General features: G+C 63.3%; 105 protein-coding genes, 2 tRNA genes and 1 pseudogene (2 of these 108 only partly in view). 52 read left to right on the top strand and 56 right to left on the bottom strand.

From position 1 onward, the window contains the following. From SADO_RS15455 to SADO_RS15440, 4 genes are all read right to left on the bottom strand, one after another. Positions 1-260, bottom strand: partial view of an ExbD/TolR family protein gene (locus tag SADO_RS15455; RefSeq protein WP_353113003.1) — the 5' portion only. Its footprint begins 148 nt before the window's first position; the window shows 260 of its 408 coding nt (coding positions 1-260); it begins with the start codon at positions 258-260; the stop codon falls past the left edge of the window. An 11-nt stretch (positions 261-271) separates the two neighbouring features. Then, a complete protein-coding gene (locus tag SADO_RS15450; RefSeq protein ID WP_353113001.1) occupies positions 272-718 on the bottom strand; it encodes an ExbD/TolR family protein in 447 nt (148 codons plus the stop codon). Next, the gene (locus tag SADO_RS15445; RefSeq protein ID WP_353112999.1) at positions 681-1,385 is read right to left on the bottom strand and encodes a MotA/TolQ/ExbB proton channel family protein; all 705 of its coding nucleotides are present in this window, start codon (positions 1,383-1,385) and stop codon (positions 681-683) included. The genes SADO_RS15450 and SADO_RS15445 overlap by 38 nt, the downstream gene beginning before the upstream one ends. Positions 1,386-1,451: 66 nt before the next feature. After that, the gene (locus SADO_RS15440) at positions 1,452-1,865 is read right to left on the bottom strand and encodes a Tat pathway signal sequence domain protein (protein ID WP_353112997.1); all 414 of its coding nucleotides are present in this window, start codon (positions 1,863-1,865) and stop codon (positions 1,452-1,454) included. A gap of 244 nt (positions 1,866-2,109) precedes the next feature. Here SADO_RS15440 and SADO_RS15435 point away from each other — a divergent pair, with 244 nt between their 5' ends. Next, entirely contained in the window at positions 2,110-3,156 is a 1,047-nt protein-coding gene (locus tag SADO_RS15435; RefSeq protein WP_353112995.1) for a Glu/Leu/Phe/Val dehydrogenase family protein, read from the top strand. Between the two features lie 73 nt (positions 3,157-3,229). On the opposite strand, the gene SADO_RS15430 is transcribed toward SADO_RS15435, so the two are convergent. Then, complete coding sequence (locus SADO_RS15430) at positions 3,230-4,060, bottom strand: aldo/keto reductase (protein ID WP_353112993.1); 831 nt, start codon at positions 4,058-4,060, stop codon at positions 3,230-3,232. 103 nt (positions 4,061-4,163) lie between these two features. Here SADO_RS15430 and SADO_RS15425 point away from each other — a divergent pair, with 103 nt between their 5' ends. Continuing rightward, complete coding sequence (locus SADO_RS15425) at positions 4,164-5,465, top strand: NTP/NDP exchange transporter (protein WP_353112991.1); 1,302 nt, start codon at positions 4,164-4,166, stop codon at positions 5,463-5,465. After that, on the top strand, positions 5,462-6,424 hold the full coding sequence (locus tag SADO_RS15420) for an aldo/keto reductase (protein ID WP_353112989.1): 963 nt from the start codon (positions 5,462-5,464) through the stop codon (positions 6,422-6,424). The genes SADO_RS15425 and SADO_RS15420 overlap by 4 nt, the downstream gene beginning before the upstream one ends. Before the next feature lie 71 nt (positions 6,425-6,495). On the opposite strand, the gene clpB is transcribed toward SADO_RS15420, so the two are convergent. Beyond that, positions 6,496-9,078: an ATP-dependent chaperone ClpB gene (gene clpB, locus SADO_RS15415; RefSeq protein WP_353112987.1), complete on the bottom strand. Its 2,583-nt coding sequence runs from the start codon at positions 9,076-9,078 to the stop codon at positions 6,496-6,498. 223 nt (positions 9,079-9,301) lie between these two features. Between clpB and SADO_RS15410 the strand changes: the two genes are divergently transcribed. Then, on the top strand, positions 9,302-10,042 hold the full coding sequence (locus SADO_RS15410; RefSeq protein ID WP_353112985.1) for an LOG family protein: 741 nt from the start codon (positions 9,302-9,304) through the stop codon (positions 10,040-10,042). A gap of 5 nt (positions 10,043-10,047) precedes the next feature. Then, on the top strand, positions 10,048-11,229 hold the full coding sequence (locus tag SADO_RS15405; protein WP_353112983.1) for a M14 family zinc carboxypeptidase: 1,182 nt from the start codon (positions 10,048-10,050) through the stop codon (positions 11,227-11,229). A gap of 39 nt (positions 11,230-11,268) precedes the next feature. On the opposite strand, the gene SADO_RS15400 is transcribed toward SADO_RS15405, so the two are convergent. Continuing rightward, entirely contained in the window at positions 11,269-11,985 is a 717-nt protein-coding gene (locus tag SADO_RS15400; RefSeq protein ID WP_353112981.1) for a TIGR04282 family arsenosugar biosynthesis glycosyltransferase, read from the bottom strand. 49 nt (positions 11,986-12,034) lie between these two features. Between SADO_RS15400 and SADO_RS15395 the strand changes: the two genes are divergently transcribed. From SADO_RS15395 to madM, 3 genes are all read left to right on the top strand, one after another. Then, a tRNA-Ala gene (locus tag SADO_RS15395) sits at positions 12,035-12,110 on the top strand. 287 nt (positions 12,111-12,397) lie between these two features. After that, a complete protein-coding gene (madL, locus tag SADO_RS15390) occupies positions 12,398-12,808 on the top strand; it encodes a malonate transporter subunit MadL (protein WP_353112979.1) in 411 nt (136 codons plus the stop codon). Next, positions 12,801-13,568, top strand: a complete 768-nt coding sequence (madM, locus tag SADO_RS15385; protein ID WP_353112977.1) for a malonate transporter subunit MadM — start codon at positions 12,801-12,803, stop codon at positions 13,566-13,568. Before madL ends, madM begins: the two co-directional genes overlap by 8 nt. A 31-nt stretch (positions 13,569-13,599) precedes the next feature. Here the strand turns inward: madM and SADO_RS15380 are convergent, their stop codons facing one another. After that, complete coding sequence (locus SADO_RS15380; RefSeq protein ID WP_353112975.1) at positions 13,600-14,505, bottom strand: LysR family transcriptional regulator; 906 nt, start codon at positions 14,503-14,505, stop codon at positions 13,600-13,602. A 125-nt stretch (positions 14,506-14,630) separates the two neighbouring features. On the opposite strand from SADO_RS15380, the gene mdcA reads away from it, so the two are divergent. The 8 genes from mdcA (at position 14,631) to SADO_RS15340 (ending at position 22,119) form a co-directional block, all read left to right on the top strand. Further along, positions 14,631-16,277, top strand: coding sequence for a malonate decarboxylase subunit alpha (gene mdcA / locus SADO_RS15375; protein ID WP_353112973.1), 1,647 nt, complete (start codon positions 14,631-14,633; stop codon positions 16,275-16,277). After that, positions 16,277-17,221, top strand: coding sequence for a triphosphoribosyl-dephospho-CoA synthase (locus tag SADO_RS15370; RefSeq protein ID WP_353112971.1), 945 nt, complete (start codon positions 16,277-16,279; stop codon positions 17,219-17,221). Before mdcA ends, SADO_RS15370 begins: the two co-directional genes overlap by 1 nt. Beyond that, on the top strand, positions 17,202-17,510 hold the full coding sequence (locus SADO_RS15365; protein ID WP_353112969.1) for a malonate decarboxylase subunit delta: 309 nt from the start codon (positions 17,202-17,204) through the stop codon (positions 17,508-17,510). The genes SADO_RS15370 and SADO_RS15365 overlap by 20 nt, the downstream gene beginning before the upstream one ends. After that, complete coding sequence (locus tag SADO_RS15360; protein ID WP_353112967.1) at positions 17,510-18,379, top strand: biotin-independent malonate decarboxylase subunit beta; 870 nt, start codon at positions 17,510-17,512, stop codon at positions 18,377-18,379. The genes SADO_RS15365 and SADO_RS15360 overlap by 1 nt, the downstream gene beginning before the upstream one ends. Further along, positions 18,376-19,176, top strand: coding sequence for a biotin-independent malonate decarboxylase subunit gamma (gene mdcE / locus SADO_RS15355; protein WP_353112965.1), 801 nt, complete (start codon positions 18,376-18,378; stop codon positions 19,174-19,176). The genes SADO_RS15360 and mdcE overlap by 4 nt, the downstream gene beginning before the upstream one ends. Positions 19,177-19,194: 18 nt before the next feature. Next, on the top strand, positions 19,195-19,887 hold the full coding sequence (locus SADO_RS15350) for a malonate decarboxylase holo-ACP synthase (protein WP_353112963.1): 693 nt from the start codon (positions 19,195-19,197) through the stop codon (positions 19,885-19,887). 6 nt (positions 19,888-19,893) lie between these two features. Next, a complete protein-coding gene (locus SADO_RS15345; RefSeq protein WP_353112961.1) occupies positions 19,894-20,829 on the top strand; it encodes an ACP S-malonyltransferase in 936 nt (311 codons plus the stop codon). Positions 20,830-20,892: 63 nt separating this feature from the next. Further along, positions 20,893-22,119 carry a Bcr/CflA family multidrug efflux MFS transporter gene (locus tag SADO_RS15340; protein WP_353112959.1) on the top strand — a complete coding sequence of 409 codons (1,227 nt, stop codon included), beginning with the start codon at positions 20,893-20,895 and terminating at the stop codon, positions 22,117-22,119. Between the two features lie 121 nt (positions 22,120-22,240). Here the strand turns inward: SADO_RS15340 and SADO_RS15335 are convergent, their stop codons facing one another. Both SADO_RS15335 and SADO_RS15330 read right to left on the bottom strand, forming a co-directional pair. Further along, positions 22,241-22,939, bottom strand: coding sequence for a hypothetical protein (locus SADO_RS15335; RefSeq protein ID WP_353112957.1), 699 nt, complete (start codon positions 22,937-22,939; stop codon positions 22,241-22,243). Between the two features lie 214 nt (positions 22,940-23,153). After that, positions 23,154-24,596: an alanine/glycine:cation symporter family protein gene (locus SADO_RS15330; RefSeq protein WP_353112955.1), complete on the bottom strand. Its 1,443-nt coding sequence runs from the start codon at positions 24,594-24,596 to the stop codon at positions 23,154-23,156. Here SADO_RS15330 and SADO_RS15325 point away from each other — a divergent pair. The 3 genes and pseudogenes from SADO_RS15325 to SADO_RS15315 all read left to right on the top strand — a co-directional run bounded on the left by SADO_RS15325 (position 24,583) and on the right by SADO_RS15315 (position 27,310). Next, positions 24,583-24,909 carry a hypothetical protein gene (locus SADO_RS15325; protein ID WP_353112953.1) on the top strand — a complete coding sequence of 109 codons (327 nt, stop codon included), beginning with the start codon at positions 24,583-24,585 and terminating at the stop codon, positions 24,907-24,909. The genes SADO_RS15330 and SADO_RS15325 overlap by 14 nt on opposite strands. A 298-nt stretch (positions 24,910-25,207) precedes the next feature. Continuing rightward, a pseudogene (locus SADO_RS15320) lies at positions 25,208-25,522 on the top strand (PAS domain-containing protein); the annotation flags it as partial. Positions 25,523-25,588: 66 nt separating this feature from the next. Beyond that, a complete protein-coding gene (locus tag SADO_RS15315; RefSeq protein WP_353113265.1) occupies positions 25,589-27,310 on the top strand; it encodes a putative bifunctional diguanylate cyclase/phosphodiesterase in 1,722 nt (573 codons plus the stop codon). Positions 27,311-27,466: 156 nt separating this feature from the next. Here the strand turns inward: SADO_RS15315 and SADO_RS15310 are convergent, their stop codons facing one another. The 3 genes from SADO_RS15310 to SADO_RS15300 form a co-directional block, all read right to left on the bottom strand. Continuing rightward, a complete protein-coding gene (locus tag SADO_RS15310) occupies positions 27,467-27,802 on the bottom strand; it encodes an SLC13 family permease (protein ID WP_353112951.1) in 336 nt (111 codons plus the stop codon). A gap of 158 nt (positions 27,803-27,960) precedes the next feature. Next, positions 27,961-28,578 carry a hypothetical protein gene (locus SADO_RS15305; protein WP_353112949.1) on the bottom strand — a complete coding sequence of 206 codons (618 nt, stop codon included), beginning with the start codon at positions 28,576-28,578 and terminating at the stop codon, positions 27,961-27,963. Positions 28,579-28,581: 3 nt separating this feature from the next. Next, positions 28,582-29,325, bottom strand: coding sequence for an MBL fold metallo-hydrolase (locus SADO_RS15300; RefSeq protein WP_353112947.1), 744 nt, complete (start codon positions 29,323-29,325; stop codon positions 28,582-28,584). A 472-nt stretch (positions 29,326-29,797) separates the two neighbouring features. Here SADO_RS15300 and SADO_RS15295 point away from each other — a divergent pair, with 472 nt between their 5' ends. Next, positions 29,798-30,886 carry a DUF2855 family protein gene (locus SADO_RS15295; RefSeq protein ID WP_353112945.1) on the top strand — a complete coding sequence of 363 codons (1,089 nt, stop codon included), beginning with the start codon at positions 29,798-29,800 and terminating at the stop codon, positions 30,884-30,886. An 81-nt stretch (positions 30,887-30,967) separates the two neighbouring features. On the opposite strand, the gene SADO_RS15290 is transcribed toward SADO_RS15295, so the two are convergent. The 3 genes from SADO_RS15290 to SADO_RS15280 form a co-directional block, all read right to left on the bottom strand. Next, positions 30,968-32,125 (bottom strand): GGDEF domain-containing protein, encoded by a 1,158-nt coding sequence (locus SADO_RS15290; RefSeq protein WP_353112943.1) that lies wholly within the window; start codon positions 32,123-32,125, stop codon positions 30,968-30,970. A gap of 334 nt (positions 32,126-32,459) precedes the next feature. Then, positions 32,460-33,731 carry an O-acetylhomoserine aminocarboxypropyltransferase/cysteine synthase family protein gene (locus SADO_RS15285; RefSeq protein WP_353112941.1) on the bottom strand — a complete coding sequence of 424 codons (1,272 nt, stop codon included), beginning with the start codon at positions 33,729-33,731 and terminating at the stop codon, positions 32,460-32,462. 243 nt (positions 33,732-33,974) lie between these two features. Next, positions 33,975-35,585 carry a BCCT family transporter gene (locus SADO_RS15280; RefSeq protein ID WP_353112939.1) on the bottom strand — a complete coding sequence of 537 codons (1,611 nt, stop codon included), beginning with the start codon at positions 35,583-35,585 and terminating at the stop codon, positions 33,975-33,977. A 641-nt stretch (positions 35,586-36,226) separates the two neighbouring features. On the opposite strand from SADO_RS15280, the gene SADO_RS15275 reads away from it, so the two are divergent. Beyond that, complete coding sequence (locus SADO_RS15275) at positions 36,227-36,616, top strand: group I truncated hemoglobin (RefSeq protein WP_353112937.1); 390 nt, start codon at positions 36,227-36,229, stop codon at positions 36,614-36,616. Between the two features lie 96 nt (positions 36,617-36,712). Here the strand turns inward: SADO_RS15275 and SADO_RS15270 are convergent, their stop codons facing one another. Beyond that, positions 36,713-37,330, bottom strand: coding sequence for a trimeric intracellular cation channel family protein (locus tag SADO_RS15270; protein ID WP_353112935.1), 618 nt, complete (start codon positions 37,328-37,330; stop codon positions 36,713-36,715). A gap of 149 nt (positions 37,331-37,479) precedes the next feature. Here SADO_RS15270 and SADO_RS15265 point away from each other — a divergent pair, with 149 nt between their 5' ends. The 3 genes from SADO_RS15265 to SADO_RS15255 all read left to right on the top strand — a co-directional run bounded on the left by SADO_RS15265 (position 37,480) and on the right by SADO_RS15255 (position 40,141). Beyond that, positions 37,480-38,514, top strand: a complete 1,035-nt coding sequence (locus SADO_RS15265) for a hypothetical protein (protein WP_353112933.1) — start codon at positions 37,480-37,482, stop codon at positions 38,512-38,514. Between the two features lie 463 nt (positions 38,515-38,977). Continuing rightward, on the top strand, positions 38,978-39,382 hold the full coding sequence (locus SADO_RS15260) for a DUF4332 domain-containing protein (RefSeq protein WP_353113263.1): 405 nt from the start codon (positions 38,978-38,980) through the stop codon (positions 39,380-39,382). Between the two features lie 417 nt (positions 39,383-39,799). Next, entirely contained in the window at positions 39,800-40,141 is a 342-nt protein-coding gene (locus tag SADO_RS15255; RefSeq protein WP_353112931.1) for a hypothetical protein, read from the top strand. A 128-nt stretch (positions 40,142-40,269) separates the two neighbouring features. On the opposite strand, the gene SADO_RS15250 is transcribed toward SADO_RS15255, so the two are convergent. Further along, positions 40,270-40,500 carry a hypothetical protein gene (locus SADO_RS15250; protein WP_353112929.1) on the bottom strand — a complete coding sequence of 77 codons (231 nt, stop codon included), beginning with the start codon at positions 40,498-40,500 and terminating at the stop codon, positions 40,270-40,272. Positions 40,501-40,868: 368 nt separating this feature from the next. Between SADO_RS15250 and SADO_RS15245 the strand changes: the two genes are divergently transcribed. Beyond that, positions 40,869-41,309 (top strand): hypothetical protein, encoded by a 441-nt coding sequence (locus SADO_RS15245; RefSeq protein ID WP_353112927.1) that lies wholly within the window; start codon positions 40,869-40,871, stop codon positions 41,307-41,309. An 89-nt stretch (positions 41,310-41,398) separates the two neighbouring features. On the opposite strand, the gene SADO_RS15240 is transcribed toward SADO_RS15245, so the two are convergent. Continuing rightward, the gene (locus SADO_RS15240; protein ID WP_353112925.1) at positions 41,399-41,845 is read right to left on the bottom strand and encodes a YchJ family protein; all 447 of its coding nucleotides are present in this window, start codon (positions 41,843-41,845) and stop codon (positions 41,399-41,401) included. Between the two features lie 182 nt (positions 41,846-42,027). Here SADO_RS15240 and SADO_RS15235 point away from each other — a divergent pair, with 182 nt between their 5' ends. Further along, a complete protein-coding gene (locus tag SADO_RS15235; protein WP_353112923.1) occupies positions 42,028-43,029 on the top strand; it encodes an NAD-dependent epimerase/dehydratase family protein in 1,002 nt (333 codons plus the stop codon). Positions 43,030-43,106: 77 nt separating this feature from the next. Here the strand turns inward: SADO_RS15235 and SADO_RS15230 are convergent, their stop codons facing one another. Further along, on the bottom strand, positions 43,107-44,024 hold the full coding sequence (locus SADO_RS15230) for a hypothetical protein (protein WP_353112921.1): 918 nt from the start codon (positions 44,022-44,024) through the stop codon (positions 43,107-43,109). Positions 44,025-44,170: 146 nt separating this feature from the next. On the opposite strand from SADO_RS15230, the gene SADO_RS15225 reads away from it, so the two are divergent. The 8 genes from SADO_RS15225 to SADO_RS15190 all read left to right on the top strand — a co-directional run bounded on the left by SADO_RS15225 (position 44,171) and on the right by SADO_RS15190 (position 52,440). Beyond that, positions 44,171-44,566, top strand: coding sequence for a hypothetical protein (locus SADO_RS15225; RefSeq protein WP_353112919.1), 396 nt, complete (start codon positions 44,171-44,173; stop codon positions 44,564-44,566). A gap of 374 nt (positions 44,567-44,940) precedes the next feature. Further along, positions 44,941-47,163, top strand: a complete 2,223-nt coding sequence (locus SADO_RS15220; RefSeq protein WP_353112917.1) for a hypothetical protein — start codon at positions 44,941-44,943, stop codon at positions 47,161-47,163. A 435-nt stretch (positions 47,164-47,598) separates the two neighbouring features. Continuing rightward, entirely contained in the window at positions 47,599-48,579 is a 981-nt protein-coding gene (locus SADO_RS15215) for a serine hydrolase domain-containing protein (protein WP_353112915.1), read from the top strand. Positions 48,580-49,031: 452 nt separating this feature from the next. Beyond that, entirely contained in the window at positions 49,032-49,490 is a 459-nt protein-coding gene (locus SADO_RS15210) for a histidine phosphatase family protein (protein ID WP_353112913.1), read from the top strand. A gap of 251 nt (positions 49,491-49,741) precedes the next feature. After that, the gene (locus SADO_RS15205) at positions 49,742-49,945 is read left to right on the top strand and encodes a DUF2795 domain-containing protein (RefSeq protein ID WP_353112911.1); all 204 of its coding nucleotides are present in this window, start codon (positions 49,742-49,744) and stop codon (positions 49,943-49,945) included. A 287-nt stretch (positions 49,946-50,232) separates the two neighbouring features. Next, positions 50,233-51,156: a glutathione S-transferase family protein gene (locus SADO_RS15200; RefSeq protein WP_353112909.1), complete on the top strand. Its 924-nt coding sequence runs from the start codon at positions 50,233-50,235 to the stop codon at positions 51,154-51,156. 124 nt (positions 51,157-51,280) lie between these two features. Further along, positions 51,281-51,613 (top strand): hypothetical protein, encoded by a 333-nt coding sequence (locus SADO_RS15195; protein ID WP_353112907.1) that lies wholly within the window; start codon positions 51,281-51,283, stop codon positions 51,611-51,613. A 338-nt stretch (positions 51,614-51,951) separates the two neighbouring features. Next, on the top strand, positions 51,952-52,440 hold the full coding sequence (locus tag SADO_RS15190; protein ID WP_353112905.1) for a pyridoxamine 5'-phosphate oxidase family protein: 489 nt from the start codon (positions 51,952-51,954) through the stop codon (positions 52,438-52,440). A gap of 391 nt (positions 52,441-52,831) precedes the next feature. Here the strand turns inward: SADO_RS15190 and SADO_RS15185 are convergent, their stop codons facing one another. The 4 genes from SADO_RS15185 to recC all read right to left on the bottom strand — a co-directional run bounded on the left by SADO_RS15185 (position 52,832) and on the right by recC (position 63,981). Next, on the bottom strand, positions 52,832-54,835 hold the full coding sequence (locus SADO_RS15185) for an ATP-binding protein (RefSeq protein ID WP_353112903.1): 2,004 nt from the start codon (positions 54,833-54,835) through the stop codon (positions 52,832-52,834). 94 nt (positions 54,836-54,929) lie between these two features. Further along, positions 54,930-56,885 (bottom strand): exodeoxyribonuclease V subunit alpha, encoded by a 1,956-nt coding sequence (gene recD / locus SADO_RS15180; RefSeq protein ID WP_353112901.1) that lies wholly within the window; start codon positions 56,883-56,885, stop codon positions 54,930-54,932. Further along, positions 56,882-60,571, bottom strand: a complete 3,690-nt coding sequence (recB, locus tag SADO_RS15175; RefSeq protein WP_353112899.1) for an exodeoxyribonuclease V subunit beta — start codon at positions 60,569-60,571, stop codon at positions 56,882-56,884. The genes recD and recB overlap by 4 nt, the downstream gene beginning before the upstream one ends. Next, a complete protein-coding gene (recC, locus tag SADO_RS15170; protein WP_353112897.1) occupies positions 60,568-63,981 on the bottom strand; it encodes an exodeoxyribonuclease V subunit gamma in 3,414 nt (1,137 codons plus the stop codon). The genes recB and recC overlap by 4 nt, the downstream gene beginning before the upstream one ends. Before the next feature lie 333 nt (positions 63,982-64,314). Between recC and SADO_RS15165 the strand changes: the two genes are divergently transcribed. From SADO_RS15165 to SADO_RS15145, 5 genes are all read left to right on the top strand, one after another. Then, on the top strand, positions 64,315-65,505 hold the full coding sequence (locus SADO_RS15165) for a substrate-binding domain-containing protein (RefSeq protein ID WP_353112895.1): 1,191 nt from the start codon (positions 64,315-64,317) through the stop codon (positions 65,503-65,505). 81 nt (positions 65,506-65,586) lie between these two features. After that, positions 65,587-66,396 carry an ABC transporter ATP-binding protein gene (locus tag SADO_RS15160; RefSeq protein ID WP_353112893.1) on the top strand — a complete coding sequence of 270 codons (810 nt, stop codon included), beginning with the start codon at positions 65,587-65,589 and terminating at the stop codon, positions 66,394-66,396. Continuing rightward, positions 66,393-67,118 (top strand): ABC transporter ATP-binding protein, encoded by a 726-nt coding sequence (locus tag SADO_RS15155; protein WP_353112891.1) that lies wholly within the window; start codon positions 66,393-66,395, stop codon positions 67,116-67,118. The genes SADO_RS15160 and SADO_RS15155 overlap by 4 nt, the downstream gene beginning before the upstream one ends. 13 nt (positions 67,119-67,131) lie before the next feature. Further along, positions 67,132-68,154: a branched-chain amino acid ABC transporter permease gene (locus SADO_RS15150; protein ID WP_353112889.1), complete on the top strand. Its 1,023-nt coding sequence runs from the start codon at positions 67,132-67,134 to the stop codon at positions 68,152-68,154. Next, complete coding sequence (locus SADO_RS15145; protein WP_353112887.1) at positions 68,154-69,335, top strand: branched-chain amino acid ABC transporter permease; 1,182 nt, start codon at positions 68,154-68,156, stop codon at positions 69,333-69,335. Before SADO_RS15150 ends, SADO_RS15145 begins: the two co-directional genes overlap by 1 nt. On the opposite strand, the gene SADO_RS15140 is transcribed toward SADO_RS15145, so the two are convergent. Beyond that, on the bottom strand, positions 69,292-70,185 hold the full coding sequence (locus SADO_RS15140) for an alpha/beta fold hydrolase (protein ID WP_353112885.1): 894 nt from the start codon (positions 70,183-70,185) through the stop codon (positions 69,292-69,294). The genes SADO_RS15145 and SADO_RS15140 overlap by 44 nt on opposite strands. A gap of 374 nt (positions 70,186-70,559) precedes the next feature. Between SADO_RS15140 and SADO_RS15135 the strand changes: the two genes are divergently transcribed. Then, positions 70,560-72,026 (top strand): hypothetical protein, encoded by a 1,467-nt coding sequence (locus SADO_RS15135; protein WP_353112883.1) that lies wholly within the window; start codon positions 70,560-70,562, stop codon positions 72,024-72,026. A gap of 61 nt (positions 72,027-72,087) precedes the next feature. Further along, on the top strand, positions 72,088-73,089 hold the full coding sequence (locus SADO_RS15130) for a protein-L-isoaspartate O-methyltransferase family protein (RefSeq protein WP_353112881.1): 1,002 nt from the start codon (positions 72,088-72,090) through the stop codon (positions 73,087-73,089). Positions 73,090-73,381: 292 nt separating this feature from the next. On the opposite strand, the gene SADO_RS15125 is transcribed toward SADO_RS15130, so the two are convergent. The 5 genes from SADO_RS15125 to SADO_RS15105 all read right to left on the bottom strand — a co-directional run bounded on the left by SADO_RS15125 (position 73,382) and on the right by SADO_RS15105 (position 78,175). Next, positions 73,382-73,831 carry a hypothetical protein gene (locus SADO_RS15125; RefSeq protein WP_353112879.1) on the bottom strand — a complete coding sequence of 150 codons (450 nt, stop codon included), beginning with the start codon at positions 73,829-73,831 and terminating at the stop codon, positions 73,382-73,384. 205 nt (positions 73,832-74,036) lie between these two features. Beyond that, on the bottom strand, positions 74,037-74,492 hold the full coding sequence (locus SADO_RS15120) for a hypothetical protein (RefSeq protein ID WP_353112877.1): 456 nt from the start codon (positions 74,490-74,492) through the stop codon (positions 74,037-74,039). Positions 74,493-74,962: 470 nt separating this feature from the next. Further along, positions 74,963-76,477, bottom strand: coding sequence for an AMP-binding protein (locus SADO_RS15115; RefSeq protein WP_353112875.1), 1,515 nt, complete (start codon positions 76,475-76,477; stop codon positions 74,963-74,965). 70 nt (positions 76,478-76,547) lie between these two features. Further along, positions 76,548-77,558, bottom strand: coding sequence for a 3-oxoacyl-ACP synthase (locus SADO_RS15110; RefSeq protein ID WP_353112873.1), 1,011 nt, complete (start codon positions 77,556-77,558; stop codon positions 76,548-76,550). After that, complete coding sequence (locus SADO_RS15105; RefSeq protein ID WP_353112871.1) at positions 77,558-78,175, bottom strand: TetR/AcrR family transcriptional regulator; 618 nt, start codon at positions 78,173-78,175, stop codon at positions 77,558-77,560. The genes SADO_RS15110 and SADO_RS15105 overlap by 1 nt, the downstream gene beginning before the upstream one ends. 464 nt (positions 78,176-78,639) lie before the next feature. On the opposite strand from SADO_RS15105, the gene SADO_RS15100 reads away from it, so the two are divergent. Continuing rightward, a tRNA-Arg gene (locus SADO_RS15100) sits at positions 78,640-78,716 on the top strand. A gap of 362 nt (positions 78,717-79,078) precedes the next feature. Here the strand turns inward: SADO_RS15100 and SADO_RS15095 are convergent. The 4 genes from SADO_RS15095 to SADO_RS15080 form a co-directional block, all read right to left on the bottom strand. After that, positions 79,079-80,401 (bottom strand): acetamidase/formamidase family protein, encoded by a 1,323-nt coding sequence (locus tag SADO_RS15095; RefSeq protein ID WP_353112869.1) that lies wholly within the window; start codon positions 80,399-80,401, stop codon positions 79,079-79,081. Between the two features lie 159 nt (positions 80,402-80,560). Then, positions 80,561-81,106 carry a DUF924 family protein gene (locus SADO_RS15090; RefSeq protein ID WP_353113261.1) on the bottom strand — a complete coding sequence of 182 codons (546 nt, stop codon included), beginning with the start codon at positions 81,104-81,106 and terminating at the stop codon, positions 80,561-80,563. A 40-nt stretch (positions 81,107-81,146) separates the two neighbouring features. After that, entirely contained in the window at positions 81,147-81,797 is a 651-nt protein-coding gene (locus SADO_RS15085; RefSeq protein ID WP_353112867.1) for a cation efflux transmembrane domain-containing protein, read from the bottom strand. Between the two features lie 77 nt (positions 81,798-81,874). Further along, complete coding sequence (locus tag SADO_RS15080) at positions 81,875-84,211, bottom strand: bifunctional acetate--CoA ligase family protein/GNAT family N-acetyltransferase (RefSeq protein ID WP_353112865.1); 2,337 nt, start codon at positions 84,209-84,211, stop codon at positions 81,875-81,877. A 131-nt stretch (positions 84,212-84,342) separates the two neighbouring features. On the opposite strand from SADO_RS15080, the gene SADO_RS15075 reads away from it, so the two are divergent. Further along, on the top strand, positions 84,343-84,864 hold the full coding sequence (locus SADO_RS15075; RefSeq protein WP_353112863.1) for an MOSC domain-containing protein: 522 nt from the start codon (positions 84,343-84,345) through the stop codon (positions 84,862-84,864). 206 nt (positions 84,865-85,070) lie between these two features. Further along, entirely contained in the window at positions 85,071-85,850 is a 780-nt protein-coding gene (locus tag SADO_RS15070; protein WP_353112861.1) for an EAL domain-containing protein, read from the top strand. Between the two features lie 81 nt (positions 85,851-85,931). Here SADO_RS15070 and SADO_RS15065 read toward each other — a convergent pair whose 3' ends face one another. From SADO_RS15065 to SADO_RS15050, 4 genes are read right to left on the bottom strand one after another with little or no spacing between them, the layout of a single operon-like run. Continuing rightward, the gene (locus SADO_RS15065) at positions 85,932-86,237 is read right to left on the bottom strand and encodes a hypothetical protein (protein ID WP_353112859.1); all 306 of its coding nucleotides are present in this window, start codon (positions 86,235-86,237) and stop codon (positions 85,932-85,934) included. Positions 86,238-86,256: 19 nt separating this feature from the next. Beyond that, positions 86,257-86,991, bottom strand: coding sequence for an ABC transporter ATP-binding protein (locus SADO_RS15060; RefSeq protein WP_353112857.1), 735 nt, complete (start codon positions 86,989-86,991; stop codon positions 86,257-86,259). Continuing rightward, on the bottom strand, positions 86,988-87,755 hold the full coding sequence (locus SADO_RS15055; protein WP_434547920.1) for an ABC transporter permease: 768 nt from the start codon (positions 87,753-87,755) through the stop codon (positions 86,988-86,990). Before SADO_RS15055 ends, SADO_RS15060 begins: the two co-directional genes overlap by 4 nt. 48 nt (positions 87,756-87,803) lie before the next feature. Beyond that, positions 87,804-88,898 carry an ABC transporter substrate-binding protein gene (locus SADO_RS15050; RefSeq protein ID WP_353112855.1) on the bottom strand — a complete coding sequence of 365 codons (1,095 nt, stop codon included), beginning with the start codon at positions 88,896-88,898 and terminating at the stop codon, positions 87,804-87,806. A gap of 307 nt (positions 88,899-89,205) precedes the next feature. Here SADO_RS15050 and SADO_RS15045 point away from each other — a divergent pair, with 307 nt between their 5' ends. Next, the gene (locus SADO_RS15045; RefSeq protein WP_353112853.1) at positions 89,206-90,144 is read left to right on the top strand and encodes a recombination-associated protein RdgC; all 939 of its coding nucleotides are present in this window, start codon (positions 89,206-89,208) and stop codon (positions 90,142-90,144) included. A 19-nt stretch (positions 90,145-90,163) separates the two neighbouring features. Continuing rightward, entirely contained in the window at positions 90,164-90,733 is a 570-nt protein-coding gene (locus SADO_RS15040) for a gamma-glutamylcyclotransferase (RefSeq protein ID WP_353112851.1), read from the top strand. A 9-nt stretch (positions 90,734-90,742) separates the two neighbouring features. Here the strand turns inward: SADO_RS15040 and lon are convergent, their stop codons facing one another. The 7 genes from lon to SADO_RS15005 all read right to left on the bottom strand — a co-directional run bounded on the left by lon (position 90,743) and on the right by SADO_RS15005 (position 96,888). Next, entirely contained in the window at positions 90,743-93,175 is a 2,433-nt protein-coding gene (gene lon / locus SADO_RS15035) for an endopeptidase La (RefSeq protein ID WP_353112849.1), read from the bottom strand. A gap of 73 nt (positions 93,176-93,248) precedes the next feature. Continuing rightward, positions 93,249-93,554, bottom strand: a complete 306-nt coding sequence (locus SADO_RS15030; protein WP_353112847.1) for an NIPSNAP family protein — start codon at positions 93,552-93,554, stop codon at positions 93,249-93,251. A gap of 10 nt (positions 93,555-93,564) precedes the next feature. Further along, positions 93,565-93,969 carry an Hsp20/alpha crystallin family protein gene (locus tag SADO_RS15025; protein WP_353112845.1) on the bottom strand — a complete coding sequence of 135 codons (405 nt, stop codon included), beginning with the start codon at positions 93,967-93,969 and terminating at the stop codon, positions 93,565-93,567. Positions 93,970-94,047: 78 nt separating this feature from the next. Next, positions 94,048-94,767, bottom strand: a complete 720-nt coding sequence (locus SADO_RS15020) for an LrgB family protein (protein ID WP_353112843.1) — start codon at positions 94,765-94,767, stop codon at positions 94,048-94,050. A 1-nt stretch (position 94,768) separates the two neighbouring features. Beyond that, a complete protein-coding gene (locus SADO_RS15015; RefSeq protein WP_353112841.1) occupies positions 94,769-95,113 on the bottom strand; it encodes a CidA/LrgA family protein in 345 nt (114 codons plus the stop codon). A 120-nt stretch (positions 95,114-95,233) separates the two neighbouring features. Continuing rightward, positions 95,234-96,325: a M42 family metallopeptidase gene (locus tag SADO_RS15010; protein ID WP_353112839.1), complete on the bottom strand. Its 1,092-nt coding sequence runs from the start codon at positions 96,323-96,325 to the stop codon at positions 95,234-95,236. A 173-nt stretch (positions 96,326-96,498) separates the two neighbouring features. Further along, entirely contained in the window at positions 96,499-96,888 is a 390-nt protein-coding gene (locus SADO_RS15005; RefSeq protein ID WP_353112837.1) for an MliC family protein, read from the bottom strand. A gap of 130 nt (positions 96,889-97,018) precedes the next feature. Between SADO_RS15005 and SADO_RS15000 the strand changes: the two genes are divergently transcribed. Continuing rightward, positions 97,019-99,091 carry an AsmA family protein gene (locus SADO_RS15000; RefSeq protein WP_353112835.1) on the top strand — a complete coding sequence of 691 codons (2,073 nt, stop codon included), beginning with the start codon at positions 97,019-97,021 and terminating at the stop codon, positions 99,089-99,091. On the opposite strand, the gene SADO_RS14995 is transcribed toward SADO_RS15000, so the two are convergent. Continuing rightward, positions 99,088-99,708, bottom strand: coding sequence for a flavin reductase family protein (locus SADO_RS14995; RefSeq protein WP_353112833.1), 621 nt, complete (start codon positions 99,706-99,708; stop codon positions 99,088-99,090). The genes SADO_RS15000 and SADO_RS14995 overlap by 4 nt on opposite strands. Positions 99,709-99,785: 77 nt before the next feature. After that, positions 99,786-100,976, bottom strand: coding sequence for an L-2-hydroxyglutarate oxidase (gene lhgO / locus SADO_RS14990; RefSeq protein ID WP_353112831.1), 1,191 nt, complete (start codon positions 100,974-100,976; stop codon positions 99,786-99,788). 159 nt (positions 100,977-101,135) lie between these two features. Between lhgO and SADO_RS14985 the strand changes: the two genes are divergently transcribed. From SADO_RS14985 to SADO_RS14975, 3 genes are read left to right on the top strand one after another with little or no spacing between them, the layout of a single operon-like run. Continuing rightward, positions 101,136-101,729 carry a DUF2946 family protein gene (locus tag SADO_RS14985; RefSeq protein WP_353112829.1) on the top strand — a complete coding sequence of 198 codons (594 nt, stop codon included), beginning with the start codon at positions 101,136-101,138 and terminating at the stop codon, positions 101,727-101,729. Between the two features lie 53 nt (positions 101,730-101,782). Next, a complete protein-coding gene (locus SADO_RS14980) occupies positions 101,783-102,373 on the top strand; it encodes a peroxidase-related enzyme (RefSeq protein ID WP_353112827.1) in 591 nt (196 codons plus the stop codon). Beyond that, complete coding sequence (locus SADO_RS14975; RefSeq protein WP_353112825.1) at positions 102,373-103,170, top strand: creatininase family protein; 798 nt, start codon at positions 102,373-102,375, stop codon at positions 103,168-103,170. The genes SADO_RS14980 and SADO_RS14975 overlap by 1 nt, the downstream gene beginning before the upstream one ends. Before the next feature lie 24 nt (positions 103,171-103,194). On the opposite strand, the gene ribA is transcribed toward SADO_RS14975, so the two are convergent. Continuing rightward, positions 103,195-104,316 carry a GTP cyclohydrolase II RibA gene (gene ribA, locus SADO_RS14970; protein ID WP_353112823.1) on the bottom strand — a complete coding sequence of 374 codons (1,122 nt, stop codon included), beginning with the start codon at positions 104,314-104,316 and terminating at the stop codon, positions 103,195-103,197. A 154-nt stretch (positions 104,317-104,470) separates the two neighbouring features. Here ribA and SADO_RS14965 point away from each other — a divergent pair, with 154 nt between their 5' ends. Next, positions 104,471-105,310, top strand: coding sequence for a RibD family protein (locus SADO_RS14965; RefSeq protein ID WP_434547916.1), 840 nt, complete (start codon positions 104,471-104,473; stop codon positions 105,308-105,310). A gap of 16 nt (positions 105,311-105,326) precedes the next feature. Here the strand turns inward: SADO_RS14965 and SADO_RS14960 are convergent, their stop codons facing one another. The 5 genes from SADO_RS14960 to SADO_RS14940 form a co-directional block, all read right to left on the bottom strand. Further along, positions 105,327-106,175 carry a class I SAM-dependent methyltransferase gene (locus SADO_RS14960; RefSeq protein WP_353112821.1) on the bottom strand — a complete coding sequence of 283 codons (849 nt, stop codon included), beginning with the start codon at positions 106,173-106,175 and terminating at the stop codon, positions 105,327-105,329. Further along, complete coding sequence (locus SADO_RS14955; protein WP_353112819.1) at positions 106,172-107,269, bottom strand: glycosyltransferase family 4 protein; 1,098 nt, start codon at positions 107,267-107,269, stop codon at positions 106,172-106,174. Before SADO_RS14955 ends, SADO_RS14960 begins: the two co-directional genes overlap by 4 nt. Further along, the gene (locus SADO_RS14950) at positions 107,266-107,664 is read right to left on the bottom strand and encodes a 6-pyruvoyl trahydropterin synthase family protein (RefSeq protein ID WP_353112817.1); all 399 of its coding nucleotides are present in this window, start codon (positions 107,662-107,664) and stop codon (positions 107,266-107,268) included. The genes SADO_RS14955 and SADO_RS14950 overlap by 4 nt, the downstream gene beginning before the upstream one ends. A gap of 37 nt (positions 107,665-107,701) precedes the next feature. Beyond that, on the bottom strand, positions 107,702-108,679 hold the full coding sequence (locus SADO_RS14945) for a zinc-dependent alcohol dehydrogenase (RefSeq protein WP_353112815.1): 978 nt from the start codon (positions 108,677-108,679) through the stop codon (positions 107,702-107,704). A 161-nt stretch (positions 108,680-108,840) separates the two neighbouring features. After that, complete coding sequence (locus SADO_RS14940) at positions 108,841-109,281, bottom strand: universal stress protein (RefSeq protein ID WP_353112813.1); 441 nt, start codon at positions 109,279-109,281, stop codon at positions 108,841-108,843. A 196-nt stretch (positions 109,282-109,477) separates the two neighbouring features. On the opposite strand from SADO_RS14940, the gene SADO_RS14935 reads away from it, so the two are divergent. Further along, the gene (locus SADO_RS14935; RefSeq protein WP_353112811.1) at positions 109,478-110,719 is read left to right on the top strand and encodes a class I SAM-dependent methyltransferase; all 1,242 of its coding nucleotides are present in this window, start codon (positions 109,478-109,480) and stop codon (positions 110,717-110,719) included. On the opposite strand, the gene SADO_RS14930 is transcribed toward SADO_RS14935, so the two are convergent. The 3 genes in view from SADO_RS14930 to SADO_RS14920 are tightly spaced (each overlapping or abutting the next) and all read right to left on the bottom strand, a layout consistent with a single transcriptional unit that may run on beyond the window. After that, positions 110,689-112,158 (bottom strand): Na+/proline symporter, encoded by a 1,470-nt coding sequence (locus tag SADO_RS14930; protein ID WP_353112809.1) that lies wholly within the window; start codon positions 112,156-112,158, stop codon positions 110,689-110,691. The genes SADO_RS14935 and SADO_RS14930 overlap by 31 nt on opposite strands. Further along, the gene (locus tag SADO_RS14925; RefSeq protein ID WP_353112807.1) at positions 112,155-112,910 is read right to left on the bottom strand and encodes a type II secretion system protein N; all 756 of its coding nucleotides are present in this window, start codon (positions 112,908-112,910) and stop codon (positions 112,155-112,157) included. The genes SADO_RS14930 and SADO_RS14925 overlap by 4 nt, the downstream gene beginning before the upstream one ends. Continuing rightward, on the bottom strand, positions 112,907-113,217 hold the 3' portion of the coding sequence (locus SADO_RS14920) for a type II secretion system protein M (RefSeq protein ID WP_353112805.1). 190 nt of this gene lie beyond the right edge of the window; the window shows 311 of its 501 coding nt (coding positions 191-501); its start codon lies beyond the right edge, outside the window; it ends in the stop codon at positions 112,907-112,909. Before SADO_RS14920 ends, SADO_RS14925 begins: the two co-directional genes overlap by 4 nt.

Raw genomic sequence — 113,217 nt, 5'->3', positions numbered from 1 at the left:
ACGCGCCGTTCCAGCGTCTCCAGATCCACGGGTTTGCCATCGAGCGCGATCTCGCCGTTGGCGGCGAGCTGGATCTCGAGACCGTCGCGGCGGGCCTGCGCCTCGCTCGTCGATACCGGCGGCTTGATCTCGAAAGCCTCGGGTGAGGCGAGGCGGCCGGCGAGCATGAAGAAGATCAGCAGCAGGAAGACGACATTGGTCAACGGCAGGACGGATTCGTCGCCGTTACCGCGGGGCCGATGTCTGCGCGAGAACTTCATGCCCGAGCGCCTCAGCGCCGCCGGCCGGCGTTGGCGAGTTCCATCAGCGACAAGCGCTGAACGCCCGCGGCGGAGAGTGCATCGAGGATACGCACCGTATCCTGCAGCTTGACCTGCTCGGCCGGGCGCACGAGCACGCGACGGTCGGGCGCATCGGCCAGCGCGATGCGCACCCGCTGGACCAGTTCGTCCATGCCGACATAACGGCCGGCAAAACGAATGCCGTCGAGGCGTACATCGACGAGCAAGGCGCCTTCGACTGCTGGTGCGCCGCTGCCTTCGGCGGGCGCGTCGAGCACGATCGAATGCAGGTCGAGAAAGCTCGATGCGAGCATGAAGAACAGCAACAGGATGAAGACGACGTCGATCAGCGGCGTCAGGCTGATCAGCGAGCGTCGTCCGCGCGATCGAACGCTGTCGCTAAACGAACGGGGTGTCGTGGCTGCGTTCGTCGTCATCGTCGCTCAGCGAAACGTTGGACGTGCGGGCGAGGTCGACCGTGAATACGCGCGTGACCACGCTGTCCATTTCGTGGGCACAGCGATCGATTGCGCGTTCCAGCCAGTTCAGGGCCACGATCACGGGCATGGCCACGGCCAGGCCCACGGCGGTGGTCAGCAGTGCCTGCCAGATGCCACCGGACAACACGGCGGGGTCGACCTGGCTGCCGGCCTGCTCGAGATCCCGAAACGCCTCGATCATGCCGAGCACCGTGCCCAGCAGGCCGAGCAGCGGGGCGAGGGCGGCAATCACTTCCAGTGGACGCAAGTGGCTACGCAGCGATTCGAGCATGTCGCCGCCGTACTGCATGATCTCTTCACGCAGAACCGGTTCCGGCACATCGGGTCGGTCGCGCAGCTGGATCGCGCGGGCAAGCGTGCGGGCTGCCGGATTGGGGGAGCGGCGCGCGCTGGCCGCAGCGGCGGCCGCATTGCCGCTGCGATAGATCTTGAGCGCCTGCCGCGCACTGCGGCGGTCGTTGATTCGCACACGCCGGAATTGCAGCATCTTGGCGAGCACGATGGTGATCGCCACCAGCGACATGAGAAGCAGCAGAACCACGACCGGGCCGCCGAGCGTAAGTATGTCGCGGGCGCCGTTGAGAGCCTGCATTAACTGGTTCAAGCCGATACTCCTCGCGTTGTCGAACCGGACCTTTGCTCAGGTGATTGGGCTGCAGGCATGGCAGAACTACTTGATGAAAGGCACGTTTCCGCGCTGCGAGACCGACAGCAGTGACAGGCAGTCGTCGCGCGCGCCGCTGTCGTCGCGGCATTCGATGACGTCGTTGAGCAGCAGCTGGCCGATGTCCTGGCAGGCCAGGTTCTTGATATCGAATACCTTGATGCTCGTCTTGTTTCTGGGCATCGGGCCGATCTGCACCGCCAGACGACGGGCAACGATGCCGTCGTTGTCGAACATCACCACGTCGAGCTGGACGGCGTCGAAGCGCGCATCGCTGAGATTCTGCGTCACCAGATAGGCGCGGCAGGCGCCGTCGACCGGCTCGAGCTTGTTGAGCTCGACCTCGATACCGCCGGCCTGGGCGAACGCGCTGGAACTCACAACCAGCGCGAAGGCAGCGATCAGTGCACGTATGAGCATAGCTGTATCCCGAAAAATGACGGCCGGCGACGTCATGTGCCGGTCCCCTGGTGCCCGCGATCCTGTCGGTTGGGCTGGTGTGAACGGATTGTTGCCCTGCGGCCACCGTCGCGTGGCTTGTTGTTTTCTAAATCATTGCCAGTATTGCTGTCAGTCAGGGCTGGCGCAACCATGGACCGCGGTTATCGACACTGGCCCGGCACGCCTTCAGACTGCTGGCTGTTGCATTGATCAGGAGCGTATCTTGACCGTTTTCTCGCAAATGGCCGCTGCTGGCCATGAACAGGTTTGTCATGTGGCGGACGCCGCGACCGGCCTGCGCGCCATCGTGGCGGTGCATTCGACCGCACTCGGTCCGGGCCTGGGCGGCGTGCGTATTCGTGAGTATGCCGACGAGCAGGCCGCGCTCACGGACGTGCTGCGCCTGTCGGAAGCCATGAGCTACAAGGCAGCCTGTGCCGGGCTGCGTTGTGGCGGCGCCAAGGCCGTCGTGCTGGGCCCGTTTCCGCGCGATCGCGAAGCCGGCATGCACGCACTGGGCCGCGCGGTGGATGGCCTGGCCGGACGCTACGTGGCGACCGAGGATATGGGCATGACCGAAGCGGATATCGCCTTGCTGAATGAAGTCACTCCGCATGCGGTCGGTCGCAGCCTGGAAGCAGGCGGTTCGGGTGATCCGTCGCCGCATACCGCCGACGGCGTGATTGCGGGTATGCGTGCAGCGCTGCGCGCGGCAGGGCGAGCCGTCGAGTTTGACGGTCTAACCGTTGCCGTTCAGGGCTGTGGCAACGTCGGTTTCGGCGTGATCGAACGTCTAATGGCCGCCGGCGCCCTGGTGTACGCCTCCGATATCAGCCAGCAGGCCTGCGAACGGGCGGCCGGTGCCGGCGCGCGAATCGTCGATAACGATCGTATTCACGCGCAATCGGTTGACGTGTTTGCGCCTTGCGGGATCGGCGCGATCCTCGACGAGCGCAGCATTCCCGAGCTGGATTGCGCCATCGTGGCGGGTGGGGCAAACAACCAGCTGGCGATTGCTGCAGACGGCGAGCGCCTGGCCGCCCGCGGCATCATTTATGCGCCCGATTTCGTCATCAACGCGGGCGGGCTGATCAATGTGAGCGACGAACTCGACGGCGAGGGCTACAACACCGAGCGCGTACGTTTCCGTGTGGCCTCGATCGAGAGCACGCTCGACGAAATCTTTGCCGAGGCTATCTCACGCGGCGAAACGATCGAGACGGTCGCCACGCAGATGGCGAAGGCACGTATTGAGGCGTCTTCGAGATAGTTCTCTTAACAATCTGATAAATAAGAGCCGCGCTTGCCAGCGCGGCTCTTATTCGTGCAACGGTCCGTTCGGATCAGGCCGCGTTGTCCCAGGCGGGAGCAAACGACGGATTGATGATCCGCCCATCCTCTGAATGCAACGCCGAGATCTCGCGCATCTCCTCGTCGGTTAACTCGAAATCGAAGATCTCGAAGTTATTCGTGACGTGGTCCTTGTTCGAGGAACGGGGAATCGCGATCACGTTGCCCTGCTGAACAAGCCAGCGCAGCGCGACTTGGCCGCCGTTCTTGCCGTGGGCGTTGCCGATCCGCTCGAGGGCGGGCTCCTTGAATACCCGGCCCTGGGCCAGCGGGCAATAGGCGGTGAGCGCCATGTCGTGCTCGGCGAGCTTGTCGAGCACCGGCTGCTGGCTGATGTAGGGGTGGTATTCCACCTGGTTGGTGGCCAGCGGCGCTCCCATCTGATCAACGGCTTCCTCGATCAGCGGGGCAGTGAAGTTGCTGATGCCGATATGCCGGGCCAGGCCTTGCTCGCGCACGTCGTTTAGCGCACCCAGTGTTTCCTTGAGCGAGATATCCGGGTTTGGCCAGTGCAGAAGCAACAGGTCGACGTAGTCGGTATCGAGCTTTTCCAGGCTCTCGCGCACCGACGCCTGCAGATCGCCGTCGGCAAACCGATCGGTCCAGACCTTGGTGGTGAGAAAGATATCCTCGCGCGCCACACCGGACTGCTTCAGCCCGCGGCCGACCGCTTCTTCGTTCTTGTACATCTGGGCGGTGTCGATATGCCGATAACCCACCTCAAGCGCATGGGCGACCATCGCCTCGGCATCGGCCGGTTCCAGTTCGAATGTTCCGAACCCGATCGCCGGGATCTTTGCGCCATTCGCATTGATGTGTTGCATCGATAACTCCTGTTCGTGCGTCTTGTCTTAGGTAAGGTTCGTTACTGATGCTTTCAATCGGATGGGGTCGCATGCACAACACCTTGTCGCTGTGGGCAAAAGCGTGACCGGGCGTTTGTCCCGCGCGCTCAAGCTGGAGTCCGGCGAGTTTGTGCCGGTCGCCTGGTCGTTCGCTTACTTCTTCTGCCTTCTTTGCGGCTACTACATCCTGCGCCCGCTGCGCGACGAGATGGGTATCCAAGGCGGGGTAGATGCACTGGCGTGGGTGTTCTCTGCCACATTCGTGCTCATGCTGGCCGTGGTGCCGGCCTTTGGCTGGGCGGTGGCGCGTTTCTCGCGGCGCGGCGTGGTGATCGTCAGTTACGGGTTCTTTGTCGCGAATCTGCTGGTGTTCTTTGTATTGCTGCGCGCCGAGGTTGCGCCGGAATGGACCGCTCGCGCCTTCTTCGTGTGGGTGAGCGTGTTCAATCTGTTCGTCATCTCGCTGTTCTGGAGCGTGATGAACGACGTGTTCGACAAGGATCAGGCACTGCGGCTGTTCGGACTGATCGCGGCAGGCGGTAGTCTCGGCGCGATTGCCGGGCCAGGTCTGACCACGCTACTGGTCGAGCGCCTTGGGCCGATCAATCTGCTGCCGCTATCTGCGGCGTTGCTGATCGCGGCGGTGGTCTGCGCATTGCAGGTCATGCAGCGCGCCGGTCCGGCATCCGGCGCAAAGCCGAGCGCCAGGGTGCGTAGTGAAAGCGTCTGGTCCGGCGCGACGCATGTCGCGCGCTCGCCGTACCTGCTCGGCATCTGCGTATTCATCGTGTTCTATTCAGCGCTGTCGACTTTCCTGTATTTCGAGCAGGCGAGAATTGTCGAGGGCGCGTTCGAGAGCAGCGCCCAGCGCACGCAGGTGTTCGCCGTCATGGATCTGGCGACCAACACGCTGACGCTTGCGCTGCAATTCTTTGCCACCGCGCGGCTGGTGACCTGGCTCGGCCTGCCGATTGCGCTGGCCATGATTCCGGTGGCGGTTGCCGTTGGCTTCGGAGCGTTAGGCCTGGCGCCGACGCTGGTGGTGCTCGTGGTATTTCAGGTGGTACGTCGGGCCGGCAACTATGCGATCACCAAACCGGCACGCGAGATGCTGTTTTCGGTGGTCAGCGCCGAGGACAAGTACAAGGCGAAGAATTTCATCGATACCGTGGTCTACCGTGGTGGCGATGCCGCCAGTGGCTGGTTGTTCACCGGCCTGTCGGCCATCGGCCTGGGCCTGTCGGCACTGGCCTTTGCCGCGATGCCGCTGGCCGCGATCTGGGCTGGCTTCGGCATCGCGCTTGGGCGTGCCCGCCGGGCGCGCGAGCAGGGCCAACAGAATCAAGACGAGACAACCCAACCCCATCGAGGTGGTGCGATATGAGCGGATCCGATTCGATACTCGACAAGTCCATCAGCCGTCGGCGCGTGCTCGGCTACGGCGCCGCGGGCGCGGGCCTGGCGATGCTGCCGTGGCAGGCGGCGCTGGCCGCCAAGATGGACGCGGAGGCCGGCAGCAAGGCCATGATCAAGCGCGCGATTCCGGGCACCGACGAGATGATTCCAGCCATGGGCATGGGCTCGTCCGGCTCCTATGAGCGCCTGTCGTCCAGCAGTGCCGAAGAGCTGCGTACCGTGATGAAGGAGTTCGTCGCCATGGGCGGCACGCTCGTGGATACCTCGCCGTCCTACGGCAACGCCGAGACGAATATCGGCGAGATCGCGCGCGATACCGACGTGCGCGATCAGCTGTTCATGGCGACCAAGGTGCGCAAGACCAGCCGCGAGGCCACGCTTGATCAGTTCCGGTCCTCGATCGACGCGCTCGGCGAGCCGATCGATCTTCTGCAGATACACAATTTCATCGGCCTCGAAAACCAGTGGGCCACGCTCAAGCAGCTCAAGGAAGAAGGGCGCGTGCGCTATATCGGCATCACCCACTATCTGACCAGCGCATTCGACGAGCTCGAACACCAGATGGCGACCAAGGAAATGGACTTTGTCCAGTTCAACTACTCGGTGATGACGCCAGACGCCGAGGAACGGCTGCTGCCGATGGCGGCGGATCACGGCATTGCCGTGCTCGTGAACCGGGCGTTCAACGACGGCCGCATCTTCGGCGCGACGAAGGGCAAACAGCTACCGGAATATGCGAAGGATTTCGACTGCTTTTCCTGGGCCCAGTTCGCGCTGAAATATGTCCTGGCCAACGAGACGGTCACGGCGGCCATCCCGGCGACCAGCGATCCCGAGCACCTGCGCGACAACATGCACGCCGGCTACGGCAAGCTGCCGGATGCCGCACAGCGCAAGCGGATGCGCGAGACAATCGCTTCGCTGTAGACACCACAAAAAAGCCCGCGACCCGACATCACTCGGGCCGCGGGCTCGTACGGTCGCGATTGCCGACGGGGTTATGCCGCGTGTTCGAAGTGCAGCTCGGTGTCCTCGCCGAGATCGACCTTGACGGTGTCGCCGGAGACGAATTCACCGGCCAGAATGCGCTTGGCGAGCGGGTTTTCGACCAGCGTCTGGATCGAGCGCTTGAGCGGGCGCGCGCCATAGACCGGGTCGAAGCCGGCCTCCGCCAGCTTGTCGAGCGCGGCATCGCTGATATCGAGCGTCAGTTCGCGCTCGGCCAGCCGCTCGTGCAGTGCACGCATCTGAATTCGCGCGATCGAACGGATCTCGGTCTGCGCCAGCGGGTGGAAGACCACGGACTCGTCGATCCGGTTGATGAACTCGGGCCGGAATTGCTGGGCCACGACTTCCATAACCGACTCGCGCATGGTTTCGTAGTTCTCTTCGCCGGCGAGCTCCTGAATGAGCTGGCTGCCGAGGTTGGAGGTCATCACGATCACCGTGTTGCGGAAGTCCACGGTACGCCCGTGACCGTCGGTGAGCCGGCCGTCGTCGAGCACTTGCAGCAGGATGTTGAACACGTCGGTGTGCGCCTTTTCGACCTCGTCGAGCAGGATTACGGAGTAGGGCTTGCGGCGCACGGCTTCGGTCAGATATCCACCTTGTTCATAGCCGACATAGCCCGGCGGCGCGCCGATCAGGCGCGCCACGGAATGGCGCTCCATGAACTCGGACATGTCGATACGGACCATCGCGTCCTCGGTATCGAACAGGAAGGTGGCGATCGACTTGCACAGCTCGGTCTTGCCCACGCCGGTGGGGCCGAGGAACAGGAACGAGCCGATCGGCCGGTCGGGATCGGACAGACCGGAACGCGAGCGCCGTATCGCATCAGACACGGCAGAGACGGCCTCGTTCTGGCCGATCACGCGCTCGTGCAATGAGTCCTCCATGCGCAACAGCTTGTCGCGCTCGGCCTCGAGCATGCGGGTGACCGGAATGCCGGTCCAGCGCGACACGATTTCGGCGACTTCCTCGTCGGTCACGTTGTTGCGCAGCAGCTTGTGGTCGGCCGGCTTCTCTTCGGCGGCCTGCGCTTCCTCGAGCTCGCGCTGAAGTTGAGGGATTCTGCCGTACTGCAGTTCGGCCATACGCTCGTAGTCGCCGGCGCGCTGTGCCGCTTCCAGCTCGCGGCGGGCCTGATCGAGTTCCTCACGCTTGTTGGCCGCGCCGGCAACGCTGGCTTTCTCGGCTTTCCAGATCTCCTCCAGATCCGAATACTCGCGTTCCAGCTCGGCGATTTCCCCGTCGATTTTCTCCAGCCGGGCCTTCGAACCGTCGTCGGACTCCTTAGAGAGCGCCTGCTTCTCGATCTTGAGCTGGATCAGGCGCCGGTCGAGCCGGTCGAGCGCCTCCGGCTTGGAATCGATCTCGATACGGATTTTCGAAGCGGCCTCGTCGATCAGGTCGATCGCCTTGTCCGGCAGTTTGCGGTCGGTGATATAGCGTTGCGACAACTTCGCCGCGGCAATGATCGCGCCGTCGGTGATATCCACGCCGTGATGTACTTCGTAGCGCTCTTTGAGGCCACGCAGGATGGCGATGGTGTCTTCCAGATCCGGCTCGTCGACCATCACCTTCTGGAAGCGGCGTTCCAGGGCCGCATCCTTTTCGATGTTCTCGCGATACTCGTTGAGTGTGGTCGCGCCGATGCAGTGCAGCTCACCGCGGGCCAGGGCGGGCTTGAGCATGTTGCCCGCATCCATCGAGCCCTCGGCCTTGCCGGCGCCGACCAGCGTATGGATCTCGTCGATGAACAGGATGATGCGGCCTTCCTGCTTCGCCAGATCGGAGAGCACGCCCTTGAGCCGATCCTCGAACTCGCCGCGATACTTCGCACCCGCGATCATCGCGCCGAGGTCGAGCACCAGCACGCGCTTGTCGCGCAGGGATTCCGGCACCTCGCCGTTGAGGATGCGCTGGGCCAGGCCTTCAACAATAGCGGTCTTGCCCACGCCGGGCTCGCCGACCAGGGTCGGGTTGTTCTTGGTCCGGCGCGACAGCACCTGGATCACGCGACGGATTTCCTCGTCGCGGCCGATCACCGGGTCGAGCTTGCCCTGTTCGGCGCGCTCGGTGAGGTCGACGGTGTACTTGTCGAGCGCGCCGCGCTGCTCCTCGGCGTTGGCGTCGTCCACGCTTTCGCCGCCGCGAAGCTTGTCGATCTGGGTGGTGAGGTTGGCGCGTGTTGCGCCGGCATCCTTGAGGATTTTACCGGCTTCCGATTTGTCCTCGAGTGCGGCGAGCACGAACAGCTCGCTGGACACGAACGCGTCATTACGTTTCTGAGCGAGCTTGTCGGACAGGTTGAGCACGCGTATCAGCGCCTGGCTCGCACCGACATCGCCGGTGGCCTCGCCGACCACGGGCAGATTGTCTAGCGCTTTCAACAGTCGGTTGCGGATATCGCGAACGTCCAGGCCTGCGCCGTCGAGCAGCGGACGCACCGTGCCGCCCTCGGCGTCGAGCAGGGCGAGCAGCACGTGGAGTGGCTGAATTTCATTGTGGTCGCGGCCCACGGCCAGGCTTTGGGCCTCGCCGAGTGCGGTCTGCAGTTTGCTGGTGAGTTTGTCCATTCTCATTGCATCGTTCCCTTGGCAGTCGTCACGCGGCGCCGTTTGGCGCGCGTCTTTGCTATGTCCCTGTTTATAGGTGCCGGCGCAAACAATTCAACCATCGTTTGAAAGATAATTTTCGTTCGAGGCGTTCGCCGATGACGCCCGAAGACCATAAACGCGCTGATATACTCGCGCGAGCGCCCAAAAGGGCACGTGACGATTTGTTTTCACCGGGGTTTTAATGACCAAGGCCTATAACGACGCTGAGTTCATGCTCAGCGAAGAGGCGCGTCCGCTGCGCCTGTTGTCCGAATATCTCGAGCCCAGAACCCGACTGGCTGAACTCAAGGTTCACCGTGCGCTGATCTTCTGGGGCTCTGCGCGATTGCGCCCCCGCGAGGATGATCCGGTCGACAAGACGGTGGACTTCTATGCCGAGGCCCGCGAGCTTGCTGCGCGCATGACGCGCTGGACGATGGAGGCACACGCGGCCGATGAGCATTACTATGTCTGCACCGGCGGGGGGCCGGGCATCATGGAGGCGGCCAACCGCGGCGCTGCGGACGTCAATCGCGACCTGTCGATGGGCTACAATATCGAGCTACCGCATGAGCAGGGGTCGAACGCGTTCATCAGCGATGCGCTGAATTTCGAGTTCCATTACTTCTTCATGCGAAAGTTCTGGTTCATGAACGTCGCGAAGGCGCTGATCATCTTCCCGGGCGGCTTCGGTACGATGGACGAGCTGTTCGAAATGCTCACGCTGATACAGACGGGCAAACAACCGCGAATTCCGGTAGTACTCTATGGCAAGGACTTCTGGGACCGACTCATCAACTTTGATGTGTTTGTCGAACTAGGGCTTATAGCAGAGCGCGACATCGACCTGTTCTATCGAGCGGATTCGGTTGATGACGCATTTGATTTCCTCACCGATGCGCTCGCGCAGGATACGGTGACCGCACAAAGCCGGCACGGCTGACTGTCATGGCTAACGGATCGTTCAAGAAACAAGGCAGCGCACAGGGCGGCCTCAATCCCAGTGCACGACTGCTCGTCGCGGGCTGGATCGGCAGCATGGTGCTGGTGGCGCTGCTGACGGTGATGCTCACCTACGATTTTTCGGATGATGAATCGGCGCCCGAACGTAATGCGCCGGCGGCCGGCCAGATGGCCGACTCCGGTCAGGATCAGGGTGTGGTCGAATCCTCGCCGGATACGCAGATCGAAGGCAGCGATTCGAGCGACCAGACGGCTGCGAACGAATCGGCCGAACCCGAAGAGCCGGCCGAGCCCCAGTTCATGCCCGGCCTGGAGCTCGCAGGGCGGACCGGTATCGTGCAGCTCGCCGCGTCGAGCCTTCCGCCCAGCGATGTGGTGGCCGAATGGTGTCGTGGTCTGGCCGAGCGCGTGAATGGCGTGGCGTCCAGCGATTGCATGTCCGGCGCGTTCGCCGATTCCGGTCACAAGTCGGTCAACGGCCGACCGCTGATCGTGCGTCAGATCGACGCAACTTCGCGCCCGGGCTCTGGCCGCGTGATGTTGATCGCCGCCACCCACGGCGACGAGTTGAGTTCGGTCGGCACCGTGTTCAGCTGGATGAACATGATCGCCGAAGAGGGCACCGGGTATGAATGGCGTGTGGCGCCCGTCATGAATCCCGACGGGCTTTTTCACGAGCCGCCAACCCGCGTGAATGCGAACGGCGTCGATTTGAACCGCAACCTGCCGACTGCGGGCTGGGCCAAGGAATCGCGCGACTACTGGCGTCGCGTCGGTTTCGAGAAACGTCGATTCCCGGGCGAGAGCGCTGGCAGCGAGCCCGAGAACCGCTGGCTATCCGAGCAAATCGAGGAGTTTCAGCCCAACGTGATCATCTCGATGCATGCCCCCTACGGCGTGCTCGACTACGACGGCGATTTCCCGGCGCCGCAGAAGATGGGCAGCCTCAACCTGCACCGTCTCGGCGTATATCCAGGGTCGCTGGGCAACTTCGCCTCCCGTATGAAAGGGATTCCGGTGATCACCGTCGAGCTCGACGACGCCGACGAGCCGCCGAGCGACGACGAGATCAAGCAGATGTTTACCGATCTCAACGGTTGGCTGGATCGCTACTTCCGTAGCGTACGCCAGGCCAGCGCCGGCAATACCAGCGCCGACGCGGGCTGACAAGACATGGCGCCTCGCCGATCGGCGAGGCGCTTCGCATTATCGTCTGAAACGAATGCCGGGCATCGTCGCCTGACGAGACAACTGCGTGCGTAACCTGGGCGTGAGGCGCTGCCAATCGCGTAGTTCGTCGATATCGTTGCGTGGGGTGATTTCCGCGTGGTCGAAGCCCAGTCGCATCATCCCAGTCCGCGTGGCAGTACTCACGCGCGGCGTACTCCAGCGCGGGCCGCGAAAAACACGCGGCGTGTCGCCATCCAGACCGATTGCCCAGTACCCGCCATCTTCGGTCGGTGCCATCCAAGCCGTTTTACCCTCGCGCGCGAGGGCGTTGCGGGCGTGTTCCAGCCAAGAACCGCCGAGTTCGGGCTGATCGCTTCCCACGACCAGTACGGGGCCTCGAGGATTCGGGCCAAGCCCGCGACGAATGCCGTCGGCCATGCGAGTGCCCAGATCCCCTTGCGCCTGGCGGTAACGGGTCACGCCATAGCGCCGAGCCAGGTGTTTAAAAAACGGGTGCCGGGTATTCGGCGCACAGGAAAGAATCGCGCGCCCGGGCGCAGCTCCGGTGATGCTGGCAACCGCGTGTTCGAGCATCGCACGGTAGATACGTGCCGCGCGTGTATTGCCCACGCCGCGCGCGAGGCGCGTTTTGCAACGACCGGGGATCGGGGCCTTCGCAAAGATCACGATCGTGAGATCGTCGTCGCGCGACGGAAAAGCTTCGTTTGAATGCAGGGGGTTGGCAACAGACATAAGCCTGCTATCATACGCCGCTCGCTTGCAGGTAAGCAGGCAAGAAAACGGGGCCGTAGCTCAGTTGGGAGAGCGTCGCGTTCGCAATGCGAAGGTCGGCGGTTCGATTCCGCCCGGCTCCACCAGACATCGAAGAAGCCGCTCACCGAGCGGCTTTTTTCGTTTCCGGACGTGCAATGCGTTCCGGATGTCCTAGCAGTCCGTAAAGCACGCAGTCACGACGAATGTCGTCTTCCTTGTGCACGGAAATACCGCCCGGTGTATTTGACTATCGTCGTATGTGGATTCCGTAAGTCGCTGATTCAGCGCGCGCATTAGGTTCAGGATAAGACCATTAACAGCGCGTTCGTTGATAGAGCGCTGCTTCACTGCAGACACTCCGCCTACAACAAATAACAGTAGGAGGAGAGCCATGGTCATCTATGGTGTGGCGCTGCTGGCGGCCTGCATGCTGGCCGGCAACGTCATCGGCGAGCTGATCGGTATCGCTATCGGCGTGAGTTCCAACGTGGGCGGGGTGGGCTTGGCCATGTTGCTGCTGGTCTTCGTGGTCTATCGGCTACAGAAGGCCGGCTGTCTGGATGTGTCGTCACGGCGTGGCGTGGAATTCTGGAGTTCGCTGTATATCCCGATCGTCGTCGCAATGGCGGCCAGCCAGAATGTGGTTGGTGCCGTTACGGGCGGCCCGGTCGCGTTGGTCGGCGGTCTTGTGGTGGTCGCGGTGAGCTTTGCGCTCGTGCCGGTGATTGCGCGGATGGGCAAGGGCAAGTACGCCGTACCGCTGGACGACATCGAAGACGAGCGGGGTGTTCGCGATGAATGAACGTCTTCTGGATGTCTTCGCCAGTAATGGGCTGATCACGGCGTTTGCCGCCGTTGGCCTGCTCATGCTGGTCTGTAATCTCGTTTCCAAGCACCTCACGGCCGGGCGTATCCACGGCTCGGCGATCGCGATCGCCGTGGGCCTGGTGCTGTCCTATATCGGCGGTGTCTCGACCGGCGGTGAAGACGGCCTCGCCGATGTCGCTCTGTTTTCCGGCATCGGCCTGATGGGCGGCTCCATGCTGCGCGATTTCGCCATCGTGGCGACTGCGTTTGGCGTGGATGTCGAGGAACTGCGCAAGGCCGGGCTGAACGGCGTGGTCGCGCTTTTCGTTGGCATCATCGTGCCGTTCTTTCTAGGTGGTGCGATCGCCTATGCATTCGGCTATACCGACCCGGTCGCGGTGACGACCATCGGCGCGGGCGCGGCGACCTATATCGTCGGGCCGATCACCGGTACCGCGATCGGCGCGAGTTCGGATCTGATCGCGTTGTCGATCGCGATTGGGCTTGTGAAGTCGATCTCGGTGATGATTGTGACGCCGATGGTGGCGCGCACGATTTCGCTCAACAATCCTTCGGCCGCGCTGGTATTCGGCGGCATGATGGGCACCACCAGCGGCGTGGCCGGTGGCCTGGCGGCGACCGATCCACGGCTGGTGCCGTATGGAGCCATGACCGCGACTTTCTATACCGGTCTCGGCTGCCTGCTGGGCCCGTCGGTGCTGTATCTGGTGGTGCGTGCACTGCTCGGCGGCTGATCGGTCGCCGGGCGATCTATGGGGCGCCGCGTCAGCCGGTAACAGCGACCGCGGCGTCCTCCAGCGCGACGATTCGCTCGTCCGCGGCGCGCGACTTCAGGTAGCACAGCCCCAACGTCTGCGTAACGCGCTGGTTCGGTGCGACCCGGGCAAAGGAGAGGTCGCCAGGGTAGATGTCGTCGATGCGCTTGGGCAGCAGGGCATGCCCCACGCCGCCCTTGACCAGGCTGGCCAGCGTGAAGATGTCGTTGGCGCGCAGCACGACTCTTGGTGTGATGCCGGCTTCGAGGAACATGCGATAGCTGTCCCGGCCGGTGGCGAACTCCTGCGACAGCATCACGAAAGGCGCACCGTCGTATTGCCGCAGGTCGACCGGTATGGCCGAGGCGCGCGGCGCGTCCGCCGCGGCACTGGCGATATGGATCTCGTCGTCGAACAGCGGTCTGACGATGCGGTGCCGGCGCCGGCCGAGGCCATGCACGCAGATCAGCGCGACATCGATATCGCCGGCCTGCAGCTTGTCCTCGAGATCGGCATTGGAGCCGAGCACGAGTTCGATATCGCAGTCCGGCACGCTCTCCTTGAGGGCGTTGATGATGCGCGGCACCACGGCCACGGTGAGCGAGTAGAGCGTGCCGATGCGGAAGATACTCGGCGAGATGCCCGCCGCAGAACGGGTTTCGTCGACGCTGCGCTGAATGCGCTCGATGATCTCGCTGGCGTGGCGTTCGAGCACGAAGGCCGACTCCAGCGGCTCCAGCGAGCGGCTACGGTGGGCGAACAGCGGGCAACCGACCGCGGCTTCCAGCGAATGGATCGCCTTGTGCACCGACACGCTCGACAGCGACAGCGCCTCGGCGGCACGCGCCAGGTTTCGTTCGCGCATGAACACGAGAAATATCTCGAGCTTGCGCAGGGTGATCTCGTCGCTGCTCACGATGGCCGTCCCGTGCCTGAAGAATCGACGTTAACAAACCAAACGGCGGGTTTATTGAATCGCCGCCTGCCGCATTCTAACTTGAGCGCCGTGCAGGCCAGCCCGACCGCAAGACAGGACACAGCATGACCGAACGCAAATGGACGACGCGGCGCGACGACAAGCGCGAACGCATGGACGGTGTCGCGCCCTGGTTGGACGCGAAAGTGCTGGCCCGCGAACGCGTGCCGGACGCACTGCACGCGCTGATTCGCTCGGGCGATCGCGTGATCGCGGAGGGCAACAACCAGAAGCAGGCCGATTTCCTGTCGCGAGCGCTTGCCGATCTCGACCCGGACCGCGTGCACGATCTGCATATGATCCAGCCCAGCGTGGGCCGGCCCGAACATCTAGCCGTGTTCGAAAAAGGCATCGCCAGAAAGCTCGATTTCGCCTTTTCCGGCACCCAGAGCCATCGTATCGGCCAGCTGATGATGGACGGCGTGATCGAGGTCGGCGCGATCCATACCTATATCGAGCTCTATGCGCGGCTGTTCGTCGACCTGATCCCCAAGATCGTGCTCACCGCGGCGTTCAAGGCCGACCGCGCCGGAAATCTCTATACCGGCCCGTCGACAGAAGACACTCCGGCACTCGTCGAGGCGGCCGCGTTTTCGGGCGGTATCGTCATCGCCCAGGCCAACGAGATCGTCGACGATGTCTCGCAGCTGGATCGCGTGGATATCCCCGGCTCCTGGGTGGATGTGGTCGTCGAGGCCGACAAGCCGTTCTATATCGAACCGCTGTTCACCCGCGATCCGCGTCATATCACCGACGTGCAGATCTTCATGGCGATGATGGCGCTCAAGGGCATCTACGCCGAGCACGGCGTCACCTCTCTCAATCATGGCATCGGCTTCAATACCGCGGCCATCGAGCTGCTGCTGCCGACCTACGGTGAAAAGCTGGGCCTGCGCGGCAAGATTGCGAAGAACTGGGTGCTCAATCCGCACCCGACATTGATCCCGGCAATCGAATCCGGCTGGGTAGAGACCGTGCATTGCTTCGGCACCGAACTCGGCATGGAAAACTATGTCGCCGCGCGGCCGGACGTGTTCTTCACTGGTGCGGACGGCTCGCTGCGCTCCAACCGCGCCTTCTGTCAGCTCGCTGGCCATTACGCCGCCGATATGTTCATCGGCTCAACCCTGCAGATGGATCCGGACGGCAATTCCTCGACCGTGACGACCTCGCGCGTATCCGGTTTCGGCGGTGCGCCGAACCTCGGCTGTGACGCGCGCGGGCGTCGTCATGCCACGCCGGCCTGGGCGAACCTCGCGCCGAACAACGACCCGATGGCGCGCGGGCGCAAACTCGTCGTGCAGATGGTCGAAACCTTTCAGGCCGGACTGAACCCGACGTTTGTCGACCAGCTCGATGCGGTCACGGTGGCCCAAAAAGCCAAGCTCGATCTCGCCCCGGTCATGGTCTATGGCGACGATACGACGCATCTGCTCACGGAAGAGGGGCTGGCCTATCTGTACAAGGCCGAATCGCTGGACGAACGTCGCGCGATGATCGCGGCCGTTGCCGGTGTTACGCCACTGGGCCTGAGCGCAGATCCGGCCACAACGCGCCGGCTGCGCGAACAGGACAAGATTCGCTTCCCCGAGGATCTCGGCGTAAGCCGTACCGAGGCGACGCGGTCACAGCTGGCCGCCAGCAGCATCGCCGATCTGGTCGACTGGTCGGGCGGGCTCTACGAGCCGCCGGCACGCTTCAGGAGCTGGTAATGGATGGTGGTAGTGATGGTAGTAACGCCGGCGTAGACGTGCGCGCCCGCACGCTGGCTACGATGCTGGCCGATACGGCGACCGATGCCTTGCGCGCAGAGGTCGATCTCACGCCCAAACCGGGCCTGGTCGACGCCCGTGACAGTGGTGCGCATCAGGACATGACCCATGCGCTGATGCGTGCCTCGGCCGACGCGCTGCATCTGGGCTTCCACGACGCCGCCGTGGCAGCCACACGCGAACGCGATCTCGTACGTCTACGCGCCGAACTCGGGCTGCTCGGGCGTGAGAGCGAGGCCCGCATGCTGCTGGCGACAAATGGCGTGAACACCCATCGCGGGGCGATCTGGTGCCTCGGCCTGCTGGTGTCCGCGGCCGCTGCCGAGCCGGGTCGGTGGAAAGCGGATGTGCTGCTCGACTGGGTCGCGCGCATGGCGGTCATCAAGGACCCGGCCGTGTCGCCAGCGCGTTGTTCCAATGGCCAGAGGGCCATACGCAACTACGGCGTGGCCGGCGCGCGTGGCGAGGCGGCGAGTGGTTTCGCCCAGATCGTGGACGCCGGCCTGCCGGCGCTGCGCGCGGGGCGTAAGGCTGGCTGCAGCGAACGCGTTGCTCGATTGAATGCCCTGGTCGCCCTCATGGGCGTACTCGACGATACCTGCGTACTCAGCCGCGCGGGCCTGGAGGGATTGCGCGCGATGCAGTCACAGGCTGCGCGTATCGGCAAGCTCGGCGGCGTCGGTACATGCCGCGGCGCGCGCGAGCTGGCGGGGCTCGACCGCAACCTCATTGCCCTGAACGCCTCGCCCGGTGGTAGCGCCGACCTGCTGGCCGCCACGCTTTTCATCGACGCGCTCGAAACAGCCGCCAGCAATCAGCTCGGCGGGCGGCGAGCGTCTATCGAACCTGTACAGGAGAACGCTCATGCAACGACTGTCGCTTGATTACAAAGCCGGTGCGCCGGCCGGCCGCCGCGCGCTTGCCGGCGTGGTCGGTTCGGGCGATCTCGAAGTGCTGCTCGAGCCGGGCACCGATGGCCGCTCAACCGTCGAGATCAACACCTCGGTCGATGGTGTGAACGATATCTGGACGGCGGTCGTGAACCGTATCTTTGCAGACGCGAACCAGCCGGCCGTCGCACTGGAGATCAATGATTTCGGCGCCACGCCTGCGGTGGTGCGTCTGCGTATCGCCCAGGCGATGGAACACGCCGCCGGCACGGGAGCAGGCTGATGAATACCGCAGCACTTATCGAACGCGAAAGCTTTGTCGAGCGCAGCGCGCGTGCCCGGGTTTCCGGGCTGCTCGACGAGGGCAGCATGCGAGAACTGCTCGACCCCTTCGAGCGCCTGCGCTCACCCTGGCTGGGTCTGCAGGACATCGTCACCCAGGCAGACGACGGCGTGGTGATTGCGCGCGGCACCATCGATGGTACGGACGTCGTCTGCGCGGCGATCGAGCCGGCCTTCCAGGGTGGATCGATGGGCGAAGTCGGCGGCGCCAAGATCGCCGGCGCGCTGGAACTGGCACTCGAAGACGCGCGCGCCGGCAAGCCGGTCGTGCCTGTGCTGTTGCTGGAAACCGGCGGCGTACGCTTGCAGGAAGCCAACTGCGGCCTCGCGGCCATCGCCGAAATTCATGCCGCGATCGTCGCACTTCGGGCCCACGTGCCGGTAGTCGGCGTGATCACCGGCCCTGTCGGTTGCTTTGGCGGCATGTCGATTGCGGCTGGACTGTGTTCGGAACTCATCGTCACCCGCGAAGCGCGCCTGGGCCTCAATGGCCCGCAGGTGATCGAGCAGGAAGCGGGTGTCGACGAGTTCGATTCGCGTGATCGGCCGATGATCTGGAGCCTGACCGGTGGCGCCCAGCGCCATGCAACGGGTCTGACGGAAACGCTCTGCAACGACGACGCGCAGGCGATCGCTGTACAGATCACCCGTGCGGTAGCCGAGCCCGCACGCGCGTTGGCGCGTACCCAGGAGATCGACGCGAGCCTGAAGCGCCTGCGCTCCATCGATCCCGCGCGACGCGCCGAAGCGGGCTGGGTACGGGAAGCGTTCAAAACCGAAGAATTCGGGACAACCGGGAGCAGCTCATGAACGACCATCCGTCTCAACGCGGCCGGACTTGGCTCGATGCGCTTACGGATAAAGCAGCTCCGGTCGACGGCTATCCCGCCAGCGTGCGCGTGGTCGATGCGCCGCTGGCCGGGCATTCCGCGCGCTATATCGCGGTGGTGCCGGACCCTGACAGCGCGTTCGTTCGGGCGCGTGCCGGCGAAGTCGGGCTGGAGCAGGGCTGGGCCATCGCCCAGGCCGTGCGCGAGGTCTGCGCCGCGGATCGGGACAGCGAAGACAAGCGACCGATCGTCGCCGTGATCGATGTGCCGAGCCAGGCGTATGGCCGCAGCGAAGAAGCGTTCGGGATACACCAGGCGTTGGCTGCCGCCGTGGAGGCCTACGCGCAGGCGCGTGCGGCCGGCCATCCGGTGATCGGCCTGATCGTCGGCAAGGCCATGTCAGGGGCCTTCCTGGCCCACGGCTACCAGGCCAATCGTCTGATCGCGCTCGACGATGACGGCGTGGAAGTCCACGCGATGGGCAAACAGGCCGCGGCACGGGTCACGCAGCGCACGGTCGAGGGCGTGGAAACGCTGGCAAAGACCATTACGCCCATGGCCTACGATATCCGCAGCTTCGACAGCCTCGGCCTGCTTTATCGCCTGTTCCGTGTCGAGAACGCACAGGCGCCCGCGCCGGTCGATATCGAATCCGCGCGTACCGCACTGGCGGACGCGCTCGCCGATATCGCCGACACGCGCGATCTGGGCTCGCGTTTGAATCCCGGCCGACAAGCCTCGGTCGAAGTGCGCAAGCGTTTGCGCGCGCAGTGGTAGAAGGGCGCAGCGAACACGATGTTCGACTACACCGGCAATAACCGCATCGCTCGCCCGCACGACCTGATCTGGCTCGACGCCGCCGGTGCACTCGAAGGACCGGTGCCGAAGTGGGCGGTGCAGGCACTCGCCGACGACGCACCGGTGGTGATCCGCCGTGCGCCGCGGCAGGGCGATCGTCTGCCCGTGGGCGTACGCGGCGCGAGCCGCGGCGAACGGCATGCCGACTGGATCGATGCGTCGGCGATCCGCAGCTGTCGCACGCCGGAATCGCTGGCAGCAGCCCACGTCTGGTCGGGCCAGGCCCGCCGGGATGAGATCCCGGCGATTGCAGCACGCGCCGATGTCGCCGCAATCTTTAAGCGGTTCGGCATGCCCTGGGGCGTGACCGGGGCAGTGGGCTATGAACTGGCAACCGGCCAGCCGGTAGCGCACGTCGAATCCGATCTTGATTTGCTGGTTCGTCGACCCGAGCCGTTGGCGCGTGATGAGGCCGCAGCGCTTTGCTCCGTATTGGCAGCGGCCTCGGCGCGCTGCGACGTGCAGGTGGAAACACCGACCGGCGCGATGGCGCTGGCTGAATGGGCGTCGTCGGCATCCCGAGTTCTGGTCAAGAGCGATGCGGGCCCGTTTCTCAGTTCCGATCCCTGGAGCGCCGCAGCATCCGATGATGTTGCGCGCTGCGATGCGGCTATTCCTGGCGCGGGCTGATCCGGCATGGGTGTGATCTTCACGTTTCCCGGGCAGGGCGCCCAGCGCGCCGGAATGCTCGCAGCGCTGCCGGACAGCGACGCGGTATGCGAGGCGAAAGCGGAGGCCGAAGCCGTGCTTGGCCGCAAATGCGCGGAAATGGATACCGCCGAAGCGCTTGCTGACACGGAAACAGTGCAACTGGCGCTGACCATCGCGGGTGTCGCCAGCGCGCGTCATCTCCAGGCCGAAGGTGCCGCGCCCCAGGCCGTGATGGGACTGTCGATCGGCGCATGGCCTGCGGCCGTCGTGGCAGGCACGATCGATTACGGCGATGCGCTGAAGCGGGTCGCTCGGCGCGGTGCGCTCATGCGTGACGCCTTTCCGCGAGGCTATGGCATGAGTGCGGTCCTGGGGTTAGCCGAGGCGCAGGTGCGCGCGCTTGTTCAGGACGTACAGGGCGAAGGCCATATCGTGTACGTGGGCAACGTCAACAGCGATCAGCAGATTGTCGTGGCCGGGCGCGACGACGCACTCGCGCGGATGGATACCCTGGCGACCCAGGCCGGGGCATCGCGTGTTGCACGTCTGGACATGGCGGTGCCGTCCCATTGCGTATTGCTTGATGACTCGGCCGACGCATTGGCGGATACGGCGCCACCATCTCTGTTCGGTACGCCGAAGTTGGCCTATTTCAGCGCCAATGCGCGACGGCGGTTGTGGCGTGCGGGCGATGTGCGCGACGACTTGATCTACAACATGGCGCGAAACGTGTATTGGGCAGCCGCCGCGCGGATCGCACACGAATCGGGCTTCACGCTGGCCGTAGAGATGCCGCCGGCACGGGTACTTACGCGCTTGCACCCGGCGATGGATAGCGGCGGCGAAGCCGTGGCCGTGGTCGATGCCGGCTGGCATAATGCCGCGGCCCTGATCCGGCGCGCTGCTTCCTCGGACGACTGAGTCCCATCCCGCACGCCGCGCCGCCATTCCGACTGTTTGGGTGCAGTCCAAGGAGCCGTGCGCATGGCGCCAGTCCCGCAGAGCCGCGGTCGTTATTTCATATTCATCGCCGTACTGGGGATGCTGACCGCGATCGCGCCTCTGTCGATCGACATGTACCTGCCGGCGATGCCAGGGCTCGCCCGTCAGTTCTCGGTCGATCCGGCCTATGTTCAGTACAGCCTGAGCTTGTTCTTCCTGGGCCTGGCAGCCGGACAGCTCACCTACGGGCCGCTGTCGGACCGTTACGGGCGACGCCCGATTCTGTACTTCGGTATCTGTCTTTACCTGATCGCGGCGGTGGTGTGCGCGCTGTCCACCTCGATCGGCATGCTGATCCTCGCCCGCGCGGCCCAGGGTTTCGGTGCCGCCGCGGCGCCGGTGATGGCGCGCGCGATCGTGCGGGATCGTTTCGAGGGTGCGAAGGCAGCCAGCGTGATGTCGTTCGTGGTCATGGTCATGGCGACCGCGCCGCTGGTCGCACCGATTGTCGGCGGGGTCGTGCTTTCGTTCGCCAGCTGGCAGGGCATCTTCTGGTTGCTCTGTCTGTATGCGCTGATGTGTCTGGTCGCGTTGACTGTACTGCTGCCCGAGTCCCATCCGCCCGAGCGGCGTACGCGTGACCGCAGCCTGATCGCACAGTACGTAGGCTATGTGTCGCTGTTGCGGCGCGGCCCGATCGCCTTGTTCCTGACCTGCGGCGGGCTCATGTTCGGCGCGCTGTTTTCGTACGTGGCCGCGAGCTCGTTCGTCTATATCAATCAGTTCGGGATCGACGAGTCGATGTTCGGCTTCTATTTCGGCGCGAATGTGCTTGCAATGCTTGTGGGGACCGCAGCCAATGGCCGACTGGTCATGCGTTTCGGGTATCTCACGCTACTGGGTGTGGGCGTGGCCAACACGCTCGCCTGCTCGGCCGTACTGCTGGCTACGACGCTCAGCGGGGTCGGCGGCTTCTGGGGCGTGGCCGTACCGTTGTTCTTCCTGTTATCGACCGTCGGTGTCGCCGGGGCGAACACCGTGGCTGGCCTTCTCGACATGGCGCCGGACGCCGCGGGCGCGGCGTCGGCGCTGTTCGGTGTGGTGCAGTTCAGCTGCGGCGCGGCGGCCACCTGGCTGGTCGGCGTACTGGGTGGCGACGCGACGGCAATGGCGATCGTGATGTGCGTCGCATCTGCAGGTTCGACGGCCGCTTACCTCGGACTGCGCGCGGTTGCCGGAAGCAAACAGGCGGCAAACGCCGGGGCCTGATGGTGCTGAAAAGCGCGCTGATGGGCGGGCAGGCCAAGCGTTCGAGTACAGCGAAGCGCGACGTGCAGTGTCCCGGATGGAGAGCGCGCCGGATTCCGGATGCGCGATCGAGATGAATCGCCTAGAACGCGAGGATCAGGCCCATGCCGACTGCGATGTTGTCGCGGATATCGTCGTCGCCGGTCTGGTCGAGGCGATCGTCGTCGAGGCCGAAGCCACCTTGTAACGCAACCCGCTGGTTGATCCAGTTCTGCTTCATGAATCCGCGCAGGCCGTATTCCGGATTGAACACGCTGAAGGATTCCACTTCGGGGTTCACTTCGACTTCGCCTTCGGCATTCAGCGCGATGTTCGAGGTGGCCGGTTTCGCGGGCGTTGCACGTTTGTCTGCCTTGCGCTCCCTGGTGTCCAGAAGCTCGGTACCAGCCGCGTCTTCGGGCACCTGCAGATTCAGGCCGGGCAGCGGCTCGTCGCTTTCCACGAAATCGCCGGCGGCCGAGACATCGACGCCGTTCGCGGCAATATGAGCTTCGGCGCGGGATGCAGATGGCCGGGGCGGTTCGCTGGGTTGCAGATCCGTTGCGTCGTCCAGGCGCAGCGCCACGTTGCTAGCGGGTTCGGCGGCGGCGGGCGCCGTCTGGGTCGGCACGGATGGTTTCGGTGCTGCGGGCTTCGGCGGAGCGGCAGCCTGTATACGCGCGGAATCTTCGCTCGGCTGCGGCGCACGATCGATATAGGTGAACGCGAACACGCCTGCCGCGCCCGCTGCCAGCAGCAGGGCACAGGCGGCTCGGGTACCGATACTGCGCGGGGTTTTCATCGCCTCTTAATCCTGCCGGCGGACTGTCGGCCGGGCCGAAATAACGCATGCAAAAACGCAATCACGCCTTATATTGGCGCGATCGCGCTGAAAGCACAATACGTGCCCCAGAAAAAGACGACGCGGGTCAGTGCGCTAGGACATAGAGCTACAGCAGATTCAACGAGTAACAACCGTTCCCGCGCGCCTGACGCCGTCGCTACGCATGGCGTGCCTAGCGGCCACGCTCCGCCTCGACATCGCGATTCCAGATAGAGGCGTCGATGCCCTTGTCCAGCTCCGGATGATCCTTGATCCGGAAAAGGGGTTCGTGACCCTGGCTGCGTTGGGCGAAGTAATCGCGAGTGAGCGTGTAGACGGTTTTCGACAGAATCAGGATCGCGATGAGATTGATCGTGGCCATCATCGCCATGGTCGCGTCCGCGAAATTGAACACCGTGGTGACCGGCTGCAGCGCGCCCCATACGACCATGCCCAGTGCGCCGATCTTGAGTATGTTCAGCGGCGTGCGTTGCCCCAGTCCGAGAAATTCCATCGCGTTCTCCGCGTAGGAGTAATTACCGATGATCGAGGTGAACGCGAAGAACAGGATCGCGACGGAAGCAAAGGCCGGCCCCGCGAAGCCGATATGCTCGCTGAGCGCGTTCTGGGTGAGCTCCATGCCGGTCACGCCGTCCGGTCCGTAGTCGACGACGCCCGACAGCAGGATCATCAGGGCCGTTGCGGTACAGATCAGCAGGGTATCGATGAATACGCCGAGACCCTGGACGAGCCCCTGGCTCGACGGATGATGCGGGTCGGGTACGGCTACGGCAGCGATGTTCGGTGCCGAACCCATACCCGCCTCGTTCGAGAACATGCCGCGTTTCACGCCATTCAACAGGGTGGCCATGATGCCGCCGGTGAAGCCGCCCGCCGCCTGCTCGAAACCGAACGCGGATTTCACGATCAGCGCGAATACGCCCGGTACTTCGGTGATGTTCACCACAATGACGTAGAGCGCCAGCAACAGATAGAGGCCGGCCATTATCGGCACGACCTTTTCGGCCACACGCGCGATCGAGCGGATGCCGCCGAACATCACCACGCCGGCGACGAAAGCTACCGCAACGCCGCTGACGACTTTGGGTATGGAGAAGGCCGAGTCCATGGCCTCGGCAATCGAATTGGATTGCACCGCAGAAAACACCAGTCCGAAACAGGCAAGCAGGCAGATGGAAAACACGATCCCCATCAGGCGCGAACCGACGCCCTTGGCCATATAGAAGGCCGGACCGCCGCGGTACTGCGAATCCGCGTTACGCACTTTATAGAGCTGGGCTAGAGTGGATTCGGCATAAGCGGTGGCCATACCGAACAGGGCGACCAGCCACATCCAGAACACGGCACCCGGCCCGCCGAGATAGATGGCGACCGCGACACCGGCCAGATTGCCCGTTCCAACGCGTGACGCCAGGCTGATAGTCAGTGCCTGAACCGGTGAAATGCCGTCGGCGGTCGCGCCGCGCGAGCCGATGATGACGCGGAAGAACTCGCCGAAGTGGCGGAACTGCAGCAATCCCAATCGAATGGTGAAGAACACGCCCACGGCCAGCAGCCCGTAGACGAGCACATAACCCCAGAGAATGCCGTTGACGAAATCAATGACGGTCGACATCGCGAACCCTTTATTCTTGGTGTGTCAGCGGCAAAAGGCGGAAGAAGAACAACCGGTGCGCCGGACGTATCAGTTCGACACCCCTCGGCCATTCGGCCGCGCCTGCTTCCCCCAATTTCACCGATCGATTCAGCCTCTCACCTGCAACAAATACACCGGAGGCGCAAAAAAGGCCAGTGCCGAATGCCTGGTGCGGCAATCGAAAACTAGCCCGGGGGATAATCGCGCGGCGTGGGGCGAGCGCGTGTGGAGAGCGGTTCTCGTGCCGGGAGGGCGCCTTTGTGCGCACATCGTGATTGTGCTCGAAAGCTGACATTCGAGGTTGTTGCGCGTTTTTGCCAACGCCATGCTTTAGGCGCTGGTCCGGCGCCTGTCCGCTACGAATTGCCTACATGGGCCAAGTCACGACGCTGTATTGAAATTTTCCCAAAATGAGAATTGATGCAGCGCGAATTCGTTTGCAGCAAGACACGCACTCCATTAATCATTAGGTAACTGCAAATATCGTTAGACCTGCGTTCGTTTCGTTAAAAAAGACGGACCAGGTTTCAGGGGCGAATCCGGGGTTAAACACCAGGAAGCGCCGCAGCGGTTCCGCGAGGGCGTGGTTGATGGTGGGTACCCAGCGACAGGCTTCAGTCTCCGAGAAAGCGCTCTGCGTCATCGACGGCGAGGGCGATATTCTTTTTACGAATCTGGCGCTGGCTTCACTGCTCGGAATCGATAGCACGGCGGCGCTGATTGGTCGTTCAATCGACGCGTTTATTGAATGCACAAGTATTGCTTCGCTTATCGAAAGGCAGTACCGACAAGGCGTCGCATCCGAGCCGACACGTGTAAGTCTGGTTTGCGCCGGCGAGGCCCGGCTCCCTGCACTTGTTGCCTGTTATGCGTTTCGCAACGCCGACGGGGCGGTGGACGGCGCCGCACTGATCATCACCCGGCGATCGCTTGATGCGTCGTCGGACGCGAGCCGATCGGAGCGGCTTGAGATGGCGTTGGAGGCGGGCGAGCTGGGCGCATGGAGCCTGGATCTGCGTACCAATGCGGCGTGGCGTACCGACCTGCACGATCGCATCTTCGGTTACGACAATATCTTGCCGGAATGGAGCTACGAAACCTTTCTGGATCATGTGGTGGAAGCCGATCGCGCTCACGTCATTCAGAGTCTCGCGCAGGCGAGAGAAACGAACACGGCATGGGAGTTTGAATGCCGAATCCGGCGCGTGGATGGCATGTTGCGCTGGATCTGGGCTCAGGGCCGAGTCGAGCAGGACGTGCAGGATGAGCCGCTGGCCATGTTCGGCGTCATCCGGGATATCAGTGCCCGCAAGGCAACCGAGGAGCAGATCGAGTTTCTTGCCTTTTATGATCCGCTGACGCGGTTGCCCAACCGTCGCCTCATGCTCGACCGTCTCGGCCAGGCGGTTCGCAGTGCCGTGCGCGATAACGCCTCCGGCGCGCTTTTCTTTATCGATCTCGACGATTTCAAGACCCTGAACGATACGCTTGGGCACCAGGCAGGCGATCAGATGCTGCTGGAGGTGGCACGCCGCTTGATGTCTTGCCTGCGCGCCCAGGATACGGTGGCCCGCTTCGGCGGCGACGAGTTCGTGGTGATGATGGAAGGGCTCGGCAGTACCGAGGCCGAAGTGATCATTGCCGTGCAGCAGATCGCCGAGAAAGTGCTGCGGGCGATCGAGCAGCCCTACGATTTCAGCGTGCTCTGGCACCGCCGTATGACGTGCAGCATTGGCGTCGCGACGTTCGGCAGCACGCAGGATACGCCCGACCTGTTGCTGCGCCAGGCCGATATTGCGATGTATCGCGCCAAGGCGACGGGCGGTCATGCGGTGCATTTCTATGAACCGCATATGCAGGCGGCAATCGATGCGCGCGTCGCGCTCGAGAGCGAGATCCAGATCGGGATTCAGCGTGGGGAATTCGAGCTGTTCTACCAGCCGCAGGTGGATCTGCATGGCGCAACGGTCGCAGCAGAAGCGTTATTGCGCTGGCGCCATCCGATAAGAGGTCTGGTCGAGCCGAACGATTTCATCCCGGTAGCCGAGTCGTCCGGTTTGATTGTGCAACTGGGCACACAGGTGATAACCGCGGCATGTCACAAATTGCAGGACTGGGCAGACGATCCCGAATTGGCGCCGATATCGGTCGCGGTCAACATCAGCGCGCGCCAGTTTCGGGATGCGCGGTTCGTCGACGACATTTGTGCCGTGCTCGACGCCACAGCCATCGAGCCCGCAAAGCTTGTGCTCGAGCTGACCGAAAGCGCGCTCCTGGAGTGCGTGGAGGAAACCGCCGAACACATGATGGAACTCAAGAAACGCGGTATCCGTTTCGCGCTGGACGATTTCGGTATGGGCTACTCGTCCCTCTACTACCTCAAGCGCCTGCCTATCGATCAGCTCAAGATCGACCAGCGATTCGTCTCGGACGTGCTGTCCGATCCGAACGATCTCGCTATCGTGCGCACCATCATTGCGCTTGCACAGTGCCTTGGTCTGCGTGTCGTAGCCGAAGGTGTGGAAACCCAGGCCACGAGCGGCTTCCTGCTGGCCCAGAAGTGCCATCTACAACAGGGCTTCCTGTTCAGCCGACCGTTGCCGGCCGCCGCGTACGAACAGTTCATGCGCGAGCGCCAGATGAGCCTTTGTATCCCGCGAAGCGATGCCGCGGTCGATCAACTCAATTCCTAGGCGTTCACGATCGGCGCTCGCTCGCATGGTGTTGGCAGGTGGCCCAGCGCTGGCCATTTAGCCGGTGCCGGCCCGCAAGCATGGCCAGATTGTTGGCAGCAGGCTCCCGGCGATCAGGTAGCCCACCGCGATCTATGGCCAGCCGGCTTTAACCTTCTAACCGCCGAGGCCACAGCTCATCGTGTTGGCTGGTATGCGCAGCGGCGTGGCGAAGGCACAGGAGCCGCCGATCGCGATGGCCATCAGCGCGGCACTCGGATACGCGCCGAGGTCGGTCACAATCGAGCCGCTGATCGGCGCAAGCAGGGCGGTGGTCGCGGTGTTCGACATGATCTGGGACAGCTCGACAGAGGTGATGAATAGAACGCTCAGCGGAATTCGCGGCGAGGGCTGCTCGGCCAGCATGCGTCCGAGGTCGGGCTCCTGGATGGCGGTAGCCAGCGGCAACATGCCGGTGAACAGGAAAACCAAGCGTGCATCGATGGCGCGCATTGCGGGTGGGGCGCTGGTAGGCGTCCTGCCGGAATACGCACTGCCGCAGCCTGACATCAACGCGGTCTACCATTAGCCGTACTCGGTGCCGCCCAAGATGCGCGCATTCATTGGCTTCTTCGCCGAATACGTTGAGGCCAACGCCCTGGTAACGCCCGTCAGTCGTTCGCGCTGCCGATCTTGAGCAGGGACACGAACAGCGAAATCACGATCAGGCTGAACAGGAATGCGAAGCCGGCGTGGTAGATCACCAGTGCCCAACTGGTCATGTCGACCGGGGTAAACGCCGGCGTCAGCGAAAACTGGATCGATAGCGACTGCACGAGCGCCGCGCCGGCGCCGAATGTTGATCCGCCGTCCGGTATGCCGCTGAACGAACCCACCTGGGTATAGACGAAGGCCATGAGCAGTGCGGCGGTCAGATAATTCTGCAACGCGAGCACGATGGTGCGGCCGGTCGCGGCCACCATGCGCCCCGGGGTGACCTTGCAGCGGCCGAACAGGATCACTCCCAACTCCTTGATCATGATCCCGGTCACGCGAAGCAGCACCGGCCAGATCAGCCATGCCGGCAGCGCGTTGTGAGTCAGCCAGAGCAGGACCGCGGCGAGCAGCCACAAGACGATATACAGCTCGGACACGCGGTAACGCCAGGCTCGCCAGTAGTCGGTCTCGCCTCGGCGTTCGGCACGTGCGAGCAGGGCGTCGACCCACGCATAGGGCGATAGCCGGAACAAGGCCACTATCACATGCTCGACCAGTAGAGCACTGTTCATAAGCTAGTCGGCCGGTGTGAGGTCAATGGTATCGCCGACGCGCAGCGCCCTAAGATCGCCCGGCGCCTGATCGGCTCGACCATAGCCGGTGATCCAGAGTTCGCGTTCAGGCCGGTCCGCACAGTACGCGGCGACCTCGTCGAACCCGGCATGTTCTGCGTTGGCTTTCGAGCGGGCGTCGAGCACCACGCTCGGGGCGGCCCAGAGCTGATCGTAATAGTTCGGGTCGCATGCCGAATCGCCGCCGTAGGCGAATATCGCGCGGCCGCTTTCTTCGAGGATGAAGCCGAAGCAGGGTTCGCTGTGGCGGGCAGATAGCAGGGTGATGGAAAGCGTGTCGGACAAGGCGATCGGGTCACTCGTCGTTGGCTCCTGCCAATCGCAGAAATACGAAAGCGGCTGGTTGGTGCTTTCCAATTCGTGCAAACGATGGGTTCGCAGCCGATTGGCAACGTCCGGCGCGGCGATCACGCGCGGGCGGCGACCGCGATCGCTTTCGGCGGCCAGAATCACCGGCAACTCGGCGGCATGGTCACTGTGGTTATGGGTGATCAGGATCGTCTGCGGCACGTACCCGAAATCCCGCTTGCAGGCCCGCACCACGCCAAAGCCCGCATCCACGAGCAGTATCGGCTTGCCGTCCGCGAGTAGTGCGGCGGCACTGCTGGGTTCGCCGTCGTACACCGCGGTCGCGCCGCGTCCGGTACCAAGGCAGAGCAGCGATAGGTTCGGGACGGCGTGAGGCATGAGAGGACATTCGAGATCAGGGCATTGCGATGATAACGATGCGATAGGTGCCGTGTCTCTCGCCGGGGCTGGATATCGCACATGGTAAGGGCCACCCTCCAAGCCTGATTCGTCTAGCGGTCTGGCGATAGCTGCGACGCGAGCCATGCAAGGCATCACCGGCGACGCCAGTGCAGGTGCGCGCATCGGCTACGTTCACGTCGGCTGGGATTTCGGGCCAATCGAGAATGCACCCCAACTCGGCGTCCGTGGGCGGCGCAGATTGCGCGGTCTGATAAGAACGTTGGCGCACACTGGCTCCGTGTCACTAGGCATCCGATGCCGCCCACCTACACGGATTATGCGAAATTGCGTCAGGCTGATGGTCAGCGGTCGGGGCAATGAGGGCGATCTCGCCATCCAGAACGACCTCGTTTATTCGCCCGGGAACCGCCTAAGCACCGTGAAAATAACCAAGGCCGGAGTGTCCAGAATGACCCAGTTCCAAGTGCAGAAGAACGATTTTCGGCGTACGCGCCTGGTCGAAACGGATGACGAGTCGGTCGATGTGGCGGACGGCGAGATCCGCGTTCAAGTCGAACGCTTCGCTTTCACCGCCAACAACATCACCTACGCAACCATGGGTGACAGGCTGGGCTACTGGCAGTTCTTCAAACCCGACGGTCAAGATGCGGACTGCTGGGGGTTGATCCCGGTCTGGGGCTTCGGGCGCGTAGTCGCGTCCGGCGTAGCCGATGTGCCGGTGGGCGAACGCCTCTACGGCTATTTCCCGCCGGCCCACTGCATGACCATGGAGCCAGTGGGAGTACGCGCGGAACGGCTGATCGACGGCGCCGCTCATCGCGTCGAGTTGCCGGCGGCCTACAACAGCTACAGCCGCGTGGCACAGGAGCCCGGCTACGAACCCAGCATGGACGACGAACGCATGTTGCTCTGGCCTTTGCACATCACGTCCTTTTGCCTCTGGGACGTACTGCAGGACGCCGACTGGTACGGCGCGCGCCGCGTGATCATTGTCAGTGCATCCAGCAAGACGAGCATCGGGCTGGCCTATGCGCTGCACGTCGACGCCAATGCGCCGGCTGTCCTGGGCGTCACAGCCGAGCGCAATCAATCCTTCGTGAATCGTCTGGGTCTATACGACCGCGTCGCCTCCTACGACGAACTCTTGGAGATCGATGCCAGCATTCCCACGGCGGTCGTCGACATGTCCGGCAACGGCGATGTGCTCGGGCGTCTGCACCGACATTTGGGCGAGAACATGGTCCGATGCATCAACGTCGGCCTGACCCATTGGGAGGAGACCGGGAAGAGCGACGGCGTGATCGCCGAACGCAGCGAATTCTTCTTTGCGCCGAGTCACATCCAGAAGCGCTACAAGGACTGGGGCCCGGAAGGCTTTGCGGAAAAGACATCGGCGTTCCTGCGCGATGCCACGCTGCAAAGCCGCGAATGGCTGAAGCTGACCCCGATCAGTGGGCTCGACGAATTCGCTGTCGTATATCCGGATGTCTGCGCCGGACGAATTGCGCCAGACGAGGGGCTGATCGTGGCGCTGTGACGAGGCGGACGTGTTCGATATGGTGCCTTCAGGCGCTGCGCGGCGCTTCCTGGGCGTAGTCGCGCCCCAGCAGGCGGCGTATCAGCCCACCACGCAGTTGCGGCCCGCGAACTTGGCCCGATAGAGATTCTGGTCGGCGACATGGAGCATCGGGTCGAGCCCGTCGGTGGGGTTCGACGCTGTAGCGACGCCAATGCTCGCAGTCAGTTTCAGGACGGCGTCCTCGTGCCGGCACTCCAGCGTTTCGATGTCCTCGCGCAGGCGGTCGGCCAGCCGGCGGGCGCGCTGCGGATTCGTGCTCGGCAGCAGCAGACAGAATTCTTCGCCGCCAAGCCGACAGGCGAGATCGCTCTCCCGGATATGCTCGCGCATCGCCTGCGCAATGATACGTAGCACCGCATCCCCGGTCGCATGCCCGTGTTCGTCGTTGATGCGCTTGAAGTAGTCCAGATCGATCATCACGAGCGAAAGCGGCAGTTGGCGCTGAAGAACCGCGCGCGAAAAAGACTGCTCCAACTGCGTGCGGTTGGCGAGCCCGGTCAGCGAATCGGTCAACGCCATGACGGATAGCTGTTGCTCGGCCCGCTCTCGACTGGCTTCGTAGACGTGCGAAAACAGATAGGCGCAGGCGGTGACCGTCACTATATTCGCAATCGAACCCGGCGTATCCATTAACTGGGTGGTGCCAAACCGCCAGCAGAAAATGCTCGCAGACAACACAAGATAGAACAGGGACAGCACGCCGCCGAGCCAGCGGCCGAGCAGCAGGTGCGTCAGCACCGGCATGACCAGTATCCAGCTGAATACCGTGATCGATGTGGCCGGCGACGCAAAGGCGAACATCGTCCCGCTGAGCAGGGTGACCATATAGACCAATGCCCATCGGCGCAGATTGGGCGTGCGCGGGAGGATGGTCAGGAGCCACACGGCAAACACGGCGACTGCGATCTCGATGGCCATCAGCCCGTACTTGCCGACGCTGAAGTTGATCGCGATGAACCCGACGCTGAACAACACCGTGAACCACAGCAGCAGGCGCAGAAGTTCCCGCCGATGTCGCTGCGACAGATCCGAGTCCCCCTCGGGCGTCCCCTGGTTCATCCGTCCGCTCTTCCTTGAGGCACGCACCGGCCCCGGTAGCAGTATCAGTGTAGCGGCTAAGCGTTCTCGAAGGCGGGCGCTCCGGGGGGCGTGCATGTTCATGCCGCCGCCAGAAGAAACACTGATGGCGACATGCATCTGGCGGTCTCGACGATGGTCCGTGCGTGTTGCAAGCCCTCGGCGTCATACATATATCGGGCGCGGCGGACGGATCCCGAAAAGGCCCCATGCCTGCTCGGGATCAATGCTCGCGTCCCGGCGGTGGCGTGGACTGGCCAAGGAGTGCCCGGCGGATAGCCGCGCTCGGATGCCGCTGTGAGTCGTATCCGCTTGTCCATGAAAAGACTATCGGCACGGTCTGCCAATACGTGAGGCTTGAAAAGCCCCAATGACTGGCAAATCGGCGAGCGACCGGCCAAGTCGATGCCGGCTCTGTTGACCAACAACACGGGACTTGGCGGGCCGCCACTTGTCAGCCAGTCACGGCCAGCGCTTGCTCTAGATCGGCGATCAGGTCGTCGATATGTTCGATGCCAACCGATAGACGCACCATGTCTGCTGTGACACCGGCGCTTTGCAACTCGGCGTCGTTGAGCTGGCGATGTGTGGTCGCAGCGGGCATCGAGGCACAACTCTTGGCATCGCCGATATTGACGAGGCGAATGAACAGCTTGAGCGCATCGTAGAAGCGCACCCCGGCGTCCAATCCGCCGTGGATCCCGAAACTCAGAATGCCGGAAGCCTGGCCGGCCATATAGCGCTGCGCCAGCGCGTGGTCGCGATGGCTTGGCAGGCCGGCATAGCTGACCCAGCTCACGCGCTCATGTGCTTCCAGGTATTCGGCCACACGCTGGGTGTTTTCGCACACGCGTTCCATGCGCAGAGCCAGCGTTTCCAGGCCCTGCAGGAACTGCCAGGCGTTGAACGGGCTCATCGCGCCGCCCATGTTGCGCAGTGGCACGACGCGCGCGCGGGTGATGAATGCCGCCTCGCCGACGTCTTTTGCATAGTTCACGCCGTGGTAGGACGGGTCGGGCTCGGTAAGTAGCGCAAATCGCTCGGCATGATCCAGCCAGGGGAAACGCCCGGAATCGACGATCACACCGCCGATGGTCGTGCCATGTCCGCCGATATACTTGGTTGCAGCGTGCACGACGATGTCCGCGCCGTGCTCGATTGGCCGCAGTAGCGTGGGCGAGGGCACCGTGTTGTCCACGATCAATGGCACGCCGTGATCGTGCGCGATCTTCGCGAGTTGCTCCAGGTTCGCCACGTTGCCCGACGGATTGCCGATGGATTCGCAATAGATCGCTTTCGTGCGTGCATCGATCAATCCGGCCATGGCCTGGAGATCGGTCTGGTCGGCGAAGCGAACCTCAATGCCCTGACGCGGCAGCGTATGCGCGAACAGGTTGTAGGTGCCGCCATAGAGTTCGCTGATCGAGACCAGGTTGTCGCCGGCTTCCGCGATGGTCTGCACGGCTGCCGTGATTGCGGCCATACCGGACGCCATCGCGAGCGCGCCCACGCCGCCTTCCAGGGCCGCGATGCGCTGTTCCAGCACCGCGCAGGTCGGGTTCATGATCCGACTGTAGATATTGCCCTGGACCTTCAGGTCGAACAGATCGGCCGCGTGTTGCGCGTCGTCGAACGCGTAGGACGTCGTCTGGTGGATCGGCACCGCGACGGCGTGCTGTTCGTCCGGCACGTAGCCGGCATGCAGGGCAATGGTCTCGGGTTTCATGGGCGCGTGTTCCTGGCCGTAGTGGATCGCTGCAATAGGAATGCTCGGAGCCAACGGCAGGCGAACCAGTCCTGGCCCGTCCCACCTATGGCCTGCGGTCGAACTTAGCACCGTCGGCGATGGGAATGGCGGTTACACCAATAAAACGGGAAAACGCGCCAGTGCCGGCCGTGATTGGACCGGTCAAAGGCCTGTCGGGCGCGAGCGGCGTGCTGCCCGCGCCCGTAGGCTGACGCCTGCTATCTAGAGCTGATCCACGCGGGGCGGCTTGCCCACGGTGACTTCGCTCAGGTCTTCCTGCGATAGCCCGCGCATGAGCGCGAACATCATCGCAAACACCAGGATGAACATCGGCAAGCCGACCACGGTGATGACCTGTTGCAGTGCTGTGAGCCCGGCCTCGCCTGCGAGCACGATCAGCATCGCGGCCAGCACGCCTTCGGAAATACCCCAGAACATCCGCTGATGCACGGGGCCGGGATCGGGCTCGCCGGTACACAGCATGTCCACGACCAGCGACGCGGAGTCGGAAGACGTCGCAAAGAAGATTGCGACAATCACCACGGCCAGACCCTTGATCAAGGTCGCCAGCGGGAAGTGGTCGAAGAAGGCGAACATCGCCAGCGGCACGCTTTCGCTCACGGCGTTGGACAGAGCCCCGGCCTGATCACCCAACGCGGCACGGGCCTCTGCACCGATGCCGTCTATTTCCATCGCCGACCAGCCGAAGATGGCAAACCAGACGAGGGTGAATATCGAGGGCGCGAACAGCACGCCAAGCACGAACTCGCGAATCGTGCGACCGCGCGAGATACGTGCCACGAAGATGCCGATGAACGGCGACCAGGTTACCGTCCACGCCCAATAGAAAACCGTCCAGCTGCCTTGCCAGCCCCAGCCACCTTCTTCGTGCGTGTACTCGGCCAGCGCGTCGTTCCAGAACGCCATCGGCACAATGCTGGAGATATAGATGCCGAAGGTCTCGATGATCGAGCGCAGCAGGAAGACGGTCGAGCCGGTCACCAACACGAAGATCATCAAGCCGACCGCCATGCCGATATTCACGTTCGACAGCAGTTTTACGCCCGCATCAAGTCCGGCCGTGATCGAGGCGACCGCCACGGTGGTGAGCACCGCGATGATGATGACCTTGGTCGTGACCGAATCGGGCACGCCCATCAGCTCGGTCAGGCCGGCGTTGATCTGTTGGGTGCCGAGGCCGATGGAAACCGCGACGCCGAACAACGTGCCGAGGATGGCGAAAACGTCGAGCGTCTTGCCGACCGGGCCGTAGATGCGGTCGCCGATCAGCGAATAGAACACCGACGAAAAGCGCATCGGCAGGTTGTAGCGGTAGATGAAGTAGGCAAAAGCCAGCCCGGGGAGGGTGAAGATCGCCCAGGTATGGAGACCGAGGTGATAGATCGCGAAGCCCATCGCGTCGTCTGCGGCCTCTGGGGAGAACGGCGCGACCTCCGGTCGTGGCGGTGTGGCGAAGTGAGAGATGGGTTCCGCGACACCCCAGAACATCAGCACCGTGCCAATGCCACCGGCAAACAGCATGGTGAACCAGGAGATGTTGCCGTAATCAGGCGTCGCATCGTTACCGCCAAGGCGAATAGAGCCAAAGCGACTGAGTGCGACCCACAGGAGGAAGGCGACCCAGCTGGTCACGCCGAAAATGAAGAACCAGCCGAGATTCGTGACGATCCACGCACGGCCTGCACCGAATGCGTCCCCGATCGGGCCGGGCGCGATCAACAGGGCGATGAGAAAGATCACCATGATCCCCGCAGATACGAAAAAAATTGCCGGATCAGTCTTCAGGCCCAGCTTTCTCGCGAATGTTTCCATAGCCTACTTCTCCCTGGTGGCTGTAATTCAACATACCTATCGTGATCGGGTAGCGCAAAGCGCCCATGCCGCAGTGGCTTATGGGACAGGCAACACGCGATATTTCCGCAGTCGTGAGGAGAAAAATGACGTTTACCTGCCAGCGCCTGGTCTTTCCTACGACTGAAGTTTTAGAGAGCGGGCGAGCCTACGACGACGTGCCGGATAACGCCTTACTATTCAGTACGTTCGGATGTCTGGCGATGCTGATATGCCCAAGTCGGTCGGATGCCGAACGCTACGAGGCTGAAGGCAATAAACGCCATTCACCCTGGCTGTAGCGGCCCAACGATCGGGTGGTCACGCGCGGCATGCCCGGATAGCGATCGGCGCCCGTGCTCAGTGCTGCCCGGGCCTGCCAGGGCGCAGAGCTAAAGACGGTCAACGCGAGCTATCAGGCCCGTTGATCGAGCACGCATGCGCTCGCTACCGCGTGCTCGAGGGTGTCGAGCCCAACGGCTGACCGCACCCAAACCGCGGACCAGTGTTCGATTGGATCCGTCGGTAATCTGTGATACCAACAAAGATCGCCCGCAATTGAACGCGACGATTCAAGCGGCGATGTCGCATCGACAACAAACAATTCATGCGAGGAGGAGACGATGGCCGAGCAAACCCTATACGAGCGACTGGGCGGCGCCTACGCGATCGCCGGTGCTGTCGATTATCTTATCGACCGGCTGCATACCAACGCCACGCTCAACAACGCCAACGACAAGGTCCAGGAATTCCACGCCGATCAATACAAGGCCGGCTACAAGTTCATGGTGACGGCCTGGAGTATCGAAAAGACAGGCGGGCCGGCCTGCTATCCCGGCCGCGACATGTTCGAGGCCCACAAGGATCTGGGCCTGACTGATTACGAGTTCGATGTCACCGCGCACGAAATTCGCAACACGCTCTACCAGCTTGGCGTGCCGCGCCAGGAAGTCGGCGAGTTCATGGACATCATCGAGAGTTATCGAACTATGGTGGTCGCCGAAGCGGCCTGATTATCCGATGCGGGCCGGACTGGCCGCCGTGCCGGTCCGGCTTTCACGTATTGAGCTATGGCAAACTGCAACCGTTTAGCGGTCTCAGGCGGTGCGTTATTCGCCGATCCGCGGCGCCGGCAGGCGCCAGCCGCGGCGTAGCGCCATGAAGCGCAGAAAGAAACACAGTCCCGCGGCACAGAGCACCGTGGGCACGAACGGCCAGTCGAGCGTCGCGCCGATCACGGTCAACGACGAGCCCGCCAGAGCGGCCGTGGCATACAGTTCGACCGGTTGGAGTACGGCCGGCATACGGGCGATCAGCACGTCGCGCATCATGCCGCCGCCTATCCCCGTCACCATACCCATCACGGCAGCCATGATCGGCGAGATGCCGTAATCGAGCGCGCGAATCGTGCCCGTTACGGCGAACATCGAAAGTCCCGCGGCATCGAAGATCGCGACCGGGCTCTGGATACGGTCGACAAACCGATGGCCGAAAAAGACCACCACCGCCGCCGCCAGGGTCATCAATGCATAGTTGGGTTCTGCAATGGCGAGCGGCGGCGTCGCGCCAATCAGCACGTCGCGCGTGATGCCGCCTACGGTGCCCGTCGCAAATGCCAACACGGCAACGCCGAAGACATCCAGGCGCTGCTGGACAGCCGCCGTCGCGCCACTGATCGCGAACACGAACGTGCCCGCCAGATCCAGCACCGTAAGTAATAGGTCCATAACGACTAGCCCGCGACGCGCCAGGGACGGCATGCAATCCGGCGCATGGTAATAGCCACGGCCCGCGCGACGCCACGACAATCGTGCGACCGTCACTTGCCATCGCAGGCTGATAAGATCGCAAGTCCGCCAAGCAGAGTAGCCCATATATGACGGATACCCACGATTTTGCCGGTTCCAAGGCCGAGGCGCTGCTCGAGGCGCATGTCGCGTGGGTGCTTTCGCGTATGGAGGGCGATGCGCTGAAAGCCGCATTGGAACAGCAGATCGACTGGGTGCTGGACGATGCGGCGCAATTACAGCTGGGCGACGTCATCAGTACCGCGTCGGTGCAGCAGACGGCTGTCGACTATGCGGCCGACATGAAAGTCGGCGGCGCAATCCCGGCGCTCGTGGGCGATATTGCGATCGCGCTTTACGAGCATCCGATTCAGGAAGAAACCACTCTCGAGGAATTGCTGCCCGATCGGGAGTTCGAGGAACTGCTCGACAAGCTGCTGGAAATGCAGGCGCTGCGGGAGGAGGTCATCCACCAGTCGGTATCCAACCCGGTATTCGCGAACCTCGTGGCGCAGTTGCTGTATTCCGGTTTGCGTGGTTATTTTGCCCACAGCAAACGGCTGGCGGCGCGGGTGCCCGGTGCCCGCATGGCGATGAAGTTCGGCCGGGCCGTCGTCGATCGCGCGCCGCCGCGGATCGGCGACGCCCTCGAGCGCGGTATCCGGCGTTATGTCGAACGCAATACCGAAGCCGGCATGCAGGCCAGCGAAGCCTATCTGCATGATGCCTTCGAGTCGGACGAGTCGCGTCAAGCAATCCTGGATTTCTGGGACGACAACAAGCACCGCTCGGTTGCCTCCGTGCGCGACTTCGCCGGCCAGCTCGACGTCGAGGAACTGTTCGTCATCGGCTATGAATACTGGCAGCGCCTGCGCCGCATGCCGATCTACCGCGAGCTTATCGAAACCGGCGTCGAAGTCTTCTTCGAGAACTACCGGGACGCCACGCTCACTGATCTGCTCGACGACATCGGCGTTACCCGCGACATGATGGTGCGCGATGGCATGCGCTTTCTGCCGCAGGCGATCGAGGCGCTGCGCGCGAAAGGCTTGCTGGCGCCCGCTATCCGCCGTCAACTTGAGGATTTCTATCGTTCCGATGCGGTCGCCGCGATCGTTCGGTAATTCGCCGAGCGTTACGCGCCGGCCCGTATGCTGGCGGTCGTATGTGGCATGCAAGGCAGCTGACAACGGCGGCCCGGCATGCAGTTGTCGATGCACTCGAGGTGGCGACAAGTCGACACCGGGGTACTCGATTTCTGACCCGCGTCCGGGTCGCGATGCCTGGATACCCGACGAGTTCTCCTGCGTGACCCTGGCGTTCTCAAGCGGCGCGCATGTCGAAAAGAGCCGGCCAAAGGCACTGACCCGGATGCGCCCAGGGCGACTCTAGGGTATCCCGCGAGGCGGTTGCTCATGCGATGTTTTTCCGCCGGACGAGCGAGCAGCTGTCTCGGCCCGGCAGCGCGAGCGTTATTGACACGCAAGCGCGATCGGTCTGAAGTGGCAAATCGCGGGAAAGGGCACCTTGTTCTTGCCGTCATCCGCGCGCGTATTGGAACAAGAATTATCGAAAAAGGAGATCCTCATGGCGAAACTCAGCGAGATCGAGGGTATTGGGCCAGCGTCGACGGAAAAACTCGCCGGCTGCGGCATCAAGAACCAGGCACAGCTGCTCGAAGCTTGCGGTAGGCCGGCTGGGCGCAAAAAGATTGCGGCGGAAAGCGGCATCAGCCCCAAGCTGATTCTCAACTGGACGAATCGCGCGGATCTGGCGCGCGTAAAAGGCATCGGGGAAGAGTACGCCGATCTGCTCGAAGCCTCGGGCGTCGACAGCGTGCCGGAACTGGCGCAGCGCAAGCCGGAGAACCTGCACGCGAAGATGACAGAGGCGAATGAGGCAAAGAAACTCGTTCGTAGCCTGCCGGCTCTCGGTCACGTCGAAAAATGGGTGGCAGCGGCCAAGGAGATGCCGCGCGCCGTTCATCACTGAAAACGGCACACATCACGGCTGCGCGGCACCGTCGTGTGCCGCGCAGCCGCTGGTCTGCAGATGAGCGGCCGATGGACGTCAGCCGGGGAACCGGCGCAGAACTATCGTGTCGCCAGATGAGGCGGGCGGAAACCGCCATGCGCACTTATCCAGCGCCACCGCATCGAACATCGCAGTACCGACATGTCGGCCAGAGCTGAGCGCAGCGTCACGCACGGGTTGCCCTAGGCGCGATTCTTCGCAACGGCATGCAGTTTCGGAAGCACGTAATCGAAGCGTCGGGAGCGCAAGGCCTGCTTGCAGCCGCGATGCGTCGACAGGCGGAAGATTTCCAACGGTCTGATGCGGTCGCCGCAAATCCCGCAAATCCCGCAAGGCGCGGAATGCTCTGCGCTATCTGCCGGATACAATACAGTCATGTCTAAACAGCGATTTCCGCAAACGCCCGACGGCCGATATTTTATCGCCAAGGGCCGGCTCTGGCGGCGTAGCGATCCGTTGCTGAGCGAGGGCGAGCGGGCGCGCCTGGTCAAGCAGCTCATGGCTGCGCGGCGCGCGGTCAAGCACGCGGAAGACGAAGCCCAGGAAAAGGCCGCGCGTGCCGGCGTGCACGAAGCGAAGATCGCCCTCGGCGAGCGCGGGCCAGTCTGGTGGAGCGACGGCGCGCCAGACGAGACCCGCAAGAAGCCCGAGAACAGCGCTTATGCGGACTGGTGGCAGGCGCTCGATCCGGACCTGCGCCGTGCGGGTGTCGACTGACGCCGATCCGGCCGTTGGTCACTCCTCCGAGGTCGACGTAAACGGTTTGTCGCGTTGCGCAAGGCCCACCGGGCGACCGTAGGCCAGAGCCGCCCGGTTCGAAACGCGACATTACGCGCGGCGCTTGGCTACGGGTTGGTGTCGTCATCCGGCGTCTGATCCTTGCTCTCGTCGTGCGTGATCGGATTCTGCGCCTCGTTATTGCCGTTCTCGTCTTTCTTGACGGGTGACTGCACGCGATAGCCTTCCTCGTGCGCCGCATAACCACCTGCTGCGCCTGCACCGGCGGCCGCGACCACGCAGCCCTGCAAACCCGCACCGCAAAGCGCGATAGCAACAACGAAAAACAATCTACGCATGGCTGATACTCCGAAGGTAATTCCTCGGCAATTATGCGCCGCGCGCGTGACAAGAAGCTGAACGGTTCCGTACCGGTCGACATAGACCCCTGCCGGCACCAACACGAGTATTGGTAACGTCCCGGATCGCGAGCTGCGATCGCTTCACTCAATACGCGATCGGCTTGCGCGGACCAACGACGGCGAGTGAGTGGGGCTGGCCAGCGGCGGCTTGCCGAGAATGCGTCGGCAAGCAGGCCCGTATTAGCCCGCGCGATGTGCCGGCTTTTACGCTGCAAATCGAACGGTTGTCTGGAAATTGCCAGCGAATACCCATAGCGTGCACACCGAAATCCAGCGCAACCGCTCCGCCCGAGCAGAAATAACCCATGAGCGAACAAGACCTGATCGAAGCCAGCCCCTGCAAACTGCGCAATGGCGACTGGGGCTGCAAGACCACCGAACCCGTGAAGGTCGGCGATACCGTGCAAATCGTTACGCGCGCCAACAAGCAGTGGCGCGCCCAGATCACGCAGATCGTCTGGACTGACGATCAAGCCTGCATCTGCGCCACCGAGAGCGAAAACAGCAAGAAGAAGGCGGGCGGTTCGGACGAAAAACCCGCCAAATCCGCTGTGCCTAAGAAAAGCAGTGCCAAGGCCAGCGCTGCGTCGCCGGCGCCCGACGAGCACGTGCCGGCACCGCCGCGCACCGACGCCATCCCCACCGACGATCTGGATGCGATGGCCGATGCGGCGGCCGAGCAGGAAGGCGAGTTCGATGACGTGATGAGCGCCATGGCGGAGTTTGAGCGGAACGAGCAGGGGTAGGGCCGACTCGCGCCGGCGTTAGCTCAGCGTCGCAAGGCGCAGAATCCGATCCCAGCGGATCTGCGACTCCGCGAGCCCGAACCCAGCACTCACGCCGCGCAGCATTTCTTGAACTTCCGCCCACTGGCGCAGGGGCAGGGATCATTACGGCCTGGCTTAAGCGGCGCTACGGTGTGCTCGCCGTCGAGGTAAAACCACTCGCCTTGCGCTCGTACGAATCGCGAGCGCTCCTCGAGCACGGCAAAGCCGGCGTCGTCGCGGCACGTCGCCCGGAAATGCACCCAACCCTCATCGCCATCCTCGCCGCTGCCGATCACGTCGAGTCCCAGCCAGCGATCACCGCTCGGCAGGGTCAGCGTCGCGGGCCGTGTGTCGGCGTGCCAGCTCGCTTTCACGTATGCGGCGTCGCCGCAGGCATAGGCGCTGTACCGGGCCCGCATCAGCGCTTCCGGCGTGGGCGCCGGCGCGCCGCGATGATAAGGCCCACAGCAGTGATCGTAGGCGTGGCCGGACTGGCAGGGGCAGGGTGACGTCATGGCTATCGAACGAGAGCAGGCAGATGGCGTGGCCGATCTTGCGGTTGATCGGTCAAGGCCTCAAGGCACGGGTGGCCTGCTCCCGGCGGTGTTGGCTGTGGTCGAACCTTGAAAACTGCTGTATCGCGCAGATAAACAAGCCACGAATTCGGCTATCGGGGCGCGTCGCGTCTCCTGCAATCATGAGCAAACAATCCACCACGCTATGTGTCGCCGGCGGCAGCGGGCTCGTCGGCTCGAACATCGTGAAAACGGCATTGGCTGCCGGCTACCGCGTTAATGCGACGCTGCGCGATGCCGGCGACGAGAGCAAGACGCGCCATTTGAAAGCGCTGCCCGGCGCGGCCGACCGCCTGACGCTATTCTCCGCCGACATGAGCGACAGCCACAGCTTCGACGATGCGATGGCGGGGGTGGACGGCGTATTCATCGCCAGCCTCGCGCCGCGCTATCGCGGCCCGGACGGTACGCCCGCCACCAAGATGGACGATGCGCAGGGCTGGCGCGACATCATCCGGCCGACCGCGGACGGCTGTCTGGCGATCATGCGGGCCGCAGCACGTGCCGGCACGAAAAACGTGGTGATCTGCAGCAGCACCAGCAGCACCAATCCACCCGAGCCGATCGCGGTCAAGAACGAACGCGACGCCGTCTCGGACCCGGACGAACAGATGCGCCGCAAGAAATACACGGCCGCCGAAAAGATCGTGATGGAACGCGAAGCCCAGGCCTTCGCCGACGATAACGACCAGCGGTTGGCGATCCTGCTGCCTACGATCATGCTCGGTCCGACCGTGCTGCCGCAGCATCTCGAGCGCGGTTTTCATGCCAGCCTGGCGGCCATGGTCGACGGGCGAAAAGGCCAGCACGACACCGTGCCCAGCGGCTCCATCTCCATGGCGCATCTGGACGACGTGGCGGCGCTGTTCCTTGCTGCCTATGAGCAACAGGCCGCCCAGGGGCGCTATTTCGCCCTCTACGACAGCTGGCCCTGGGTCGACATCTACCAGGCCCTCGCGCCGCATGTGCCTGATGCCGGCCTGCCGGCGCCGTTGACGGGCGCGGCAGAAGAGCCGACCCGCTTCGATTTCACCCGGCGCGACAGCCTTGGTGTGACCTTTCGCGACATACCGACGACGCTGGCGCAGACGGTCGAGTGGATAAAGAAGCGCCCGTTTGGCTGAGCGGCGCGCGTGAAGCGTGTCCGCCAACCGGCGTTGAAGCCTGGATCGTGATCGCCGGCTGACGGCTCGTGCGCCGGTCAGAAAAACCGCTCGTACGGCGCGCGGTTGCCGTCCCGCGGTACGTGAATCATCGTGGACCGGTAGCGGTCGTCGCCATCGAATTCCACCCATATGCTCGGGCCGCCGCCATATTCGCTGCCGTAGAACAGCGTGGAGCCGACTTTCCGAAAAAGCCGCGTGTCCTCGTCGTAGTCGGCCTCGGGCCCGAACCGGGAGCGAAAGCTCGACACCGTGCCGCCGGAGTTGCCGAAAGCCGCCATCGCAGCAGCGATCTCGTCGTCGACTTCACCCGGCCCGATCACGCCGTCCACCAGTGCGTTTTCGATCACAGGCGGGCGAGCGTCTTCGGTGCCGGTGGAAGACGCGGGATTGCCGCTGGCCTGTTCTGGCGCAGCCAGCGGCTCTGCGGACGAAGCGACCGCGGATTGCCTGCCGCGAGTTTCGGAAGCTGCTCCGGTAGAGCGGTGTTTCTTCAGCCCTTCGCTGGTATACACGGCCAGCACCGGGCTGCTTTCGCTCCAGGCCGCGTAGTCGCCCGGCACGACTACTGCTGTCCAGGGCTGGTCGAGGCCCGTTTCGCCGTACCACAGCAGTTCGGAGGTCCGCTGCCCGTCGTTCGCTTGGGTGGCGTAGGCCATCGCCGGGCCGTACATCGCGACCACTTCGCCGAGCGTCGTCTCGCCGGGCTTGATGCTTTCAACGAATTCAGAGCGCGCCGCCGACGTCCAGACCGGAGAATTATCAGCGCTCAACCAGTTCGGCGGGTCGAGATAGGGTGAGCTGGCGCACCCCGAAAGCAGGCCCACACCCGCCACAATGCCGAAAAGTGCGTGTCGAAAATTCATCGTCACCCCCCACTCAACACGAATAACATCGACTGCCCCGTAACGAGCGTATCCCGAATACGGGTTCGTTTGAATTCCTGTTGACGGCACGGCGCTCGATCCACCCGGGTCACGCGTGCCTGCTTCGGTACGGTAGATTTGCCGTGTGTTTTGAATAACAGGCGTCGATTACCGCAATTCCGGTGTCGCCTCGATAATCAGTCCCGAATCGCCAGACACGGCCAAGGTAGAAACGCATGATGTTTCGTACGACCATCCTCATCGCTGCGTTGCTGGCTGCGGCCGGCACCGCCAGCGCCGCCCAGTCATCGCCCACAGCGGCACCGTCTGCCGCTCCGGCGAACACCGCCGCGGCAATTACCGTCGACGGCGTTTCCGAAACCGATGGCGCCTCCGGCGTGCCTGTCGACGCCGCCCGAGCCACGTCCAACCGGACGCATACAGACGACAACTATTACGCCAAGGATCCTGCCGCCGAGAACGAGGTGGGCGGAAACCGCACGGGCGCGGTCGACGACGATCTCGACATCGAACGCGATGACGAACGTGATTCCGACTTGAACCGTACCGGCGGCGCCGACGATGATCACAGCACCAAACGCACCCACGGGGATGGAGACACGACGCGTTGAAGCGGAGCCGGTACTGCCGAACGGCTAAGTACCTTTTCATAGCCGTTCTTTCAGGGGTGGGTTCGTTGGATTGAATCGTCGGCAATCGTCATGGCGGGCGTCGATATCCGCTGCCGAATCCAAGGCCGTATTCGATGCCGGCGGCAATGGGCCTGCGCCGCAGGTCGACGCAAACCTACGCGCCGTCTCGGAACGAATAGGCTCTCGCGATTCGGGTTAAGTCCCGTGAACGCTACCTCTTGTATTGCGCCCGAGGGCGAATCTCTGCTAACAAACTGTAAATAGTGCGTCGCACATGACCTCATCTGGTTATTTTCGGCGACAACAGAACAATAAATAGCGTCTAAAGGCGCGTGTAATGAGGGGAAGTTGCGATGTCTATCCTGAAGGATTGCGCGCGTCATGCGCGCTTGACCGGTTGTGCCTTGCTCGTGGCGGCGCTTGGGGCATGCGGCGGAAGTGGCGGCGGTGATGACGACGTCGGCTCGGGGAATCCGCAAGCCACGCCGCCGGATCCGAGCGCGGTGGATCTGACCAACGCAGACCGCTGCAGTATTGTCGATAGCAACTATTGCCTTTTCCCCTGGCCGAGCGATTATTACACCCGTGAGGATTCGACCACGCCTACAGGGCGACGCGTTGCGATAGCCCAGGCCTCGCTGCCGACCAATCAGCAGGGGCAACCGATTGATCCGGCCGAGTGGAATCGTAACGACGGATTCTCCCCGAACCAGACACTGATGACGCGCGTGCCGGGTCTGGATCTGGCACGGACCGGCGCGGTCCGTATCACCGATTTGTCCGATTCGCTCGATGCCGATGCGCCGGTCATGCTGCTGGACGCGATGACGGGGGAACGTCAACTCATCTGGGCGGAATTGGACGCCAGCGTTGAAAACGACGCCGACCGTGCGCTGTTGATTCGCCCGGCGCGCCAGCTGGCCGAGGGCCGGCGCTATATTGCAGTGCTGCGCGACCTGCGCAACGCTGACGGCGAACGGCTCCTGGCGAGCGATGCGTTTCGTATCTATCGGGATGCCGTCCCCACTGACCGTGACGGTATCGAGGACCGCCGCCCTGAAATGGACGCGCTGTTCGAGACGCTCGAAGGCCACGGCGTTGCCCGCGACAATCTTTATCTCGCGTGGTCATTTACCACGGCCAGCCGCGAAACCAATACCGAGCGCTTGCTGCATATCCGCGACAGCGCCGCCGCATCGCTCGGGGGTCAAACACCCGCTTTTCAGGTTCTGGAAACAGAGGATTATCAGAACAGCGATTCCAGCGCCGACGGCTTCGATACCGAAATTGCCCGGGTGGTGCGCGGGACCTTCACGGTGCCGAACTTTCTGAATACCGACAGTGGCGGCCCGGGCTCCGGCTTCTTCTATAGCGACACGCCTGACGACGGGTTGCCCGACCGCATGAATGCCGGCGTGAATACGCTGAGCGCGGAGTTCACCTGCCGTATTCCGTACGCTGCGCTCTCCGGCCAGACTGTCGCGAATGCTCAGGCGGCCGACGTCACACCCGCGCGACCCTCGCTCTACGGTCACGGTCTGCTGGGGAGTCGTTCGGAAGTCCGCGCGGGCAATGTCGACGATATGGCCAGCACGCACAACATGATGTTTTGTGCCACAGACTGGATCGGCTTCGCATCTGCCGACGTGCCGGTTGCCATCCAGGCGTTCCAGAACTTCTCGGCCATGCCACCGTTCTTCGATCGCACTCAGCAGGGCATTCTGAACTTTGAATTCCTCGCGCGCGCGCTCGATGCGAACGACGGCTTCGCAAGCAATTCGGCATTTCAGGTCGACGGGGTCTCCGTCTTCGACAACAGCGAAGTCTTCTACGACGGCAACAGCCAGGGCGGTATTCTCGGCGGTGCCTTCATGGGCATCACGCAGATCGTCAAACGCGGCGTGCTCGGCGTGCCCGGCATGAACTACAGCCTGCTATTGCGCCGTAGCGTTGATTTCGCGCCTTTCGACGCCTACTTCAGCGGCGTGGCCCCGGGCGGCGACGGCCTGCCGGCTGCGACCGGCGGTTATACCAATGGTCTTGATCGCACCTTCCTGCTGTCCTTCCTGCAGATGCTCTGGGATCGGGCGGAAACCAGCGGGTACGCGGCGCATATCGTCGACGACACACTACCGAATACGCCCTCGCACGAGGTCTTGCTGCATGTCGCGTTTGGCGATCACCAGGTCAGCATGTGGTCGGCCGAACTCATGGCGCGCACCATCGGCGCGCGTCTGCGAACCCCGGCGCTTGTTCCGGGTCGGCACCCCGACAGCAATCCGTTCGTCGAACTGCCTGCGATCGAGAACCCACAGAACTACGACGGCTCTGCGATCGTCTATTGGGACAATGGCCCCGTACGCTTGAACGATACGGGCGATGTCGTCGGGGGGACCGCGCCGCCACCGATCACCAACACGCCGCCTTTCGAGCCCGAGTTCGGTGAAGACCCGCACGCGCTGCCCCGCGCCGATGACAACGCACAGCAGCAAAAGTCGGACTTCCTGAAAACCGATGGGACGTTCAACGACACTTGCGCAGACGCGCCCTGCACCGTCGACGGCTACACGCCGTAGCGCCGGCTCCGGTTCGTCCGGCAAAGTAACAAGCCCGGTGGAGATCCACCGGGCTTGCTCTATTTCAGAGATTTCAAAAGCACACCGACCAGTCAAACAGTACCCGCGGGAAAGGCCACCATTTGTACGGCCTCGCGCAGCCCGCTCTGGTATCAGGCTAGCCTTTCGTGGTCTTTCGACGGGCCCGCGTCTCAACGCGCGGTTGCTGCATCGATTAGGCGCCTCGGATATGGGCATTCAGGGTGGAACCGCGGTAGTGCGAGGGCCGCGCACGACAAAGACTCCGTACAAATGCTGAGCGTTGACTGCGCTGAGTATTCCAGTCCTGCGTGCAACGCGATGCCAGAACCCCAACAGGGCCGCTCGACGCATTACCATGCGGTAATGCAAATCACGGGATGTTCACTCTGCGCCAAGGCGACAAGTCCACGCCTCGTGCGGCAGCTTCTATTCTGGGGCTTGCTCATCTGGTGCGGCGTCAGCAGCGCCGCGTTCGACGAGCGCACGCGGGCCGATATCGCCGAGCGCGCCGGTGAACTGGCCCGCACGCATACGCTGCTCGTTGCCGTCGAAGGCGAAACCGTTATCGAACGCGGGTATCGCGACTATCGCACTGATGAGACGGTCAATATCAAATCGCTGTCCAAGACCTGGATCGCGACGCTTGTCGGGGCGGCCATCGACCGCGGCGTCATCGAAAGCGTCGACCAGCCGGTCACCGAATTGCTGGCCGACCGCGTGCCGGCGAACGTCGATCCGCGTGTACGCGAGATCACCGTCGGCCAACTGCTGTCGATGCAGTCCGGGTTGGAGCGCACGTCGGGTGGCAACTACGGTGCCTGGGTGGCCAGCGACAACTGGGTTGCGGATGCCTTGCGGCGCCCGTTCGTAGGCGAGCCGGGCGGGCGCATGCTCTATTCGACGGGCAACAGCCATCTGCTCTCGGCCGCACTCACGCAGACCACAGGTCGCAGCACGCTCGCGCTCATGCGGGACTGGCTCGGCGAGCCGCTGGGTATCGATATCCCGCCGTGGACCCGTGATCCACAAGGCATCTATTTCGGTGGAAACGAAATGGGGCTGGCGCCCACTGCGCTGCTGGCGTTCGCTGAAATGATTCGCCGTGGCGGTCGGGTCGACGGCGAGCAGGTGATAACCGAAGACTGGATAGAAGCCAGCTGGCAGCACCGCACGAATTCCGTCTATACCGGCCACGCCTACGGCTATGGGTGGTTCACGACCGAACTGGCGGGCGTCACCGCTCACTACGGCCGCGGATACGGCGGCCAGTTGCTGTTCGTCGTGCCTGACAAGGATCTGAGCGTGGTCATCACCTCTGACCCGACGCCGCCTTCAAGCGGCAGCTATTTCCAGCAGCAGGCGGCGATTGTCGAAAAGATTATCAGAGCGATTTAAGGCAGACGATCCGCGATACGAACGTGCGATGGCTCGGACGTCGGATCAATGAATGGGAGCGGCCAGCTTGGACTGTGGATGCTAAACGCAAGATTGGGCCGCAAATTCGCAGCAATGCCGGTGCAACGGTGTGGCGAACGGGGCAATGCTGCATGCCTCACGAAACGACCGGGCATGGCGTGCGTACGCGGCCCGTATTCTCGACCTTCGGTATCGTGGTTCCAGCGATGCGTTCGGGGTCTTGCGAACCTGAATAGCCTTGCAGAAAAGGATAGTTCGAATACAGACCGCATCGACGTCGCGGGTGCGAGGGCTGATTGATGACAACCGTAAGCCGTATTCTCGCCAGCTTCGCAGGCTGTGGCGTCGTACTGATCGCATCATTGTCGTCCGCCGGGGCTGCTGACGCGTCGGAAACCGAGCTATGGCAAGCAGTGGCGAGTGGTCGGGCCGTGGCGCTGCTGCGCCATGCGAGCGCGCCGGGCTTTAGCGACCCGCCGAACTTCGACCTAAACGATTGCTCTACCCAACGAAACCTGTCGGAAGCAGGGCGTGCAGAAGCCGCGCGGATTGGCGATGCCTTTAGAGCGAATGGCATCGAACAGGCCGTCGTGCTGTCCAGCCAGTGGTGCCGCGCACTGGATACGGCCCGTTTACTGGATCTGGGCGAGGTCACGCCAACACCGGCGCTGAACTCGTTCTTCGAGGATCGGAGCTCGCGCGCAACGCAAACAAGGGCGGTGCAGCAGTTGATACAGGACGGTGCCGGCAAGCGGCCGCGCGTATTTGTAACGCATCAGGTGAATATCACGGCCTTGTCCGGGCAGTCGTCCGCGTCGGGAGAGTTGATCGTCGTTCGGCCGGGGACTGGTGTGATGCAGACGCTTGGGCGGATCGCTCCGCCGGATTGACGGCTGCGAAGAAATGGCGATCAGTCGGACGGGCTATCGGAACCTGCGGTTTCAGCCCGGCCATTTCTCACGATGCGGGTCGGGAACGGTGCTGTACATGAGCGTGCGACCCATTGGTCTCGGAGACGCACGCAAGCGCCCGGCGGCCGGGACTTTCCTGTCGCTGGTTCACGAAAAACCACGGCCTTTTCCGGATACTCGGCCGCGGCGCGAGATGGCACGGTGACGCTTTATTCAATCGGAGCGACCCCATGTCCCGTCCCGATCACGCGAGCGCAGCAGAAATTCAGAAGTATCTGGCTGGAATGGACTATCCCGCCTCGAAAGCACAGCTCGCCGAGCATGCCGAACAACAAGGCGCCTCGCTGGGCGTACGAACCGTAATCGAAGCGCTGCCGGACGGCGAATATAGCGACGCCGCGGCGGTCAGTCGCGCGGTTGGGGCAGTCGAATAACCCAGTTGGAGGCTGAATCTGGCGATCCTCCCCATGGCCGGGGCGGCCTCACGCATGCACGCGGCCGCCTCGGCGAGCCAACGTGGTGTCGTACATTCCGCCGCGAACACGCGACGCCTTGTGACCTGTGGTGTGTTTGACCGCAAGATGCTTGGTGTGGCGTTCGACCAATCCGAAACTGCCGATACTGACTTCAATTCAACTCGATTCCGTTGCCGAACCGAGGGTCCTTGGAGCCGCGGCCACGGAAACGCCGTGCAATTCGACGCTAGAGAAAAGCTATAACAATGAACGACTCGCTGATCCTCCATCACTACGACGGCTCGCCCTACGCCGAGAAGATTCGACTCATGTTCGGGCTGACCGACGCGCAATGGTATTCCGTGCTGTGTCCGGTGCAGCCACCGCGGCCCAGTCTCGACCCGCTCACGGGCGGCTACCGCCGTATTCCCGTCGCCCAGGTTGGCGCAGACGTGTTCTGCGATACGGCCCTCATCGCACGCGAACTGGCGACGCGGCTGAGTTGTGCCGCGCTGGATCCCACGCAGGTCGACGCCCGCGCCGCGGCGCTCATGGCTCAGGCCGAAAACAAGGCCTTCTTCGCCGCAATCGGCGCAGTGCCGCCGCTGCGTCTGCTCGGCACGATGCTCCGACTGTTCGGCCCGATTGGCGCGGTGCGATTCATCAAGGACCGGGCCAGCCTGATGAAGGGCGCCACGGTACGCGCACCGCAAGGCGATAAAGCCAAGGCCGTGATCAACGCGCTGCTCGCCGATCTGGAAGCACGGCTGGAAGATCGGCCGTGGATCGGCGGCGAGGCGGCCACGGTCGCCGATTTCGCGACGTTTCACCCGCTCTGGCTCCACGTCAGCTGCGATCGCCGCCCGCTCGAAGCCGGGCCGAACGTCAAGGACTGGTACGAGCGCGTCAGCCAGATCGGCCACGGCCATCGCGAGGAGATGACGCAGGAGAAGGCGTTCGCTGCAGCGCGCGACGCAGAACCCAGGCCTGTTCCGGAGAGCGTGGTGGATACGCCGCTAGCCCTGGGTACGACAGTCGAAGTCGCACCGTCGGACTACGGCAAGGTGCCGGTCTCCGGAACGCTGGCTGCCTTCACGCAGGATCGCATCGTCATCGCACGGGATACCCAGAAATTAGGGGTGCTGCACGTGCATTTCCCGCGTGATGGGTATTCGTTGACGTCAGCGTAGAAGGTCGCTGCGGGTCAGCTACGCCCCACGTGAATCGAGAGGCGCAGTGCAGAATCCAAGGCCTGATACCAATATCCCGTGACCCCAGTGTCTCGGGTAGCGAAGTCAGAATCGGAGTGCATTCATGCCATATGTTTTATGGACGTTCCTGAGCGCATTGGTGCTGATTCATGTTTACCTCCAGGTCGCGGTCACATTTCTGATTTTGACGGACCACGAGGCCAAATTACGTCGAGTGTCGCAAGTCGCCGTTGTCTGGCTTGTGCCTATCTTCGGCGCGTTGTTGCTCGGTTACTTTAAGGCCGAAGAATATAACGCCCGCGCTCGGCGGCCACCGCTTGCTTTAGTGCCTATGCTGTGGCTGGCGGGTGGGCCAAAAACGCCATCCGGTTCCAACGGTCGCTACGCGGGTACTACAGCGGACGCCGCCGGCGGTGACATTGCCGGAGGGGATTAGGCGCAGTTGAGTTGATCGGCCGGAGCAGCAAGGGCACGTATACGAGTTACTTGTCTTTCCCCGAATTTCGCGATGTGCTCCGCACTCAAGCTCGGCGAGCCGTGTGCACATGCAAGACCTGATGCGAATGTGTCGCATGCATCCAGTTGGTTCGTTTTCCCGTTATGTGGAATCAGGACACTGCCACTGACCGGCCAGCCGCTTGTGCCGACTGCGCTCGACGGCCGGATTCCGGCTTCTCTTTATTAATCGACAGTGTGTCGACATCGAACGCTGTATCGGCCGGTCCAAGAGCCGGGTCAAACTCATTTCAATCACACTCAAAGGATTACAGGACTATGTCCAGCCCCGAACACAAGAAGAAGATCTGGAACCTGATCAAGGACATCCAGGTCGGCATGCTCGTCACGCAAGACGGCAACGTACCGCGCGCACGCCCCATGCATCTCGTCCAGGGGGAATACGATGGGACGATATGGTTCTACACCCGTCGCAGCACGGAAAAAGTGCTCGAGGCCCAGCAGGGCGATAGCGAAGTCTGCCTGACGTTCTCAGACCAGGAGGAGGGCGTTTACGTCTCCATGTCGGGCAAGGCGCGTATTACAGACGACCAGACCATCATTGACAAATACTGGAATCCGGGCGTCGCCGCCTGGCTGCCCGAAAAGGAAGACCCGGACGTCGTCATGCTCGAAATCGATATCGAGATGGGCGAGCACTGGGCGGCCAAGGAAAGCAAGGTCTTTCAGCTTTATGAAATGGCTAAGGCCAACATCAAAAGCGACAAAACCCCGAACATCGGCGAGAACGAGAAATTCGGCGGCTGATTAGCCACGTTGGCAGCACGGATTCAACGCCCAGTTCGCTGGGCGTTTTTTTGTCCGGAGCATTCGCGATGATTCACGGCGTCAGGCGACATAGCGCCGGGTCGGCCGGCGTAGGCTGGCGATGAATCGATTGAAAGGTGCCTGAAGCTGGGGCTGCGACGGTCAGAATGTGGCAATGCAAGACCTGACCCCAATTTTCCCCTAAGGTGTCGGTCGACAGCGAGACGGGCTATGGGTCGCTTGGAAGGTGCTTGAAACCGTGGTCTGTCCCCGATTGTTCGATTGTTCCTGATGCCTCGCTAGACCCCAATCTCTTCGGTGTCGCACCTATACACAGCGTTGTCTCGGTAGATAAGGCAAGACCTAATCCAAATGTCAGATGAGCCACACGCTATAAAGCCATTTCGGAGTCCAAAGACTCAAGATCTTTAAGTCTAGCGGTGCCAATGCCAGGAGATCCTACTTCGAGGGAAGCCAATTTTTCCGCGACAAGGTGTTTCAACGAAATTATGGGAATGTAGCTAGATGCATTCTCATCCTCCCATACATGCGTCATACCATACAGGCTCCTAAAATCTCGCCGCTCCCCGTACGTATACTGAATATGTCCGCGCGGCACATTGATATCGGGCAGGTTCCAGCATATCAAGAGTTTTATGTCTTTAGGTGCTTTTATCTTGTTTTCAAAATCTTCGAGCAGACTGTCGAATTGAAGCTTAAACTCCACCACCTGATAATCGCCGGATGAACCCCATTCCTCAGATCTGACTGATAGGGGATCGTCAATCTTTTGGAATGATGGGTCGTCACGATTTATGTGAATAAGTCCATCGTATCGATTGAACCCGGACAGCGCTTGGATTCGGTAGCCTTTGATGACTTGAGCTTCAATCAACGCTGAAAATAGAGCTATCACGTCGTTTTCCGAGTTAGGGTCTACTTCTAATGCCGCTGGCTTCGCCAGAGTTTTGTAGAACACTCGTATCAATGAATCGGAAGTTCTGTCTTTTGTTTGCTGGCGCCACGAATCTAGGTCGTATGATGGATCCGAGAGTTCTTTTTTCTTAAGTGCCCATCGATATTCAGCCAAGACCGTCATAGCACGGCGCGCGATTTTTCTAATAACTTCTGTTACAGCCTCGCTAGATGCGATTTTTCTGCCGACGTCCAACTCAAGCCTTTTGAACGCCACTACTGCGTGGGCTTGGCGGTTAAGACCTGTATTGCTTGTAAGATCGAAGTCGAGCATCCGACCTTGCGCTACTCCGTCACTGCCGATCCTAATTCCGTACTTAAATACTTGGGCGCGAGTTCCGACTCGTTTGTGAATTTCTTTGAGAATATCTGTGGAGTAAGCAAAAAAGACGGTGATGAACTGGAAGTGCTGGTCGAATATAAGACGCTCGTCTTCTGTGAAGTCGTGGTGTATAGACAGTTCCTTTTCGACATCGCTACCGTGCCAAACTAACCTCAGCGCTTGATGGCGACCTTTATTACGCCAGACGCGCTGAGCTTCCGGCATCGAATCAATAGTCTGTACATCGGTTGCGATTTTCAGTATTCGGGAAGGGTAGGGGTAACCAAGCGTCCTGGCTGCTAGATCGTAATCAACAATTGTCCAATCGGAGCGATAAAGATCAGTTCCGTCATCGAGTGCGATTCCGACTTTGACTGGCGAATTATCGTCGCTAGGGGGCTCGATCTGGCCAATGGGTGTTTTAAAGCAGAAAAACGTAGCCCACCGCTCAAGCTCGCGTTGAGGGTTGTCGCTATCTTTCAGCACTATGTGCGATAGAGTGGCTGGCTTTAATCCGGGATGGAACTCGTAATAGACGGCTGTGCCGCGCTTCGCGGGCAAAAATTCATGAAGCCTATGTGGGAGGTCAAGCTTTTCAAAGACCTGAGGGTTAGGTGCAGATTCTCCCGTAATCCAGTCATATGCGCCGCGTATTTCGGCTTCAGTTCGCAAGCCATCATCGTCTATTGTTACGACACCAAAGCGATTAGAAGCGGCAGCGAAAAACGAAGCGCCAACGCCTTTGTGACCCACCGTCGAACCTAATTTTTTGTTAGCGCTAAAGCCTGGGACAGTAAACTGCCGGGCAACCGAAGGCGGCATCCCAGTGCCATTTTCGCTTACGAGGAGATAGTGGCGGTCACCGGTCGCCCGTTTTCCGATAACGATCGTAATTTCGGGGGTTTCGTTGGGACCGTAAAGCCCCTCGTCGTATGCTCGAACAACTGCGTCGTAAGCGTTCTGAATTACCTCAGTAAATATGTCCGCCTCGTCGCCATAGGACGTGAGTAGATTCTTAAGCTCACGCTTACGTAAGGCTTTAATATCGTCTTCAGAGCTGCTGATTTGAAAGCCGAAGAGGTTAAAACTATCAGTCATAATAAGTGTACGTTCGAGTTCTTATTAAATGGTTCCAGGTCGTGAATTCGGTTTTATAGAAGCTCATCGGTGTCGAGGCCCGCATTATGCATCCTTAAATGCGTTCAGGTCTTGCATCGTAGATCCCCGCGCCAACGATTAGGTCGATTGGATTTGTGGCTGAAATTCGGTTAGCTAACCCACAGACTCGACTGACTCGACGCCCAATCGTTCGAACCAAAATGTTCGGCTCAGCAAAAATAGCCAACCGCTCCCGCCCCCGCGTCAACCCCGTATAAAACAACTCTCGAGTCAAAACCGGCACGTCATACTCCGGCAGCACGAGCGTCACCAAATCAAACTCGGACCCCTGACTCTTGTGAATCGTCATCGCATACACGGTGTCGTGCGTGGGTAGTGCGCTGGGCAGGAATGCGCGCAAGCCGTTGTCCCCCTCGAACCAGACACGGAGCTGTCCGGACTCGTTGTAGAGTGCAACACCCACGTCACCGTTAAAAAGGCCTGTGCGGTAGTCATTTCGTCTAACCATGACCGGGCGGCCGTGATACCAGGCGGTGGCGGGGTTGAAGTCGAAGCGGCGGGCCAGGCGTTCGGTGATGCCGGCATTGAGGGTTTCGCTGCCGGCCGGGCCCTGGCGTACGGCGGTGAGTACGCATTGCTTGCCGAGCTGGGCGAGGGCGGTCGTTGGATCACTGGCCTCGCAGAGCGCTGCGTAATCCTCCGCCAGTTGATCCATGAGTTTGTTGAGCGCGGCGGCGTTCGATTGGTCGTGATAAACGAGATCGTCGTGATCGGCATCGAGCAGCGTCTGCACGGCCTCGACATCGCCGGCGTTCACCGCGGCGGCCAGTTGGCCGATGGTGCTGTTGGCGTTGAAGCGGCGGCTGGTTTGCAGCGTCACGACATGATCGGCCAGCGGGTGCGTCGCTGACTCGGGCGCTTCGCTTAACAGGTCGCCCGCGGCGGCCTGCTGATCTGTGGTGAAGCGGTTCACGCCGGCATTGGCACAGATCTCGGCCAGCACGGAGCCGGACTCGACCGAGGCGAGCTGGTAGCGGTCGCCGAGCAGGATGAGTCGGGCGTCGTTGCGGATGGCGTCGGCCAGTTTGGCCATCATCGGCAGATCGACCATCGAGGCTTCGTCGACGATCACCACATCGTAGGGCAACGGGTTGTCGGCGTTGAAACGCGGCCGCGTGGTGGCGCCGCCCAGGCCGAGCAGGCGATGCAGGGTGCGGGCGTTCTGCGGGATGTGTTCTTCAATGCGTTGCTTGTCGAAGGTCGCGTCCGCGCTCATGTCGTCGAGGCCCTTGCGGACGGATTCGACCATGCGCGCGGCCGCTTTGCCGGTGGGCGCGGCCAGCGCCACGAGCGGCGGCGTTTTGTCCTGGTCGAGCGCGGCTTCGACTAGCACGCGCAGCAGCCGCACGATGGTGTAGGTCTTGCCAGTGCCCGGTCCACCAGAAATCACAGTAAAGCAATGCCGTAGGGCGGCAAAGGCAGCCACGGCCTGCCAGTTGGTGGCGTTCGGGTTCGCAGCATCCGTAGCGAATAGGCCGTTGCCGGGTTTGAGCGCGTCGACGTTCACTGGATTCGGCTCGGCGGCCATAAGCGTGCGCAGGCGTTCGGCGAGCCGGGTTTCGTAGGCGTGGTAACGCTGCAGGTAGAGGCGGCCGGCTTCGAGAATCAGCGGACGGGTGGTCGTTTCGGATTCCGTCTTGTCGGCATTGAGCACGGTGACGAGATCGCTGGCGGCGAGCGCGTCGGGCAGCGCGGCCTGATTCGCCGCGCTCATCAACGCGGTGGGGATCTGATCCAGCGCGAGGCAGGTATGGCCCTGGGCCACCGCCCAGCTCGCGAGCGCGAAGCCGCGGGCCACGAGACGATCCGCGCCGTGGCGGCGTGCCCAGTAACCCAGCGCCAGATCCAGATCGGATAGCGCGGCGTCTTCGGCTTCGGCCGGGGAGACATCGGGTTCAGACGGAACGGCTGTCGAGGCTGCGTTTGCAGAGGGCGTGTCGAACAGGTCGTTCATACCGGTATCGCTCATGCGGCCTCCGCTTCGCGGTCGAACAGGGCATCCAGCGCTTCGACGAGTTCGAGTGGCGGCCGGTCGCTGTAGACGCCGGTTTCCGTCTCGCCGTCCATGGCCCGCACGAACAGGTACTGCACACCGCCCAGGTGAGTTGCCGGATCGTAGGCGTCGCCAAGGCAGCGCCGCAGATGTCGATGCAGGGCGACGGTGTAGATGAGGTATTGCAGGTCGTAGTGGGCCTGGCCGATGGCACGTTCCAGCGCGGCTTCGCCATAAGCCGCGGGCGTGTCGCCGAGGCGGTTGGTCTTGTAGTCGAGAATGAAATAGCGGCCGTCGACTTCCACGACCAGATCGACAAAGCCCTGCATCAGCCCGTACAACGTTTGCATGGGATGGCCACCGAGCGCGGCCGGCAGGTAGCCGGCGCTGCGTAGCGTGTCCACCAGCACACCGAGGCGATTGCCGCGCAGGCGCAGCATGAAGCCCATTTCGGCCAGCGTGTGTTCGGCTTCCAGCGCGGCCAGCGGGCCGATTTGTGGCAGGGGCGTGTGTGCCGTGCGCGCGACGAGGTCGGCGGTGTCGGCGATACGCGGGTCGGCCTTGTCTTCGGCGATCAGCGCGTACTGGCGCAGGCGTTTTTCGACGAACTGATACTGCTCCTCGGTGAGTGCTTCGCCGGGCGCCGGCCAGCGCTCACGCCGATCGTTGGCGATCCATTCCTCGAGGATGTCGTGCACGGCGGAGCCGAAGCGCACGCCGGACAACCGGGCGTCCAGGGCCGGCAGCGTGCCTTCGGCTTCGTCGCCGACGACTTCTGTAGGCGCGGCGGTGAGTTCGTCCTCGGCGCCGGGCTCGGGCAGCTCGGCCGGTTTGCTGTCGGTCGGGGCATGGGCCAGGCGCGAGAAGCTGTAGGTGGACCAGCGCGGGCGGGCCGTGGGCAGGTCGTCGCGCGCTTGCACGAGCGTGTCGGCATCGAGCGGGGCGCGGTGCGTGATGCGGGGCGGCGGTTCGGCGATGTTGATGGGCGCCACGGTGACCGCGTCCGCGTGATCGCGAGTGAGGCGATCGAGCGCGGCACTGGCCGGGCCGCCGTCGCGTTGCAGCAGGTCCGCCAACGCGCCGCTGTTGCCGTAGTCGTCCGGTTCGCGCCAGCCGACGATTACCGCCTGCTCGGCGCGGGTCAGTGCGACATAGAGCAGGCGCAGCGCTTCGGAGCGGGCTTCGGTCACGGCCTGGGCCTTGTTCGCCTCGGCCGTGCCGACGAGATCGATCCGTGCGTGGCCGGCCTTGTCGTGAAAGATCAGCGGCGGTTTGTCGGGCGCGCCGGCGGTGCCGAGCCAGAGCGCGAACGGCAGGAACACGATGGGGTACTGCAGGCCCTTGGCCGCATGCACGGTGCTGATGCGTACGAGATCCGCATCGGATTCCAGGCGCAATTGGCTTTCGTCGTCGACAGTGCTGCTCTGGCCATCGAGCGCGGCGGCGATATGGTCGTCCAGCCAACGCACGACGCTGGCCATGCCGAAGCATTCGCTCTCCGCGCCCGCGAGCAGTTCGCCGAGTTGCAGATAGTTGCTCATGCGCCGCTCGCCGTCGGTGAGGGCGAGCAGGCCGGGCGCGGCTTCCATGAACAGGCGCTCGAGCGCGGTGAGCACGCCGCGGGCCGACCAGGCTTCGTGCAGCAGTTGGAAGCGCTCGATCGCGAGCTGCATGGCATGGTCGTCGTCGGCCAGCGCGATGAGATCGCCCAGGCGTTTGCCGAGCAGCGCGGTGGGCTGGGCGGCACGCACGGCCATGGCATCGTCCGGTGCCGCCATGGCGCGCAGGATCAGCCGCAGCTCGTTGGCTTCTTCCGAGGCAAAGACGGAATCGCGATGCTGGCAGACAGCCATGATGCCGCGCTGGGCGAGTGCGGCCTGCAGCGTGGTGGCCTCGCGGTGGTTGTTGACCAGCACGGCGATGTCGCGTGCGGCGATTGGCTGCGTTGTGCCGTCTGTGGACTGCCAGTGTGCGGATTGGCCATCGAGCAGCTGGCCGATGCGGGCGATGGTTTCATTCACCAGCCGCGCGTTGTCGTCGCCCTTGGGCGGGTTCTTGCGCTTGCCGTTTTTCAGGACCTGCACGCCGCCTTGCAGTTCCCAGACCGTGAGCGCGGGGATCTCGCCGCCGCCATGATCGACCGAGTCATCGCCCGCGCCGTCGCGCATCACGATGCGCTTGTCGCCTGCTTTGCGTCCGGCTTTGACGGCAGGGAAGTCGATCTGCGGCACCACGAACGGGTCTTTGTTCGGGAGTTGATAGAGCGCTTGAATGGCTTCAAGCACGGTCGGGATCGAGCGGAAGTTCGTGGTGAGCGTGTAGCGAGCATCGCCGGCTGCACGGGCGGCGGCGAGATAGGCGTAGATGTCGCCGCCGCGAAAACCGTAGATCGCCTGTTTCGGGTCGCCGATGAGCAGCAGCGCGCCGTGCTCGCGCGGGCGATCGAGATATATGCGCCGCAGGCTGGCGTACTGCAGCGGGTCAGTGTCCTGGAATTCGTCGACCAGCGCGAACGGCCAGCGGGCGTGCAGGGCGTCGGCGAGCGCGTCGCCGGTGGCCGGCGCGGTGAGTGCGTCGTGCAGCGCGGCGATGAGATCGTCATAGCTGTACTGGCGCCGTTCGATCTTGCGCAGGGCCGCACGCGCGCGTACGGCCGCCACGGCTTTTCGTATGGCGAGCAGGCGGGCGAGCGGCTGCAGCTCGGCGAGCACGCCGAGCGCGGGCAGTTCGTCCAGCGGCGCGGCGTATTCCTGAAACTTGGCGGCTTTCTTGAACTGCGAAGAGGGCGCCGCGAGAAGCGTCAGCCACTCGGGCAATGCGGGCACGTCGCCCGCGTCGATCGCCGCGCAAATACGGGCGTCGAGCGCGTCGATCGTGGCGGCCAGATCCTCTTCTGCAGCGAGTGTTTTGTAGAGCGCTTCGCTCTTGAGGAGCGCGTCGGCTTCGAACGCTTCCGTGAGCGCCTTTGCTAGGGGTTTCGAGGTGCCGGGCCAGCTGTCAACAAGCTGTTTGTGCAGGTCGGCGATCTGCTTGTCGTCAATGCCGGCCAGCTCTACGTGCGGGCGGGCAAGTACCGGCGCGATAGTCGCGTGCAGGGCGTCCGGCGTGGGCCAGAGAGCGAGCACGTCGCCGGCGGCATCGCCGGTGCCGAAGACGTGTTCGCGCCAGTAGTCCGCGGCGGCTTCGCGAAAGATGCTGGGGTCGTCGATGGCCTCGCCGCGGTCGAACGCCAGCGCGGACTCGAACGCGTTCTCGTTGGCTGCGCGTTGGGCGAAGCCGTGAATCGTCACGATGGTGGCCTCGTCCACGCGGGCAGCGGCATCGGCCAGCCGCCGCGCGAGCGCGATCGGTTCTTCATCGCGTGTGGCGAGGATCTGCTGCGTGAACTCGTGTTCGGCGTTGCCGGCCACGGCGTGTTCCGGCGCGTACGCGATGCGCGCGGCGTCCGCCAGGCGCGCACGGATTCGCTCGCGCAGTTCCTGGGTGGCCGCGCGCGTGAACGTCATCACCAGGATGTCGCGCACGCTCGCGTTTTCCTCGACGATCAGCCGCAGATACAGGCCGGCCAGACTGAAGGTCTTGCCGGTGCCGGCACTCGCCTCGATCAGACGCAGGCCGCTCAGCGGCAGGCTCGCGGCTTCGAAGGGCTGGGGGGCGGTCATGCGGACTCCGACGTGTTCGTTTCGGGCGGGTTGTCGGCCGGTTGGATAGCGCGGTTCATCGGGCCGCTTACGGCATCGATGGCGGCGATGAACGGGCTGTTAAGCGCGTCCTCGCCTAGCGGCGCCTGCGCATCGTCCAACAGCATCACAAGATACGGGTCGCGCATGAGGTGATGGGGCTGATAAGCCTCGGGCTTGAAGCGGAAGCTCAAGTTGTCGAACGCCTTGTTCTGTTCGGGTTCGTAGCCGTCGTCGAGATCGGGGTGATAGGCCAGCGGCTGGCGCTGGCCGTCGATATAGAGCGTGACCAGATTGGCCAGTTCGGCGCGTGCCGTTTCGCGGTCGATGCGGCCGCTGTACTGGGCGAGCGACATGTCCTTGGGTTTTGCCGAGAAGCCCGCGATTTCCAGCGCCACATCGTGGCCGGCGGCGACCACGGCGAGATAGTCGATCCAGTAGCGCAGGCGAAAACGGGTCTTGAGCTTGCCGGTTCGCAAGCGCCGTAGCGCGCCCGGCCAGAGTTGGGCGACGCGGCCGGTTACGCGAACGCCGGCGATATCGTCGAGATGAATATCCACGCTCTCGGGGGCGCCGTCTTGTTTCCAGCGCTGCCAGATCGGCAGCAGTTCGTTGACGGACTCCGCCTCGGCGGCATAGTTCGGATCGGCCAGCGGCGGCGGTGGCAGCGTGCCGCGGGCCCGCTCGAGCGCGCTCGGGGCGAGTTCTATCTCGTTGTCGCCGGCGGCATCCGCTGTTTCGAACAGGCGCTGACGCAGGCCGGCCGAGCTGAGCGGATTCAGGGCGATCGGTTCGTTATCGTCGACCTGGTGATCTTCGATATCCAGATTGAGCTTCACCCGTTCGCGGAAGAACGCGCGGGGCGGGTGGTCGAAAAAGCGCTTGAGGCTGTCGAGATCGACCGCCTCGATGGTTTCGGCCGCGGGTGCCACGCTGTCGTCGAGCATGGGCGCGCGGACTGCGCGGGCGCTGACGGCCGCCTTGGTGGCATCGCGCCAATCGCCGGCGAAGGTGAATACGCGGCGGTCCGGTTCGTCCGGCGCGAAGTAACGGACCGAGAACGGCTGCATGGGCTGTTCGTGGATCAGCCGGCGACGAAAGTCCTTGCCCGACCAGTCGCGGAAATAATGACGATGGATGAATTCTAGCGTCTCGCCAACGATGGGCGACGGTGGCAGCGCCTCGCCGGTATGCACGTCCTGACCGACGTGGCTGATATAGAAGGTATCGCGCGCGGCGGTGAGCGCCTGTAGGAACAGCAGGCGGTCGTCGTCGCGGGTGTTGCGATCGCCCAGGCGCGGCGCGTTGAACATGACGTTGAACGCGCGGCCGGTGTCCTGGCGCGGGAAGGCATCGTCGTTCATGCCCAGCACGCAGACCATGCGAAACGGCACCGCACGCAACGGCACCATGCCGCAGAAGGTGATGCCGCCGGCGAGGAACGGCTGGCGTTCGCTGGCCGAGTCGAGTGCGCTGCGCAGCATGTCGCGCACGGCGGGCCATGAGAGGTGGCGGTCTTCGGCGAGCGGTGCTTCGCTGGTGCAGGTTTCCGCGGCCTCGAACTGCGCGAACACACTACGCAGCCCGTCCACGGCGCGTTGTTCGTCGGGCGCGTCCATGGCGGGTGCGATGAGCAGGTCGACCATGCGGTTGAGGCGGATCTGCCAGTCGCCCGGTGTGGCAGCTTCCGCCAAGGCGTCGGCGATCTTCGACAGCGTGTTTTCGAAGCGCCAGAGCTTGCCGAGTGCGGCGGTTATGCCGCCTTCCAGATCGGCCCAGGGCGCGACGCCGTCGGTCAGCGTTTCCTCGTCGGACTGGGCCACGCCGAGCAGCAGGCGGTCGAGGCCGAAACGCCAGCTGTTCTGTTCGAACGCCCCGGCGCCGAGCTGGGCGCGATGGGTTTTGTCGCGGCCCCAGCGTATGCCGGCCTGGCCGATCCAGTCGGTGATCGCATCCAGTTCGCCGGCCGACAGACCGAAGCGGCGCATCACGGCCGGCACGGCGAGCAGGTCGAGCAGCGCGCTGGCTTCCCAGCGCCAGAGCGGTAGATCGAGCAGGGCGGATACGCAGGTCACGATCGGGTGCGCGGCCGAGCGTGCGCGATCGGCCAGTCCGAACGGCAGATAGCGATCCGCCGGCGCGCCGCCAAATACGGCTTCGATAGCCGGGGCGTAGGCGGCGACGTCCGGCAGCATGACGATGATGTCGCGCGGCGCGAGCCGGTCTTTGGTCTCGATCTCGCCGGCCGCGACGCGTTTGTCGTCGGCTGCCAGGCGGTCGAGCAGTTGATCCTGCAGCACCTGAATCTCGCGCAGGGGGCTGTGACAGGCGTGTACTTCCAACGAGGTGTCGTCGTCGGCCATGCCCTGGATCGGATCGCTACAATCGAGCTGAATGATATCGGTCTGAATACGATGTAACAGGCTGTCGTGGCCGGGTGCGTCGTAGGCCATGAGCTCGCCCAGCTCCGGCTCGATCATGCCCGCGAACTCGTCTGAATAGAGTACCCGCAGCGTGTCGCGGGCCATGCGCCCGAGCGCGCCGAGCAGTCGGTGGCCCGTTTCCACCGCGGCTTCGCCCGGCAGCAGGGTATCGCCGTCGTCGGTGGTCGGCAGATCGAGTGCGAGCCGGCCGGTGGTCACGTCGCCCCAGTAGGCCTCGCTGGGGTTGGGCAACAGGAAATGCACGTCGATATGTTCGGCCAGCGCATAGAGCAGCCGCAGGTGATCGGGCGCGAGCGCAACGAGGCCGAAGCAATAGAGTTTGTCCGGGCAACAGGCGACGACGCGCCGTTGCAATGTCTCGTCGTCGCGCAGGCGGGTGATGAAGTCGGTGAGCACGCGAGCGCGATGGCGGCGGCCGAGTCGGCTTTCATGGGTGAGCCAGCGCCAGACCTGGGCCTGCCAGCGGCCGGGGTTGTCTGCCGGGGTTTCGCCGTCTTCCCAGCGCGCGAGCATGTCGGCGCGATAGATCAGGTACTTGTCGAAAACGTCTGCGAGTTGGCGAGCGAGCTGGTAGCGGCGTACTTCGTCGACCGGATCGCCGAGATAGTCGGCAACGGCCGGGATTTCTGTCGCCATTGCAGGCAGTGCCGCGTAGAGATGCCAGGGCAGGCAATCGGCCTCGAAGTGCTTGCCTGTCGCTACCTCCGCATCGCGCACCGTTCGCAACAGATTCCATATCCAACCGCCGGGCAGGGCGATATCCAGATTGGCGGCGATGCCTTCGCTTTCCGCGAGCTGGATCGACAGCCAGCGGCCAATGCCGGGGTTGGGGGCGAGCACGGTATCGACAGCCAGCGGCGAGACCGGACGTTCGGGCGACGGCTGGCGCAGCGCGCCGAACAGTTCGGCCAGACGGGCCAGGTCGTTGTGATGATAGAGATAGAACATGATCGCGGCGTGTCGATCGGCGTCCGAAAAAGCGAGGGCCCGAGTCTAGCGCGCATGGTGGGTCATGCGGCGACCCGGTCGACCGCTGGCGTGTTTTCTCTGCGTATCCGGTTCTCGAGGCTGGTTGTCGACAGGTAGCGCGGGAGGACGTTGAAGCGGCGTGGCTTTATGGTCGCTTCGGCGCGATGAACGAGAGCTTGGAGCGTCGGCTTGCTCGTCTGAAGGAAGCGAGCTATATTCAAAACATGACGACTGAGTCAAACGTCATGTATGGCGTCCGGCAAGAACAATAACGGCATGCGATCGCGACATGCGGTCGGAAACGGAGGGGACATGAAGAACACGACACGCGCATTGATGGCGAGCGCGCTCACGGTGATCGGCTTGCAGGCTAACGCCGCGGACGACAGCATCACCATCGCCCACGTCGCCGGCTTTACCGGCCCGCTCGAGGCCTACACCCAGCAGCTTCAGCACGGCATGGAACTGGGCTTCGAATACGCGACCGATGGCAGCAACGAGTTGCTCGGCAAGAAGATCAATCTGATTACCAAGGACACCCAGCTCAAGGCGCCGCGTGCGCGGGCACTGTTGGCCGAGGCCTATACGCAGGACGACGCGACGATCGCAGTCGGCGACGTGTCTTCCGGTGTGGCGCTGGCCATGCTGCCGGTCGCGGCCCAGTACCAAAAACTGCTCATTCCGGAAGGCGTGGCCGATTCGATTACGGGCGCGAACTACAACCGCTATGTCGTACGCGTGGGCCGCAATTCCTCGCAGGATGCGATTTCGAATGCGGCAGCGGTGGCCGACGAGGGCGTTTGCATCTCCACGCTGGCGCAGGACTATGCCTTCGGCCGTGATGGTGTCGCGGCCTATACGAAGGCGGCGAAAGCCCGCGGTGCGGAGATCGTGAAGGAGGTGTATCTGCCGGCGGAGACGACCGATTTCACGGCCGCCGCCCAGCGCCTGTTCGACACGCTCAAGGGCCGCGATGACTGTGAAGAGAAATATATCTTCACGATCTGGGCCGGCAAGGGTAACCCCATGAGCCGTATCCAGGATCTGCAGCCCGAGCGCTTCGATATCAAGCTCACCACGGGCGGCAACATCATTCCCGCGCTGGTTGCCTACAAGCAATTCCCGGGCATGGAAGGCGCGACTTACTACTATTACGAGAACCCGAATAACGACGTGAACGACTGGCTGGTCGAACAGCACCAGGCACGGTTCGACGGCCCGCCGGACTTCTTTACCGCGCAGGGCATGGCTCAGGCGATGGCGATCGTGGCCGCCATCAAGAAAGCCGGCAGCACCGATACCGAAGCGCTGATCGAGGCTTTCGAGGGTCTGGACTTCGAGTCGCCCAAGGGCACGATGCATATCCGGGCCGCCGACCATCAGGCGATGCAGCCGATGTATCACTTCAAGATCAAGGTCGAGGACGGTGTCGAATGGGCCGTGCCGGAGCTGGTGCGCGAGATTCCCGCCAGCGAGATGGAGATTCCGGTAGACAACGGCTGAACAGGTTTCGGGGGAGAAGCGGAGCCGGTCGCCTGCGGGCGGCCGGTCATCCGTCATCTGCCGGCGGCTGATCAAGGACATATGAGTTCTTCACACACAACGCCACGGACGCTGCTCGAAGCGCGTGATCTGACCATCCGTTTCGGTGGCCACACGGCGGTCGACGCGGTCAGCTGCGCCTTCGATAACGGCACGCTCACTGCGATCGTTGGCCCCAATGGCGCGGGCAAAACCACGTTCTTCAATCTGCTGTCCGGTCAGCTCATGCCCACGGCCGGCAAGCTGTGGTTCGACGGCCAGGACATCACCCGCACGAAGGCGCCGAAGAGAGCGCAGATGGGCATCGGTCGTGCTTTTCAGCTCACCAATCTGTTCCCGGAACTGAGCGTGCGGGAAAACATGTGGCTGGCTGCGAGTGCGCGCACCGGCGCCGGACTGGTCATGCACCGGCTGGCGGATGGTTATGGCGATATTCGCGACAAGGTCGACCACTATCTCGCACGCGTGTCGCTGGCCCATCGCGGGGACTGGCTCGCCGCGACTCTGCCGCATGGCGACCAGCGCAAGCTGGAGGTCGGCATGCTCCTCGCACTGGAGCCGCGGGTATTCATGTTCGACGAGCCGACAGCCGGCATGAGCGTGGACGAGGTCCCGGTGATTCTCGATCTGATCCAGGCGATCCGCGAAACGCGGGACAAGGTGGTTCTGCTGGTCGAGCACAAGATGGACGTGGTGCGCTCGTTGGCGGATCGCATCATCGTCCTGCACGAGGGACGACTGCTCGACGAGGGCGAGCCCGAAAAGGTGATTGCCTCGCCGCTGGTGCAGCAGGCGTATCTTGGCGAGGTGCTGGATGCGCCGGAAACCGAGTCGCCAGAGGCCTCGGCATGAGCGCGCCGTTGTTGACCATGGAAGGCGTGCATACGCACATCGGCCATTACCACATCCTGCAGGGCGTGGATCTGACGCTGCCGCGCGGCGAGCTTACCGTGCTGCTTGGCCGCAACGGCGCAGGCAAGACCACGACGCTGCGTACGATCATCAATCTCTGGCAGGCGTCCAAAGGGCGGATCGTGTTCGATGGCCAGGACATCACGAACTGGCGTACGCCCAGAATCGTGCGCCAGGGCATTGGTTATGTGCCGGAGAACATGGGCATATTCTCGCTGCTGACCGTGCAGGAGAATATGCGCCTCGCCGCCGAACGCCGGCATTTCGATACGGCGCGGCTGGACTGGATATTTGGTTTGTTCCCGGCGCTGAAGAAATTCTGGACCACGCCAGCGGGGCTGCTCTCCGGCGGCCAGAAGCAGATGCTGTCGATTGCGCGCGCGATCATCGAGCCGCGCGCATTCCTGATCATCGACGAACCCAGCAAGGGATTGGCGCCGGCGATCATCAAGGATCTGGTGCAGGCGATCCGTGAACTCAAGCAGACCGATACGACCATCCTGCTCGTCGAGCAGAACTTCAGCTTCGCCCGGGCGGTGGGTGACCATGTCGCGGTGATGGACGATGGCCGCGTGGTGCATGCGGGCAGCATGTCTGATCTCGCTGACGACACCGAACTGCAGGGGCGGCTGCTTGGCCTTAGCCTCGACGCCCATGCCTAGGAGTGCAGCCAATATGAATGTTGCCGAGCAGACCGACCGGGCTGCATTGGGGGACAGGATTCGCCAGGCGCTGGACGCGCGGCCGCATTACCTGCTGTTGGCGTTGGTCGCGGCGATCGGTGTGGCGATCATGCCCTGGCATGTCTGGTTGTCGTTGACCGTTGCCGGGTTGGCGATGGGGTTGATCCTGTTTGTGGTGTCATCGGGTATGACGCTGATCTTTGGCCTGATGGGCGTGCTCAATCTTGCCCACGGCGCGTTCATCACGGTCGGCGCGTATGTCGGCGGCACGGTGTTCCTCATGCTCGCCGGTTGGGCGCCGCTGGCAGCGGTATCCCAGGCGCTGCTGATCTTTCCGGCCGCACTGGCCACGCTCGTTGTGGCTGGCCTGCTCGGCTTCGTGTTCGAGCGAGTCATCGTGAAGCCGGTCTACGACGATCATCTGCGCCAGATTCTGGTCACCGTGGGTGGGGCGATCGTGATCACCCAGTTGATCATCGTGTTCTGGGGCGCACACGAGATCCCGTTACCGCGGCCGGAGGTGCTGCGCGGTGCATTCGTGGTTGGCGGCGTCGCGTTCGAGAAGTATCGGTTATTCGCGGTCGGGGCGGGACTGGCCGTCTATTGGGGCATGCTCGCGGTGATCCAGTACACGCGCGTCGGCCTGCTCATCCGCGCGGGTGTCGAGAACGGCGAGATGGTTCAGGCACTGGGCTATCGCATCAAGCTTCTGTTCATCGCGGTGTTCGCGGTGGGGTCCGCTCTGGGCGCGTTCGGCGGCGTGCTCTGGGGCTTCTATGAAGAGTTGATCCACGTCGAGCTGGGCCAACAGCTGCTGGTCGACGTGATCATCGTGATCATCATGGGCGGTCTGGGTTCGATTACCGGCTGTTTCTACAGCGCGCTGGTGGTGGGCCTTCTTACCAACTACATGGGTTTCGTTGCGCCGACGTTTTCAGAGTTCTCCAGCATCGTGCTGATGGTGTTGGTGCTGATGTGGCGGCCACAGGGACTCATTCCCGTGGTGAAGGTCTGATGATGCGCCTGCTTTCCGGGGATACGCCGCGCAGTCCCGCATTGACGGTGCTGCTCGTGATCATCGTGCTCGCGCTGGCCTTTGCGCCGTTCCTGTTTCCCGGCCCGCTCGCGTATCGCACCTATTCGTCGATCTGCCTGTTCACGATGCTGGTGCTCAGCTACGACATACTGCTCGGCTATACGCGCATCATTTCTTTCGCGCACGCGATGTTCTATGGCATCGGTGCGTATGCGATGGCGATCTCGCTGCGTGATCTGGGCGGCGGCTGGGGCGCGATTGGCGTCGGCCTTGCCGCCGGGCTGGCGACCGCGCTTGCCGTGGCGTTCGTTATCGCGTTGTTTTCGCTGCGCGTACGGGCGGTGTTCTTCGCGCTGGTGACGCTGGCGGTCGCGGTGGGCTTCATGACGCTGGTCTCGAAGCTGTACCACTTCACGGGCGGTGAGGACGGTATCGCTTTCCAGGTGCCGTTCGTGCTCGGGCCGGGCTATACCCTCACCGACGAGCCGGTGCCGGGGTTCAATCTCATCGGCTTTCTCACCTCGGGTGACTTCGCCGGGGCGTGGTTCGACGTGCGTACCAGCGGCATGGTGCTGATCTATTACGTGCTGTTCGTTGCGGCCGTGTGCATATTCTTCGCGCTGCTACGGATGATGAACTCGCCGTTCGGGCGGGTATGCAAGGCAATCCGTGAGAACGAGTTCCGGGCCGAGGCGCTGGGTTATCGAACGGTGGCATTTCGTACGATCAATGTCTGTATATCGGCGATGATCGCGGCCTTCGCCGGTGCGCTGGCGGCTTTGTCGCTTCGCTATATCAATCCAGAGTCGACGCTATCGTTCGACCTGATGGTGAACGTGTTGCTGATTACGGTGATCGGCGGCATGGGCACGCTCTACGGGGCGATCGTCGGCACCGCGCTGTTCGTGTTGGCCGAGACTTATCTCCAGAGCCTGCTGGCGGTGGCGCACGAGGCGAGCGCTTCGTTGCCCCTCGTGCATGCGATGCTCGACCCGGAACGCTGGTATCTCTGGCTCGGGCTGCTGTTCGTGCTCAGCGTGTATTTCTTCCCCCGAGGCATCGTCGGCCAGCTGCGATTGCGCAGCGAGAGTCGACGCCGACGTGTCGGCGCCGATATCAATCCGGGCCCAGCGACGGATCCGAAAGAAACGCGCGGATAGCCGCGATCTCGTGGTCGCGCATGAGCGCGGGCGCGTGACCGGCGTCCGGTATTTCGAGCACTTGCGTGTCCGGCTTGAGTTCGACCATGCGATCGAGCGTCTCCGATGCAAGCAGATCGGACTGCCCGCCGCGAATGACCAGCGTCGGGATATCGATCGCCGACCATAGCGACCACAGTTCGACGTCCGCCTCGACGGGCTGGTCGAACGCCGATGCAATCTTCGGGTCGTAGTGGGGCACCACGCGGCCGTCTTCCATCCGGTGCGAATGGTGGGCCAGATGCTGCCACTGCGTCTCGTCGAGCGGACCGAAGCTGGCATGGATATCCGCCAGGTGCGCCTGGTAGTCCGCGACTGTCTCGAAGGTAGGGGTTTCGCGCACGTATTCGCCGATCCGGTTAAGCGACGCTGCGCTGATCTGCGCACCGATGTCGTTGAGGACCAGGCGACGTATCGGGTTGTGCGGCTGCGCTCCCAGCATCATGCCGACCAGCCCGCCCATGGATGTGCCGACCCAGTCGACGCTTGGCGACGGGCGAGAGGGCTCGTCGGGCAGCGGGGCGGTGATATGGCTGAGCAGTGTGGCGTTGTCCCGCAGGTACTGGTCGTAGTTGTAGTGCTCGCGCTGTTCCAGCCAATCGCTGTGCCCGCGACCCGCGGCATCGGGGCAATAGACCTGGTACGTGTCAGAAAGCGCGCTCGCCAGCGCATCGAAATCGCGCCCGTTCCGTGAGAATCCGTGTGCACAAACCAGCGGTCGCGCATGGTGCAGTGCACTCCAGACTGTGCAGCTGATGCGGTGAAAACCTGTAGGGTTCAGGCAATATAGCTTGGAAATCGAAATAGTCATAGCAAATCAACCAGATACAAATGGGTTGTCTTGGTTCGAAAAGAAGTCGTTTCACCTGCAAAAGATAAACTGAAACAGTGGTTCACTAACGGGTTGCAGCTCTAAAAAAAATACTATAAACAGTAACTCGTGACTTATGACTCACTAGTCACTGCAGGGGGAGTATTCAGCATCGACCATCAGACGGCCATCATTCGGGTGCCACGAAAGTGTGCGCACGAGGCAGGGAAAGGCCAGCTGGCGGTGCGAGCGGGAAACGGGAAGAGCCTCTGACAAGAGTGCCAGCCCGGCTCACGATGCCCGCGACAGGCATGCGGAGTACTCAAGAACAATATCCAAGGGATTCCCGTTGTAACGGAGGGGAGAAACAAGAAATGATCCGCGATATCAAAAAAGCAATCGAGGCGAAACAGCCCGGTCGTCTGGGGCATCTGCCCCGTGTGATCGGCGTATCCGCGTTGGCCGCTCTCGGCTGCGCGACCACGGCCAATGCGGCCATCGAAACTGATTTCGGGGTGGACTACCGGGCCACGGGTTTCTATGTGCAGTCCGATTCGTTTGCGGTGCCGGCGCCGACCAACGCCGGCCAGCGTCTGGACGATCAGACCGATCCGGACGATGGCGACAACGGTTTCGCGCACTACCTGCGCTTGAAGGCGAATCTCAAGCATGAAGAGACGGGCGTCGAGGTTCATACCCGTATCGAACTGGCGGGCGATCGCTGGAGCGGCGACGACCGCGGCTATACCGGCACGAGCGGCCAGGCCTTCAACAACACGAATCGCGGCGACAACGTTCGTCTCGACCTGGGTTTTGTCCAGATTCCCTTCAAGTTCGGCCTGCTGCGTGTCGGCCGTCAGGAAGCCAACTGGAACAACTGTTTCCTCGTTTGCGATGATCGTCGCGACCGTGCGCTGTTCCTGACCAAGCTGGGTAATATCAGTGCGTTTATCGGCTATGACCGCCGTCAGGACAGCGACCAGTTCTACAACGAAGACAACGGCGACCAGATCTTTCCGGGTTTCGTCGCTCCGTTGTGGGATAGCGGCTGGTCGCTCGGCTTCCTGTATGTGCATTACCTGAACAGCTACAACGGCGACCTCGTCGACACGGATCCCGTGCTGATCGATACCGACGGTGATGGCATTCCGGACGCCGCCGCAGACGGTTCCACGGGCGTGCGCAGCGCCTATGCGTTGTCGAACGCCAACCTGTTCTCGCCCTACATGCAGGGCAAGGTCGGTCCGCTGGATATCGCCTTCGGTGGTAACTACTTCAGTAACGGCAACGTGAACGCCAACCAGACCCCGGAAGACGGTGATTTCTTCACCGACGACTCCTATGCGGGCTACTTCCGGATCGGCGCCGACGTCGGCATGTTCGAACTCAAGGGCCAGTACGTCGGCACTTGGGACGGCGGTCTGATCTCGTCGGGTTTCGATACCTACTCGAGCCTGATCAACTCCAGCCCCGAGTCCACGGCCAACCCGACCAGCCTCTACCGCATGGGCGGTTTCCTGGGTCGCGAAGGCTACGACCAGTCGCTGATCATCGGCAGTGTGGCGGTCAACGTCACGCCGAAGTTCGCCCTTCGCGGCGCGCTGGGTTCGCTGGATATCGATGTCCCCGGCGTGGGTAGTGACTCCAGCACGGTCTATGACCTGCAGGCGAGCTACCAGCTCAATGAAGTGGTTCGGACCTGGGCCACGCTCGGCATGCTCAAGGAAAACGATGTCGGCACGCTTAGCGGCAACAGCCTTGTCGGCACCTTGCCGAATGGCGGCAGCTTCGCGGATGACCGTGTGATCGCGGGCAGCGTGAATCTTGGCGTCGAATTCTAAGAGTCAGTAATCTTGAGGGGCCTTCGTTCGCGAAGGCCCCTGTTTTTTTGGAGTACTTGTTTTGTCGGATCTTCTAGCAAAGCGGCTTTGTTCGGTGGCGCTGTCGGTACTCGCCGTGTCCTTCGTGAGTGGTTGTGCCACCAACGGTTCGCCTTCCGGTGATGAAGGACAGATGCCATTGGCCGATTCCGAGGCCGCTTTCGGCTATGAGCAGACTGAATGGGGCAAGCCGTTCTGGGAGCGGTGGATGGACGAGGCGCGTGCTCAGGGCCGTGCCTCGGTAGTCGGACAGAACCCGACGGCGGGCGCACCCGCGCAGGTGGGAGGTGGATCGGCTGCCATGCCGGTCGCCATGCGTCCGGACTTGGATGGTCTGCGCCCGAAATTGGGCGTCTATATCGCGGCGGACCAGCGAGACTCGCTATCTGCCTATCGCCTGATGAATACGCTTGATCGCTATGCGGCAGCGAATGGACTGACGCTGGTCAAGCCGAACGAACTCGATGAATCCGTGGGCGGCTCGGATGCCTGCGGCGCAGCGACGCCGATGGGCTGCCCCGAACTGCTCGGCATCTTTCCGGGTATCCGGGCCTTGCTCGTATTGGATATCAATTCCACGAGCGGCGGTGTAGCGCAGGTGCGCGCCCGAATGGTCGATACCGATTTCGGTATCGAGTACGACGCCGTCAGCACCGAACTTGCGCTGCGTGCCAAGACGTTGGGCGATGGGTCCGACGTTACGGTGTGGAGTGACCACGTCCTGGGTACAGCGGCGGATCGTATTTCGATAGCGCCGTGGTTTGCACACAGCTTTGCCCTCAATGGCGAAGATATGTATATCAACGCAGGGCGCAGCTCCGGTCTTGAAGCCGACAGCACGCTGGCGGTGCACGGCGAGGGCTCGGTGGTTCGTTCACCGGCCGGGCGCATCATCGCGTGGGAGCCGGGCCCTGAAGAGGGTCGGATCCGCATCAAGCAGTTCGTGGGTCAGAACGTGGCGGTCGCCGAACAGGTTTCGGGCCGTATGCCAACGCCAAAGGATCGCCTGACGCTGGTGGAGTAGTTCGCGGTTTTCAGATGGGCCACCGATTCGAGGTCGTTTCCATCGACGGTCTGCGAGATTTTAAGCGTTCGACAACGCTGAGATCAGCTCCAGTTCGCCACAGATGGACGTCTGCAGGCTTTGCCAGTCGAGAGTCACGCCAGGAGTTCGGCGCCGCCGAGTGCCGTCGGTGACTGGCCTGCGGCTAAATCCATCATTTAGGCACTTGAGAATAAAAAAAGCCGGGAAGCGTTATCGCTATTCCCGGCTTTGATTCCTGGTCCTCTGCGTGACCAGGCGAACAAGATACGAACTACTCCGCGTTCTTGTTGTGCTCCTCGATACGCTGCGACAGCTCCTTGCTCTCGGCGCTTGCGCCGTGCGCCGCATGGCCCGAAGCCTGCGTATTATCATCGAGATCCGAGCTCGCCGCGCTGTCGGCATTTAGCGAGCCGCCGCTCTGATTGAACCGCTTCACATCACTGGACAGCGCGCCGTCGCGCTGAGCGCCCATGGCGGCTTCGCCTTCCATGCGGGCCGAGCCGTTCAGGTTGCCGGTGGTTGTGCCGGCGCGAGCCGCACTTTCTTCCTTGAGCGACGCGCGATTTTCGTTGAACGTATTCACGTCCTCTGCAATCGCCTCGGCCTTGGTCTGTTCGTCTTCCATGTGATGGCCGGCCAGAGCGCTGCCGAATACCCCAAGGGTGCCGGCGCAAACCAGACCGTAAGCCACTAACTGCCTCTTGTATCCCGATTTCTGCATTTGTTTCTCCTGAGAGGCCGGCATTGCAGCGCGCGGCGGCAGCGGCCTCGTTTATTGTCATGCCCGGTCTGCCGTACGCCATTGTTGCGTTCAGCCGCCGGTAAGTCGGCCCCACACCGACCTAGTTCGAGTATAACTCGATTGCGCACAAAAAAGCCGGAAGCCAAGGGCCTCCGGCTCTTTCGCTAACGCGAGTTTCTAGTGCTTAGAAACGCACGCTGTTCAGGCTGCCACCGCTCTGGTTATAACGGGTCAGCTCAGCAGCCAGTTCCTGCGCCTGCGGATCGGCCGAATGGTTGTCGGCGTTCGCAGGCATGTGCGTGGACGGCACCAGACCATCGGTGGCGCTGGCGTTGTAGGCGTCTAGGTCAGCGCTCAGCTGACGCGTCTGCTGTGCAACCTGCTGCGGTGCCTCATCGGCGGGGACGTGGGTCTCCGGCAGGCGACCTTCGGTGTCCTGCTTGTTATGCGCGTCCAGGTCGGCGGCCAGAGCATCAGCCATCGGATGAGCCTGCGGGCTCGTGGTGGCGGTCGTTGCCTGGTCGGCACGCGCGTTCATGGCTTCAACCGCTTCGGACTGTGCGAAGCCCAAGGTCGAGAAGCCGAGAAGGCTGGCCAGAACAGCGACGGAAGCGATACGGGTCACAGTGCGATTTTGCATGTCTGTCTCCTTGAAGGACGCTACGCTCGATATTCGATAGCGGCGTAGACAAAAGTCGTATTGAAAATTGGTACGCGACTAAAGTTAGTGGCAGATCGCTGTATATTCAAGGAATGCACTGCAACAAAATTGGGGTTTATCGCTACGGCTCTCATTTGCAAAGAAAAAATTATCGAAATTAAATTTCGTAAATCGACTAACTGCTGTATAACGCAACGAACGCGCGCGGATTCCGCCAGCAAATGAAGAGGGTTAACATCGCGGAAGTGCGCGGTGGTGGCGCGTGAAAGTGCCGTCGCCAGGTGTGTTATCCGCCGCTGCGAATCAGGCTTTTCGTAGTTGTGGATTTGGTGGTGGGAAGGGCGGACGGGTATCTAAGCGTGGTCGGTCGCCACGGCCTCGATACGTAACGGTCGCAACATAGGCTAAACGTGTTGAGGGAACTCGGCGCCTCGACGTCGAGCGTGCGATCAGTGCTCGCGCAACGCCTGTTTGGTGATCTTGCCCACGGCATTACGCGGCAGTGCGTCGAGCCATTCGAACCGTGCCGGAACCTTGTACGAAGCCAGTTGCTTGCGGCAGAAGTGTTTCAAATCGTCATCGCTGGGTTGTGCGGCGCTCGGACGGAGCACGAGCCATGCCTTGCCGACTTCGCCCCAGCGGGCGTCCTGCACACCGGTGACGGCCAGTTCCGCGAGTGCGGGGTGGTGCTCGAGCACTTTTTCGACCTCGGCGGGATAGACGTTTTCCCCACCGGAGATGAACATGTCCTTGCGACGATCGACGATGGTGTAGCAGCCATCGGCATCGCAGCGGGCGATATCGCCGCTTCGCAGCCAGCCGTCAGCGGTGAATGCGTCGGCCGTGGCTTCAGGCTGCTGCCAGTAGCCGGGCGTGACGCCGGGTCCACGGATCAGCAATTCCCCGGCTTCGCCTGTGGGCACGTCTCGTTCCTCGGCGTCGACGATCCGCGTTTCGGCCAGGAGCTGGGGGCGGCCTACAGAGCCGATCTTGTCGAGCACGTCGGCAGTATCGAGCAGGAACACGGTCGGGCCGGTTTCGGTCATGCCCATGCCCGTACGCACATGGATTCCGTGCTCGACAAATCGCCGCGCCACCGGCAACGAGAGCGCCGCGCCGCCGCAACCCCAGGAGCGCACGCGCGCGAGGCGCTCGCCGCTAAAACCGGGTTGCTCCAGCAATGCCTGGTAAACCGCGGGGACGCCGAAGAAGACGGTTGCCCGCTGCTCCAGCACGTCTAGCGCCTGTTCCGGCGCGAACTGGCGCGATACGAGCACGGTGCCCCCGGCGAGCAGGAGCGCGCTGGAATACAGGTTGATACCGGCGGTATGAAACACCGGAAGCACGTTCAGCAGCACGTCGTCGCCGGTCAGTCCGATGGCCAGCCCGATGTTGAGATAGTTGGCGAGCATCATCCGGAAGGTCTGGATCACGCCCTTCGAGCGGCCTGTCGTGCCGGCGGTATAGAGCAGATACCAGGTCGCGTCCGGGTCGCGCGGGGCGCAGATGGACAGATCGGGCGCTACGTCGGACAGGTCCTGATCATAGTCGCGGGCATCGGTCGCGGGGTCGCCGATTGCGATCCGCAGGCAGCGTGTACGCGGTGTCGCCAGATTACGGGCGACCGGCGTGAACTCATCGCCATGGACGAGCGCGGCGGGGTCGCAATCGTCGAGCAACGCGGCGAGCTCCGCCTCGGCGAGGCGCCAGTTCAGCGGCACGAGTATCAGGCCGGCCTTTGCGCAGCCGTACAACATGGCGAAGAACTCGGCGCGGTTGTAACCGAGATAGACGATACGGTCGCCCGGCTCGAGCTCCCATCGCTCGGTGGCGGCCGCCGCGAAACGGGCGGCCCGCTCGTTCAGGCCCGCATAGGAGTAGCGCTGTCCGCTCGCCAGATCCTCCAGCGCGATACGCGTCGGCGTGACGCGGGCACGGTGGCCGAGCAGGTCGAACATCTCCATGGCTCTCTCCGTTTGCGCGTTAGTGGTTATTGTCCTCGATCGCCGCGGTGCGGGCACGTCGCGCGCGGGCTCATGCCGGATCGTGCCAGCGAAGACACAGGGCGTTCCAGACATAGCCGATACCGGCCGCGACCAGCACCGCCAGTTCGTTATGGTGCAGGCGGCCCGCTTCGCGCGCGAGCATCAGACTCAGAATCTGGTCGACCTGGCCGATGTGCCCGTGATGTTCGAGATAGATCGATCGCTCCGGTGGCAGATCGAGCAATGCCAATACCTCTTTGTGCGCGCTGCGTTTCATGTGCAGCAGGGCGAGATAGGCGATATCCGAAAGCGCAGCATCGGACCGGGTAACCGCTTCGCGAATGACCTGCAGAAAGTTGCGCACTGAGCACTCGCCGAGCCGTCGCTTCATGCCCGCCGGGTCGGTGACCGTCAGGCGGTAATCGCCAAGCGTGGCTACGGTGATAGGCGCCTTGGTGCCGCCGACGGGCACCAGAACATCTCGTGACAAGGCCCCGTCAGTAATGATCGAACTACCGAGAATCTCGTGGCCAGGTGCATCGGCCTGGATGATGGCGGCGCCGGCACCCGCCGCGAGGTTGTACATGAAGCGCACGTTGGGGTCGCGGTAGTCGATGAGATCGCCATTTCGATACCCGCCAGCCACCAGCACGGTCCGGACATGCGGGTCGGCCACGATCAGGTCGCGGGCGAGCTTCAAGGCGAGTACACCGGTACCGCACTTCTGACCGACATCGAAAGCGTAGGCATTGTGCGCGCCGAGCTCGTGGGCGAGATTGATCCCGCTCGTCCAGACCGGATATTCCTTGTATTCCTCGGTGATCGAGATGACGACATCGATCTCGCGCGCATGGATGCCGGATTCGTCGAGCGCCCGCCGGGCGGCGTGCAAGGCCATTGTCGTCGGATGATCCTGCTCGTCTGCGGCGGGTTTTTGTAGCAGGCCGAGCTTCTCCGTGATGACCTGGAGCGGTAGGGCGCTCGCCTGTGCAATCTCGTCCGCGCTGATCCGGCCACTGGGAATGTATACCCCCAGGCCCGTCACGCAGGCGCGGGGCATTAATCTCGGTCCGCCGGTCGGGCGATGCCGTTGCGGATGAAGTCCATCACGGCATCGAGCTCCGCGTCACCGAGCCCGTTTTCGGCCCACAGGCCGTAGCGCAGTCCAAGAAAATGGCCGACGCCCATGAGAATCCAGACCCACACTTCCAGATTGCCGTCGCGGATCTCGCTCTTCTCGACGGACTTTTCGAGGGCGCTTATATAGCCGCGCGCAAAATCCATGTAATAGTCGCGATAGATCTGCTCGTCCACGAACAGCGATTCCTGAACCACGCGGTATAGGTTCTGGCGCTGCGACACGAAACGCATGAAAGCCGCGATGCCCTCGCGTTCGGCTTCCAGTCGCGACAGATCCTGCGGGATGGAGTGGGTGAGCATCCTTCGTAGCTCCCGGCCCATATGCCGCACCAGTTCGCCCAGCACCTCTTCCTTGTTCTGGAAATAGAGATAGAAAGTGCCTTGAGCGACGCCCGCACCGCGGGTGATATCGCTGATCGAGGCCCGAAAGAAGCCCGATTTGCCGAAGGCTTCCTCGGCCGCGCCGAGAATTCTCTGGCGGGTCGCTTCGCCACGGGCGGTCATCGGCTTCAGTGACGCACTGTCGCTGCTCGGCATGGCAAAGGTGACTAGTGATGCATGTTTCAGTTGGATGCTAGCTGTCCTCTACAAATACTGTCAATCAGGCGCATACGGGCGCGGTGCAGGGGGACGCTCGCGCAATGCGGAATTCGTCTTTGGAGCTACCGACAACCGCAATCGAAACAGGGCCACCAGCGGTCAGGTAATACGTCGGCGGTTGCATGCGACGGCAGCGGTGGTTGCCTGGCTCGTCGTCGACCGCCCCGTGTATCACGGTTGCTGATCGATCCCCGCGATGGGTGCGAGGTTTTCGCTGGGAAAACGGTTGATGGCAGTGAGCGCAAGGTAATGGTCTCGTGGCTCCTCGAGGGGTGAGGTCCATCGAGTGCTGGTTTGACTGCTCAACTCCCCGTCTACTCGGGCACCTTTGATCGCGACTGCCACCAATAACAGGTCGAGATATACATCGCCTTGCGTTAGTCTAGCGGCGCGCAAAGCACGCCCCGGTAGCTCAGCAGGATAGAGCAGCCGCCTCCTAAGCGGCAGGTCGCAGGTTCGACTCCTGCTCGGGGCACCAATAAAAAATGCCGGCCTAGCGCCGGTATTTTTTATTGGTTTTTTGGATAGGGTTGAACCTGCGACAGATAGAAAAGCATGGTTCGACGGGTTCGCGCAGCGAATCCGAACCGCGGAGCGTAGCGACGCGGGCCCGAAGGGTGAGCGGCGCAGCCGCGAATACTCCTGCTCGGGGCACCATTGCTAAGAGCGGCCGTAGCGCCGCTCTTAGCAATGGTTCTGCAACACGTGTCGAACCTGCGACAGGCAGACAAGCGGGTTCGACGGATTCGCCTAGCGAATCCGAACCGCGGAGCGTAGCGTCGGGTCCGCTCGAGCGCTGTTATCTCGCCGAGATGGGCGAATCAATTCGAACGTACCTTTTCAGAGTTCGTACTGTTCGCGCGCGTAGTCGCCAAGGCCCACCGCATCCAACCGTGCCATCGGCGCGAGGAAGGTGACGTGGACGACGCCGGGATCACGCCCGATTTCCACGCCGCCGTTTATCGTGGCGCGATTGCGAATCTCTGGAACGCTTAACCCCAGAAGCGTGGCTGCACGGTTGAGGCCGTTAGTGATCGCGTCGTTCATATTGGCGGCAGTGCCGATCACTGATATCGGCGCGACGTCCTCCACGGCGTCCATGCCCCATCTGGCGGCAAGACGTGCGCCCTTGGCTTTTTCGGCGGCGGTGAACGGCCGCGCCATGGGTGGGAGATCTTCGAGCAGCGGAAACAGCACGGGCCCGTCGATGGGATAGTTCTTTACGACCTCCACCTGCAGCGTCACGCTGCCGGAGACGTCCATGGTATGTCCGGCAATTTCGCCGTCGCCCTGACCGGCATGCATGTCGCCCATGTAGATGCCGCCCCCTTTGACCTTTACCGGTGCGACAAGGATCGCGCCGGCGCGGACTGCGTCGATATCCATATGCCCGTCGGTCTTGTGTTCGGCGAGCTGTTCCGCAGTGAGCGCGTACTCATGCGGTGCGCCGACGAGAAACGCGCCGAAATCACCCCCGTTGTGTGAATCCGGCATGGCGGTCGATGGGCAGGTGCCGAGCTGACCCAGGAAAGGACGCATGCGCACCAGCAGGCCGGGCATATCGGACGGCGCATAACTCAGGATCGAATGCTGCCGGCTCGCATCGGGCAGGGCCGCATAGTGGTTGGCGTCCTGTGCCATGGTTTCAGCCGCAGACGCCGGCAGCGTTACGCCAACCTGGCGGGTGTCGTCGAAAGTCACGGTGTAGCCGTGCACAATCTCGAAAGGGGTGACTGTGTTGCCACAGTTGTCGCATTTGACCGAATCCTGACCGATGCCCTCGACATGTGTTTCGGGCCAGAGGATGTCGCAGGCAGGGCAACGCGCGGCAACATAGGGATCGCCCAGGCAGAAGCCTTCCGGCGAGCTGTCGTGGCCCGATGCGGTGGCAATCGAGGTGACGGTGATGTCGCGGATCCGGATGGCTATGCTGTCGCCGGGCTCCGCGCCTTCCACATGAACCGGGCGCGTGACTTCATGGCCGCCGCGCAAGCGTGGCGTGATCATGGGGCCCCAGCACCCCGGCGCGGTATTGGCGATGATCGTGCCGCCGTTCTCGACACGACCGGCCATGGGTTCATTCGGGTCGAGCAGGCTGTTCGTGAAATCTTGTACGACAAGGCTGCGCTGAGCCTTTTGTTCGGGGCGACCTTCGTGGTGCATGGGATTTCTCCGGACGCGTCTCGGATGCGCACATGACAGTGGGATGCATCGAAGTTAGCACGTCGCGAGAGCACCAGAACGTACTCTGGTCGCCACGGGATCAGGGCATTCTCGGTCTTCGCCTATCTGCGTGACCGGGGCCGCCAGCGGTTCAGTCGTTCAGAACGACGACCCGGGCTCGGCTAGAAACGCGGCTTCTTCGGCGCTCGTCTCGCGCCCGAGCAAGGCATTGCGGTGCGGGTAGCGCCCGAAGCGTTCGATGATCGCGTAGTGTTTTCGCTCTGCGTCGAGGTGATTCTCCATGCCGAGCGATCGGTACAGAGCGAGGGCCGTCTCGTGATCGGCCAGCGCCTCGCTGTGCATGAACGGCATGTAGAGGAAAGCGCGTTGCTGAGCGCTGAGGCCGCGGTCGGCGCCGGTGTCGATGGCGTGCCGGGCGAGCGCGAGTGCGGCAGGATCGTTCTCGAAAGCACGGGCGCTATCGCGATGGATATTGCGAGAGAACTGGTCGAGCACGATGACTTCCGCTAGTCGGCCATGCGGCGATTCGCGCCAGCCCGACAGGCAGCCCGCGGCGGCAACCTCGAGCGTCACGCCGAAGCGGGTGCTGATTTGCTCGTCCAGTGCGGCTGACTTGCGAAACCAGTCGCGAGGCGAGAGTTCGTCAAACCAGAAATGATTCACCGCTTCCGGCGATACCGGCAATGCCTGGTTTTCATTCTGACCGGCGGCGTAGCCGGTCTTGTCATCCACGACTATCGGCCACCGGGGCGCTGCTCGACGGTGCCGCGTCGTAGGCGGTTCGCGCGTCGCGCAGTACGCCGATCGATGACCGAATGAACAGGCCGGCGATCGCCGCGCCGATGATGATGTCGGGCCAGATACTGTGGGTGAGGGCGACCAGTGCGGCGGCGGCGATCACGCCGCTATTGGCGAACAGGTCGTTGCGCGAGCAGACCCAGACCGAGCTCATGTTCACGTCGTCTTCGCGATGACGGGTGAGCAGGATCAGGCAGACAATATTGCCGATCAGCGCCAGCGCGCCGACGCCGGCCATGAGCGTGGCTTCGGGCGGCAGGCCGTAGATCAGCTTGAACACCAGCTGCACGCTGACCAGCAGGCCGAAGCCGAGCATGATCGCGCCCTTGAAACCGGCCGATATGGCCTTGGCGCGCGCCCCCTGGGCAATCACAGCCAGACTCAGGCCGTAGACGAGCGTATCGCCGAGCATGTCGAGCGAATCCGCGAGTAGGGCCGTGGAGCCGGCGATCCACCCGGCGGTGAATTCGCCCACGAACATCACCGCGTTCAGCGCAAGCACGATCCAGAGCACCCGCTTCTGGCTTTCGCGCATTTGCTGGAGATGGGCGTCGTCTTCGCTGCAGCAGCCGGCCATGGTCTATCGGTGTTCGTTTGAACGATCACTCATTCTACAACCAGGGCCGTTTGACCACCAATCGGCGGCAGCGATCGTCAGTTCTTTTCGCGGGCGTAGTTGGCCGCGGGGATCTCCACGCGCACGCTGCTGGAATCCTCGATATTCAGCTTCACCTTGAACCCCAGACTGCGTGCCAGCTTCAGCATGGGTTTGTTCTGGGCCAGCACGTCGCCGTACACCGTGTCGATATCGCGTGCGCTGGCCTGGCGCAACAGGCAGTCGAGCAGATGCCGGCCCAACCCAACGCCGGCATGGTCGTGGTGGACGAGAATCGCGAACTCGGCTTCCGTACCGTCCGGATCGCAGATCAACGTTCCCATGCCGGCCAGGCTGTCGGGCGTGTCGTAGCGGCTGACCACCAGCGACACTTCGCGGTCGTAGTCGACCTGAGTGATACGCGCGGCCATGTCGTGGGAAAAATGCCGGATGAAGTTGAAGAAGCGCAGCCGGATCTCGTCGGGGCTGAGACTTTCCAGCAGGTCAAGCACCGCGGGTTCGTCCGAAGGCCGTATGGCACGCACGATATAACGCGTGTCGTTACGCAGCGAAACGATATGGCGCATGCGCGCCGGATAGGGCGACATGGCCAGCCGGTCCCGCGCGGGCAGCGGATTGCCGGTGATCTCGATAAGGCTGTCCGACGGCGCCTGGAGGCGACCGCGCGGGCCGGCCGCAACCCGCACGTCCAGTCCGGACAGCGACGGCAGATCGACGACCATCTTGCCAAGGCGGACCAGCGCCTGCGCCAGGGCTTCGAAGGCGGCCCGCGTACCCCGCAGACGGCCCGCGCTCGCGCCTTCGAGCATGCGCCGGGCAAGCAATGCGTCGAGTGGCGCGAAGCCGTAGGCAGGCGCGATGCCCAAGGCTTCGTCGCGCACGCTCATGACCATGCCGAGTTCGTCGTGCCGGTAGACGCGCACGCGGACCTGTACATCGGTTTCGGCGGGCATCTCGCCGGCGATGCCGTAGGCGGTGAGCAGATGGGCCGCTTCGTCGCTGGACAGCCATTCCACGCCGTTGCTGGACAGCATGGTAAGGCGTTCGCGCAGCCCGTCGACATCCGCGGTCACGGTCGGATCGGGCGGCGGTGTTGCGGTGAGCAGTTCGCGGGTGAAGTGGTAGCGCGCCCGATAACGGACCGCGCGTACAGCCTCGTCGGCCGAGGCGAACGTCGCAAGACGCGCCCGTGCACTGCTGCGGCGTGCGGGCTGGGCGGTGTGCAGGCCCAGCCAGACGGTCATCAGATGGCCCGCAAATTTGGTATCGGCGATCGCATCGACCATGGGCTCGTGGGGCTGGCCGGCGACCGGGCTGTGAACGAACAACACGGCATCGATGTTCGCGTCGTCCGTCGCGCATTCGAGGGCCGCAATCGTGTGTTCGATACTGGAACGGCCCAGATCGATTGATACGCCAAGGTTGCTGGCCTTGGGGGCCGCCTTGAGCAGAGCATCTCGGTTGTCCGAGGACAGGCGCGCCGGTTCGATCTGGTGGCGGAACATGGCATCCGTTCCCAACGCACAGGCGCCGTCGCCGTTTGCGAGTACAGCGATGCGATTACTGCCGACCGTGGGTAGCAATTCCATGGCCGCGAGGCCGTCGAACAGCCCGCCGAGATTCTCGCACTCGACCAGCCCGGCGCGGGCGAACGCGGCGGATCGCGCCGGGTCCGGGCCTTTGGGCCCGTCGTCGACAGCACGCCGGGTTTGCAGCACGAGTACGGGTTTCACCCGCGCCGCCGCGCGGGCGGCCGACATGAACTTGCGCGGCGAGCGGATATGGCCCACCTGCAGCACCACCGCACGGGTACGCGGGTCAAGCGCCGCGTAGTCGAGCAGGTCGGCCGCATCGATATCGGCTTCCGAGCCGCTGCAGGCCATCCAGGAAAAACCGATATTGCGTCCGAGCGCCCAGTCCAGCGCGGCCGCGGCCAGCGACTGCGACTGGGTGATCAATGCGACCTTGCCCGGTCGCGGTGCCAGGGGCAGCGTGCTGAAATTGTGCCCAGCGCGCGTCTGGAAGATACCGGCGGATCGTGAGCCCAGCAGACGCAGATTGTAGGGCTGGGCCGCACGCAGGGCATTGCCGGAGATGCGATCGTCCGACACCCAGAGCACCGCGCGACAACCGTTCTCGCCCAGGCGCCCGATACGAGCCGCCGTGCCCCAGCGTGCATCGAGCACGACCGCAAGCGCTGGTTTGAACTCGCTGAGCTGGCTGAGCCCCGCCCGCGATACGACATGACAACGCTTGTCGGCGTCGACACTCGCCTCGATGTTGCGCACGAGCTGCTGCTGGGCCTCGCTGTCGGGCTCACCGAAGATCGCCACACCCTCGGCATGGAACAGCGCGTCGATATTGCGGAGTGTCATGCCGGCAGGCGCGGTGGTCGCCGCAAGGGCGACTCTGTGTTGGTCGGACGCACGTTCATCGGCGACATCACAGCAGGGTTGTGCTCTGCGCTCAAGCAGATGGCGCGACGGGTCGGACTGATGGGCATGACATGATCGCGTTCATGGACCGCGTGGCGGGCGAAAAACATCGACCTGCAGACCGGCCCCGACTGGCGCAGATTTTCATTGCGGGCGACCGCGGTGCGCCAATGCGAGCACTCGAGCGTGTCGAGGCTGTCGTGGGCCGTGGCCTGAGCGGGGACCGCTACGCCGCAGGGCGGGGCACGTTCTCGTCGCGTGCGGCGGTCATGGCGGGCGCGCGTGAAGTCTCTCTGGTGACCAAGGAAGCCGTTATTGCCTGCGGTCAACGTCTCGGCTCGCCCATCGAGGCAGCGGCGTTGCGCCGTAATCTGGTTGTTTCGAATCTCGATCTGATGACCCTGCGTGGGCGGTTACTGCAAATCGGCGACGTGCGCCTGGAAATCGTGAGTAGCTGCCCGCCTTGTGGATACCTGTCCCGCCTGCTCGGCCAGGATGTGCGCACCGGCCTGCACCGTATCGGCGGTATGCGTGCCGCGGTACGGACCGGCGGTACGCTGGTGGCCGGCCAGGAGATCGAAATCGAGCCGTGATATCGGCTGCGTGCGGCTTCCGGCGCGTTTCCCGGAACACTCGACAGCCGGTCGACGGGCGTGCGGCAGCCGCGCGTCGGCTTGCGTGACCCGAACGATCCGCAGCAGACTTCAGAAAAGCTGCTTCGGGGGCTGTCATATACAGGCAGCCTGCCGATATCCCATGAAATACACCTGCCCGTTGTCGGGTTGAACGGCTTTTGCTCATGGCCCAGTGCTTGCGTGACGAAGAGGGCGGCTGCCGCCGCTGCGATGGCGAACTCGATTTCGAGTTCACGATGGCCTTCCAGCCGATTATCGATGTGGCCGCCGGCGAAGTCTTTGCCCACGAGGCCCTGGTGCGGGGCATCAACGGGGAGGGTGCCCGAGATATTCTGAACCGGGTCAAGCCGCATTCGCTCTACCGTTTCGACCAGGCCTGTCGTATCCGGGCGCTCGAGATCGCTCACCGGCTGGGCTGCGATCGGCCCGTATCGATCAACTTCCTGCCCAATGCCGTTTATGAGCCGGAGGCCTGTATCCAGGCGACGCTCAAGCTTGCGGGTGAACTGGGCTGGCCGCTCGCACAGATCATGTTCGAGGTCACCGAAACCGAGCATGTGCGCGACCGGCAGCATTTGCAGCGGATCGTCGAGTCCTATCGCGCTATGGGCTTTCTCACCGCGATCGATGACTTCGGCGCGGGCTATGCCAATCTCGAGCTGCTGGTGGACATGCAGCCCGATGTGGTGAAGGCCGATCGGCATTTGATCATCGATATCGATCGTAACCCGCGTCGCCAGGCGATCGTGGAATCGCTTGTGATAATGGGTAAAAAGCTCGGCATCACGCTGATCGCCGAAGGCGTGGAAACGCTGGCCGAAGCGCGCTGGCTTTATCAGCGCGGTATTCATCTGCAGCAGGGGTTTCTCTACGCGCGCCCGCAGATCGAAACGCTGGTCGCCAGTCCGGTCGATATCATCGAACAGGTTCGTGCCGCAGCCTGAGGCGGCAATGCGATAGCCGGCAACGTTGCTGCACGATGAACGCGCGCCAGCTTCGGCTTACGATGCGCCACCCTTGGCGCGCTAAGCCCGCATGTAGGCCCAGCCGTCGCGCTGGCGTTCGGCAATGTGCACGACGGCAGCGGGTACCTGGGTGAGATGGGCAGGCGTGTCGATGGCGTTGTTGCGTAGCGTGTTGGCGCATACACGCAGGTGTGGGTCGGTAGCATGCGGCTGCGCTATGGCAGCGGCTACGGCGCCCGCGTTGGCCACGATCTCGACCTGACCGGTCTCGTCTGCAGCGAGAAAGTTCGCGGCGTTGCTGCGTGCGCGGACAAGCGATGCGTCGTCCGCTGCATGGATGAGCAGTTTCAACGGTGTTTTCGTCATCGGTAACGCTCGATCGGTATTACAACGCGTCCGATACGCGCTGAGCGAAATACTGCAGCTCGCTGTTCTCGCGGGCGCGTGGATGCTCAACCGGCACACGTTCGTCGAACACGATGCGCGCCGGGCTGCCGCCCATCACACAGACCCGGTCGGCAAGATAAGCCGCTTCGGCAATATCGTGAGTGACGAACAGCACTGCCATGTTCAGGCGTTTCCAGATTGCGAGCAGTTCGTCCTGTAGACGCGACCGGGTTAGCGCATCCACGGCCGAGAAGGGTTCATCCATGAGCAGGATATGCGGGCGAACCGCCAGCGCCCGGGCGAGGCCTACCCGTTGGGCCTGGCCGCCGGAGATCTCGTGCGGCCAGCGCTCGCCGAACGCTTTCATGCCGATCAAAGCCAGCACTTCGTCGATACGCGCATCGCGCTCGCTTTTGGACAGGCCCAGGCCCGCCAGGCCATAGCCTACGTTTGCGCGTAGACGCCGCCAGGGCAGAAGGCGAGTGTCCTGAAAAACCACCGCGCTGGGGCGGGTGCCCTTTGCCGTATTGGCCGGCGCCTGCATACGGCCGCTCGAGGGTTGAATCAGACCCGCGACGCAGCGCAATACCGTGGACTTGCCCACGCCCGACCCACCGACAAGCGCGACGAATTCGCCGGGCGCAATATTGAAGTTAAGCCGTTCGAACACCGCGCTGTCGCTGTTCGGGTAGCGATAGCCGACATCGTGCAGTTCCAGGCCGGTATCGCTCATGGCCGCCACCGCAGGGCACGATTCTCGATCAGTGCGAACAGCCCGTCGGACAGCGTGTAGATCAACGAAATCGCGAGCATGTAGACCACCACGGCGTCGTAGGCGCCCACGCCGGCGGCCGAGTTCATTTCCTGTCCCATGCCCGGCACGCCCAGAAGCTCCGCGGCGATCAGCGTCATCCAGGCCTGGCCGACACCGGTACGCATGCCCGACAGGATGCCCGGTGCCGCGCCCGGCAGGGTGATGCTGGTCACGCGTTTGATGAATCCGCCGTGGCCGAAAGCGCGGGCCAGTTCGTAGTAGCGCGGGTCGACGTCGCGTACCCCGGAAGCGGTCGCGAAGTAGTTGACCCAGAACACGCCGATCGAGATCACGAAGGCTGCGCCCGCGTGGCTGACCTGGAACCAGGCGATCGCGAACACCACCCAGGCCAGCGGCGGGATCGGGCGCAGGATGCGAGCCAGCATGTAGTGGGCATCGTCGAACCAGCGCGCGCTTGCGGCCATGAGGCCCACGGCAAAGCCCAGGAAGGTGCCTACGCCAAGGCCCCATACATAGTGAACGAGGCTCGATCCGATCGCGGGGAGCAGTCGCCCGCCGGCATATTCCTGCCAAAGCGCCTCGGGTACCACGAACGGGTCCGGAATCGTGCCGCGCGGGGCCCAGTTGAACACGAACGCCAGTTTCCAGAGCGCGATGAACGAAGCGACTCCGAACGCCCCGTAAGCGACACGGCGTGTGCGACTGGGGCCGACACGCGGCAGGCGGCGGCCCCGCGAATCGTTCACGTTGGCTCGAGTTTCGGCCACGCGTTACGAACCGGACGCGTCTGCGTTGCTTGTAGATGTCTTCGAGTTGCCGGATTCGATCGCGTCGTAGAAGCGGGTCTCGAACAGGGCATCGATATCGGTATCGGCGCCAAGCGTGCCGGTTTCCTGCTGGAAGTCGCGCATACGGCGGGTGCCGTCGATGATGCGGTTCGGATCGGCGACGAAACTGTCGGCGGAGCTGGCGACGGCCTTGGCGACGATCTCGCGCGGCAGCCGGCCGCCACCCACGTATTTATGGACGGCGTCAATCGCTGCCTCGTCGCCGGATTTCAGTTTTTCGGTCGCTGCGCTATGCGCGGCAACCAGCTTCTGCACGACTTCGGGATGGGCGTCGATGAATTCCGCCCGTACGGCCAGCACGGCGCCCGGCTGGCCGGGGAACATGGACTCGCCGTGCGCCACGGAACGTGCGTCGTCCGCGCGATGCTCGACAATACTCACGACCGGCTCGAGAATCGCTGCCCCGTCGACGGCGCCGGTGAGCAGCGCCTGCTGTACCTGCGAAGCGCCCTGATAGATCACGTCGATCGCGTCGCTTTCGATACCCAGCTCGCGATCCAGCCAGTAGGCCAGCACGGTCTGCGGCACGGAGCCCACCGGGAAGGTCGAGACCTTGGCCTTGCGGCCGTTGTCCTGTTCGAAGCGTTTGAAGGCCGTGGTCGGGTCGCCGTTTTCGAAGTAGGGCGCCAGATTGCCGAGGGCCACGAAGCTGATCTGCTCGATGATGTTCGAGGCGACGACCTTGATATCTGCGCCCTTGCCGCGCGCAACCATCGTCGGGCCGATTCCGAAATAGGCGATATCGAGCTGGCCGCCGAGCAGTGCCTGGACCATGGCCGGGCCATTCTGGAACGACACCAGTTTCGCCTCGATACCGGCTGCCTCGATCGAGCCGTCCTCGAGACCGACGAACAGCTGTGAATCGGGCAGGATCGGCATGTAGCCGATCTCCGCCGGCACGCTATCGGTGGATGTGCTGTCGCTGTTTTCCGACGAGCAGGCAGCCAGCAGCAGCGAAGCGCTGACAATCAGCAGCGCGGACAGGAAGGAACGGGCGATAGCGGGGGATCGATACATGACGGTTGCCGGCTGGCGTGAGAACGAGGCATGCGATCGCCGGTAGCCGTTGCAAGGACGGTGTCGCCGGCGCATTGGGCGACCGGTTTGTCGCCGATCGCTGCCTGACGCTGCTCTGCCCGCGCGATGCGCGCTGAATGTTGCCACAGCGCGGGCGAGAGCGACAGCCGGCAGGCGGGCCATACCGTATGCGATGTCGGCTTGAGGCCGGTCATCGGGTTGGGTATGGTCGCGCTTCTTCCAGCGGCGGGGTGCACCTGTCGCGACTCAATTCCTGCCGGCTCGCAACCTGCCGGCCGAGCCGATCATGGTCCCGATCGCTATGTGGATACGTAACCTTTGTGTGTTTCTTGGTACCGAGCCGTTCGTCTGGAGCGCGGCCGAACTTGACGAGAAGCTGGCTGACGCGCTCTGCCCGGAATGTGGTGATCAGGCGACGAGTGTTTCGGGCTTCGTACCCCCGATCAAGGGCGAGCATGCGATGACGTTTGCCGTCGATGGCCTGGCGGTCTGCGTGCATCAGCAGATCACGCGTGTGTTGCCGAACGCCGTGCTTGCCGAGGCGGTCGACGAGCGCATCGAGCAGATCGAAACGAAGGAAGGTCGCAAGGTCAGCCGTCGCGAAAAAGCCGATATTCGAGACGAGGCGCATTTCGAGCTGTTGCCGCGGGCGTTCACGCGCGCCAAGCGCACGCCGGTGGTGATCGATCTGCGCGCGCATCGCATCTGGGTAGATGTGGGTTCGGAAAAACGCGCCGAAGAGGTCGTTTCCGGCCTGCGTGAAGCGCTCGGCAGCCTGCCGGTCACGCGAGCCGATGCGCGGGTCCGGCCGGCCGAAGAGCTGTCGCGCTGGCTCGAAGACGTGAATACATTGCCCAACGGCTTCGAATGCGGTGATCGCTGCGTGCTCGAGTCCGATGACGAAGTGAAATCCAGCGTGCGCGTGACCGCCATGGATCTGCAGCGTGAAGAGGTTCGCGCCCATCTGGCGGCTGGCATGCAGGTGGTCAAGCTCAACGTGGCCGTGGACGACGCGATTGAATTCGATCTCGACGAGAACCTTGATCTCAAGCGCATCCGTCCGCTCGATCTCATCCAGGACGATCTGGACTCGCTCGATGCCGACGACGCCGTGGCCGAGCTGACGGCGCGTATGGCGCTCCAGGGCGAGGCGCTGCGCGGCGTGCTCGATCGGATCTACACCCACTTTGGCGTGGCCGGCGAGGCCGAGGCCCGCGCGGCCTGATCGTTCGAAAAGGGCCGCCGTGTCGTTCAACACCATCGAGGCGAACCGGCGTGACGGCCGCTTCGCCGATCGCGAGCAGCTGTGGCTGTTCGGCTACGGCTCGCTGATCTACAAGGCCGGTTTCGACTATATCGAACGCCGCCCGGCGACGATTACCGGCTGGCAACGCCGGTTCTGGCAGGGCTCGCACGATCATCGCGGCACGCCCGATGCGCCGGGCCGTGTCGTGACCCTGGTTGAAGCACCGGGCGAGGTCTGCACCGGCATGGCCTATCGCATCACGCCGGCGGTGTTCGGTCATCTCGATCATCGCGAAAAGAATGGCTATCTGCGTTTCGCGACCGAAATGACTTTCGCCGACGGCAGTCACGACGAAGGCCTCGTCTATATCGCGACACCGGAGAACGAGGCATACCTCGGCGACGCCCCGGCCGAAGAGATTGCGCGTCAGATCGCGGAATCACATGGGCCAAGCGGACCGAACCGCGACTACCTGCTCGGTCTCGCCGCGGGCTTGCGCGAGCTCGGCGCCGAGGACCCACACGTCTTCGATCTCGAAACGCGGCTGCGTGCGATCGAAAACGCGTGACGCCGGTGGCTAGGCGGCAGCAGCCGTTTCCTGCAGGGCGATGTCGATCACTTCGTCGACATGGCTCATGTAGTGAATCTCCAGCGCGCTGCGCACGTTCTCCGGGATATCGTCCTCGTCCTTGCGGTTACGCTCAGGCAGCAGCACGGTCTTGATGCCTGCCTGATGGGCGGCCAGCGTCTTTTCCTTCACGCCGCCGATCGGCAGCACCTGGCCGCGCAGGCTGATCTCGCCGGTCATGGCGACGTTCGCGCGTACCTTGCGGTCGGTGAGCAGCGATACCAGCGCCGTGTAGAGCGCCACGCCTGCGCTCGGCCCGTCTTTCTTGATTGCACCGGCCGGTACATGGATATGGATATCCGACTTGTCGAGGCGTTCCTGCTCGATATCCAGTTCTTCGGCACGTGCCTTTACGAGACTGAGCGCGGCCTGCGCCGACTCTTTCATCACGTCGCCGAGCTGGCCGGTAATCGTGAGCCGACCGGAACCGGGCGCACGTGAGGCTTCCACGAACAGGATATCGCCGCCGGCCGGTGTCCAGGCCAGCCCGGTGGACACGCCGGCGATGTTGGTCCGCAGGGCGATCTCGTTATCCACCCGCTTCGGACCGAGGATATCGGCCAGATCCTTCGGTCCGATCGTGCCGGGGCCCGACTTGCCCTCGGCGACCTGCACGGCGGCATGCCGCACGACCGCGCTGATCTCGCGGTCCAGGTTCCGCAGGCCCGCTTCCCGTGTGTAATCGCTGATCAACGCGCTGAGCGCGTCGTCGCTGATATCGCACTGCTCGGTGGTCAGCCCGGCCTGCTCGAGTTGGCGGCCGACCAGATAACGCCGCGCGATCTGCTGTTTTTCCTGGTGCGTATAGCCGGGCACCTCGATCACTTCCATGCGATCCCGCAGCGGCCCGGGAATCGCATCCAGCACGTTCGCGGTGGCAATGAACATCACTTTCGAAAGGTCGAAAGGCACGCCGAGATAGTGGTCGTTGAAGGTGTCGTTCTGCGAGGGATCAAGGACTTCGAGCAGCGCGGACGCCGGGTCGCCATGGGCCGAGGCGCCGAGCTTGTCCATCTCGTCGAGCATGAACACGGGATTGCGCGTGCCGGCCTTGCGCAGATGGCTGATGATGCTGCCCGGCATGGCGCCAACATAGGTACGCCGATGGCCGCGAATCTCGGATTCGTCGTGTACGCCGCCCAGCGAGGCACGCACGAACTCACGGTTCATGGCGCGCGCGATCGAGCGGCCCAGCGATGTCTTGCCCACGCCGGGCGGGCCGACGAAACACAGGATCGGCGCCTTGCCCTCTGGATTGAGCTTGTGGACGGCCAGGTGCTCGAGGATGCGGCGCTTGATCTTGTCCAGGCCGTAGTGGTCCTCGTCGAGGATTTCGCGCGAGGCCTGGATATCGATCCGGTCTTCGGATGCCTGCGCCCAGGGCAGCTCGGCCATGAGTTCGAGATAGGTGCGCACCATCGAGTACTCGGCCGAGGCATCGGACATCCGCTCCAGCCGGCGCAGTTCGCGGTCGGTCTGTTCGGCCGCTTCCTCGGGCAGTTTCGCCTCGTCGAGCTGTTCGCGCAGGCGCTGGACTTCCTCGGCCGTGGATTCGTCCTCACCGAGTTCGCGCTGGATGGAGCGCATCTGCTCGCGCAGCATCGCCTTGCGCTGGTGTTCGCCCATGCGCTGCTGGGTCTGCTGATTGATATCCCGCGACAGGCGCATGACCTCGAGGCGGTAGTCGAGGAACGATTGCACGCGATCCAGCCGCGCTTCGAGTTCGATTGCCTCGAGGATCTGCTGCTTGTCCTTGGCTTTCAGGCCAAGATAACCCGCCACGGCGTCGGCGAGCAGGGCGGCAGACGTGATCGAGCGAATGGCATGCGCCAGCTCGCGCGAGGGCTGATCCATCAGCTCGATCGCTTCCAGCGCGCTGTTGCGCAAGTTGTCCATGCGCGCATCGACATGCTTGTCGCCTTCGGGTGCAGGCTCGTCGATCCAACTCACCTTCGCGCTCAAGCGGCCTTCCTCGTCCTTGAGGAATTCGCGTACGCGAAAACGCGCGATGCCTTGGCAGACGAGGTGATGATTACCGTCGGAGCCGGTGACATAGCGCATGATGTTGGCGCCGGTACCGACACGGTGCAGGCGCGATTCCGGCTCGTCGCCGTTCGCGTCGTCGCCTTCGTCGGGCGATGCGAGAACCAGCCCGACCGGCTGTTCGTTGCGCATGGCGTGCTGGGCGCCCGCCATGGCTGCGGGGCGATCGAGCACGACGGGCATCACCAGTTCCGGAAACAGCACGACCTCGCGCATCGGCAGGATATGGATCACCTCCGGCTTGGGTGCGCTGCCGCTATGGACCAGCGTGTGGCTGATCTCGTCCTTCTGGTGCTCGCTCGTATGGGTTTCGTGAGTCTGTGTCGTTTCGTCGTTCATGATCACTATCGAATTTGAAAAGTGGCGCGCGGAGTTTTCAGGCGCGCTCGCCTTGAAGGGGTTCGCTCCGGGTCTACTCGAAGACCGGGCGCATGAAGCTGCGTTCGCAGGACACGATGCAACGGGTCTCGTCTGCGTAGCGATAGGCTGCCATGCAGTCTTCGTCGGTCGCCGACTGTTCGCGATACCGCTCATAGGCGGCGAGAGATTCGAAGCTGAACAGTGCGTAGGCGATGTTATTGGCGCCTTCATGCGGCAGGAAATAACCGTGGTGGTCGCCGTCGAAACGTTCGACCAGCGGTATCCAAAGCTTTGCGTAGTGCTCGAATTCGGCCAGGCGATAGGGGTCGATCACATAACGCAGATAGCAGGTCACCATGATCAATCCTTCAGTGTTTACGCAGGGTCAGATAGAGACAGCCGTCGCGCAGCTCGTGTCCGGAGATTGCCAGCCGTGAATGCGGTAGCGTCACGCGTCGCCTGAAACGGCCGTGGGGTATTTCGAGCCGATGCAGTGCAGCGCGTGCATTCGGCGCCGGCACCCGGCGTTCGCCGGCGACGATAAGCGTGTCGCCACGCACTTCCAGTTCGGTGAGTGCATCCGACGAGACGCCGGGCAGGGCAACCGTCACATAGACCGCCTCGCGTGTTTCGAACACGTCGACCGGTGGTTCCCATTGGCGCTCGGCGCGGTTGCCGGCCGGGCGGAAGAACTGGCGCTGAATCCGGTCCGCGCGGTCGAGCCGCCGGATGGCTTCGCCCCACATGAAATTTTCCAGATCGCGTGCGGACATGAGTCGTGTGGTTTTTGCACCAATTTTTCGAGCATGGGTGCAGAGGGGGCCGGAAACAAGCGCGCTCGCGCGGCGGCCTCAGAAACCGAACAACCACACGAGTAGCGGAACGAGTAGCGCGGTGAGCGCGCCGTTGAGCCCCATGCCCAGGCCGGAATAGGCGCCCGCGCGTTCGCTGTGCTCGAAGGCGCGCGCGGTGCCGATGCCGTGGGCGGCTACGCCCATCGCGAAGCCCTTGGCCACCGGATCGCGCACGCCGAGCAGGCGCAGCAACGGAATGCCGATGACCGCGCCGGTGATGCCGGTCAGAATCACCAGCACCGCGGTCAGCGACGGCAGGCCGCCGATCTGCTCGGTCACGCCCATGGCAATCGGCGTGGTCACGGATTTGGGCAGCATCGACAGCAGCGTCTGCGAATCCAGGCCCAGCGCCCAGCCCAGCAGCATAGCGCTGGCCACGGCTGTTAGCGAGCCGGCCGTGAGTGCGATCGTGATCGGCAGCCAGTAACGGCGCAGCTCACGCGCCTGACCGGCCAACGGCACGGCAAGTGCGACCGTGGCGGGGCCGAGCAGGAAATGAATGAACTGCGCGCCGTCGAAATAGTCGCTGTAGGGAGTGCCGGTGACCGCAAGAATCACCACCAGCACGATCACGCTGATGAGTACGGGATTAAGCAGCGGGAACTCGCCGAGACGCCGATAGAGCTGTTGCGCGAGCCAGAACACGCAGAGCGTGAGCGCGAGCCACAGCAGCGGTGTCTCTTCGATATAGACCCAGATCTGGGCGAGACGATTCATGTCATTCGCCCCGCGTTGTCGTGAGTGCGCGCAGGGTGAACGCGGTCACGATCATGGCCAGCGCGGTGCTCGCGATCAGGGTTACGGCGATCGCCATCCATTCATCGGCGACACGCGCCAGGTGGCTGATGATGCCCACACCCGCGGGCACGAACAGTAGGGCCAGGTAACTGAGCAAGCCGCGGCTGGTATCGGTAAACACCCGTGGTGCCGAGCCGCGCGCCAGCAGGCCGGCAAACAGCAGGATCATCCCCAGTACCGGGCCAGGCAGGGGCAGGCCGGTCAGGCGGACAACGATCTCGCCCGCGAGCTGAAATAGCAGCAGGGCGGCCAGACTTCCGATCATGGGGCTCTCCGACAGCGTCAACACGAAGACGGGGCCGCACTTGTGTGACGGCCCCGTCGGTCATCGCTATCGATGCTAGCCCATATCGCCGGCCCGGGTGGGCCGACAATGCCGGGTCAATCAGTCGAAATAACTGAACGTCTCCCCGGCGTCGATGCTGATCACGGACTCGTGGATCAGACGAATGACGTTCTCGACGTCTTCGCGATGCACCATCTCGACCGTGGTGTGCATATAGCGCAGCGCCAGCGCGATCAGCGCGGACGGCACGCCCTGATTGCTGTAGGCAAAGGCGTCGGTATCCGTGCCTGTGGCCGGCGCGCTCACCAGCCGCTGGAACGGAATCTCGTGCTTCTCGGCGGTGGCGATCAGGTGCTCGCGCACCCGGTTCTGTACCGCCGGCGCATAGGTGATCACCGGGCCGGCGCCGATCTTGGCGGTGCCGGTCTTCTTCTGCTCGATCATCGGCGTGGTGGTGTCGTGGGTGACGTCGGTACAGATCGCCACGTCCGGCTTGATGCGCTCGGCGATCATGCCCGCGCCCTTGAGTCCGACTTCCTCCTGCACGGAATTGACCACGTACAAGCCGAAGTTCGGCCGCTTGCCGGATTCGTGGATCAGGCGCGCCACCTCGGCGACCATGAACCCGCCCATGCGGTTGTCGATCGCGCGGCAGACGAACTTGTCGTTGTTGAGCACGAAGAACTCGTCCGGATAGGTGATCACGCAACCCACGTGCACGCCCATCTCCTCGACTTCTTCCTTCGAGCTCGCACCGACGTCGACGAAGATGTTGTCCTTCTTCGGCGCCTGTTCCTTCATCGGGTCGCGCAGATGGATCGCCGGCCAGCCGAACACGCCTTCGACGATGCCGTGCTTCGCGTGGATGTTCACCCGCTTGGAGGTGGCGATCTGATGATCCGAGCCGCCGTTGCGGATGACGTAGATCAGGCCCTTTTCGGTGATGTGATTGACGTACCAGGAGATCTCGTCGGCATGGCCTTCGATGACGACCTTGTAATCTGCATCCGGGTTGATGACGCCGACTGCCGAGCCATAGGCATCGGTGATGAATTCGTCGACATAGGGGCGTAGATAGTCCATCCAGAGTTTCTGGCCCGGCTTTTCATAGCCGGTCGGCGAGGCGTTGTTGAGATAGCGCTCCAGAAAATCCAGCGAGTCGTCGGTGAGGATGGACTTGTTCTTGGCCATGCGATGTTTTCCTTCGGCGGCGCGTATGCGCCCGGCTCGTTCAAATGGATAGGGTGACTAAACTCGGGTCGGAGGCGCCTGCCTTCAAGGCCAGGTCGCATCCGAAGCATTGCAATGCAGCGCCGTCTGGCCGCGCTGGATGTCGCGTCCAATGGCGCTACACGCACCGGACATCAGGCGCGGTCGGGCGAGTTCACTTCCTCGCAGTGCTCGATGGTTTCGCTTTTCTCGGCACGCTCGGAAAGCATTGCCGTGGCGCCCGGACCACTACCCTTCGTCCACCACTGCAGGCTGTCGTCGACATACCGTACGCCGCTGGCCGCGCGCGTCACCTGCAGTTGATGCGTCTCGCCGCGATAGCGCACGAGTGCGATCGAGTCGGTTGGGTAGGTTGCCCGGATCACGGCGCCGCTTTCACAGCGGTAGGTCATCAGCGTCACGGTGGACTCGCTGTTCTGATCCGTCGACGGGCGCGGCGCGGGATCGCTCGCGCAGCCAGAAACGAGCAGTCCGCCCGCGACGAGCGTCGCTACGGCGGCTAGTGGGCGCAGGGATGCAGGCATGGTCGTTACCCTCGTCGGATCAGTACTCTAGGCTCGCATATTGCGCTTTTTGCGACAGTTGTTCACATCGGATATGCGTTTCGCGCCATACTCTAGCGGGCGAGGGGCCGCGTGAATTCAGGAGTGTGTCGTGAAACGCGCACCAAAAATCGGAATCGGTATTGCCGGCGTGCTCGTCGGTCTCGTTGTCCTGCTCGTCGTCTTCGTGCTGCTGTTCGACTGGAATCAGATCAAGCCGACGATCAACGATAAGGTGTCCACGGCGCTCAATCGACCGTTCGAGATCCGTGGCGATCTCGGTCTCGACTGGGCCCGCCCCGAGGATGCCCAGGGCCTGGCCGCGTGGGTGCCGTGGCCGCATGTTCATGCCGAGGATATCCGTCTGGGCAATCCGGACGGCTTCGATACCGACACCATGGCGAGCGTGGGCCGTGTTGATGTCTGGCTCGCGCCCTTGGGCCTGCTCGGCAAGCGCGTGTCCATTCCGCGTATTTCAGCGAACGGCGCCGACGCCACGCTGATCAAGCAGGCGGACGGCAGCGACAACTGGACCTTCGACCTGGGCGGCGGTGAAGAGGCCGCCGAAGAAGATGCATCCGAAGGCTCGGGCTGGACGGTCAACGTCGACGAGATCGCCTTCGACAAGGGCCAGGTTCGCTACCGCGATGCAACGCTGGACGCGGACTTCACCCTTGTCGTCGACCCGCTCGGAAAGCCGGTGCCGTTTGCGCAGATCAGCGGCGACGACAGCGCGGTCGAAGCCGACGCCGCGTCGGTGCGCGATTATGTTTTCGGCTGGAAGATCGACGGCAGCTATCGCAGCGAGCCACTGTCGGGCAACGGCAAGATCGGCGGCGTGCTGGCGCTCAAGAGCGAGACCACGCCGTTTCCGGTGCAGGCTGACGTGCGCTCGGGCAACACCCGCGTGCAGCTGGCCGGCACGATCAGCCAGCCGCTGAATTTCGGCGGTGCGGATCTGGACGTGTCCTTCTCTGGCGAGAGCCTTGATGCGCTGCGCCGCCTGACCGGCGTGACCCTGCCGCCCACGCCGGCCTATTCGACCCGCGGGCATCTGGTCGCCGACCTCGATCACGAGAACGGTTCTACTTTTGCCTACCGCGAATTCCAGGGGCAGATCGGCGACAGCGATATCGCCGGCAGTCTGTCTTTCGATCAGACCGGCGAACGGCCCAAACTCAGCGGTGAATTGCTCTCCAGGCAGCTGCGATTTGCCGATCTGGCGCCGCTGATCGGTGCGGATTCCAATGAGCAGAAAGCCGAACGCGGCGAGGAAAGCCGCCAGCCCGCCGACAAGGCGCTGCCGGTCGAGGAATTCGAAACCGAGAGCTGGGCCGCGATGGATGCGGACGTGAAATTCACCGCCAAACGCATCGAACACGGCGAATCGCTGCCGTTGACCGATCTATATACCCACCTGGTGCTTGATGCCGGCGAGATCCTGCTCGACCCGCTGAGCTTCGGCGTTGCCGGCGGCAAGCTCAACACCACGGTACGTCTTGAAGGTGACAAGTCGCCGCTGGTGGCGCGCGCGGATTTGCACGCGCGGCGTCTGCAGCTGGACGAGATCGTGCCGGAAGTGGAAGCGCTGGAAGGTAGCCTCGGCCAGATCAATGGGGATGCATCCATCAGCGGTACCGGCAACTCGGTGGCCGCGCTGCTCGGTGGTGCGAATGGCCGCCTCACCGTGCTCATCGATCGTGGCGCGATCAGCCGCAATCTGATGGAACTGGCCGGCTTGAACGTCGGCAACTACATCGTCGGTAAGCTGTTCGGCGATGAGCAGGTCAAGATCAACTGTGCCGCAGCGGATATCCCGATCGAGAACGGCCTGGCTACGCCGAACGTGTTCGTGTTCGATACCGAGAACGCGATCATCAATATCACCGGCGACATCGACTTCGGCCCGGAATCGCTGGATCTCACCATCACGCCGAAGAGCAAGGGCCCACGGCTGTTCACGCTGCGCTCGCCGCTCTATGTGCGCGGCACCTTTGCCGAGCCGTCGCCGGGCGTGAAGGCCGGGCCGCTGATTGCCCGCGGCGCGGCTGCGATCGCGCTGGGCACCGTGGCCACGCCGGCCGCCGCGCTACTCGCGCTGGTGTCGCCGACTTCGGGCGAGAGCGGCCAGTGCCAGCCGGTGCTGGACCAAATCCAGGCCGCCGACGCCGGCGATGATAGCTAGCCGGGCCGGTGCATGCGAAACAGCTGATCCGGCGAGATCTCGAAATAATCCGCTGGACCGCCGGCGCGCATGATCGGCTCGCCGGCGGCGGTGTCATACACGCCGTCGACCAGCAGGCGGCGCGCGATGTGTACGCCGACCACTTCGCCGAGTACCAGCCAGGTATCGGTCTCGCTGCCGTCGGCGCCGGTCAGGCGCAGCAGCTGGCTGAGCCGGCATTCGAAGGAGACAGGCGTTTCAGCCACGCGCGGCACTTCGATCACGCGCGAAGGCTCCGGCGTGAGGCCGGCCAATTCAAACTCGTCCACGTCTGCGCCGACCGCTTCGCAACTGGCGTTCATTGGCTCGGCGAGAGTCTTGGTGGCGAGGTTCCAGGCGAACTCACCGGTGGCTTCGATGTTCGCCACGCTGTCCTTGTAGCCGACGCTGGAAAACCCGACGATCGGCGGCGTGTAGTTGAAGGCGTTGAAGAAGCTGTAGGGCGCGAGGTTCAACGTGCCCTCACGGCTGCGCGACGAGATCCAGCCGATCGGCCGCGGCGCGATCACCGCGTTGAACGGATTGTGGGGCAGGCCGTGCCCGTTGCGCGGCTCGTAGAAATGCACGTCGTCGCTCATGTGGCTCCTTGAACCGGCGCAGGCCGGGGGCTATCGAAACATCAGGGCAGCGATCGTAACGCGGATAACCGCGCAGCTCACTCGCGTTCGGTGAGCCGATCCACGATATGCGCGGCGATCGGTAGCGCCGAGGTCGCCGCCGGCGAGGGCGCGTTGCAGACATGCAGGCTGCGCGGCGTGTCAATGAAGCGGAAATCGCCGATCAGCGTGCCGTCGCGGGCCACGGCCTGGGCGCGCACGCCGGCCGGATGCGGCTCGAGATCGTCCAGCGTGAGCTCGGGGCAATAGCGCCGCACCTGTTCGAGATAGCCGCGTTTGGACAGTGCGTTCTTCAACTCAACCAGACCGGGGCGGATATGCCGGCCGAGCATGCGGCGCACGCCGGGAAAGGCCAGCATCTCGGCCAGGTCACGGCCGTTGAAATCGCGCTTGCGATAGCCCTCGCGCGCGGTGGCGAGCACTGCGTTTGGACCGACTGTGATGGAGCCATCGATCATCGGCGTGAGATGCACTCCGAGGAACGGCATATCCGGATTCGGCACCGGATAGATCAGATGCCGGACAATATCGTGCCTGCTCGCGACCAGCCGGTAATACTCGCCGCGAAACGGGCAGATGATGAAATCCGGCTCGATATCGAGCATGCGCACCAGTCGATCCGCCATCAGGCCCGCGCAGGCCACGAGCTCCCGGGCATGGAAGACGCCGGCGGCCGTTTCGACCACGACTTCGCTGGCGTATTCGGCCAGCCCGGTTACGGCACAGCCGCAGCGGATCTCTCCGCCCGCGGCTTCGATATCCACCGCAAGAGCGCGGCAGACGGCCCGATAGTCGATGATGCCACTGCTGGGCACGAGGATGCCGGCGGTGCCACGCACGGCCGGCTCGTGCTCGGCCAGCGCGCCGGCATCGAGCCAGTGGCGTTCGATGCCGTTTTCGCCGATGCGCTCGAACAGCCGTTCCAGGCCCGGTCGCTCGCGATGATCGGCGGCCACCAGCAGCTTGCCACGAATATCGAACGGAATGTCGTGCGTGGCACAGAAGGCACGTGTCGCGGCATTGCCGGCGGTGCAGAAGCGTGCCTTCATCGAGCCAGGCGCGTAGTAGACGCCTGCATGGATCACGCCCGAGTTGTGGCCGGTCTGATGCGCGGCCAGCTGGTCTTCCTTTTCGAGCACCAGCACACGCGCGCCGGGCCGCCGTTGCAGCAGCTCGCGCGCGGTGGCCAGGCCGACGATGCCGCCGCCGATGATGATCGTGTCGTACATGCCTTGTAAGTTTTTGTACCGGGAGTGAAGAGCGCCCGACTGTAGACGATCATGTTGCCTTGCGTGCTGATTGGTCTCGCATCAGCGGCGGCGAATTGCGAGCACGCCGCGCCGCAATGCCGCTATCATCGACACAGAGTTTTTAGTGCGATCATCACGATGGACGAATGGGTAGAACGCGCTCTGGCACGATTTCCGAACGTGCCCGCACTGTTCGGCTGGCTCGGCCTGGATCGTCGCGGCCACTGGCTGATTCAGGGTGAGCGCATCAGCCATGCGCGCATCGTCGAGACGATCGCTCGCAACTACGGCGTGGATGACCACGGCCGCTGGTTTTTTCAGAACGGCCCCCAGCGCGGCTATATCGCGCTCGAGTACACACCGCTGATCGCGTCCGTACAGGCCGACGACACACTCATGGCCCATACCGGCCGTGCAATCGAAAGCGTGAGCGCGCTGTATCTGGACGAAGACAGCACCGCCGTGCTCGACACGCCGGACGGCGCTGCGCTGGTTCAAGGCGCTGACCTGGCCTGGGTGCTCGATCGTCTGCGCGCGGACGATAGCGACAAAGAGATCGACGATCAGGCGCTATCGAATGCGCTTGCGGTGCCGAGCGGTACGCAGACCGATCTGACGTTGGTTGTGGGCAACGACAGGCTGCCCGTGTATCGCTGTGATCGCGCGGATATCCCGGCAACGCTCGGTTTCGTACAGGCACCCGAACCACGCGATGGTGAGAACAGCAACTGACGTTGCTACCGTTGTGCCCTGTTTTTCATGCGCCACACTGTGAGCCCGTAGCCATGGACCAATCGATCAGCCAGTTCCCCGTGCCGGAATTCGGCGAACTGCCCGACGATATTCGCGAGCGGATTCTCGCGGTTCAGGACAAAGCGGGCTTCGTGCCCAACGTGTTCTGGGCGCTGGCGCATCGCCCGGACGAGTTCCGTGCATTCTTTGCCTATCACGACGCGCTGATGGAGAAAAACAGCGGCCTCACCAAAGGCGAGCGCGAGATGATTGTCGTCGCCACGTCCGGCATCAACCAGTGCCAGTACTGCGTGGTGGCCCACGGCGCGATCCTGCGTATCCGTGAGGCCGATCCGCTGATTGCCGATCAGGTCGCGGTGAACTACCGCAAGGCGGATATCACGCCGCGCCAGCGGGCGATGCTGGATTTCGCCGTGCAGGTATCCAACGCTGCGCATACCGTCGGTCCCGAGGATCGCGCGCGGTTGAGCGAACACGGCTTCTCGGAAGACGATATCTGGGATATCGGTGCGATTGCCGCGTTCTTCGCGCTGTCCAACCGCATGGCCAATCTCACCGCCATGCGCCCCAATGACGAGTTCTATCTGATGGGCCGCGCGCCGCGCGAAGGCAAGACCTCGTAGTGACTGTTCATCACTGGAGCGATCTGAGCGGGCCGGAGTTGGCAACACTCGCTGATGAGAACACGGTTGCGATTCTGCCGGTCGCCGCCATCGAGCAACATGGCCCGCATTTACCGCTCGCCACCGACGTGATGATCGGCGAGGGACTCGTATCGGCGGCTCTCGAGCGTTATGCCGACGATCCGCGAACACTGCTGGTGCTGCCGACGATGGCGATCGGCGCGAGCATGGAGCATGCGGATTTTCCGGGCACACTGAGCCTGTCGCCCGAACAGGCGATCGACCAGATCCAGGCAATCGGTACGGCCGTCGCACGCGCCGGTGTGCAGCGCCTGCTGCTGTTCAACAGCCACGGCGGCAACAAGGCAGTGCTGGATATCGCGGCCCTCAATTTACGGGCCGCGCATCGGCTGCTTGTGGTCAAGGCGAACTACTTCCGCTTTGCACCACCGGCGGATGCCCTTTCGGCGGAGGAACTCTCGCATGGGCTGCACGGCGGGGCGCTGGAAACAGCGCTCATGCTGCATTTCGCACCGCACACGGTACGGCGTACAGCCATTGCGAACTTCGAGCCGTTGGGCCAGCGGCGTGCCGAGGCAGGCGCTACGCTGCTGCCAGAAGGCGACGTCGCGTTCGCCTGGCTGGCGCAGGACCTGCATCCTCAGGGCGTGGCCGGCGACGCGCGTCAGGCGAGCGCGGAGCAGGGCGCCGCGCTGTGCGCCCATTTCGCCGGCCGCCTGGGCGTAATCATCGATGAGACGATGGATTTCGACCTGGCTACGCTCGGCGCGCCCTGAGCACAGCGCGCACTGCTGCGGCGGCTAGTTGTTGTCCGCGGCCGTACCGAGTACGTGATCCAGCCAGTGCCCGGCACGTGTGGCCTTGGCGGTGAGATAACGATGGTTCTGGGTCGTGACCCGCCCGTAGACGCCGCTGCGTTGTACGACGGTCACGCCGCCACGGCTCATGGCCTCAATTTTCGAGGGGTTGTTGGTCAGCAGCTCGATCCGCCGGATTTCAAGCTGGGCAAGCATTTCCAAAGCGACGTTGTAGCTGCGCTCGTCGTCGCCGAAGCCCAGCACATGATCGGCATCGACGGTGTCGAGGCCTTCGTCCTGCAGGGTGTAGGCCCGCAACTTGTTCGCGAGGCCGATTCCGCGGCCTTCCTGGGCGAGGTAAAGCAGCACGCCGCCGCCATTCTCGGCGATCTTGGCGACGCTGGAACGCAGCTGCTCGCCGCAGTCGCAGCGCAGACTGCCGAACAGGTCGCCGGTCAGACAGGCCGAATGCAGCCGCACCGGCACCGCGTCGGCCCATTGTTCCGGATCGCCGATGACGATGGCGATATGCTCGCGCATGCCATCCGCTTCGCGAAAGAGCACGAACCGTGACTGCTCGCTTTCGGCCAGCGGTACGTCGGCCGCGCTGATGCGGCGCAGGAAACGGGGTGAAGTCTGCTCGTAGTCGGCGATCGTTCCCGTATTCAACGACAGCAGGCTGCCATCTTCGACGCGCGCCTCGATCGCGGCCATGCGCTCCGGCGCGATCGGTACGGTGATCGCCGAAGGAATCAGCAGGCCGCGGCGCATGAGCGTAAGCGCCGCTGTTTCGTCCGGACCGACTGCTCGGGTCGCGCGATTCGGGCCCGACGCGGGGTGACGCGCACAGGCCCAGTCGATTACCGAGGCGGCGCTGTCGTCGCGGGTGATCGGAAGGCAGGCCGCGTCGTCGTCAACCTCGATACCCAGCAGTTCCAGGCGATGCTTCGTGAGCACCAGCGTGCACTCATTGCCTGCATGCTCGGTTAGGCGAGCAAGCGCTTCGTCGTTCATGCCTTCGAGCGGTGCAATCAGCGTGGCGCTGCGGGTGGAATCCTGCGCGTCGCGTACCAGCACCGGCAGCCCGCGCCGCAAATCGAATATCGAACGTTCCACCTGTCGCATGCTGTCTCTCGATGTGGCCCAGTTGCAGAAAATCAAGGTTTCACGCGGACCGGCATCCTGCCGGCTCGCGTGGCGCGCCGCATTATCCTAGAGTTTGTGCCCGCGCGGCGATGCCTCGTCGCGAGTTTTCCCTGGAGCAAGCGACGACTGAATCATGGCTGTGATCGATGAGAGCTACGCCTGGCATTTGATTCAGGATGCACGTTGTCGCGGCTTGTTGGCGCCTGCGATCCTCGACGGGCGGTCTGCCGATGCGCCGTCGATCCATGTGGATGCGCAGTTTGGCTGGACGAGCACGGCAAAAGTCACGCCCGAGGCCGGCGATCTATTGAACGCCTTGCTGCCCGTGGCACTCGGCGGGGCGTCGTTCGTGGTGGCACAGCTTGGCCAGAGTCTGGATGGCCGTATCGCCACGGAGAGCGGGCATTCGCACTATGTGACGGGCGAGGCCAGCCGCGTGCATCTGCATCGCTTGCGCGCGCTTGTGGATGCCGTGATCGTGGGCGCGGGCACGGTGGCGGCCGACGATCCGCAGCTGACCGTGCGCCATGTGCCGGGTGCCAATCCGGTGCGTGTCGTGCTCGACCCGCGAGGCCGCGTGAGTGGCGAGCAAAAAGTCTTTAGCGACGGCGCGGCGCCGACCTTGCATATCGCCAGTGGCGTGCGCGCGCCAGCGCCTTCGAACGTGGAGCGCGTCCAACTGGAGAACGGTGCCGGTGGCGTCGCCCCGCAGGCCATACTCGATTGTCTGGCGGCAAGGGGGTTACGGCGGGTACTGGTCGAGGGCGGCGGCGAAACCATTTCGCGCTTCCTGCAAGCTGGCCTACTCGATCGGCTGCACGTGGTCGTCGCGCCGATGCTTATCGGCTCTGGCCGGCCTGCCGTCAGGCTCGCACCCATCGAGCGGCTGGATACCGCGCTACGTCCACCGTGTCGCAGCCAGTCCATGGGGGCGGATATGTTCTTCGATCTTGATCTGAGTGAAGGCCGCTAGCGCTCGCCGCGGGATTTCAGCGCGGCGCGACAAACAGGTCGCGATGGCCAACGCTGATACGTAGCCCCCCAGCTTCTAGCGCGTCGATTCGGCGGCGGGCCCAGGCGTTGATTCGGTCAGCGTCGGCGGGGGATTGTTCGATGACGGCGTCCCGCCAACCCTCGACGAGCGCGATGCCCGCGAGGGCATCGGTTGAGCCTTCGATATGCCAGGGCGCGTACGCGCTCTCAACGGTATAGCCGACGTCCTCGAAGGCGACCTGGATGACGCTCGGAGCCTGCACGCCAAGCGCTGCACCAAAACTCTTGTCGCGCGTCTGGTGGGCACGCAGCAAAGCGAATACGACGTTGTCGTCCACGTCGGATGGCGACAACGAGATGTCGCCGTCGACACTGAGGACAAACAACCCTGGCGCCTCACGGCTAGCGCATGCCCGGGCCAGGTCACGCACCCAATCGGCCGTCACCAGATCGAACAATGCAGATGCCGTAACCAGCGCGGCGCCGTCCAGCTGCGAATGCCAGCCGGCTTGGCCGAGATCGACGACATCTGCGGATATGTCGACCGGGTCGCCCGCGGCATCCCGTGTGCTCGCGCTGGCGCGGGTCGCGGCGGCCAGCAAGGCGGGGTCGTGGTCGAGTAGCCGCCAGTGCTGCGGGCCCGGAAACCGCGGCGCGAGATAACGCAGGTTGGAGCCGCTACCGCTGCCCAGGTCGACAATGGTCTGCGGTTTTTTTTCGCGCGAGGTATGCAAACGCTCGGCTGCGGCGGCCGTGAGTCGGCTGTTCCGTGCCGCGTGATCCAGAGGCTCGCGTAGCGCGAGCCAGTCGCCCGCGAAGTGTGCGTGTGCGTTGTCTGCGCTCATGGTCGACCACCGACAGTGTTCGGGGTTTCCAGCGCCGCCGCGAAAGCGTGCGTGGCGTCGTCCCAACCGGGAAGGGCGTGCCGGGCCCGCAGTACGGCCGTGCAGGTCGAGTCGTACCAGGCACGATCAGTCATCAAACGGCGCAAAGACCGGGCAAAAGCGGTCGCATCGCCCGGCGTCACGCTGCATCCCGCGCCGGCTGGCAGCGTATCGGCCAAGGCACCGCCAGTCGTCGTGACAACAGGCAGTCCCGCGGCGATGGCCTCTGTAACAACCATGCCGTAACCCTCGTAATGCGAGGCGAGAACGAAAACGTCGGCGGCTGCGTAACAGGCTTCGAGTTGCGCCGCATCGAGCGCGCCGTGAAGCGTGATTCGGTCGGCGAGGTTTTTCCTGAAGATCGTCTGTTCGATATCCCGGGCATGGGCCGGATCGCGATCAAGCGAGCCCACCAAGTCGCAATGCCAGTCGAGGTCGGTCATTTGTGCCAGGGCGTCAAGCAGTACGTCGTGGCCCTTGCGCGGAATCAGTGTGGCTACGCAGAGAAGCCGCCAAGGTCCGCCTGCGCACTCGCGCGGGCGGACCCGCGTGCCTTGCACGTCGCGCGTGTCGACGCCGGGTTCCGCGACTCGCGCCGGGCAGTCCGTCATCTTGAGCGCCTGCAGTCGATCGCGCGTATGGATGCTGGTGACGATCACGCGCCTGGCACAGGCGAGTACGCGACGTTCGCTGCTCTCCAACCGTTCGGCGGTAGTGCGATCGAGGCCTGTTTCGTCGCATAACGGATGGTGTACGAGAACGATGATCGTCAGGCGCGCCGCGTGGCGCTCGATCACCTCGGGCAGGCCACCGCAGGCGAGACCGTCGATCACAACGGTGGCGTCATCAGCGCAGGCGCTTAGCGCAGTATCGAGCGCGGCGTGCGCGGTCTCGTCGGGGCAGGGGAAATGCCCGTCGAGCATGCGCGTATCGATTTGCCAGCCGGCTGCCTGCAGGCCGGCGATGATGCGCGCGTCGTAGCGGTAGCCGCCGGTGGGCTGCTCGAGCGCCCCGGCAACGATGAAGACGAGCCGCTTTGGTATCAGCGTCGTCAAATATCGCCTTCGTAGCTTGCCCAAGCGATATGGGATTCGGCGAGCGTGACTCGCATCGCCTCGAGCCCTTTCGCGCTTTGACCCAGATCGCCCGAGCGAATTGCCGCATGCAGGCGGTCGAACACAGTCTTGGCCATGAACTCGGTCGTTGTGTTGCGCCCACGGAACTCGGCGACGTCGTCCAGGTTACGCATGTTCAGATCGCCGAGCTCGTTCTTGAGCGCCGCGCTCGCGAGGCCGATATCGATTACGAGATCGTCGCCGTCGAGTTTGGAGCGCATAAACGTCACATCGACTACATAGGTCGCGCCGTGGGTCTGCTGCGCGGGGCCGAAGACCTCGCCGGTAAAGCTGTGGGCGATCATGAAATGATCGCGAACGGTCAGGCTGAACATGCGATTTCCTTGTCTATCTTGAGGGCGAAACAGGCGGTCAGTCGTAGCGTATGCGCTGGCACAGCGTCGCATCGCCGGGGTCTGCAATACGCCGCATCACGTCGGGCAGGGTATCGAACGCGACATCGGGCTCGATGAGGGCATCAAAGCGCGGGTCGTTCAAGAGAGACACGGCCAGAGCCAGCCGCGATCGGTGATCGCGTCGGGGGCGTCGCCCAGGCGAAACGGCGCCGACCTGGCTTGAACGCAGGGTCAGGCGTTTCGAATGAAATGCGCCGCCCAGCGGCACGGTGACCGCACGCGCGCCGTACCAGCTCATTTCCAGCACGGTGGCCTCGAAGCCGGCGACATCGATCGCCGTGGCGAGGCCGGCTTCGCTGGCGCTGGCATGAATCACGATATCGCGCTCGGGGGTGGCCTGGTCCGGCAGCCGAAAGCGCGCGCCCAGAGCGTCGCCGAGATATTGCTTGCGCGTGTCGATATCGACAAGCTCCACATCCACGCCCGGTAGGCCGGCTGCGAGGCCTGCAATCAGGCCGCCGATTACGCCGGCGCCGATCACTGTCACGCGATCACCCACGCTCGCGCCCGCATCCCAGAGCGCGTTCACGGCGGTCTCCATGTTGGCGGCGAGCACCGCTCGCTCGGGCGGCACATCGACGGGCAGCGGTATGGCTGCGTCCGCGTCGATCCGATAACGCGTCTGGTGCGGATACAGACAGAACACCCTGCGTCCCGGCCAATCGCCCGGGCCGTGTTCGACCACGCCGACGTTGGCGTAGCCGTGCTTGACCGCGCCGGGCAGATCGCCGGCCTGGAACGGCGCGCGCATGCGCTCGTATTCGCTGGCCGGTACCTGACCGCTATAGACGAGCGTTTCCGTACCGCGGCTGACCGCACTGTAGAGGCTACGCACGAGCAGCTCCCCGCCCGCAGGCTCGGACACGCTTTCCTCGGCAATGAAGGCCTCGCCGGGTGGTCGTAGCCACAGGGCGCGGGCTATGGGCTCAGGCATGACAGGCTCAAGGATCGAAACAGGGCAGCGCATACGGATCCGTGCAGCGTCACGAGCGGCGTCATCCGCATCGTCGGGCGTATCAGGAACACGTTCAGCGAGAACGTCGCGAAATGTAACTTGCCGAGCCCGGCGATGCGAACATGCTGTGGGCGACGGTGTTAGCGGGTGGTCAGACAGGCGCAGGGCGCCAGATGGCCGACCTTGTGCGAAGTACTGCCGATCATCAGCCCGCCGAAATCGCTCAAGCCCCGACGGCCCATGACGATAAGATCGGCGCCCTCGCGCTCGGCCGCCTGTACGATTCGCTGGGCCGGATCGCCGCCGACAATCTCGGTTTCGATTGCCTCGCAGCCGGACGATTCCAGGATCTGGCGCGCCGCATCGATCACCGAACGCCCGGCGGACTCCAGTTGCTCGGGCGAGGGCGGCACGGTAATCGTCGCGCCGCCGAGCACCAGCGCCTTTTCGTGGCCGGTGTGCTGGGGCACGTGGATCACGTGCAGGGCCGATCGGTAGCGTTGCGCCAAGTCACAGGCCAGCTCGACGGCCCGTTTCGAATGCTCGGAGCCGTCCACGGCTATCAGAATCCTTTTGAACATCAGGGCCTCCCCTGGGATGTGTCCAGCCAGCCTACAACAGCGGCCAGTGCCCGCGCGCTTAAGACAAAAGCCCCTGTCCCTAGTATCTTTCGCTATAGGTGTATTGTGCATTGACATTTTTTCTGTGTAATATTTTCCACAGGCATGAAATAGGCGGGTGACGCCAGCGTGCGTTGTCTGCCGATGCGGGGTCGACATGAAGACACGCTTTTTTGATCGGCTGATCGATCACGGCACGCTCGTCATCCACTACCCGGACGCCAACACCCAGCTGATCGGTCAAGGCACGCCCACCGCGCATATTCATCTGCGTGACCGACGGGTGCTCGCCCGCCTGCTCTCGGACCCGGAAATGGCCTTTGGCGAAGCCTATATGGACGGCGACTGGTGGCCGGGCGAGGGCGGCCTGCTGGCGCTGTTCGAACTCTATTTCGCCAACGTCGAGAACTTCGGTTCGAGCCGTATTCTCGACCTGGCGCGGCATGCGCTGCGCGGGCTGCGCGAGGCCAATTCGAGGCTGCGCGCGCGGCGCAACGTCAAACACCATTACGACATCGATCATGATCTGTTCGAGAAATTCCTCGATGCGGACATGCAGTATTCCTGCGCCTATTTCGAGTCCGCCGACATGGATCTGGAGGCGGCCCAGCAGGCCAAGTGTCGACATATCGCCCGCAAGCTGTGCCTGCAGCCGGGCGATCGGGTGCTGGATATAGGTTGCGGTTGGGGTGGCCTGGCGCTATATCTCGCCCGCCATCACGAGGTGCACGTCACCGGGCTGACCCTGTCCGACGACCAGTACGAGTACGCCTGCGAACGCGCCGAGCGCGAAGGCCTGGCGGATCGGGTGCACTTTGCCCAGCAGGACTATCGCGAGCATGTCGGCACCCAAAGCGGGGGCTACGACGCGATCGTGAGCGTCGGCATGTTCGAGCATGTCGGGCGGCCGCAGTACCAGGTGTTCTTCGATCAGGTTCGGCGGCTGCTCAAGCCGGACGGCCGTAGTCTCATCCATACCATCGGCCGCAGCGGCCCGCCTATCGAGGCGGCGCAGGGCTGGATCGAGAAGTACATCTTCCCCGGCGGCTATATCCCGTCGCTTTCGGAGGTCGCACCCTGTATCGAGCAGACCGGCATGAGCCTGTCCGATCTGGAGATCTGGCGGCTGCACTACGCGCGCACTCTCGACTGCTGGAGCCGGCGCTTCCAGAACCATCGCGACGCGTTTCGTGAACGCCTGGGCGAGCGCTTCTGTCGCATGTGGGAGTTCTACCTGCTTGGCTGTCAGGCGACCTTTCGCTGGGGCGACCTGGTCGTGTTCCACCTGCAGCTCGCTCGACGCAACCATATCGTGCCGGTCACCCGTGACTATCTCTATAAGGACCTGCCACAGGCGCCGCGCCGGATTCAGGAAAACGAGTTCGAGTGCACCGGGTAGCGGTTACGCCCGCGTAGCTGATCGACCACTGCTCCGGTCAGGAACATCCCGGTACACAGGCCCAGGCCCCAGACGTTGATGCCCAGCGTCTGGGCATAGCTCCCGGCGCCAATGCTCACCCAGTCTGGAATCGTGGGCAGGTCAGCGAGTTTCTGCAGGGCCAGCAGCACGCCGATCACGACGCCCGGCCACAGCGCAAGGTGGAAGGACAGGGTAGAAGCCGGGCGAACCCAGGCCAGCAGAAAGATGGGCGCCAGCCCCATGATGGCGGTGCCACTGATCGTCGTCGCCGCGATGACGGCCGGGCCCACGCCGTCGATATAGAACGACAGCAGGGGGAGATTGCCGAGCAAAGCGATGACCCACATCGCACGTCGTCCGCGGGACTGGTCGTGGATCGTGGGCGCCGTGCGGGTCACCCGCCAGTCGCGTGCCGTGAATTTCGCTGTGGATGCGAAAGTGGAATCCAGCGTGGAGCCAGCACTCGCGAGCATCACCGCGTTGAACAGCAGCGTCATGCCGAGGCCGATCGCCATTGGTACAGCCACTGCGACCGATGGCGTAGGCGCGATATCGTTCACGAGCGCATAAAGCCCGGCCACGCTGAAGCCGGCGATCAGCGCGCCGCCGAGCAGGGCGGCGAGCACGAAACTGGCGACCATCTTGAGCGGCGGACTGACGAATGCGCGGTCGGTGAGTACGGGGTCGTGAAAGCCGTACGACAGTGTTTGTACGAGCGCGAGCGCGAAAAAGGTGATGCCGCCGGCGACCATGTCGGGCGTCAACGAGCCGTTGGCAACGCTGGGCAGGCCGCTGCCTGCGACACTGGGCGCGAGCACCGTGAGTGTGATGAGCAACAGCAGCGCGATCATGATCATCTGCAGCGCATCGGTGACGATCGACGAGCGCAGCCCGCCGCGCTGGCTGTAGTAGAGGGTCAGTCCGGTAAACGACAGCGCGGCCAGCCAGTAGCCGGCGCTGCCTTCATCGCCGAAATAGAGCGCGGCGACCTTGGTGTTCGACCAGACCTCGTTGAACAGTCGAATACCGATCACGATCAGGAACAGCCGGGTCGCCGGCAGGCCGTATTTGCGCCCCAGGAACGCGGCCAGCGAGGTATCGCCACCGCGTGTGCGGATGAAGTACACCGCAACGGCCACCACCACGAACGCCAACCAGTACGCTGCATAACCGATGCCGCCCCACCAGCCGAAGGCGACGGTGAGGTTCATGGCGTTGTCGACGCTCTTGGCCATGACCCACGAAACGGCCGCCGACGCGCCGAGCAACCAGATCCCCGGCGCACCACCGGCAAGAGAGTGGCCGCCGAAGAAGGCCATCGGTCCGCTGCGTGCCGGTGTCGTGCGTAGTACCAGAACGGCGTAGGCGAGGAATACGAGCCATGGCAGGAGCAGCCATGAACTCCCCGCGAGGGTCATAATCGGCCCTGTTCACGCACGCGATGCCAGCCGTCGCCATCCGCGCGGCCGAGTTGGTCAAGCATCTGGCCCAGGCGCTCGTCGGCGCCGGCGCGTGCGCGCAAGCCCGCTTCCATGGTGTACCGGCGGCTTTCGTCGATGATGATCTCGCCGTCCAGCGCCAGCGGGCCGCTGCTGTCGACCACGGTCAACTGCAGGCCGGCCTCGGTATGGGTCAGGGCGGTAGTGAACTGCCCGAGCTGGACTGGCGGATTGAGCAGGTCCCAGCGCGTGTTGCCCAGGCTGATCTGGCCGGACAGGGCATCGAACTGCAGTTCGTCGTCGAAGGCGGCGCGCTGGATATCGACGCGTACGTCGCCTGACAGCGGCAGGAACGTATAGCCGCCGAGCTTGGCCAACCAGCCGGCCGAGGCGCTGCCGGTCACGTTCTCGATTACCGTAGTGCCGAACAGCGAGCGCGATACCTCGGCGCTGAAGCCGTTGATATCCGAATCGATTTCGATATCGGCGCTGACGCGGCCTAGCAGCAGGGCGCTCGGGTGCAGCGTCCACATCAGGTTCTCGACGGCACCGCCGGGGCCGGAGGCGTAGCTTGCGCGGCCTTCGAAGATCGTGCCGGTCACGCCGCCGAGCGATACGGGTGCCATCTGCTCGGCCCAGCCGGCGGCGACGCGCGCTGGCAGGAAGGCGACGAGGCCGATCGTGAAAGCGACCAGACCGATGAGGCCATAGCGGAGCGCGCGGCGGTTCATGCGCCACCTCGGGTGAGGGTCAGGCGGGCCTGAACCGTGCCGGATTCGTCGTCGCGAGTGACGGTCATCTGGCCGGCGGCCACACCGTAGTCGCGCTGCAGGCTGCGCAGCCAGAACAGCATCTGATTGAAGTTGGCTTGTTCAAGAGTCACGGTGGCCTGATCGTCGTTATCCGGCTGGATGCGTCGCACTGCGTCGCCGAGACCGTTGTCCCGGCTGGTCGCATCGACGATCGACAGGAGCGAATCGTTGCGGCCCTGAATCTTTCTGCCGGTGTCGTTGGCCTGCAACAGTCGGGCTTCGTCGC

It is taken from the genome of Salinisphaera dokdonensis CL-ES53 (assembly GCF_040361215.1).
GTDB classification, from domain to species: Bacteria; Pseudomonadota; Gammaproteobacteria; order Nevskiales; family Salinisphaeraceae; genus Salinisphaera; species Salinisphaera dokdonensis.
Note: the sequence above shows the minus strand (reverse complement) of the source record. Positions and strands in the feature narration are given on the sequence as shown.

What these genes read in the sequence shown, in the direction of transcription:
- SADO_RS15030 (WP_353112847.1), bottom strand. Translation starts at nt 93,554, where the DNA reads ATGGTGACCTGCTATCTGCGTTATGTGATCGACCCCTATCGCCTGGCC.
- SADO_RS15340 (WP_353112959.1), top strand. Translation starts at nt 20,893, where the DNA reads ATGGCGCCAGTCCCGCAGAGCCGCGGTCGTTATTTCATATTCATCGCC.
- SADO_RS15345 (WP_353112961.1), top strand. Translation starts at nt 19,894, where the DNA reads ATGGGTGTGATCTTCACGTTTCCCGGGCAGGGCGCCCAGCGCGCCGGA.
- SADO_RS15225 (WP_353112919.1), top strand. Translation starts at nt 44,171, where the DNA reads ATGATGTTTCGTACGACCATCCTCATCGCTGCGTTGCTGGCTGCGGCC.
- SADO_RS15350 (WP_353112963.1), top strand. Translation starts at nt 19,195, where the DNA reads ATGTTCGACTACACCGGCAATAACCGCATCGCTCGCCCGCACGACCTG.
- SADO_RS14980 (WP_353112827.1), top strand. Translation starts at nt 101,783, where the DNA reads ATGGACCAATCGATCAGCCAGTTCCCCGTGCCGGAATTCGGCGAACTG.
- SADO_RS14960 (WP_353112821.1), bottom strand. Translation starts at nt 106,175, where the DNA reads ATGAGCGCAGACAACGCACACGCACACTTCGCGGGCGACTGGCTCGCG.
- SADO_RS15120 (WP_353112877.1), bottom strand. Translation starts at nt 74,492, where the DNA reads ATGCAAAATCGCACTGTGACCCGTATCGCTTCCGTCGCTGTTCTGGCC.
- SADO_RS15065 (WP_353112859.1), bottom strand. Translation starts at nt 86,237, where the DNA reads ATGACGAAAACACCGTTGAAACTGCTCATCCATGCAGCGGACGACGCA.
- SADO_RS15005 (WP_353112837.1), bottom strand. Translation starts at nt 96,888, where the DNA reads ATGCCTGCATCCCTGCGCCCACTAGCCGCCGTAGCGACGCTCGTCGCG.
- SADO_RS15285 (WP_353112941.1), bottom strand. Translation starts at nt 33,731, where the DNA reads ATGAAACCCGAGACCATTGCCCTGCATGCCGGCTACGTGCCGGACGAA.
- SADO_RS15245 (WP_353112927.1), top strand. Translation starts at nt 40,869, where the DNA reads ATGAGCGAACAAGACCTGATCGAAGCCAGCCCCTGCAAACTGCGCAAT.
- SADO_RS14965 (WP_434547916.1), top strand. Translation starts at nt 104,471, where the DNA reads ATGGCTGTGATCGATGAGAGCTACGCCTGGCATTTGATTCAGGATGCA.
- SADO_RS15310 (WP_353112951.1), bottom strand. Translation starts at nt 27,802, where the DNA reads ATGCGCGCCATCGATGCACGCTTGGTTTTCCTGTTCACCGGCATGTTG.
- SADO_RS15080 (WP_353112865.1), bottom strand. Translation starts at nt 84,211, where the DNA reads ATGACACTCCGCAATATCGACGCGCTGTTCCATGCCGAGGGTGTGGCG.
- SADO_RS15095 (WP_353112869.1), bottom strand. Translation starts at nt 80,401, where the DNA reads ATGCACCACGAAGGTCGCCCCGAACAAAAGGCTCAGCGCAGCCTTGTC.
- SADO_RS15205 (WP_353112911.1), top strand. Translation starts at nt 49,742, where the DNA reads ATGTCCCGTCCCGATCACGCGAGCGCAGCAGAAATTCAGAAGTATCTG.
- SADO_RS15250 (WP_353112929.1), bottom strand. Translation starts at nt 40,500, where the DNA reads ATGCGTAGATTGTTTTTCGTTGTTGCTATCGCGCTTTGCGGTGCGGGT.
- SADO_RS14950 (WP_353112817.1), bottom strand. Translation starts at nt 107,664, where the DNA reads ATGTTCAGCCTGACCGTTCGCGATCATTTCATGATCGCCCACAGCTTT.
- SADO_RS15295 (WP_353112945.1), top strand. Translation starts at nt 29,798, where the DNA reads ATGACCCAGTTCCAAGTGCAGAAGAACGATTTTCGGCGTACGCGCCTG.
- SADO_RS15280 (WP_353112939.1), bottom strand. Translation starts at nt 35,585, where the DNA reads ATGGAAACATTCGCGAGAAAGCTGGGCCTGAAGACTGATCCGGCAATT.
- SADO_RS15290 (WP_353112943.1), bottom strand. Translation starts at nt 32,125, where the DNA reads ATGCATGTCGCCATCAGTGTTTCTTCTGGCGGCGGCATGAACATGCAC.
- recD (WP_353112901.1), bottom strand. Translation starts at nt 56,885, where the DNA reads ATGAGCGATACCGGTATGAACGACCTGTTCGACACGCCCTCTGCAAAC.
- ribA (WP_353112823.1), bottom strand. Translation starts at nt 104,316, where the DNA reads ATGCGACAGGTGGAACGTTCGATATTCGATTTGCGGCGCGGGCTGCCG.
- SADO_RS15420 (WP_353112989.1), top strand. Translation starts at nt 5,462, where the DNA reads ATGAGCGGATCCGATTCGATACTCGACAAGTCCATCAGCCGTCGGCGC.
- SADO_RS15255 (WP_353112931.1), top strand. Translation starts at nt 39,800, where the DNA reads ATGTCTAAACAGCGATTTCCGCAAACGCCCGACGGCCGATATTTTATC.
- SADO_RS15400 (WP_353112981.1), bottom strand. Translation starts at nt 11,985, where the DNA reads ATGTCTGTTGCCAACCCCCTGCATTCAAACGAAGCTTTTCCGTCGCGC.
- lhgO (WP_353112831.1), bottom strand. Translation starts at nt 100,976, where the DNA reads ATGTACGACACGATCATCATCGGCGGCGGCATCGTCGGCCTGGCCACC.
- SADO_RS14995 (WP_353112833.1), bottom strand. Translation starts at nt 99,708, where the DNA reads ATGAGCGACGACGTGCATTTCTACGAGCCGCGCAACGGGCACGGCCTG.
- SADO_RS14940 (WP_353112813.1), bottom strand. Translation starts at nt 109,281, where the DNA reads ATGTTCAAAAGGATTCTGATAGCCGTGGACGGCTCCGAGCATTCGAAA.
- SADO_RS15045 (WP_353112853.1), top strand. Translation starts at nt 89,206, where the DNA reads ATGGTCCCGATCGCTATGTGGATACGTAACCTTTGTGTGTTTCTTGGT.
- SADO_RS15010 (WP_353112839.1), bottom strand. Translation starts at nt 96,325, where the DNA reads ATGGCCAAGAACAAGTCCATCCTCACCGACGACTCGCTGGATTTTCTG.
- SADO_RS15195 (WP_353112907.1), top strand. Translation starts at nt 51,281, where the DNA reads ATGCCATATGTTTTATGGACGTTCCTGAGCGCATTGGTGCTGATTCAT.
- SADO_RS15085 (WP_353112867.1), bottom strand. Translation starts at nt 81,797, where the DNA reads ATGGCCGGCTGCTGCAGCGAAGACGACGCCCATCTCCAGCAAATGCGC.
- SADO_RS15410 (WP_353112985.1), top strand. Translation starts at nt 9,302, where the DNA reads ATGACCAAGGCCTATAACGACGCTGAGTTCATGCTCAGCGAAGAGGCG.
- SADO_RS15155 (WP_353112891.1), top strand. Translation starts at nt 66,393, where the DNA reads ATGAGCGCGCCGTTGTTGACCATGGAAGGCGTGCATACGCACATCGGC.
- SADO_RS15110 (WP_353112873.1), bottom strand. Translation starts at nt 77,558, where the DNA reads ATGCCCCGCGCCTGCGTGACGGGCCTGGGGGTATACATTCCCAGTGGC.
- SADO_RS15160 (WP_353112893.1), top strand. Translation starts at nt 65,587, where the DNA reads ATGAGTTCTTCACACACAACGCCACGGACGCTGCTCGAAGCGCGTGAT.
- SADO_RS15150 (WP_353112889.1), top strand. Translation starts at nt 67,132, where the DNA reads ATGAATGTTGCCGAGCAGACCGACCGGGCTGCATTGGGGGACAGGATT.
- SADO_RS14945 (WP_353112815.1), bottom strand. Translation starts at nt 108,679, where the DNA reads ATGCCTGAGCCCATAGCCCGCGCCCTGTGGCTACGACCACCCGGCGAG.
- lon (WP_353112849.1), bottom strand. Translation starts at nt 93,175, where the DNA reads ATGAACGACGAAACGACACAGACTCACGAAACCCATACGAGCGAGCAC.
- SADO_RS14930 (WP_353112809.1), bottom strand. Translation starts at nt 112,158, where the DNA reads ATGACCCTCGCGGGGAGTTCATGGCTGCTCCTGCCATGGCTCGTATTC.
- SADO_RS15185 (WP_353112903.1), bottom strand. Translation starts at nt 54,835, where the DNA reads ATGACTGATAGTTTTAACCTCTTCGGCTTTCAAATCAGCAGCTCTGAA.
- clpB (WP_353112987.1), bottom strand. Translation starts at nt 9,078, where the DNA reads ATGGACAAACTCACCAGCAAACTGCAGACCGCACTCGGCGAGGCCCAA.
- SADO_RS15235 (WP_353112923.1), top strand. Translation starts at nt 42,028, where the DNA reads ATGAGCAAACAATCCACCACGCTATGTGTCGCCGGCGGCAGCGGGCTC.
- SADO_RS15115 (WP_353112875.1), bottom strand. Translation starts at nt 76,477, where the DNA reads ATGGAGATGTTCGACCTGCTCGGCCACCGTGCCCGCGTCACGCCGACG.
- mdcA (WP_353112973.1), top strand. Translation starts at nt 14,631, where the DNA reads ATGACCGAACGCAAATGGACGACGCGGCGCGACGACAAGCGCGAACGC.
- SADO_RS15070 (WP_353112861.1), top strand. Translation starts at nt 85,071, where the DNA reads ATGGCCCAGTGCTTGCGTGACGAAGAGGGCGGCTGCCGCCGCTGCGAT.
- SADO_RS15260 (WP_353113263.1), top strand. Translation starts at nt 38,978, where the DNA reads ATGGCGAAACTCAGCGAGATCGAGGGTATTGGGCCAGCGTCGACGGAA.
- madL (WP_353112979.1), top strand. Translation starts at nt 12,398, where the DNA reads ATGGTCATCTATGGTGTGGCGCTGCTGGCGGCCTGCATGCTGGCCGGC.
- SADO_RS15140 (WP_353112885.1), bottom strand. Translation starts at nt 70,185, where the DNA reads ATGACTATTTCGATTTCCAAGCTATATTGCCTGAACCCTACAGGTTTT.
- SADO_RS14925 (WP_353112807.1), bottom strand. Translation starts at nt 112,910, where the DNA reads ATGAACCGCCGCGCGCTCCGCTATGGCCTCATCGGTCTGGTCGCTTTC.
- SADO_RS15125 (WP_353112879.1), bottom strand. Translation starts at nt 73,831, where the DNA reads ATGCAGAAATCGGGATACAAGAGGCAGTTAGTGGCTTACGGTCTGGTT.
- SADO_RS15325 (WP_353112953.1), top strand. Translation starts at nt 24,583, where the DNA reads ATGACGGTCGACATCGCGAACCCTTTATTCTTGGTGTGTCAGCGGCAA.
- SADO_RS15220 (WP_353112917.1), top strand. Translation starts at nt 44,941, where the DNA reads ATGTCTATCCTGAAGGATTGCGCGCGTCATGCGCGCTTGACCGGTTGT.
- SADO_RS15305 (WP_353112949.1), bottom strand. Translation starts at nt 28,578, where the DNA reads ATGAACAGTGCTCTACTGGTCGAGCATGTGATAGTGGCCTTGTTCCGG.
- SADO_RS15240 (WP_353112925.1), bottom strand. Translation starts at nt 41,845, where the DNA reads ATGACGTCACCCTGCCCCTGCCAGTCCGGCCACGCCTACGATCACTGC.
- mdcE (WP_353112965.1), top strand. Translation starts at nt 18,376, where the DNA reads ATGAACGACCATCCGTCTCAACGCGGCCGGACTTGGCTCGATGCGCTT.
- SADO_RS15135 (WP_353112883.1), top strand. Translation starts at nt 70,560, where the DNA reads ATGATCCGCGATATCAAAAAAGCAATCGAGGCGAAACAGCCCGGTCGT.
- SADO_RS15060 (WP_353112857.1), bottom strand. Translation starts at nt 86,991, where the DNA reads ATGAGCGATACCGGCCTGGAACTGCACGATGTCGGCTATCGCTACCCG.
- SADO_RS15025 (WP_353112845.1), bottom strand. Translation starts at nt 93,969, where the DNA reads ATGTCCGCACGCGATCTGGAAAATTTCATGTGGGGCGAAGCCATCCGG.
- SADO_RS15270 (WP_353112935.1), bottom strand. Translation starts at nt 37,330, where the DNA reads ATGGACCTATTACTTACGGTGCTGGATCTGGCGGGCACGTTCGTGTTC.
- SADO_RS15190 (WP_353112905.1), top strand. Translation starts at nt 51,952, where the DNA reads ATGTCCAGCCCCGAACACAAGAAGAAGATCTGGAACCTGATCAAGGAC.
- SADO_RS15200 (WP_353112909.1), top strand. Translation starts at nt 50,233, where the DNA reads ATGAACGACTCGCTGATCCTCCATCACTACGACGGCTCGCCCTACGCC.
- SADO_RS15300 (WP_353112947.1), bottom strand. Translation starts at nt 29,325, where the DNA reads ATGCCTCACGCCGTCCCGAACCTATCGCTGCTCTGCCTTGGTACCGGA.
- SADO_RS15015 (WP_353112841.1), bottom strand. Translation starts at nt 95,113, where the DNA reads ATGATCGGAAGTCTGGCCGCCCTGCTGCTATTTCAGCTCGCGGGCGAG.
- SADO_RS15275 (WP_353112937.1), top strand. Translation starts at nt 36,227, where the DNA reads ATGGCCGAGCAAACCCTATACGAGCGACTGGGCGGCGCCTACGCGATC.
- SADO_RS15105 (WP_353112871.1), bottom strand. Translation starts at nt 78,175, where the DNA reads ATGCCGAGCAGCGACAGTGCGTCACTGAAGCCGATGACCGCCCGTGGC.
- SADO_RS15050 (WP_353112855.1), bottom strand. Translation starts at nt 88,898, where the DNA reads ATGTATCGATCCCCCGCTATCGCCCGTTCCTTCCTGTCCGCGCTGCTG.
- SADO_RS15430 (WP_353112993.1), bottom strand. Translation starts at nt 4,060, where the DNA reads ATGCAACACATCAATGCGAATGGCGCAAAGATCCCGGCGATCGGGTTC.
- SADO_RS15335 (WP_353112957.1), bottom strand. Translation starts at nt 22,939, where the DNA reads ATGAAAACCCCGCGCAGTATCGGTACCCGAGCCGCCTGTGCCCTGCTG.
- madM (WP_353112977.1), top strand. Translation starts at nt 12,801, where the DNA reads ATGAATGAACGTCTTCTGGATGTCTTCGCCAGTAATGGGCTGATCACG.
- SADO_RS15365 (WP_353112969.1), top strand. Translation starts at nt 17,202, where the DNA reads ATGCAACGACTGTCGCTTGATTACAAAGCCGGTGCGCCGGCCGGCCGC.
- recB (WP_353112899.1), bottom strand. Translation starts at nt 60,571, where the DNA reads ATGACCGCCCCCCAGCCCTTCGAAGCCGCGAGCCTGCCGCTGAGCGGC.
- SADO_RS15315 (WP_353113265.1), top strand. Translation starts at nt 25,589, where the DNA reads ATGGCGTTGGAGGCGGGCGAGCTGGGCGCATGGAGCCTGGATCTGCGT.
- SADO_RS15330 (WP_353112955.1), bottom strand. Translation starts at nt 24,596, where the DNA reads ATGTCGACCGTCATTGATTTCGTCAACGGCATTCTCTGGGGTTATGTG.
- recC (WP_353112897.1), bottom strand. Translation starts at nt 63,981, where the DNA reads ATGTTCTATCTCTATCATCACAACGACCTGGCCCGTCTGGCCGAACTG.
- SADO_RS15020 (WP_353112843.1), bottom strand. Translation starts at nt 94,767, where the DNA reads ATGAATCGTCTCGCCCAGATCTGGGTCTATATCGAAGAGACACCGCTG.
- SADO_RS15075 (WP_353112863.1), top strand. Translation starts at nt 84,343, where the DNA reads ATGATCGCGTTCATGGACCGCGTGGCGGGCGAAAAACATCGACCTGCA.
- SADO_RS15265 (WP_353112933.1), top strand. Translation starts at nt 37,480, where the DNA reads ATGACGGATACCCACGATTTTGCCGGTTCCAAGGCCGAGGCGCTGCTC.
- SADO_RS15145 (WP_353112887.1), top strand. Translation starts at nt 68,154, where the DNA reads ATGATGCGCCTGCTTTCCGGGGATACGCCGCGCAGTCCCGCATTGACG.
- SADO_RS14985 (WP_353112829.1), top strand. Translation starts at nt 101,136, where the DNA reads ATGGACGAATGGGTAGAACGCGCTCTGGCACGATTTCCGAACGTGCCC.
- SADO_RS14935 (WP_353112811.1), top strand. Translation starts at nt 109,478, where the DNA reads ATGAAGACACGCTTTTTTGATCGGCTGATCGATCACGGCACGCTCGTC.
- SADO_RS15360 (WP_353112967.1), top strand. Translation starts at nt 17,510, where the DNA reads ATGAATACCGCAGCACTTATCGAACGCGAAAGCTTTGTCGAGCGCAGC.
- SADO_RS15405 (WP_353112983.1), top strand. Translation starts at nt 10,048, where the DNA reads ATGGCTAACGGATCGTTCAAGAAACAAGGCAGCGCACAGGGCGGCCTC.
- SADO_RS15165 (WP_353112895.1), top strand. Translation starts at nt 64,315, where the DNA reads ATGAAGAACACGACACGCGCATTGATGGCGAGCGCGCTCACGGTGATC.
- SADO_RS15440 (WP_353112997.1), bottom strand. Translation starts at nt 1,865, where the DNA reads ATGCTCATACGTGCACTGATCGCTGCCTTCGCGCTGGTTGTGAGTTCC.
- SADO_RS15450 (WP_353113001.1), bottom strand. Translation starts at nt 718, where the DNA reads ATGACGACGAACGCAGCCACGACACCCCGTTCGTTTAGCGACAGCGTT.
- SADO_RS15370 (WP_353112971.1), top strand. Translation starts at nt 16,277, where the DNA reads ATGGATGGTGGTAGTGATGGTAGTAACGCCGGCGTAGACGTGCGCGCC.